Annotated in this window: 110 protein-coding genes, 1 tRNA gene and 16 pseudogenes (2 of these 127 only partly in view); 78 read left to right on the top strand and 49 right to left on the bottom strand. The window is 32.2% G+C overall.

Annotated elements, in window-relative coordinates:
• The 6 genes from AC0L5U_RS15265 to AC0L5U_RS15240 form a co-directional block, all read left to right on the top strand.
• A protein-coding gene (locus AC0L5U_RS15265) for a DUF7849 domain-containing protein (protein WP_473417352.1) crosses the window boundary here: on the top strand, positions 1–1,392 show its 3' portion. The gene continues 558 nt to the left of window position 1, outside the view; the window shows 1,392 of its 1,950 coding nt (coding positions 559–1,950); its start codon lies beyond the left edge, outside the window; the stop codon is at positions 1,390–1,392.
• A gap of 29 nt (positions 1,393–1,421) precedes the next feature.
• Positions 1,422–1,997 carry a tetratricopeptide repeat protein gene (locus tag AC0L5U_RS15260; protein ID WP_473417351.1) on the top strand — a complete coding sequence of 192 codons (576 nt, stop codon included), beginning with the start codon at positions 1,422–1,424 and terminating at the stop codon, positions 1,995–1,997.
• Positions 1,998–2,077: 80 nt separating this feature from the next.
• The gene (locus AC0L5U_RS15255) at positions 2,078–2,671 is read left to right on the top strand and encodes a hypothetical protein (protein ID WP_473417350.1); all 594 of its coding nucleotides are present in this window, start codon (positions 2,078–2,080) and stop codon (positions 2,669–2,671) included.
• A gap of 104 nt (positions 2,672–2,775) precedes the next feature.
• Positions 2,776–4,008, top strand: a complete 1,233-nt coding sequence (locus AC0L5U_RS15250; protein ID WP_473417349.1) for a CHAT domain-containing protein — start codon at positions 2,776–2,778, stop codon at positions 4,006–4,008.
• Positions 3,977–4,411 (top strand): retropepsin-like aspartic protease family protein, encoded by a 435-nt coding sequence (locus AC0L5U_RS15245; RefSeq protein ID WP_473417348.1) that lies wholly within the window; start codon positions 3,977–3,979, stop codon positions 4,409–4,411. The genes AC0L5U_RS15250 and AC0L5U_RS15245 overlap by 32 nt, the downstream gene beginning before the upstream one ends.
• 60 nt (positions 4,412–4,471) lie before the next feature.
• Positions 4,472–5,092, top strand: a complete 621-nt coding sequence (locus AC0L5U_RS15240; protein WP_473417347.1) for a response regulator — start codon at positions 4,472–4,474, stop codon at positions 5,090–5,092.
• A gap of 504 nt (positions 5,093–5,596) precedes the next feature.
• On the opposite strand, the gene AC0L5U_RS15235 is transcribed toward AC0L5U_RS15240, so the two are convergent.
• The 4 genes from AC0L5U_RS15235 to AC0L5U_RS15220 all read right to left on the bottom strand — a co-directional run bounded on the left by AC0L5U_RS15235 (position 5,597) and on the right by AC0L5U_RS15220 (position 9,276).
• Positions 5,597–5,872: a F0F1 ATP synthase subunit delta/epsilon gene (locus AC0L5U_RS15235; RefSeq protein WP_473417346.1), complete on the bottom strand. Its 276-nt coding sequence runs from the start codon at positions 5,870–5,872 to the stop codon at positions 5,597–5,599.
• A gap of 84 nt (positions 5,873–5,956) precedes the next feature.
• Entirely contained in the window at positions 5,957–7,465 is a 1,509-nt protein-coding gene (gene atpD / locus AC0L5U_RS15230; RefSeq protein ID WP_473417345.1) for a F0F1 ATP synthase subunit beta, read from the bottom strand.
• A 165-nt stretch (positions 7,466–7,630) separates the two neighbouring features.
• On the bottom strand, positions 7,631–8,290 hold the full coding sequence (locus AC0L5U_RS15225) for a 50S ribosomal protein L25/general stress protein Ctc (RefSeq protein WP_473417344.1): 660 nt from the start codon (positions 8,288–8,290) through the stop codon (positions 7,631–7,633).
• A gap of 44 nt (positions 8,291–8,334) precedes the next feature.
• Positions 8,335–9,276, bottom strand: a complete 942-nt coding sequence (locus AC0L5U_RS15220; RefSeq protein WP_473417343.1) for a ribose-phosphate pyrophosphokinase — start codon at positions 9,274–9,276, stop codon at positions 8,335–8,337.
• Between the two features lie 145 nt (positions 9,277–9,421).
• Here AC0L5U_RS15220 and AC0L5U_RS15215 point away from each other — a divergent pair.
• Both AC0L5U_RS15215 and AC0L5U_RS15210 read left to right on the top strand, forming a co-directional pair.
• Positions 9,422–9,503 (top strand) — tRNA-Leu (locus AC0L5U_RS15215).
• 90 nt (positions 9,504–9,593) lie between these two features.
• Positions 9,594–10,502 (top strand): 3-keto-disaccharide hydrolase, encoded by a 909-nt coding sequence (locus AC0L5U_RS15210; RefSeq protein WP_473417342.1) that lies wholly within the window; start codon positions 9,594–9,596, stop codon positions 10,500–10,502.
• Here AC0L5U_RS15210 and AC0L5U_RS15205 read toward each other — a convergent pair.
• Positions 10,499–11,644: a formylglycine-generating enzyme family protein gene (locus AC0L5U_RS15205; RefSeq protein ID WP_473417341.1), complete on the bottom strand. Its 1,146-nt coding sequence runs from the start codon at positions 11,642–11,644 to the stop codon at positions 10,499–10,501. The genes AC0L5U_RS15210 and AC0L5U_RS15205 overlap by 4 nt on opposite strands.
• A 147-nt stretch (positions 11,645–11,791) precedes the next feature.
• Here AC0L5U_RS15205 and AC0L5U_RS15200 point away from each other — a divergent pair.
• The 6 genes and pseudogenes from AC0L5U_RS15200 (at position 11,792) to AC0L5U_RS15175 (ending at position 16,718) form a co-directional block, all read left to right on the top strand.
• Positions 11,792–12,648 (top strand): annotated as a pseudogene (locus tag AC0L5U_RS15200) (YicC/YloC family endoribonuclease).
• A 42-nt stretch (positions 12,649–12,690) separates the two neighbouring features.
• The gene (gene gmk / locus AC0L5U_RS15195; protein ID WP_473417340.1) at positions 12,691–13,275 is read left to right on the top strand and encodes a guanylate kinase; all 585 of its coding nucleotides are present in this window, start codon (positions 12,691–12,693) and stop codon (positions 13,273–13,275) included.
• 11 nt (positions 13,276–13,286) lie between these two features.
• Positions 13,287–13,865 carry a nicotinate (nicotinamide) nucleotide adenylyltransferase gene (nadD, locus tag AC0L5U_RS15190; protein ID WP_473417339.1) on the top strand — a complete coding sequence of 193 codons (579 nt, stop codon included), beginning with the start codon at positions 13,287–13,289 and terminating at the stop codon, positions 13,863–13,865.
• A 34-nt stretch (positions 13,866–13,899) separates the two neighbouring features.
• Entirely contained in the window at positions 13,900–15,312 is a 1,413-nt protein-coding gene (locus AC0L5U_RS15185) for a sulfatase (protein ID WP_473417338.1), read from the top strand.
• A gap of 26 nt (positions 15,313–15,338) precedes the next feature.
• Entirely contained in the window at positions 15,339–15,773 is a 435-nt protein-coding gene (locus AC0L5U_RS15180) for a 2-dehydro-3-deoxyphosphooctonate aldolase (protein WP_473417337.1), read from the top strand.
• Positions 15,774–15,806: 33 nt separating this feature from the next.
• Entirely contained in the window at positions 15,807–16,718 is a 912-nt protein-coding gene (locus tag AC0L5U_RS15175; RefSeq protein WP_473417336.1) for a sugar phosphate isomerase/epimerase family protein, read from the top strand.
• Positions 16,719–16,806: 88 nt separating this feature from the next.
• On the opposite strand, the gene lysM is transcribed toward AC0L5U_RS15175, so the two are convergent.
• Both lysM and AC0L5U_RS15165 read right to left on the bottom strand, forming a co-directional pair.
• On the bottom strand, positions 16,807–17,292 hold the full coding sequence (gene lysM / locus AC0L5U_RS15170; protein WP_473417335.1) for a peptidoglycan-binding protein LysM: 486 nt from the start codon (positions 17,290–17,292) through the stop codon (positions 16,807–16,809).
• A 166-nt stretch (positions 17,293–17,458) separates the two neighbouring features.
• Entirely contained in the window at positions 17,459–18,403 is a 945-nt protein-coding gene (locus tag AC0L5U_RS15165; protein ID WP_473417334.1) for a nicotinic acid mononucleotide adenyltransferase, read from the bottom strand.
• A 129-nt stretch (positions 18,404–18,532) separates the two neighbouring features.
• Here AC0L5U_RS15165 and AC0L5U_RS15160 point away from each other — a divergent pair, with 129 nt between their 5' ends.
• Positions 18,533–19,534, top strand: coding sequence for an NAD(P)H-dependent glycerol-3-phosphate dehydrogenase (locus tag AC0L5U_RS15160; protein WP_473417333.1), 1,002 nt, complete (start codon positions 18,533–18,535; stop codon positions 19,532–19,534).
• Positions 19,535–19,839: 305 nt separating this feature from the next.
• On the opposite strand, the gene AC0L5U_RS15155 is transcribed toward AC0L5U_RS15160, so the two are convergent.
• Positions 19,840–20,235, bottom strand: a complete 396-nt coding sequence (locus tag AC0L5U_RS15155) for a hypothetical protein (RefSeq protein ID WP_473417332.1) — start codon at positions 20,233–20,235, stop codon at positions 19,840–19,842.
• Between the two features lie 119 nt (positions 20,236–20,354).
• Here AC0L5U_RS15155 and AC0L5U_RS15150 point away from each other — a divergent pair, with 119 nt between their 5' ends.
• The 3 genes from AC0L5U_RS15150 to AC0L5U_RS15140 all read left to right on the top strand — a co-directional run bounded on the left by AC0L5U_RS15150 (position 20,355) and on the right by AC0L5U_RS15140 (position 22,190).
• Positions 20,355–21,044, top strand: coding sequence for a hypothetical protein (locus tag AC0L5U_RS15150; RefSeq protein WP_473417331.1), 690 nt, complete (start codon positions 20,355–20,357; stop codon positions 21,042–21,044).
• Positions 21,037–21,480: a pyridoxamine 5'-phosphate oxidase family protein gene (locus tag AC0L5U_RS15145; protein WP_473417330.1), complete on the top strand. Its 444-nt coding sequence runs from the start codon at positions 21,037–21,039 to the stop codon at positions 21,478–21,480. The genes AC0L5U_RS15150 and AC0L5U_RS15145 overlap by 8 nt, the downstream gene beginning before the upstream one ends.
• A 161-nt stretch (positions 21,481–21,641) precedes the next feature.
• Positions 21,642–22,190 (top strand): hypothetical protein, encoded by a 549-nt coding sequence (locus AC0L5U_RS15140; protein ID WP_473417329.1) that lies wholly within the window; start codon positions 21,642–21,644, stop codon positions 22,188–22,190.
• A gap of 173 nt (positions 22,191–22,363) precedes the next feature.
• Here AC0L5U_RS15140 and pheS read toward each other — a convergent pair whose 3' ends face one another.
• Both pheS and AC0L5U_RS15130 read right to left on the bottom strand, forming a co-directional pair.
• Positions 22,364–23,383, bottom strand: a complete 1,020-nt coding sequence (gene pheS / locus AC0L5U_RS15135) for a phenylalanine--tRNA ligase subunit alpha (protein ID WP_473417328.1) — start codon at positions 23,381–23,383, stop codon at positions 22,364–22,366.
• A 131-nt stretch (positions 23,384–23,514) separates the two neighbouring features.
• Positions 23,515–23,872: pseudogene (locus tag AC0L5U_RS15130) on the bottom strand (hypothetical protein).
• 72 nt (positions 23,873–23,944) lie between these two features.
• Here AC0L5U_RS15130 and AC0L5U_RS15125 point away from each other — a divergent pair.
• Positions 23,945–24,457, top strand: coding sequence for a CvpA family protein (locus AC0L5U_RS15125; protein ID WP_473417327.1), 513 nt, complete (start codon positions 23,945–23,947; stop codon positions 24,455–24,457).
• Positions 24,458–24,459: 2 nt separating this feature from the next.
• Here the strand turns inward: AC0L5U_RS15125 and AC0L5U_RS15120 are convergent, their stop codons facing one another.
• On the bottom strand, positions 24,460–26,196 hold the full coding sequence (locus tag AC0L5U_RS15120) for a WYL domain-containing protein (RefSeq protein WP_473417326.1): 1,737 nt from the start codon (positions 26,194–26,196) through the stop codon (positions 24,460–24,462).
• A gap of 60 nt (positions 26,197–26,256) precedes the next feature.
• Between AC0L5U_RS15120 and AC0L5U_RS15115 the strand changes: the two genes are divergently transcribed.
• From AC0L5U_RS15115 to AC0L5U_RS15075, 9 genes and pseudogenes are all read left to right on the top strand, one after another.
• Positions 26,257–26,868, top strand: coding sequence for a hypothetical protein (locus AC0L5U_RS15115; protein WP_473417325.1), 612 nt, complete (start codon positions 26,257–26,259; stop codon positions 26,866–26,868).
• 491 nt (positions 26,869–27,359) lie between these two features.
• Positions 27,360–28,037: a hypothetical protein gene (locus tag AC0L5U_RS15110; RefSeq protein ID WP_473417324.1), complete on the top strand. Its 678-nt coding sequence runs from the start codon at positions 27,360–27,362 to the stop codon at positions 28,035–28,037.
• Positions 28,038–28,049: 12 nt separating this feature from the next.
• Complete coding sequence (locus AC0L5U_RS15105) at positions 28,050–28,586, top strand: hypothetical protein (RefSeq protein WP_473417321.1); 537 nt, start codon at positions 28,050–28,052, stop codon at positions 28,584–28,586.
• Positions 28,587–28,723: 137 nt separating this feature from the next.
• Positions 28,724–30,118 (top strand): annotated as a pseudogene (locus AC0L5U_RS15100) (RtcB family protein).
• Positions 30,115–30,534: a hypothetical protein gene (locus tag AC0L5U_RS15095; RefSeq protein WP_473417319.1), complete on the top strand. Its 420-nt coding sequence runs from the start codon at positions 30,115–30,117 to the stop codon at positions 30,532–30,534. The pseudogene AC0L5U_RS15100 and the gene AC0L5U_RS15095 overlap by 4 nt, the downstream one beginning before the upstream one ends.
• A gap of 103 nt (positions 30,535–30,637) precedes the next feature.
• Entirely contained in the window at positions 30,638–31,585 is a 948-nt protein-coding gene (locus tag AC0L5U_RS15090) for an oxidoreductase family protein (protein WP_473417317.1), read from the top strand.
• Between the two features lie 2 nt (positions 31,586–31,587).
• Positions 31,588–31,860 carry an inositol monophosphatase family protein gene (locus AC0L5U_RS15085; RefSeq protein WP_473417315.1) on the top strand — a complete coding sequence of 91 codons (273 nt, stop codon included), beginning with the start codon at positions 31,588–31,590 and terminating at the stop codon, positions 31,858–31,860.
• Positions 31,857–32,411: a 3'(2'),5'-bisphosphate nucleotidase CysQ family protein gene (locus AC0L5U_RS15080; RefSeq protein ID WP_473418309.1), complete on the top strand. Its 555-nt coding sequence runs from the start codon at positions 31,857–31,859 to the stop codon at positions 32,409–32,411. Before AC0L5U_RS15085 ends, AC0L5U_RS15080 begins: the two co-directional genes overlap by 4 nt.
• Before the next feature lie 234 nt (positions 32,412–32,645).
• Positions 32,646–34,178 carry an alpha-L-fucosidase gene (locus AC0L5U_RS15075; protein ID WP_473417313.1) on the top strand — a complete coding sequence of 511 codons (1,533 nt, stop codon included), beginning with the start codon at positions 32,646–32,648 and terminating at the stop codon, positions 34,176–34,178.
• Positions 34,179–34,244: 66 nt separating this feature from the next.
• Here AC0L5U_RS15075 and AC0L5U_RS15070 read toward each other — a convergent pair.
• The 9 genes and pseudogenes from AC0L5U_RS15070 to metG form a co-directional block, all read right to left on the bottom strand.
• Positions 34,245–36,373, bottom strand: a pseudogene (locus tag AC0L5U_RS15070) (Tex family protein).
• A gap of 23 nt (positions 36,374–36,396) precedes the next feature.
• On the bottom strand, positions 36,397–37,407 hold the full coding sequence (locus tag AC0L5U_RS15065) for a Gfo/Idh/MocA family protein (protein ID WP_473417311.1): 1,011 nt from the start codon (positions 37,405–37,407) through the stop codon (positions 36,397–36,399).
• A gap of 406 nt (positions 37,408–37,813) precedes the next feature.
• Positions 37,814–38,332 (bottom strand): ferritin, encoded by a 519-nt coding sequence (locus AC0L5U_RS15060; protein WP_473417310.1) that lies wholly within the window; start codon positions 38,330–38,332, stop codon positions 37,814–37,816.
• A gap of 117 nt (positions 38,333–38,449) precedes the next feature.
• A complete protein-coding gene (locus AC0L5U_RS15055; protein ID WP_473417308.1) occupies positions 38,450–38,833 on the bottom strand; it encodes a cupredoxin domain-containing protein in 384 nt (127 codons plus the stop codon).
• Between the two features lie 144 nt (positions 38,834–38,977).
• Positions 38,978–39,525 (bottom strand): annotated as a pseudogene (locus AC0L5U_RS15050) (carboxymuconolactone decarboxylase family protein).
• Positions 39,526–39,638: 113 nt separating this feature from the next.
• A complete protein-coding gene (locus AC0L5U_RS15045; protein ID WP_473417304.1) occupies positions 39,639–39,815 on the bottom strand; it encodes a hypothetical protein in 177 nt (58 codons plus the stop codon).
• Between the two features lie 91 nt (positions 39,816–39,906).
• Positions 39,907–40,749, bottom strand: a complete 843-nt coding sequence (locus AC0L5U_RS15040) for an AraC family transcriptional regulator (RefSeq protein ID WP_473417303.1) — start codon at positions 40,747–40,749, stop codon at positions 39,907–39,909.
• 51 nt (positions 40,750–40,800) lie between these two features.
• Complete coding sequence (locus AC0L5U_RS15035; protein WP_473417299.1) at positions 40,801–41,274, bottom strand: hypothetical protein; 474 nt, start codon at positions 41,272–41,274, stop codon at positions 40,801–40,803.
• Between the two features lie 16 nt (positions 41,275–41,290).
• Positions 41,291–43,357 carry a methionine--tRNA ligase gene (gene metG, locus AC0L5U_RS15030; RefSeq protein ID WP_473417296.1) on the bottom strand — a complete coding sequence of 689 codons (2,067 nt, stop codon included), beginning with the start codon at positions 43,355–43,357 and terminating at the stop codon, positions 41,291–41,293.
• Positions 43,358–43,425: 68 nt separating this feature from the next.
• Here metG and AC0L5U_RS15025 point away from each other — a divergent pair, with 68 nt between their 5' ends.
• From AC0L5U_RS15025 to AC0L5U_RS15015, 3 genes are all read left to right on the top strand, one after another.
• Positions 43,426–44,289, top strand: a complete 864-nt coding sequence (locus AC0L5U_RS15025) for a S66 peptidase family protein (protein ID WP_473417294.1) — start codon at positions 43,426–43,428, stop codon at positions 44,287–44,289.
• 5 nt (positions 44,290–44,294) lie between these two features.
• Positions 44,295–44,444: a hypothetical protein gene (locus AC0L5U_RS15020; RefSeq protein WP_473417292.1), complete on the top strand. Its 150-nt coding sequence runs from the start codon at positions 44,295–44,297 to the stop codon at positions 44,442–44,444.
• A gap of 225 nt (positions 44,445–44,669) precedes the next feature.
• Complete coding sequence (locus tag AC0L5U_RS15015) at positions 44,670–44,909, top strand: hypothetical protein (RefSeq protein WP_473417290.1); 240 nt, start codon at positions 44,670–44,672, stop codon at positions 44,907–44,909.
• A 101-nt stretch (positions 44,910–45,010) separates the two neighbouring features.
• On the opposite strand, the gene AC0L5U_RS15010 is transcribed toward AC0L5U_RS15015, so the two are convergent.
• Positions 45,011–45,463 carry a DUF1569 domain-containing protein gene (locus tag AC0L5U_RS15010; protein ID WP_473417287.1) on the bottom strand — a complete coding sequence of 151 codons (453 nt, stop codon included), beginning with the start codon at positions 45,461–45,463 and terminating at the stop codon, positions 45,011–45,013.
• Between the two features lie 68 nt (positions 45,464–45,531).
• On the opposite strand from AC0L5U_RS15010, the gene AC0L5U_RS15005 reads away from it, so the two are divergent.
• Both AC0L5U_RS15005 and AC0L5U_RS15000 read left to right on the top strand, forming a co-directional pair.
• Positions 45,532–45,939: a hypothetical protein gene (locus tag AC0L5U_RS15005; protein WP_473417284.1), complete on the top strand. Its 408-nt coding sequence runs from the start codon at positions 45,532–45,534 to the stop codon at positions 45,937–45,939.
• A 194-nt stretch (positions 45,940–46,133) separates the two neighbouring features.
• Positions 46,134–46,292, top strand: a complete 159-nt coding sequence (locus tag AC0L5U_RS15000) for a hypothetical protein (protein WP_473417282.1) — start codon at positions 46,134–46,136, stop codon at positions 46,290–46,292.
• A gap of 1 nt (position 46,293) precedes the next feature.
• Here the strand turns inward: AC0L5U_RS15000 and AC0L5U_RS14995 are convergent, their stop codons facing one another.
• Positions 46,294–47,067 carry a TerB family tellurite resistance protein gene (locus tag AC0L5U_RS14995; protein WP_473417278.1) on the bottom strand — a complete coding sequence of 258 codons (774 nt, stop codon included), beginning with the start codon at positions 47,065–47,067 and terminating at the stop codon, positions 46,294–46,296.
• A gap of 118 nt (positions 47,068–47,185) precedes the next feature.
• On the opposite strand from AC0L5U_RS14995, the gene AC0L5U_RS14990 reads away from it, so the two are divergent.
• The 8 genes from AC0L5U_RS14990 (at position 47,186) to AC0L5U_RS14955 (ending at position 53,269) form a co-directional block, all read left to right on the top strand.
• A complete protein-coding gene (locus AC0L5U_RS14990; RefSeq protein WP_473417271.1) occupies positions 47,186–47,596 on the top strand; it encodes a BrxA/BrxB family bacilliredoxin in 411 nt (136 codons plus the stop codon).
• A 187-nt stretch (positions 47,597–47,783) separates the two neighbouring features.
• Entirely contained in the window at positions 47,784–48,455 is a 672-nt protein-coding gene (locus tag AC0L5U_RS14985; protein ID WP_473417266.1) for a lysophospholipid acyltransferase family protein, read from the top strand.
• Positions 48,456–48,467: 12 nt separating this feature from the next.
• Positions 48,468–49,469, top strand: coding sequence for an acyl-ACP desaturase (locus AC0L5U_RS14980; RefSeq protein WP_473417262.1), 1,002 nt, complete (start codon positions 48,468–48,470; stop codon positions 49,467–49,469).
• A gap of 71 nt (positions 49,470–49,540) precedes the next feature.
• Positions 49,541–50,197, top strand: a complete 657-nt coding sequence (locus AC0L5U_RS14975; RefSeq protein WP_473417259.1) for an HD domain-containing protein — start codon at positions 49,541–49,543, stop codon at positions 50,195–50,197.
• Between the two features lie 192 nt (positions 50,198–50,389).
• Positions 50,390–50,875 (top strand): hypothetical protein, encoded by a 486-nt coding sequence (locus AC0L5U_RS14970; RefSeq protein ID WP_473417254.1) that lies wholly within the window; start codon positions 50,390–50,392, stop codon positions 50,873–50,875.
• A 64-nt stretch (positions 50,876–50,939) separates the two neighbouring features.
• Complete coding sequence (locus AC0L5U_RS14965) at positions 50,940–51,542, top strand: hypothetical protein (RefSeq protein ID WP_473417250.1); 603 nt, start codon at positions 50,940–50,942, stop codon at positions 51,540–51,542.
• Between the two features lie 112 nt (positions 51,543–51,654).
• A complete protein-coding gene (locus tag AC0L5U_RS14960) occupies positions 51,655–52,383 on the top strand; it encodes a DNA alkylation repair protein (RefSeq protein ID WP_473417248.1) in 729 nt (242 codons plus the stop codon).
• Positions 52,346–53,269, top strand: a complete 924-nt coding sequence (locus AC0L5U_RS14955; protein ID WP_473417245.1) for an SPL family radical SAM protein — start codon at positions 52,346–52,348, stop codon at positions 53,267–53,269. Before AC0L5U_RS14960 ends, AC0L5U_RS14955 begins: the two co-directional genes overlap by 38 nt.
• A 487-nt stretch (positions 53,270–53,756) precedes the next feature.
• On the opposite strand, the gene AC0L5U_RS14950 is transcribed toward AC0L5U_RS14955, so the two are convergent.
• Positions 53,757–54,629 carry an AraC family transcriptional regulator gene (locus AC0L5U_RS14950; RefSeq protein ID WP_473417243.1) on the bottom strand — a complete coding sequence of 291 codons (873 nt, stop codon included), beginning with the start codon at positions 54,627–54,629 and terminating at the stop codon, positions 53,757–53,759.
• Positions 54,630–54,836: 207 nt separating this feature from the next.
• Between AC0L5U_RS14950 and AC0L5U_RS14945 the strand changes: the two genes are divergently transcribed.
• Positions 54,837–55,445 (top strand): hypothetical protein, encoded by a 609-nt coding sequence (locus AC0L5U_RS14945; RefSeq protein ID WP_473417242.1) that lies wholly within the window; start codon positions 54,837–54,839, stop codon positions 55,443–55,445.
• A gap of 432 nt (positions 55,446–55,877) precedes the next feature.
• Positions 55,878–56,489 carry a hypothetical protein gene (locus tag AC0L5U_RS14940; protein WP_473417239.1) on the top strand — a complete coding sequence of 204 codons (612 nt, stop codon included), beginning with the start codon at positions 55,878–55,880 and terminating at the stop codon, positions 56,487–56,489.
• 70 nt (positions 56,490–56,559) lie between these two features.
• Here AC0L5U_RS14940 and AC0L5U_RS14935 read toward each other — a convergent pair whose 3' ends face one another.
• From AC0L5U_RS14935 to AC0L5U_RS14925, 3 genes are read right to left on the bottom strand one after another with little or no spacing between them, the layout of a single operon-like run.
• Positions 56,560–57,408: a sulfatase-like hydrolase/transferase gene (locus AC0L5U_RS14935; RefSeq protein WP_473418308.1), complete on the bottom strand. Its 849-nt coding sequence runs from the start codon at positions 57,406–57,408 to the stop codon at positions 56,560–56,562.
• A 41-nt stretch (positions 57,409–57,449) separates the two neighbouring features.
• Positions 57,450–57,962 carry a sulfatase-like hydrolase/transferase gene (locus AC0L5U_RS14930; protein WP_473417237.1) on the bottom strand — a complete coding sequence of 171 codons (513 nt, stop codon included), beginning with the start codon at positions 57,960–57,962 and terminating at the stop codon, positions 57,450–57,452.
• A gap of 55 nt (positions 57,963–58,017) precedes the next feature.
• Positions 58,018–59,091, bottom strand: a complete 1,074-nt coding sequence (locus tag AC0L5U_RS14925) for a PA0069 family radical SAM protein (RefSeq protein ID WP_473417235.1) — start codon at positions 59,089–59,091, stop codon at positions 58,018–58,020.
• Positions 59,092–59,368: 277 nt separating this feature from the next.
• Between AC0L5U_RS14925 and AC0L5U_RS14920 the strand changes: the two are divergent.
• The 4 genes and pseudogenes from AC0L5U_RS14920 to AC0L5U_RS14905 form a co-directional block, all read left to right on the top strand.
• A pseudogene (locus AC0L5U_RS14920) lies at positions 59,369–60,447 on the top strand (hypothetical protein); the annotation flags it as partial.
• Complete coding sequence (locus tag AC0L5U_RS14915; RefSeq protein ID WP_473418307.1) at positions 60,433–61,635, top strand: hypothetical protein; 1,203 nt, start codon at positions 60,433–60,435, stop codon at positions 61,633–61,635. The pseudogene AC0L5U_RS14920 and the gene AC0L5U_RS14915, both read left to right, overlap by 15 nt.
• Positions 61,601–62,227, top strand: coding sequence for a hypothetical protein (locus AC0L5U_RS14910; protein ID WP_473417234.1), 627 nt, complete (start codon positions 61,601–61,603; stop codon positions 62,225–62,227). The genes AC0L5U_RS14915 and AC0L5U_RS14910 overlap by 35 nt, the downstream gene beginning before the upstream one ends.
• A 22-nt stretch (positions 62,228–62,249) precedes the next feature.
• On the top strand, positions 62,250–63,863 hold the full coding sequence (locus AC0L5U_RS14905) for a sulfatase (RefSeq protein WP_473417233.1): 1,614 nt from the start codon (positions 62,250–62,252) through the stop codon (positions 63,861–63,863).
• A gap of 33 nt (positions 63,864–63,896) precedes the next feature.
• Here AC0L5U_RS14905 and AC0L5U_RS14900 read toward each other — a convergent pair whose 3' ends face one another.
• The 5 genes and pseudogenes from AC0L5U_RS14900 to hemH form a co-directional block, all read right to left on the bottom strand.
• Positions 63,897–64,679 carry an enoyl-CoA hydratase/isomerase family protein gene (locus AC0L5U_RS14900; RefSeq protein ID WP_473417231.1) on the bottom strand — a complete coding sequence of 261 codons (783 nt, stop codon included), beginning with the start codon at positions 64,677–64,679 and terminating at the stop codon, positions 63,897–63,899.
• Positions 64,680–64,682: 3 nt separating this feature from the next.
• A complete protein-coding gene (locus tag AC0L5U_RS14895; RefSeq protein ID WP_473417230.1) occupies positions 64,683–65,102 on the bottom strand; it encodes a hypothetical protein in 420 nt (139 codons plus the stop codon).
• A gap of 10 nt (positions 65,103–65,112) precedes the next feature.
• The gene (locus AC0L5U_RS14890) at positions 65,113–66,528 is read right to left on the bottom strand and encodes a sensor histidine kinase (RefSeq protein ID WP_473417229.1); all 1,416 of its coding nucleotides are present in this window, start codon (positions 66,526–66,528) and stop codon (positions 65,113–65,115) included.
• 222 nt (positions 66,529–66,750) lie between these two features.
• The gene (locus AC0L5U_RS14885) at positions 66,751–67,296 is read right to left on the bottom strand and encodes a CopD family protein (RefSeq protein WP_473418306.1); all 546 of its coding nucleotides are present in this window, start codon (positions 67,294–67,296) and stop codon (positions 66,751–66,753) included.
• 30 nt (positions 67,297–67,326) lie between these two features.
• Positions 67,327–68,337: pseudogene (hemH, locus tag AC0L5U_RS14880) on the bottom strand (ferrochelatase); the annotation flags it as partial.
• A gap of 146 nt (positions 68,338–68,483) precedes the next feature.
• Between hemH and AC0L5U_RS14875 the strand changes: the two are divergent.
• Both AC0L5U_RS14875 and AC0L5U_RS14870 read left to right on the top strand, forming a co-directional pair.
• A complete protein-coding gene (locus AC0L5U_RS14875; RefSeq protein WP_473417227.1) occupies positions 68,484–71,981 on the top strand; it encodes a TraB/GumN family protein in 3,498 nt (1,165 codons plus the stop codon).
• A gap of 11 nt (positions 71,982–71,992) precedes the next feature.
• A complete protein-coding gene (locus AC0L5U_RS14870) occupies positions 71,993–72,505 on the top strand; it encodes a hypothetical protein (protein WP_473417226.1) in 513 nt (170 codons plus the stop codon).
• A 9-nt stretch (positions 72,506–72,514) separates the two neighbouring features.
• On the opposite strand, the gene AC0L5U_RS14865 is transcribed toward AC0L5U_RS14870, so the two are convergent.
• Entirely contained in the window at positions 72,515–72,664 is a 150-nt protein-coding gene (locus AC0L5U_RS14865) for a hypothetical protein (RefSeq protein WP_473417225.1), read from the bottom strand.
• Between the two features lie 62 nt (positions 72,665–72,726).
• Positions 72,727–73,626: a helix-turn-helix transcriptional regulator gene (locus AC0L5U_RS14860; RefSeq protein WP_473417223.1), complete on the bottom strand. Its 900-nt coding sequence runs from the start codon at positions 73,624–73,626 to the stop codon at positions 72,727–72,729.
• A gap of 189 nt (positions 73,627–73,815) precedes the next feature.
• Here AC0L5U_RS14860 and hemA point away from each other — a divergent pair, with 189 nt between their 5' ends.
• From hemA to AC0L5U_RS14790, 14 genes and pseudogenes are all read left to right on the top strand, one after another.
• Positions 73,816–75,078 (top strand): glutamyl-tRNA reductase, encoded by a 1,263-nt coding sequence (gene hemA / locus AC0L5U_RS14855; protein ID WP_473417222.1) that lies wholly within the window; start codon positions 73,816–73,818, stop codon positions 75,076–75,078.
• Positions 75,071–76,645 carry a hydroxymethylbilane synthase gene (gene hemC, locus AC0L5U_RS14850; protein ID WP_473417220.1) on the top strand — a complete coding sequence of 525 codons (1,575 nt, stop codon included), beginning with the start codon at positions 75,071–75,073 and terminating at the stop codon, positions 76,643–76,645. Before hemA ends, hemC begins: the two co-directional genes overlap by 8 nt.
• An 88-nt stretch (positions 76,646–76,733) precedes the next feature.
• Positions 76,734–77,759: a uroporphyrinogen decarboxylase gene (gene hemE, locus AC0L5U_RS14845; RefSeq protein WP_473417219.1), complete on the top strand. Its 1,026-nt coding sequence runs from the start codon at positions 76,734–76,736 to the stop codon at positions 77,757–77,759.
• 178 nt (positions 77,760–77,937) lie between these two features.
• Positions 77,938–78,696, top strand: coding sequence for an EI24 domain-containing protein (locus AC0L5U_RS14840; RefSeq protein WP_473417218.1), 759 nt, complete (start codon positions 77,938–77,940; stop codon positions 78,694–78,696).
• Positions 78,686–78,895 carry a hypothetical protein gene (locus AC0L5U_RS14835; RefSeq protein WP_473417217.1) on the top strand — a complete coding sequence of 70 codons (210 nt, stop codon included), beginning with the start codon at positions 78,686–78,688 and terminating at the stop codon, positions 78,893–78,895. The genes AC0L5U_RS14840 and AC0L5U_RS14835 overlap by 11 nt, the downstream gene beginning before the upstream one ends.
• A gap of 38 nt (positions 78,896–78,933) precedes the next feature.
• Positions 78,934–79,227, top strand: a complete 294-nt coding sequence (locus AC0L5U_RS14830; RefSeq protein WP_473418305.1) for a GNAT family N-acetyltransferase — start codon at positions 78,934–78,936, stop codon at positions 79,225–79,227.
• Positions 79,227–80,127 (top strand): annotated as a pseudogene (gene hemF, locus AC0L5U_RS14825) (oxygen-dependent coproporphyrinogen oxidase). The gene AC0L5U_RS14830 and the pseudogene hemF overlap by 1 nt, the downstream one beginning before the upstream one ends.
• Before the next feature lie 78 nt (positions 80,128–80,205).
• Positions 80,206–81,194: pseudogene (gene hemB / locus AC0L5U_RS14820) on the top strand (porphobilinogen synthase).
• A 26-nt stretch (positions 81,195–81,220) separates the two neighbouring features.
• A pseudogene (locus AC0L5U_RS14815) lies at positions 81,221–82,305 on the top strand (CNNM domain-containing protein).
• Complete coding sequence (locus AC0L5U_RS14810; RefSeq protein WP_473417216.1) at positions 82,305–82,778, top strand: methylated-DNA--[protein]-cysteine S-methyltransferase; 474 nt, start codon at positions 82,305–82,307, stop codon at positions 82,776–82,778. The pseudogene AC0L5U_RS14815 and the gene AC0L5U_RS14810 overlap by 1 nt, the downstream one beginning before the upstream one ends.
• A gap of 61 nt (positions 82,779–82,839) precedes the next feature.
• Complete coding sequence (locus AC0L5U_RS14805) at positions 82,840–83,988, top strand: serine hydrolase domain-containing protein (RefSeq protein ID WP_473417214.1); 1,149 nt, start codon at positions 82,840–82,842, stop codon at positions 83,986–83,988.
• A pseudogene (locus tag AC0L5U_RS14800) lies at positions 83,981–84,340 on the top strand (3'-5' exonuclease family protein); the annotation flags it as partial. The gene AC0L5U_RS14805 and the pseudogene AC0L5U_RS14800, both read left to right, overlap by 8 nt.
• Positions 84,341–84,405: 65 nt before the next feature.
• Positions 84,406–84,806 (top strand): annotated as a pseudogene (locus AC0L5U_RS14795) (recombinase family protein); the annotation flags it as partial.
• Positions 84,795–85,988, top strand: a complete 1,194-nt coding sequence (locus tag AC0L5U_RS14790; RefSeq protein WP_473418304.1) for a recombinase family protein — start codon at positions 84,795–84,797, stop codon at positions 85,986–85,988. The pseudogene AC0L5U_RS14795 and the gene AC0L5U_RS14790, both read left to right, overlap by 12 nt.
• An 84-nt stretch (positions 85,989–86,072) precedes the next feature.
• Here AC0L5U_RS14790 and AC0L5U_RS14785 read toward each other — a convergent pair whose 3' ends face one another.
• Both AC0L5U_RS14785 and AC0L5U_RS14780 read right to left on the bottom strand, forming a co-directional pair.
• On the bottom strand, positions 86,073–86,600 hold the full coding sequence (locus AC0L5U_RS14785; protein WP_473417213.1) for an ImmA/IrrE family metallo-endopeptidase: 528 nt from the start codon (positions 86,598–86,600) through the stop codon (positions 86,073–86,075).
• Positions 86,590–86,874: pseudogene (locus AC0L5U_RS14780) on the bottom strand (helix-turn-helix transcriptional regulator); the annotation flags it as partial. The pseudogene AC0L5U_RS14780 and the gene AC0L5U_RS14785, both read right to left, overlap by 11 nt.
• 493 nt (positions 86,875–87,367) lie before the next feature.
• On the opposite strand from AC0L5U_RS14780, the gene AC0L5U_RS14775 reads away from it, so the two are divergent.
• From AC0L5U_RS14775 to AC0L5U_RS14755, 5 genes are all read left to right on the top strand, one after another.
• Positions 87,368–88,030: a multiubiquitin domain-containing protein gene (locus AC0L5U_RS14775; protein ID WP_473417212.1), complete on the top strand. Its 663-nt coding sequence runs from the start codon at positions 87,368–87,370 to the stop codon at positions 88,028–88,030.
• The gene (locus AC0L5U_RS14770) at positions 88,005–89,165 is read left to right on the top strand and encodes a ThiF family adenylyltransferase (protein ID WP_473417210.1); all 1,161 of its coding nucleotides are present in this window, start codon (positions 88,005–88,007) and stop codon (positions 89,163–89,165) included. Before AC0L5U_RS14775 ends, AC0L5U_RS14770 begins: the two co-directional genes overlap by 26 nt.
• Complete coding sequence (locus AC0L5U_RS14765; RefSeq protein WP_473417209.1) at positions 89,131–89,478, top strand: ubiquitination-like system serine protease family protein; 348 nt, start codon at positions 89,131–89,133, stop codon at positions 89,476–89,478. The genes AC0L5U_RS14770 and AC0L5U_RS14765 overlap by 35 nt, the downstream gene beginning before the upstream one ends.
• Positions 89,376–89,600, top strand: a complete 225-nt coding sequence (locus tag AC0L5U_RS14760; protein ID WP_473418347.1) for a hypothetical protein — start codon at positions 89,376–89,378, stop codon at positions 89,598–89,600. Before AC0L5U_RS14765 ends, AC0L5U_RS14760 begins: the two co-directional genes overlap by 103 nt.
• Before the next feature lie 292 nt (positions 89,601–89,892).
• Complete coding sequence (locus tag AC0L5U_RS14755; protein ID WP_473417208.1) at positions 89,893–90,336, top strand: hypothetical protein; 444 nt, start codon at positions 89,893–89,895, stop codon at positions 90,334–90,336.
• A gap of 106 nt (positions 90,337–90,442) precedes the next feature.
• Here AC0L5U_RS14755 and AC0L5U_RS14750 read toward each other — a convergent pair whose 3' ends face one another.
• The 5 genes from AC0L5U_RS14750 to AC0L5U_RS14730 all read right to left on the bottom strand — a co-directional run bounded on the left by AC0L5U_RS14750 (position 90,443) and on the right by AC0L5U_RS14730 (position 95,310).
• Positions 90,443–90,628: a hypothetical protein gene (locus AC0L5U_RS14750; protein ID WP_473417207.1), complete on the bottom strand. Its 186-nt coding sequence runs from the start codon at positions 90,626–90,628 to the stop codon at positions 90,443–90,445.
• Between the two features lie 101 nt (positions 90,629–90,729).
• Complete coding sequence (locus AC0L5U_RS14745) at positions 90,730–91,737, bottom strand: deaminase (protein ID WP_473418303.1); 1,008 nt, start codon at positions 91,735–91,737, stop codon at positions 90,730–90,732.
• 41 nt (positions 91,738–91,778) lie between these two features.
• A complete protein-coding gene (locus AC0L5U_RS14740; RefSeq protein WP_473417206.1) occupies positions 91,779–92,084 on the bottom strand; it encodes a hypothetical protein in 306 nt (101 codons plus the stop codon).
• 829 nt (positions 92,085–92,913) lie between these two features.
• Positions 92,914–94,407, bottom strand: coding sequence for a hypothetical protein (locus AC0L5U_RS14735; RefSeq protein WP_473417204.1), 1,494 nt, complete (start codon positions 94,405–94,407; stop codon positions 92,914–92,916).
• A gap of 303 nt (positions 94,408–94,710) precedes the next feature.
• Entirely contained in the window at positions 94,711–95,310 is a 600-nt protein-coding gene (locus AC0L5U_RS14730; protein WP_473417203.1) for a recombinase family protein, read from the bottom strand.
• Positions 95,311–95,349: 39 nt separating this feature from the next.
• Here AC0L5U_RS14730 and AC0L5U_RS14725 point away from each other — a divergent pair.
• Together AC0L5U_RS14725 and AC0L5U_RS14720 are read left to right on the top strand one after the other, a co-directional pair.
• Positions 95,350–95,709: pseudogene (locus AC0L5U_RS14725) on the top strand (ribonuclease H-like domain-containing protein); the annotation flags it as partial.
• Between the two features lie 43 nt (positions 95,710–95,752).
• Positions 95,753–97,430: pseudogene (locus tag AC0L5U_RS14720) on the top strand (ABC transporter ATP-binding protein).
• Positions 97,431–97,804: 374 nt separating this feature from the next.
• On the opposite strand, the gene AC0L5U_RS14715 reads toward AC0L5U_RS14720, so the two are convergent.
• The 7 genes from AC0L5U_RS14715 to trhO all read right to left on the bottom strand — a co-directional run bounded on the left by AC0L5U_RS14715 (position 97,805) and on the right by trhO (position 105,209).
• A complete protein-coding gene (locus AC0L5U_RS14715; protein ID WP_473417202.1) occupies positions 97,805–98,458 on the bottom strand; it encodes a 3-oxoacid CoA-transferase subunit B in 654 nt (217 codons plus the stop codon).
• 134 nt (positions 98,459–98,592) lie between these two features.
• Positions 98,593–99,294, bottom strand: coding sequence for a CoA transferase subunit A (locus AC0L5U_RS14710; protein WP_473417201.1), 702 nt, complete (start codon positions 99,292–99,294; stop codon positions 98,593–98,595).
• Positions 99,295–99,398: 104 nt separating this feature from the next.
• Positions 99,399–101,741, bottom strand: a complete 2,343-nt coding sequence (locus tag AC0L5U_RS14705; protein ID WP_473417200.1) for a transglycosylase domain-containing protein — start codon at positions 101,739–101,741, stop codon at positions 99,399–99,401.
• A 53-nt stretch (positions 101,742–101,794) separates the two neighbouring features.
• Complete coding sequence (locus AC0L5U_RS14700) at positions 101,795–102,283, bottom strand: gliding motility lipoprotein GldH (RefSeq protein WP_473417198.1); 489 nt, start codon at positions 102,281–102,283, stop codon at positions 101,795–101,797.
• Complete coding sequence (locus AC0L5U_RS14695) at positions 102,261–103,571, bottom strand: PSP1 domain-containing protein (protein WP_473417197.1); 1,311 nt, start codon at positions 103,569–103,571, stop codon at positions 102,261–102,263. Before AC0L5U_RS14695 ends, AC0L5U_RS14700 begins: the two co-directional genes overlap by 23 nt.
• Positions 103,572–103,717: 146 nt before the next feature.
• Positions 103,718–103,936, bottom strand: coding sequence for a hypothetical protein (locus tag AC0L5U_RS14690; protein ID WP_473417196.1), 219 nt, complete (start codon positions 103,934–103,936; stop codon positions 103,718–103,720).
• 205 nt (positions 103,937–104,141) lie between these two features.
• On the bottom strand, positions 104,142–105,209 hold the full coding sequence (gene trhO, locus AC0L5U_RS14685) for an oxygen-dependent tRNA uridine(34) hydroxylase TrhO (protein ID WP_473417194.1): 1,068 nt from the start codon (positions 105,207–105,209) through the stop codon (positions 104,142–104,144).
• 646 nt (positions 105,210–105,855) lie between these two features.
• Here trhO and recA point away from each other — a divergent pair.
• From recA to AC0L5U_RS14665, 4 genes and pseudogenes are all read left to right on the top strand, one after another.
• Positions 105,856–106,857, top strand: a complete 1,002-nt coding sequence (gene recA, locus AC0L5U_RS14680) for a recombinase RecA (RefSeq protein WP_473417193.1) — start codon at positions 105,856–105,858, stop codon at positions 106,855–106,857.
• A 153-nt stretch (positions 106,858–107,010) separates the two neighbouring features.
• Positions 107,011–107,421, top strand: a complete 411-nt coding sequence (locus tag AC0L5U_RS14675) for a hypothetical protein (RefSeq protein ID WP_473417192.1) — start codon at positions 107,011–107,013, stop codon at positions 107,419–107,421.
• Positions 107,422–107,455: 34 nt separating this feature from the next.
• Positions 107,456–107,997 (top strand): annotated as a pseudogene (locus AC0L5U_RS14670) (RNA polymerase sigma factor).
• Positions 107,997–109,679: a porin family protein gene (locus tag AC0L5U_RS14665; protein ID WP_473417191.1), complete on the top strand. Its 1,683-nt coding sequence runs from the start codon at positions 107,997–107,999 to the stop codon at positions 109,677–109,679. Before AC0L5U_RS14670 ends, AC0L5U_RS14665 begins: the two are co-directional and overlap by 1 nt.
• Before the next feature lie 154 nt (positions 109,680–109,833).
• On the opposite strand, the gene AC0L5U_RS14660 is transcribed toward AC0L5U_RS14665, so the two are convergent.
• Positions 109,834–110,586, bottom strand: a complete 753-nt coding sequence (locus AC0L5U_RS14660; protein ID WP_473418302.1) for a lysophospholipid acyltransferase family protein — start codon at positions 110,584–110,586, stop codon at positions 109,834–109,836.
• 75 nt (positions 110,587–110,661) lie between these two features.
• Between AC0L5U_RS14660 and trpS the strand changes: the two genes are divergently transcribed.
• The 3 genes from trpS to AC0L5U_RS14645 all read left to right on the top strand — a co-directional run bounded on the left by trpS (position 110,662) and on the right by AC0L5U_RS14645 (position 113,849).
• Positions 110,662–111,630: a tryptophan--tRNA ligase gene (gene trpS / locus AC0L5U_RS14655; RefSeq protein ID WP_473417190.1), complete on the top strand. Its 969-nt coding sequence runs from the start codon at positions 110,662–110,664 to the stop codon at positions 111,628–111,630.
• A gap of 93 nt (positions 111,631–111,723) precedes the next feature.
• Positions 111,724–112,695, top strand: a complete 972-nt coding sequence (locus AC0L5U_RS14650; protein WP_473417188.1) for a nucleoid-associated protein — start codon at positions 111,724–111,726, stop codon at positions 112,693–112,695.
• 2 nt (positions 112,696–112,697) lie between these two features.
• On the top strand, positions 112,698–113,849 hold the full coding sequence (locus AC0L5U_RS14645; protein ID WP_473417187.1) for a hypothetical protein: 1,152 nt from the start codon (positions 112,698–112,700) through the stop codon (positions 113,847–113,849).
• On the opposite strand, the gene dprA is transcribed toward AC0L5U_RS14645, so the two are convergent.
• Positions 113,846–114,949, bottom strand: coding sequence for a DNA-processing protein DprA (gene dprA / locus AC0L5U_RS14640; protein WP_473417186.1), 1,104 nt, complete (start codon positions 114,947–114,949; stop codon positions 113,846–113,848). The two genes, AC0L5U_RS14645 and dprA, sit on opposite strands and share 4 nt — an antisense overlap.
• A 99-nt stretch (positions 114,950–115,048) precedes the next feature.
• On the opposite strand from dprA, the gene AC0L5U_RS14635 reads away from it, so the two are divergent.
• Positions 115,049–115,343, top strand: the 5' portion of a protein-coding gene (locus AC0L5U_RS14635) for an HU domain-containing protein (protein WP_473417185.1). 641 nt of this gene lie beyond the right edge of the window; the window shows 295 of its 936 coding nt (coding positions 1–295); the start codon lies at positions 115,049–115,051; its stop codon lies beyond the right edge, outside the window.

Here is a 115,343-nt window from a genome sequence, read left to right as displayed (position 1 = left end):
GAAAAAGTAATTCCATCATCTACCTTTGCGTATACAGATAAAACTCATATTGATAATACACTTATAGCATCATCTGATGCATCAATTATAGATCTGAAACAAATTGCGCAAGATTCCACCGACAAAACCAACTTACCATTAACCATTGCAGAATCTAAAGCATACTATAAAAATTGGAGCGTTTTGGAATTTGATGACATGAAACCTAACGAAGAGCGAAATGTGTTTTTTAGTTTAGAAACCACGCCTGAAATGGTAAAAGACACTAGCGCCATAATTTCAGTTCGTGGCATTTATGTGCCAGATGCTAATTACGACAATCATAAAGTAAAAGACATGGAAATGGAAATTGTAACCTCACATGATCCTAATAAAATGTCCTCAAACGGGACATTCATGAATTATAGATTCGTTCGTTTTAAAACCTTAAAATACAAGATTAAATTTCAAAATAATGGAGAAGGGCCAGCACGCACAATTCGGTTGGAAACTGATATTCCAGAAATGTTGGACAAATCTACCTTAAAAGTTACCGATATGTATCCAAAATGTAAAATCTGTCCAAAATACGATGTGCAATATAGCTGCTTGGACACCACGTTTACAGAAACTCAAGCCATTTTCACATTTAAAAATATTTATCTCCCTGGAAGCGAACAAAAAAACGTAAAAGAATACGATTCTACAAAGGGCTTTGTAAAATATAACATCAAATTTGCTAAAGATTTTCATAAGAAAAAAACTAAAAGTAGAACCGCTATTATTTTTGACAAGAACGAACCTATTATTACCAATTACTCTACCACTCGATTTTTACCTGGAATTTCAATTGGTGCAAAAGTGGGCTATAATTCGTTTTCAGATTTAAAAAATTCAGAGAGTTATTTCATTGGTGTAACTTTATCGCCTTATAAATCTTATCGCTGGTATTGGCAAGTAGAACTGATGAATAATTTTCATAATTATGATTCTGACACGCAGGTTATTGAGGAAATTGTAGATTTTCCTGCTGGAAATAGATTTAGGCAACGCACCACGACAAATACTTCCTATGAAAATGTAGATTTAGATATTCCAATATTGCTTCGTTACAATGTCAATAATTATATTGGGCTTGGTGCTGGTTTACAAAATACTATTTCAGTTAGCCAAAAAAGTAATAATGCTGTGATAATTGAACAATTTGAAGGTATACAACCTGGTGCTCCCGTTTTTAACACAATTCAAGAAACTAATAATCAAACAGATTCGTTTACCAATTTAAGAACTGGTTTATTGTTTGATGCAACTGTTGGTTTTGCAAGAATAGGCCCTAGTGTTGGTGCAAGATATATCATGAATTTTGAAGATAACTTTAATTATTGGCAATTCTACGCCATCTGGAAATTTTGAAGCTAAACTTCATTTGGCAACTAACTCTTATGAATAAATTATTCATTTTATTAGTATTTTTCTCTTCATCAATCTTTTCTCAAAATCTAGAAGAAAGCATTTATGTAGCTGCCGAAACTTTTCTGGCTAACCCAAGCCAAAAGTCTTTTAAAATACTCACTCAACAAGAATCAAAATTTAAAAATCAGGTAAAAACCAAAGATGAACAATTGGCGTTGGTTTTTCTACAATCTCATAAAGGCTATTATTTAGACCAAAACTCTCAACTAAAACAAGCTATAGAAACCTACGAAGATGTTTTAAAACGCTTTAATGACAACGAACTTTCAAAGCTATCAAACTTTGATGTTATTGAGAACTTGTTAAAACCTCTTGGGAATTTATACACCAAAACTGGCGATTTCACCAATGCGCTCAACACAATAAATCAATATATCTTTTTAGCAGAAAAAAGTAAAAATACTAAGCACCAAATTAGTGGTGCAATTAATCTTGCAATTTTGCATTATACTCTAGGGAATCATGAAAAGACTCTAAAAACCATTGAAGATGTCATAAAAAATCATAAGCTTTCAAATACTCAAAAACAAAGACTTCAAAAATAAAAACTAATAGTTTAATTGCTTTACGTAAAGATGAAGCGGTTTCTTTTTTAAATGAATCTAGCGTGTCATCAAAATTCGATATGTATAAAAATACATATTTAATTCATTTAGAAAAAGGAAGTTATAATGAAGCTTATAATGCATTAGAAAAAGCAAAGAAATATATAAATGAAGCTAATTTACCCATTAGATATTTAGCTAGATTTTATTTAGAAGAAGCACAAATGCACTTTATTTTAAATAAGCCAAAACAAGCACTAAAAAGTCTACACCAAGCTATTACAATTTTACTTCCTGATTTTAATTCTCAAACATTACCTCAACCAAGTGATTTATATGCCGAAAATACGTTTATAGATATTTTCGATTTATATGCTGAAATAGAAACTGATCCTGAAATAATGCTAAAAAGTTTTGATCTTAGTTATTATGTGTCAGTATTATTAAAAGATAGTTGGACATCTCAAGAAACCAAAATTTTAAACGAAACCAACAACCATATAAGAAGTGAAAAATGTATTGATATCCTATATAGTTTATACAATGATACTATAGATGAATCTTTCTTAATTAAGGCACTACATTATTCTGAAAACAACAGAGTTTCAACCTTAAAAGAAATCAATCAGAAAAAAATAGGTTACAAAAATTCCCAAATGACAGTTTACTTATAAGGGAACTTAACCTTTTAAAACAACAAGAACGTATTACTAACGAACTGATAAAAGAAGAATTAGCCACAAATAAAGCTTCAAAAATTGATAGCTTAAGTAAGCAATTGAGTAATGTTAGTCTTCAACTAAAATCTTTAAAAACTGAGCTTTCAAAAAAACATCCTGATCTCAAAGCCTTTTTTTCTTTAAAAACTATTCAAAATAAATTATTAGAAGATGATGCTGTTTTAATACACTATTTCTACGGAAAAAATAATATTTACCAATTTGTGATTTCTGCCAGAAATATCAATATCAATAAGATTGATTTAACTGAAACTGTAGAAAAGGATATTACTGATTTTATCAGTTTTTTTGACAAACACTCTATTATAAATAATGATATCAATAAGTTCACTTCAAAAGCATTCAATCTATACAAAATATTAAAATTCGATGTTATTTCAAACTATAAAAACGCAATTGTTATTCCTGACGGCTTACTAAATTTCATGCCTTTTGAAACGTTATTAAGTTCAAAATCTAATACCACATCCTATTCCAAAATGCCTTTTGTCATTAATACGCACAATATAGCATACAGCACAAGCTTATTTTTTTATTCTACGAAACAAAAGCAATCTAAAGAAAACACTCTTCTAGGTTTTTTTCCTGTATTTAATAACTCAAAGAAGACACTAACCTATTCAATCAATGAAGCGGAAGCTATCAAAGCTGAAATAAATTCTGAACTATTGTTTAATAGTAAGGCTACAAAAACAGAGTTTGTTAAAAACGCGTCAAATTATAGTATTCTTCATCTATCAACTCATGCTAGTAGCGGTAGTTTTATAAAACCAGCTAATATTGATTTTTATGATAACACTTTATTTCTAAATGAATTGTACAGCCTTGATTTAAATCCCAATCTTGTAGTTTTAAGTGCTTGCGAAACGGGTATTGGGAAACTTTATAAAGGCGAAGGCGCGATGAGTTTAGCTCGTGGTTTTCAATATTCTGGAGCCAAAAACCTGTTATTTTCTTTATGGCAAATTAATGATTTGTCTACTTCTCAAATAATGCAATCGTTTTATAAAAATTATAGTAACGGACAATCTATTAGTTATGCTAATAGACAATCAAAACTAGACTATTTATTAAACGAAGATATAAGTAACGTTAAAAAATCTCCCTATTATTGGGGTGCCTTTGTTTACTATGGAGAATTAACACCTCTAAAGTCAACAAACTCTATTTATTATGTACTAATCGGAATTATTTTCGTTTTGATTATAGTATTTTTACTTTTCAAATCTAAACACTCCCATGGAAAAGACACTACAAGAATTCCTTCTTGAAAAAGGGTACACCAAAATTAAATTGAAACTAACAAAAACTAATCATTTTGAAATTAAAGCTACAATTAATGACGTAAAAGGTAAGTTTATTTTAGATACTGGCGCCTCAAGTTCATGTGTTGGATTTGAAGCTATTGACACATTTAATCTAAAAGTTAAAGATTCTACTATTTTAGCAGCAGGTGCTGGTGCAACAGATATGGAAACCAAAATGTCTAATCTAAACAACGTTAAAATTGGCAAATGGGAACATGACAAAGTTGTTTTGGTTCTTTTCAATTTGGTTCATGTAAATACTGCTTTAATAAATCATAACTCAAAACCCGTTGATGGTATCATCGGTGCAGATATATTAAAAAAAGGAAAAGCCGTAATTGATTACGAAAAAAATATCTATATTTAAAATTGTAAGACCTTCTAAAGGAAAAATCAAATCAATTAATAGCTAATACCCCTAAGTTTAATGCATACATCTATAGTGATAGCTGATGACCATCCGCTAATGCTGAGAGGCTTAACAGACTTCTTAACTTCAAAAGGATATAATATTTTAGGTAGTGCCCAAGACGGCAAAGCAGCCTATAATCTAATAGTAAAATTTAAGCCTAAAATAGCAATTCTAGACATTAGAATGCCATATAAGACAGGTTTAGAAATTGCTGAGGAAGTTCAAAAAAATAATTTACCTACAAAAGTTATACTAATTACATTTGACAAGGAAGAAGAACTTTATGATAAAGCTTTAGAAGTTGGCGTTTATGGATATATTTTAAAGGAATTCGCGATAGAAGAAATTGAAACCTGTATTGCTAATGTAGAAAATAACAAACCCTATTTTAGTGAAGAAATCGCAGAATATTTAAACCATGATAATAATAAAAAGCCCAAAGAACTGGAGCTACTTACAAAATCTGAATTAAAAATTATTACTCTTATTGCTGAAAATAAAACCTCTCATGAAATTGCTATAGAACTATCAATTTCACCAAGAACTGTTGATAAACATCGAAGTAATATAGTTGCTAAGTTAAATTTAGATAACAAACCCACTTCTCTATCTATTTGGGCGAACTTAAATAAGTAATTTCTTTAAAAATACGTAGAAGTACGTATTTTTATTTTCATTAACACATAGTACATTTACATTGCTATTAATTAGTTCTTTAGGGAGAATTATTAAGGGCTCTAGGTTGTTATAATCTAGGGCCTTTGCATTTTATATAACCTCAATAATGCATTAAAAATACGTACAAGTGCGTATTTTTTTTACCCCAATCTATTATACATTTACATCAGCTATTAATCGATTCTTTTGAGAGAGAATTACTGAAAACTCTGTGTAGTAATAGCACAGAGTTTTCTATTTCTAACTTATAAGAAAACCCTAACTTAATCCATTATGAAAACTACAGAAACTATCCTAGACCGATCCTTTGCAATTGGGCTTGCAGTTTTAGTTATTGCCGTAATCGCTATTAACCTACTAGTTATAGTCTATTAAATTTTATCTTTATTTCAGTTAGTTGAAAAATGCAAAAACCCCGAAATATCAAATGTTTCGGGGTTTTGTATAGTATAATAATTAATATTAATCAGCTAGAACGATAACTTTGTTATCTTTCATCTCAATAGTTCCTGAATTAATTGCTAACCAAAAACCTTTGTTTGATTTAGTGAATTTAGATGCGACTTCTTCTTCTAAAGTAATATTCCCAGTTATTTTCACTTGGCCATCTTTCAATAAAGAAACAATAGCAGCGTGATCTTTAAGCATTTCAAATTCCCCATTAACTCCGGGTACAGTAACTGAATCTACTTCTCCACTAAATAATGTTGCTTCAGGTGATACTATTTCTAAATACATATTCTTTTAGTTATGAGTTATGAGTTATGAGTCATAAGTAAGAGTTACAATTCTAAACTCTAAACTTCTTAACTCTGAACATAATTAAGCCTCAGCTAACATTTTATCTCCAGCTTCAATAGCTTCTTCAATAGTCCCTTTAAGGTTAAAAGCTGCTTCTGGTAAACGATCTAATTCACCATCCATAATCATGTTAAAACCTTTAATAGTTTCTTTGATATCTACCAATACTCCTGGGATACCTGTAAATTGTTCAGCTACATGGAATGGTTGAGACAAGAAACGTTGTACACGTCTTGCTCTACCTACGGCTAATTTATCTTCTTCAGATAATTCTTCCATACCAAGGATAGCAATAATATCTTGTAATTCTTTATAACGTTGTAATAACTCTTTTACCCTTTGAGCACAATCATAATGCTCATTTCCTAAAATATCAGCAGTTAAAATTCTTGAAGTAGAATCTAATGGATCTACCGCAGGATAAATACCTAACTCTGCAATCTTTCTTGAAAGTACTGTTGTTGCATCTAAGTGAGCAAAAGTAGTAGCAGGAGCAGGATCCGTTAAATCATCCGCAGGTACGTAAACCGCTTGTACAGATGTAATAGAACCTCTTTTAGTTGAAGTAATACGCTCTTGCATTGCACCCATCTCTGTTGCTAGTGTTGGTTGGTAACCTACCGCAGAAGGCATACGACCAAGTAATGCAGATACCTCAGATCCAGCTTGTGTAAAACGGAAAATATTATCTACGAAGAAAAGTACATCTTTCCCTTGTCCTTCTCCAGCACCATCACGGAAATACTCAGCAATAGTTAAACCAGATAATGCAACACGCGCACGTGCTCCAGGTGGCTCGTTCATTTGTCCGAATACAAACGTTGCTTTTGATTCTTTCATTTTAGATTTATCAACTTTAGATAAATCCCATCCACCATCTTCCATAGAATGCATAAAATCATCACCATAACGGATAATTCCAGATTCCAACATTTCTCTTAAAAGGTCATTTCCTTCACGAGTTCTTTCTCCTACACCAGCAAACACAGATAAACCACCGTGACCTTTCGCTATATTATTAATCAACTCTTGAATTAATACTGTTTTACCTACACCAGCACCACCAAATAAACCAATTTTACCACCTTTTGCATAAGGCTCAATAAGATCAATTACTTTAATACCAGTAAATAAAACTTCAGTAGACGTTGATAAATCTTCAAATTTAGGAGCCTGTCTGTGAATTGGTAAACCTGCTTTACCTGCTTTAGGTAAATCTCCAAGCCCATCAATAGCATCTCCAATTACATTAAATAAACGTCCGTAAACATCATCACCAATTGGCATTTGAATAGGAGCACCTGTAGCATTAACTTCAGTTCCTCTACTTAAACCATCTGAAGAATCCATTGCTATAGTACGTACTGTATCTTCACCAATGTGAGATTGTACTTCTAATACTAAAATAGAACCATCTGGTCTATTTATTTCTAATGAATCATAAATTTTTGGAAGTTCTGAACCTGCTGCGAACTCAACATCGATAACTGGTCCTACTATTTGTGCAACTTTACCTGTAACTTTAGACATTACTTATGTATTTAATATTATGCGACTTAATTGGTTAAAGCCTCTTTTAGTTTTCGCGTGCAAAGATATATTTTTTAATTTAAAATTAAAGTCGTTTTTAAGGTTTTTTGCAATAAAAAAGCACCTTCAAAACGAAGGTGCTTTATAACATCATTTAAAAATGTTTTATTCTTTAGAAGCTTCTGCTGCTGGTGCTTCAGCTCCTTCTGCTGCTGCTCCTTCTGCTGCTGCTCCTTCTTCTCCTTCAACTTCTTCTTCATCTTCGTCATCAACAATTGCAGTTCTTGCCGTTTTAATTTGACAAACAACCGTATTATCTGTGTGTAAGAATGAATATTTTTCGTTTAGTAAATCTCCAACTGATACTTTATCTCCAATTTTAAGAGGTGTAATATCTATTTCTATAGAATCTGGTAAATTTACAGGAAGCGCTTTAATACGTAACTTTCTGTTATTTCTTCTTAAAACACCACCATTTTTAACACCTTTAGAGTTACCAGAAAGGTTCACAGGGATATTTAAAGCAATTTCTTTATCCTCAAATAATTGATAAAAGTCTATGTGTAAAATTCTATCTGTTACAGGGTGAAATTGAATGTCTTGAAGTACCGCATTTAAAGTTCCTCCATTATCTAAAGCAATCACAACTGTATGCGCATTTGGCGTGTATACTAGTTTAGAGAAAGCTAATTCTGGTGCTGAGAAATGCACTCGCTTGTCTCCTCCGTATAATACGCAAGGAACCTGACCAGCATTACGTAAGGCTTTTGTTGCTTTTTTGCCCACGCTTTCTCTTTGAGATCCGTTGATTGTAATTGATTTCATTTTCTATTTATATAATTTAATTAATATTATTCTTTTAAAGTAACTTACATTACAAATTTTGAACTTATTGATTTGTTATTATGCACTTTATCCATAACCTCAGCAAATAAATTAGCACATCCTAAAACTCTAATTTTATCACTTTTTTGAGTTAGTGGTATAGAATCAGTAATTATTAACTCCTCAAGTTTAGATTTCTCTAATTTTTCGTATGCATTTCCAGATAAAATAGGGTGTGTACAAATAGCTCTAACACTTAATGCGCCTCTTTCCATCATTAAATCTGCTGCTTTTGTTAATGTGCCAGCTGTATCCACCATATCATCAACCAAAACTACATTTTTACCTGTTACATCACCAATTAATTCCATATGAGATATTACATTCGCTTTAGCACGTTGCTTGTAACAAATCACAACATCACTCCCTAGAGCTTTTGAATATGCATAAGCCCTCTTAGAGCCTCCCATATCTGGTGAAGCAATTGTAAGATTTGGTAAATTTAAACTTCTTAAATATGGTAAAAATATGATAGATCCGTATAAATGATCAACAGGTTTTTCAAAAAAACCTTGAATTTGATCAGCATGCAAGTCCATAGTAATTATTCTTGTTGCTCCAGCAGCTTCTAGCATTTTAGCCACTAATTTGGCAGCAATTGGCACTCTAGGCTTGTCTTTTCTATCCTGTCTTGCCCACCCAAAGTATGGCATCACAGCAGTTATATGTCTTGCTGAAGCACGCTTTGCAGCATCAATCATCAACAACATTTCCATTAAATTTCTTGGTTCTGGATGCGTTGAGCCAATGATAAAAATTCTAGTACCTCGAATAGATTCTTCATATGAAGGCTGAAATTCACCATCACTATATGTAGACGTAATAACATTACCTAATTCAGTACCATAAGCTTTAGCGATTTCCTCTCCTAAGACTTTACTCTGTGTACATGCAAAAATTTTAGCTTCAGTATTTACTACAGGCATAGTTAACTTGTTGTTTTATAGTATTTAAAGACTACTTTTTTTAAACGAGGTGCAAATTTAGACATTTATTTTAACCTAAAAAGTATATTGCACAGTATTTTTGAGTGTATTTCAAGAAAAAAATTATTTTTGTCGTCCAAAATAAGCTCAAGTGGCGGAATTGGTAGACGCGCTGGATTCAAAATCCAGTTTCTTCGGAAGTGTGGGTTCGATTCCCACCTTGAGTACTTTTTAAAATCGTAAAACTTTTTAGTAAAGTTTTACGATTTTTTATTTGTACTTTTCTCAAATCCAACAACATTAAATTTTACTTAAAAATGAAACTCAAATTTTTAATCATTCTAATTTCTATATCAACAACCTCTTGTAAAACCGAAAAAAACAAACCATCAATAACTACTGATTTTGAACAATGGATTTCACTTTTTAACGGCAAAGATTTATCAAACTGGACGATTAAGTTTACTGGTGAGGATTTAAATGCCAATTACAAAAAAACCTTTGTTGTTGAAGACAGTATGATTCGTATAAAATATGATAATTATGAAAACTTCAATGATAAATTTGCGCACATCTATTACAATACACCATATTCATATTATAAATTGAAGTTTGATTATCGATTTACGGGAGAACAAATAGAAGGAGGCTCGCATTGGAATGTTAGAAATAGTGGTATTATGCTGCATTCGCAATCTGCTGAAAGTAATGCATACAATCAAAACTTTCCCGTATCGGTCGAATTGCAGCTTCTTGGTGGATTAAGCGATAACAAAGAACGACCTACAGCAAATGTATGTACTCCAGGAACGGCAGTTGTTATGGGCGACACCATTAATTATAAACATTGCATTCCTTCAAACTCTAAAACGTATTTTGGAGACCAATGGGTGCATGCCGAAGCTATAGTAATGGGAGGGGAATCTATGACTTTCGTTGTTGAAAAAGATACCGTTCTTAATTTTAAATTACCTCAAATTGGCACTACCAAACCCAATAAACATTACAAAGGCGAAAATTGGACAAATTGGGGTATGAATCCTGCGGATTGGGAAAATAAAGCAGGCGAAATATTAACAGATGGTTATATTTCTTTACAAGCTGAAAGCCACCCTGTAGATTTTAAAAACCTAGAATTATTAGATTTATGCGGATGTAAAGACCCAAAAGCAAAAAACTTTAAATCTTATTATGTTAAAGATAAGCCTAAATCTTGTGTTTATTAATTTACCAACATTTCTGGCGTAGCCACAGTTCTAAAACCAACATGTTCTGAAGAGGAATCTTTACTAGTTCCCATTCTAGATGAAACTCTGTAACTCGCACAATAAGAATCGCTACATAAAAAAGACCCACCTTTTATAATAACTTCTTGTAAATATGGATTATTTGGGTTGTAAGCCTTAGTAGCTCCTTTTGGGTTAATTACTGACTTTCCTGATGCAGCTAACTCTTTGTAATATTCTAAATTGTACCAATCTCCCGTTATTTCCCAAACATTTCCTGCCATTTCGTAAAGCCCAAAAGTATTTGCTGGGTATGTTTTTACAGGTGCTGTTCTTTCATAACCATCTTTTAAAGTATTATTTACTGGAAATTCGCCTTCCCAACTATTTACATATTTAGAAAGTTTAGATTTATCATCGCCCCATAAATATGTAGTATTTTTTTGCGTTCCTCTGGCTGCATACTCCCATTCTGCTTCAGTTGGCAAACGTCTTCCTACCCATTTACAATAAGCTATGGCGTCTTCAAAACTTATATGTACAACTGGATAATTATCCTTTCCTTTAATATCAGAATTTTTTCCGCTTGGGTGCCTCCAATTCACACCAATTGTCCATCTCCACCATTGCGAAAAATCATATAAATTAGGCACAGACGATTTTGTTTTCTTAAACATCAAAGATCCTGGTTGTAAAATAGTATCATGCGGTTTTGGAGTGCCTTCTGGCAATTGCTTTTTCATCTCTTCCCAATCTATTTCACGTTCAGCAATGGTTACATAGCCAGTTTCTTTTACAAATTTTTTGAATTGAGCGTTTGTAACTTCGGTAATATCCATAAAAAATCCATCTAGACTTACTGGATGTTGAGGTTTTTCGTGCGCCATGGCAGTTTTATCTTGTGGAACCGCTCCCTGCATGAAAGAACCTGCTGGAATCCAAAGCATACCACTTGGTGGATTAGAAATAAGACTGTCTCTAACCTCTTTATCTATAGTTTTTACAACTGTTTTTGGAGTAGCAGTTTTTTTATTTTCGACTACTTCATATTTTATGCCTTCCTTCTCAACAGTTTTATCCTTACACGCCAAAAAAGCTAATGAAATACATAAAATAATTGCTGTACGTTGTAAATTGTTCATTATAATTTAAGTCTAATTTTTTTCAAAAGTATCTATTAATTAGTTTACAAACCACTAATCAGACTTTGAAAACGCTTTTTTAACACATTTTTATTCATTTTCTGTTCTTTAGTTTTAATTACCTTTGCATAACTTAATTCAGGATTTATGATTTATTCAATGACAGGTTACGGAAAATCTGTTTTGCAATTACCAACAAAAAAATTACAATAGAACTCAAATCTCTAAATAGTAAAAATTTAGATTTAAACGCGAGAATGCCATCTATTTACCGAGAGAAAGAGTTATCCATTAGAAAACTTTTAGCAGACAAATTAGTTCGCGGTAAAGTTGATTTTTCTATTTATGTTGAAGCTACTGCCGAAGACACGTCTACTCAAATAAATACGCCTGTAGTAAAACAATATATAGCACAATTAAAAAATGTAGTAGATGGTAATGAGATAGATTTATTGAAAATGGCAGTCCGTTTTCCTGATGCATTAAATACCGTTCGTGAAGAAATTGATGAAAATGAATGGCAAGCGATTGAAACTGAAATAAAAAAAGCCGTTAAAGACTTAATTAGTCATAGGTTAAATGAAGGTAAAGTTCTAGAGCAGGATTTCAATAATCGTGTAACTTCAATTAGTGAAATTCTTGATAAAGTAATTGCAATGGACCCAGAACGTGTTGATGGTGTTCGCGAACGCTTATTAAAAGGAGTTCAAGAATTACGTGAAAAATATGATGAAAACAGATTTGAACAAGAACTCATTTTTTACATTGAAAAGTTTGATATCACAGAAGAAAAAGTGCGTTTAAAAAATCACTTAAATTATTTTACTGAATCGATGAATTCTAAAGATTCTAATGGAAAAAAACTAGGGTTTATAAGTCAGGAAATGGGACGTGAAATAAACACTATTGGTTCTAAAAGTAATTATGCCCCTATGCAACAACTAGTGGTACAAATGAAAGATGAACTTGAAAAAATTAAGGAACAGTTATTGAATGTTCTATAATTAATTTGGCAGTAACAGTATCATTTTTCATTAGTATAGAGTATGGATAATAAAAAACCACAAGGCAAATTAATAGTATTCTCAGCACCATCTGGTTCTGGAAAAACAACTATAGTTAGATATTTACTAGGTCTAGAAGATTTGAATTTAGAATTTTCTATATCAGCAACTTCTAGAGCCAAACGAGGTGAAGAAGAACATGCTAAAGATTATTATTTTTTATCTGCCAAAGAATTCAAAACAAAAATTAAAAATGATGAATTTTTAGAATGGGAAGAAGTTTATCGTGATAATTTCTATGGTACTTTAAAAACCGAAGTAGAACGAATTTGGGCAAAAGGCAAAAACGTAATTTTTGATATTGATGTTTCAGGAGGGTTACGTATTAAACGAAAATTTCCAGATGAAACACTTGCCGTTTTTGTAAAACCACCAAGTATAGACGAACTAAAAATCAGACTAAAAAAACGCAAAACCGAAAGCGAAGACAAAATAAATATGCGTGTTGCCAAAGCTTCTGCAGAATTAGCTACTGCACCTTTATTTGATACCATAATAGTTAATGACACTTTAAATCATGCATTAGAAGATGCAGAAAAACAAGTGCGTGGTTTTATAAACTCTTAAGCTTAAAAAGAATGAAGGTTGGTTTATATTTTGGTTCTTTCAACCCTATACATATTGGGCATTTGGTAATTGCAAACCATATAGCAGAATATAGCGATTTAGACCAGGTTTGGTTTGTTGTGACCCCACACAATCCTTTTAAAAAGAAAAGTAGTTTATTAGATAACTACCAGCGATTAGAAATGGTATATCGCGCTACAAAAGACTATACAAAATTAAAACCTAGTGATATAGAATTTAACTTACCACAACCTAATTACACAATAAACACACTTACTTATTTACAAGAAAAACACCCAGATTATGACTTTGCTTTAATTATGGGCGAAGACAATCTTAAAAGTTTCCACAAGTGGAAAAACTATGAGCTTATTTTAGAAAATCATCATATTTATGTATATCCTAGAATTTCGAAAAATAAGGTTGCAACACAATTTGACGGACATGAAAAAATCCATTTTATAGATGCTCCTATTATGGAATTATCTTCAACTTTTATTCGAAAATCTATTAAAAACAATAAAAACGTTCAGCCCATGCTTCCATATAATGTATGGGAGTATTTAGATGAGATGAATTTTTATAAATAGTTTAAATATATTACCTATGACAAAACAGGTTTTGATGTTAATAGCGCTAATTATTTTATTACAAAACTGTAATAAAAAGCAAAAACAAGAAAACACAAAACTCAATGTATTACTGCTTTGCATAGACGATTTAAGGCCAGAATTAAACAGCTATGGCGCTTCTTACATACACTCTCCTAACATAGACCAATTAGCAGCAAAAGGTGTTCAGTTTAACAATCATTACGTAAACGCTCCTAGTTGTGGTCCTTCAAGATATACTTTATTAACTGGAGTTTATGGACCCGCAGATAATCAAGCTCTTTTTAAACGTGCTGAACAGTTTCAAAAAAATCCAAATTCTGTAACTCCTTCACTACCAGAATGGTTTAAAACTAATGGCTATACAACGGTTTCTGTTGGAAAAGTATCGCATCATCCTGGTGGGAGAGGAGGTAAAGAATGGAACGATAGTACACAGATTGAAATACCCAATGCTTGGGATAAACATTTAATGCCAGTAGGAGCATGGCGATCTCCTGTAGGCGCAATGCATGGTCTAGCTAATGGAGAAATTCGTAAAAATGCTAAAAACATGGATTTGTTTCAGAGTATAGAAGGCAATGATATGATATATCCTGATGGTTTAATAGCTCAAGAAGGCATCAAGCAATTGCAGGAGCTAACTTCCAATAAAGAAAAACCATTCTTTTTAGCCATCGGTTTATTAAAACCCCACCTACCCTTCGGTGCACCAAAAAAATACATGGATTTATATAAAGATGTTGAATTTCCAGAAATAAAACATCCTGAAAAACCAGAAGGACAAACTACATGGCACAAATCTGGAGAATTTATGAAATATAACAACTGGAAAAAAGACCCAAGAGAAGATTCAGATTTCGCTAATGATATAAGAAAGCATTATGCAGCATGTGTGAGTTATGCCGATATGCATGTAGGTAAAATATTAAACGAATTAAAGCGCTCAGGAGCCGATAAAAACACTATTGTTATATTATGGGGAGACCACGGGTGGCACCTTGGAGAGCATGCTATTTGGGGCAAACACAGTTTATTCGAAGAATCTTTACATGCTCCATTAATATTATATCATCCCAAAATGAATAAAAAGAACATAGAAACAGATGCTGTAATTTCTACTTTAGATATTTTCCCAACGCTTTGTGAATTAACCGATATTAAAACTCCTAAATTCACTCAAGGTCTTTCCTTGAAGTATTTACTGGAAAACCCTGAAAACAAAGGCCACTTTGCTGTAGCTTATCGTGGTGGTAACAAAACAATCCGAACCAAAAAATATAGAATGACATTACATAAAAATGGGTTTGTGGAGTTGTACGACCATACTTCTTTAGAAAAAGAAACTAATAATGTTGCTACTAAATTTCCTAGAGTAGTTGAAAGTTTAAAGAAACTACTTTTAGAGAATTTGAAGAAGAAATAAACATTAAAAAACATATTAACAAGAAAATGAAAAACCTAATAACAGTATCCGTAATTTTACTTTTACTAGCATCTTGCTCATCCACTAAAAAGGCTTCTAAAAACACCCCTCAATTACTTCGTAATGCAAATACATTCGTGATAACTGAAATATCTACTGATAAGACTTATGGCCTATCGTCAAAAAACCCAATTGAAGTTGGAGGATTTAAAACTTCTGAAGGCCCAAGAAATGAAAGACGCTATTTAAACGCCTTAACTGGCCCAAATGGAGAAGCCATTTCATATTACCGAGCAGGCAGCTGCTGCCCTGTAAAAAGTGAAAACGGATTTATGGGAACTGCTATGTTAGATAACTATAGAGTAACTTGGGAAAACTCCAAGGATACAGTTTCTATTTACATTAACATGTATGATTCTGGTAAATTGAAAGCACCTTATGGTTTTGGATTAAAGAAATAATTATTACCTTAAGCTTTGCTTAAATTAATTATTTTGAACAAAACTCGAAGAACTTTTCTACAGAACTTAGCTTTAACACCTTTGTTTTTAGGTGCAAGTAATCTTATGGCTTTATCAAACAAGGAAGAAAGCATAAGAGAAAAAAGCAGATTACAATATAGCGTTAATGCCTATTCATTTAATACAGCTTTACGAAGTGGTAAAATGACTTTTTTTGATATGATGGAATTTGCTGCTGGTATTGGTTTAGATGCTGTAGATTTAACTGGATACTATTTTTCCTCATACCCACAAGTACCTGGTAATAAAGAACTTTTCGCTCTAAAAAGAAAAGCACTAGAGTTAGGTTTAGATATTCCTTGGACTGGTGTAAGAAATAATTTTGTTACACCAGATGTTACTACCCGAAATTCTGATAAAGCACTTATAAAAAACTGGTTAGAAGTTTCATCCAAACTAGGAGCTACAATTATGAGAGTATTTACAGGTAGAAATAAAAGTGAAGAGCTTTCAAAAGACGACATAAAAAACTGGCTTGTTAAAGAATATAGAGAGTGTGCCAAAATAGGAGAAGAAAACGGAGTAATTGTTGGATTACAAAATCATGATGAGTTTTTATTTACTAGTGAAGAAATCATCGATATAATTAAACGCGTAAATTCTGATTGGTTTGGACTTATTCTAGATTGTGGTAGTTTACCTTCTGACAACCCGTATAAGGAAATTGAAAAGCTAGTACCTTATGCCAATTATTGTTTTGTTAAAGAACATGTTAAAACAAAAGACAGCGAAAAGACACCTGCTGATTTAGCGAAAATTGCAACCATTCTTAAAAACCAAAACTACAAAGGCTACGTATCTTTTGAAAGTCTTTCTGATGGAGATCCAAAAGAAATTATTAATGATATGTTTTCTACTTTCGACAAAGCTTTTAAAACGATTTAAAATTAGAAAAATCATCTTAGATTCAACAAACAAAAAACCCAACTCTAAAAAGTTGGGTTTTTTACTAACATAAATATTGTAGGCATTTTTAGTCTAAGGCAGGAATACGCAACACTTGTCCTGGATAAATTTTATCAGGATCAGTAAGCATTGGTTTATTTGCTTCAAATATAACAGGGTATTTCATTGCATTTCCGTAATAGGTTTTAGCAATTTTACCTAAAGTGTCTCCACTTGCTACAGTATGAAATTGTGCTTCTGGCTCTACATTTTCAACCGTCATTTGGTCATCAACCATTGCAATACCATTTGAGTTTCCTACTACCAAAACTACTTTTTCTTTTGTAGCTTGATCATAAGCAGCACCACTAATTGTTGCAGTTTCATCATCTATAAATACGTTTAGGTCTTCAACCTGTAATTGTAAATCGTTAATTGTTTCTTCTAATTTTTGAGCAGCTAATTGCTCTAGTTTAAGCTCTTTTGCAGCAGCTTCAGCAGCTTCTTCAGCATCAGTTTTTCCAATACCAAACACTTTTGCTCCTGCGTTTTTAATGAACGAAAATAATCCCATGTTTAATTTATTTTAAGGGTTAATAATTTATTTATTGTACAACTATAAAGCTACACAATTTTTAGACACATCTATTAAAAAATAGTCACTTAATTTAAGTAAAAAAGAAACCGCTTAAAGCCAAAAGCTTTAAACGGTTTCTAAACTAAATAACCAACCAAAATTTTTATTTAACCCTTGTATTTTTTCTCGGGTTCTCTACTCTATCTTTTTTAAACTTACGTTTTTTATCTTTTTTAGTATTCGACTTTCCTTTGTCGTTACTGGATTTCAAGTACTGGATATATCCTCTTCCTTCGAATTCATAAACCGTTTCGGAATTTGGATGAAACAACTCTATCTTTCCGTCATTTATAACGCTCAATTCAAAATATTCATTGTCTAAAGAATCATAATCTAATGTTAAAGTTTTTAAAAGGTCATTACCTGCAATGTTACCTACACCATAAACACCTGTATAATCCCATTGTAAGTTGTTATAATTCAATCCATTATTATCTTGAGAACTTCTGAATTCTGAATCATTACCACCAGCTAAAAACTGCACATAATTTTCATTGTCAAATTCGTTTAAAACTCCAAACTCACTTGTATAAGTCTTTTCCCAAGCCTCGTATTCTTGTAAGAAGTAATGAATGTTGTCATAGAATACAAAATCATAATCAAAATTATTACGTTGGTATCCATCTAAAAAGTAAGACGTATCGTTATCTGGGTTATATAATTCAATGGTATTCCCATCTACTTGAAATACATCAAATGTTGAAAAACCATCAATATCATGTTGTACATCTAAAATCATATTGTAAGCATCGTATTCTGCAACATCAATCCCATAACCATTCCCACTATTACCAATACCTACCAAATTATTATTTGCGTATAACACGCCATTATTAAACGAAATAGTAAAAGCTTTTTGCAAAAACGGTGTTTCGCCAAAACCTTGTGTAGCGTTAATATCTACATACCACAATTCGTATGAATTTAGTAATTGATTTGCGGTAATTGGTGGCACATCATTAAAATCATCCACAATAACCTCGGTATAACAAGACGTAAAAAGTGTTGATGCCAACACAACGCTTAAAAGTATTTTTATAGTTTTCATAATTATATGTTTTAGGGTTTCTGTTTATGTAGATTCAAAACGCGTGCCAAAAAAATTAATCATGGTGTTTCATAATACCAATTCTTTTATATTTTATGTATTTTTGGAATAGAAACAGATTCTTTTTTTATGAATAAACCTTTAAAATATGCAGTTTTTGGTGCAGGAAGTTGGGCAACAGCAATAGTAAAAATGCTTTGTGAAAACTTAAATGAAGTAGGTTGGTATATGCGAAGTGTTTACACAAAAGAACATTTAACAAAAGAACAGCACAACCCTAATTATTTAAGCTCGGTTGAATTTCACTTAGAGCAATTAAAATTAAGCAACGATATAAACGAAATTGCAACTTGGGCAGACGTACTCATTTTTGTAATCCCTTCAGCTTTTATTCATAGCGAATTAGAAAAACTATCTACTGATATTTCTAAAAAAACCATAGTCTCTGCCGTAAAAGGTATAGTTCCCGAAACTGGATTATTATTAGGAGAACACATCAACCAACATTACAACGTCCCTTTTGAAAGTATTGCCGTTATTGCTGGTCCTTGTCATGCTGAGGAGGTAGCGTTAGAACGTTTATCATATCTTACCATATCGTGTTGGGATGCTAAAAAGGCACAACACATTGCCGATAGTTTATCCAGCGATTACATAAAAACCAAGATAAGTGACGATGTTATTGGTGTAGAATACGGTGTAATGCTCAAAAATATTTATGCAATTGCAGCAGGTATAGCACACGGTTTGGGATATGGCGATAATTTCCAGAGTATTTTAATGAGTAATGCCATTAGAGAAATGAAACGCTATATTAAAAAAGTCCATAAAATGAAACGTAACATCAATAATTCAGCATATTTAGGCGATTTATTGGTTACTGGCTATTCTACATTTTCTAGAAATCGCATGTTCGGAAACATGATTGGTAAAGGCTACACCGTTAAATCTGCGCAAATGGAAATGAGCATGGTCGCCGAAGGGTATTACGCCACTAAAAGTGCTTTTTTAATGAATAACAAAAACGAGAAAAAGGCAGATACTCCAATAATAGATGCAGTTTACGAAGTGCTTTATGAGAATAAAAACCCTAAAAGAGTATTTAAAAAACTGACTGATAAGTTGGATTAGAAAGGAGGCCTCCTCTAACTCCTCCATGGGAGGAGAACTAGCTTAGTCTATTTTTGTATTTTATTGAGGATTATTTTTATTCTCCCTAAAATTTAAACCAAAGCCAAAATAAATCTTACTATTTTATAAAAATTATTTGGGCGTTACCCTATCGGGTCAGGCTATCCGCTACAAGTCCTCGCTCCCAAAAGGTCGCTGTGGGCTTTCCACTACTATCCTTAACGCGGGCAATTCCGCAAAAGTCATAGCTTAACAAAATGTATTTAGCTTATTAGCTATTAGATTCCTGTTTTCACAGGAATACATCACTTAACCAAAACCCCTTTAACATCCATTAAAGGCAATGACTGTAAAGCATTCAAATTAATAGTGTTTTTTCTGAACACATAGGTTTTATCCAACAACGAATTTCCTTCAAAAAAAGACACTTTAAAAGCATTGTTTAAAACGAATAAATCCTCCTGCATCAATTCAATTTTAGCATAACTCTTTTTAGGTAATTTATCAATCTTCTTTCTAAACGTAGCCGTTTTTTTAGTTTCAGAATAACCTTCTGATACTATAATAACCATATCCAAATCTACTGCCTTGTCATTAATAATATAAGCATTCCAATCATGAGATTTATAAATAGCATTGTATTCATTTACAACAGCTAAGTAAACGCCTTCAACTTCTGGTATTTGGATATCTTTTTTCACTATTCTTCTATTTTATGGTGCAAAAATAATCTATTTCGTTATGTTTTATGTAATTTTCAAGACAGAACAAATTCATCACTCATGAAATCATTTTTTACAATAAAAATCGCTTTACTTTTTTGCTTTTAAGTTTTTATACTTCAAAAATATATGCTCAGACTACAGATAAAAAAGCTATTGCTATAGCTGAAAAAGTAGTTGAAGCTATGGGAGGAACAGAAAATTATAACAACACCCGTTTTATAAAATGGGATTTTGGCAAACGCATTCTCTTTTGGAATAAATGGACGGGAGATGTGCGTATTGAAAGCCCTAAAGATTCACTTACAATTCTAGTAAATATACATACTCAAAAAGGAAAAGCTTTTGTAGCAGATAAACCTGTTAAAGAAGTAAAAGAGTTAAACAAACTCCTCAAAAAAGGCAAAAATTGGTGGATTAATGATTCCTATTGGTTAGTAATGCCTTGGAAATTACAAGACCCTGGCGTAAACTTATCTTATGTAAAAACAGAAACTTTGGAAGATGGAAATCCAGCAGATGTATTACAACTCACTTTTAACGATGTTGGTGTAACTCCAGACAACAAATATTATGTGTATGTAGACCAAACCGATAGCTTAATAAAACAATGGGCATTCTTTAAAAATTTTAATGATGAAGCACCAAAGTTCACGATGCCATGGGATAATTACCAAACCTTTGGAAATATAAAGTTATCCTTTAACAGAAGTAAATTTGGACCTAAGAACGTGATTGTAAAACAGGATTTTAATGACGAACTTTTTACTGATTTAAGCTATGAATGATGATATTAAAAAATACATTGACCAAAGTGTATTGTGTTGGCTAGCAACTTCATCTTCAGAAAACATCCCAAATGTGTCTCCTAAAGAGGTTTTTACTTATTTTAAGGAAGATATTATTATTGCAAATATTGCTTCTCCGCAATCGGCAAAAAACATTAAAGAGAATTCTAATATTTGCCTAAGTTTTATTAATGTACTGGTTCAAAAAGGCTATCAATTAAAAGGAAAAGCAGAAGTAGTTTCAAAAGATAATTCAGAATTTGAAACATTAGAAAAACCTTTGTTGAAACTAACAGAAGGTAAATTTCCGTTTATTTCAATTTTTAAAATATCTATTGAAAGTGCAAAACCAATTATTGCTCCAAAGTATATTTTATATCCTGAAACTACAGAGGAAGCGCAAATTGAGAGTGCTAAAAAAGTTTATGGCCTGTAGAATATCACTTTCATTTGCCTATTTATACATTTGACTCTATAAAAATTTTCAACTACCTTCGTTTAACGGCGGATATAAGCCATACCATACCAACGGTGCATATTCGTGAACCCATTGTAATTCATTGCCAGAAAAACTGAACGCCCGATTTAAATATGAATTTGAAAAGATATTTAATAGACATTATTACTATTCCAATAATCGTATTTTTTTGTTTTATTGCTCTAGTAATGAATATTCCTGGATATGGAGAAATTTGTGACCAAGACTCTGGAATAATTTTTATTTCTTTATTAATCTTCGTCCCAATTTGTTTTGCCTTTTTAATTAGACATTCTATTGAACTTTCAAAAAACAGAAACATTAAACTTAGAAAAATACCTCTAATCGTTTTTATTTCTTTGTTAATATTGAGCTTTGGCGGATTGAACAAACTGATATTTTTTTCTTGGTTTGGCAAATTGAAATATAAAGCGCAATCTATTGACAATAAAATGGTTTTCATAAAGCTATATGAAAATGGAAAATTCTATAGTGAAGGATTTTATACTTCTTGTTATGAGGAAATTACTGGAACTTATATAATTAAAAATGACTATTTAAAGTTGAAATACGAAAAAGAATCAGAATTTATTTCTAAAGAATATTTACTTAAGGGTAAGGAATTAATAAATTCAAATGAAAAAAATGACAGACTTTTAATTGAATAGGATTATAAACGAAATAAAAACAACGAAATTACAACGTGTATAATTCATTGCTAGTACTTGCCAACTTACGAAAATCCTCTCAGATTTTCTATTCGGTTTGTTTTGCTAAATTAGGTGCTTAAACACGCAACGAAATCATACATCAGTCCGTTGAACCACCCCTCCATAAAAAATTACAAAGCACTCTTAAACTGCTCTAAAAACCTAACATCATTTTCACTTAATAAACGAATATCACTAATTTGGTGCAACAACATCGCAATACGGTCTATACCAACACCAAATGCAAAACCTGAATATTCATTAGGGTCTATGTTACAGTTTTCCAAAACATTAGGATCTACCATTCCGCAACCACCAATTTCTAACCATCCTGTACCTTTGGTTATTTTATAATCGGTTTCTGTTTCTAAGCCCCAATACACATCTACCTCAGCACTTGGCTCAGTAAATGGAAAGTAACTTGGACGTAAACGTATTTTCGCTTTCCCAAACATTTCAGTTGTAAAGTGTTGTAATGTTTGTTTTAAATCTGCAAAACTTACGTCTTTATCAATGTATAAGCCCTCTACTTGATGGAAAAAACAATGTGAACGTGCTGAAATTGCCTCGTTTCTATACACTCTACCCGGAGAAATAGTTCTAATAGGTGGTTTGTTAGTTTCCATATAGCGTACTTGTACTGAACTGGTATGCGTACGCAATAAAATATCAGGATTGGTTTGAATAAAAAACGTATCCTGCATATCTCTAGCTGGATGGTATTCTGGTAAGTTTAAGGCTGTAAAGTTATGCCAATCATCTTCAATCTCAGGCCCTTCACTAACGTTAAAACCTATACGCGCAAAAATATCTATAATTTGATTTTTAACAATTGAAATTGGATGACGTGCACCAATTTCTATAGGCTGCCCCGGACGTGATAAATCGCCGTAAACACCTTTTACTTCTTCATTAGCTTCCAATTCAGCCTTTAAAGTATTTACTTTCTCTTCGGCTGTTTTTTTAAGTTTATTAATGGTTTGACCAAATTCCTTTTTCTGGTCGTTTGCTACATTTTTAAACTCAGCAAAAAAATCATTTAACAATCCTTTTTTACCTAAATATTTTATTCTGAATGCTTCTACCTCTTCTTTAGTCTGTGCTTTAAAAGCTTCGGCTTCTGCTATTAATTCTTGTATTTTATCTATCATGACGCATATTCAAAATGATGGCAAATTTAATCAATTTATCGGGATTTGCGTTAGGGATTGAGGCATTGTTGGAGCTCCTCGCAGAGAGCGACTGCCGAAAGTCCGACCCTTTAGGTAACGCCCTAATTATTTTAATCTATATATTCGGTTTCTAAAAAATAATTAACAATGGCTTCCTTCATTAAAACGGATTGCTCGCCTGCTTTAAGGTGTGGTAAGGTTTCTAGGGTTTTGTAATGTGGCCAACCTTCATCATCAACAAAATCGAGCTTCATAATAGCCATACGGCGTGAGTAATTTGCAGATAGCAATGTGCATTAAATCTAACTTTTGGTCTTTTTTGAAGGTGCGCTCTAACTGACCCAACTCCTGAACACCAATTAAATAAATTATGGCATCGAGGTCTAAAATATCCCCATCTGCAAACTGCTTGGATAGTTTTTCTACTACCAAATTCCAGCGTTCCTTTAATTGTTCGTCTCTTGCCATAATATTTTAAAGTTGCAAAGTTAATAAACCTAGATATGAGTATTATTCTATATTTGTTTTAAATTTAGCGTTATGGCAATTATTGATATTATTTTAGGTGCGCTGCTCCTTTTTGGACTTATTAGAGGTTTTATGAAAGGGCTTTTTGTTGAAGTTGCTTCTCTTGTAGCTCTGGTTGCAGGGGTTTATGGGGCCATTCATTTCAGTAATTTTGCTGCTGAATTTTTGATGGAAAAAGTGTCTTGGGACGAGAAATACATAAACATTGTTGCCTTTGCGATTACTTTTGTGGTAATAGTTTTAGCTATTGCATTAGCTGGAAAAGCTTTAACTAAACTGGCTGATTTTGCAGCTTTAGGCGTTTTAAACAAACTACTTGGCGGTGTTTTTGGGGCATTGAAAATTGGGTTAATTTTAAGTGTTATTTTGATGGTTTTTAGCAGTTTGAATAACACTATTCCCTTTGCTAGTGAAGAAGATTTGCAAGATTCTATTTTATATGAACCTGTAAAAACTTTAGCGCCTATGATTTTTCCTAATATTTTGAAAAAGCAACAAGAGAAAGAAACTAAACAAACGGTTTAACTTTATTCGCTTCTATTAAATATTGCTTCTTTTTCCTTGTATTCTAGACCATTTGGTAATGCAATAGATGAAAATTCTAAATGTAATACACGACGCCTTTTTTGAACTTTCGAAGCTGATGACGCATGCAACAACAAAGGTTTCATCAACTGTACACCTCCTGAAGACACTTCGCTTGTAAAAGGTATAGAATTGGTGGTTATTAATTTAATTTCATCATCATTTAAACGTTTGTTGTGCGATCCTGGAATAACTTTTAGCGCTCCATTTTTTTCGGTGGTATCATCTAAATGAATACGCATGGAGAATGTGTTTTTTGAAATTTCTTCTGGGGGACACACACTTATTACACCTTTTTTGTTAGTCCATGAACTAAAGCCATCCATTTCTATTTTATCTTGAACATTTATAGGCACGTCTTGATGCCATGTTACGTACCAATTATCTTGCGGGGATTTGTCAAAATAAATAGCCTTAGTTAAAAAGGCGTTTTTATCAATGGATTTAATGAGTTTTTTGAAGTTTTTATTGAATAGAATATCTTTTATTTCAGGTAATTTCTGGATAACTTCCCGCATACCGAATGCTTGCTCATTATTTTGTTTGATGTAAGAATCAAATTTGGCTTTCAGTTTTCTGATATCACGTTTAGTATAAACATGGTTTAGAATTCCGAACCCTTTATACTCAAGTCGTTTTGCAATGGTATGTATATTTTTATCGTTAATTTCAGTTTCATACACATCTACAGCATCATACAAACGTTCTTTTATGTTGCGTTTTAAACGTTCTGGCGCAATAACTTTTATACCTTCGCCCAAACTCAGTATTTCTTTTTCTAATTCGAAATTATGCTGAACTTCTAAAGAAATGGTTACGCCATAATGGTCTCTACTCACTTCTTTTTGCGTGTGATGAAACGGTTTGGTTAATACATAAGGTGCTTGTTTATGGTTGACGTACAGCAAAACACTTTCAGGTTCTAAATTTGGACTTACAGAAACACCTATAGCATTTTTATAAAAGTTTTCAGAATTAAAATTTGAATCTGATAGAAATGTTTTTACACTTTTTTCAATTGAAATCATTCTATCTAAAGCCAAATTCATAATGCCCTCATTTTTTTGTCGCTTACCAATCACAAACCATCTATTTCTAAATTCTTTTAGTAAATAGGGATGAAACGTAAATGTGCTTTCTTGTCGGGCTTTAAAGGATTGATACGTAATTTCAATAGGTTGCTTTTTTAAAATGAATTGGTAAAGTGGGTCTAAAAAATTTAGCCCTTTTAGATTTTCATTTTTTTCAAAATCAATTAATGATTTTTCTTGTGTTTTTTGAGTGTACACATGGTCTTCTAATTTCTGTACCATACTGCCTAATTCTTCAAAATGAGAAAATCCTTGAAATTGTTTTAAAAATGAAACTGCCTCAGATAATTTTGTTAAATCTTGATTGGAAATCGGACTATTTGTAATGCTATAATTTTCATCTTCATATTTGTAAAATTTTCGCTCATAAACCACTATTGGTGCGTTATACCCTAACTTATCACTTCGCATCATTTGAATGTCTAGTTGCACCGTTCTTTTACTTACATCTATAGATTTCCCTTCGTATTCGTAAAGTGCATCTGAAACTGCTTCAATTAAATCATTAAGCGTCCATTGTCTGAAGTTGTTCTGCAAACATTTATCGATGGTTTTATAGCGGATTAGTGCGTTTTTGTTTACTGCCATTTTCAAAAAAATTATACACTAATTTATAATTAAATTTTAAGTACGCAAAAATATTGCGTATTGACAAAATACATTTGTTCTAAATTAGAAACGATGGAAGCTTTAAAACTTAAAATATTTGGTGTTCTGACTAAAAAAATATCAGTTTTAGAATTTGAAAACTGGCTATATAATTCTGAAGAATTTATGAGTCAAATAAATGTAAACACCTTTTATTTTAATGTGATTTCTATAAATTATAGAGCCGATGATTGGTCAAAGAAATTAGACAATTTAATTAAAGAAAAATATGATGAGAATTTCATGATTTTATATGAAATTGAAAGATATTGCTTGGACTTGTTAAAGTCAATAGAACCAAAAGAAACATATCGTATTTTGTCAAAATTGTTGATAGATTTTGATTACGATACTGATTATGATATTTTATGGAAGTTTCATCGTATTTATGAATATTTAGAAACGTTTGAAGGTAGTGTTTTTAGTGAAAACGAACTGTCAAAAGAAGCAAAGTTTTACGCAAAACAGGCCATTGAATTAACTCAAAATTGTAGAAGTTTTGAAGAAACAAAACAAGCATTAATCAAGGATTTAAAACCATTTAAAACAGAAGAAAATCGCGATAGGCTATCTCTTAAACAAAAATTATTTGCTTTTTTTAAAAAAATATAATACTTCGTATTATGAGCTCAACTTTGATGTATTTGAAAAAATAAATTTTGAAAATTGAAAAATAAATCTAAATCTTTGCAACGTATTTCAACCAAAACTAAGTTGAATTAAAAATTAGAACTATGAGTTTATTTATAACATATCAAAATTTCCCGAAAGGCATATCGCCTTTTGTGATGCTTCGTGATTATCGTTAGATAAACTTTTAAAATTTATAAATGAGAAATCCGAAGCCGTTAGAAAACTGTTTCGGGTTTTTTGTTTTCAGTCGTTAGCGTTCTGCTAAACCACTTCCCAAAACAGTTTAGAAAAAATAAGCAAATTGTATTGTTATGCTGAGCACAGTTAAAACACTTCATCTCAATTTGTAAACATCAAATTATTAAAATCAAAAACAATGAAACATAGACATCTATTTCAGAACCGATTCTATTAATTCTAAGTAATTACTGGAATCCTTAAAGACAAAAATAAATTCATAATAAAGTCTTATGAAACCAGTAAATATTAAAAAACAACGCCAAAAAGAAGTTAGACGCTTACTGAAAAGACAGCGAGAAATTTGGACTTTACAACGTAATTTGGGTCATATAGAATTAGAATACCCTATCCGACATGGATGGCACAAAGAAATTGTAATTACACATAGAGTAGAGATTTATAAAAATCAAGAATTTATTCTAGAGGTTTATGATAAAATTGAAACCTATGTATGGGATAAAACCAAAGAAAAAGCAGAAATTCAATGGCAACAAAAAACTTCAAAATATCTTATTTACAAAGATATTCCAACCATAAATAAAAAGCAATATAACCGATTAAGTCATGGTGCTCAACGTTTATGTATTCCTTTTCAATATTATACAGAAAAGCGAAAACTAAGAACCCGATTTTATTTAAAAATCCCCAAGGGAGCTTATAAAATCAAGTTTACAAAAGCATATATAACACACAGAAGACGCATTGATCCAAATCTAATTAGTGAAATGGATTTTATAAACAAGCAACTTCAAAGATCAGGTTATTACAACATTAATGAAGCGTTTTACCCCTGGAAGGATTATTGGTATTTAAGAGCATTTAAAAAGGAAAAATTAAAAGAAAAACGACGTCTTAATGATTTCAAAAAAATAAAAATAGAAGAACTCATTACTGACCAATTTTATTAAAATAAAAAAACAATGGACACTAATTTGTTAAACAATTATGTGCTTAAAGCCATAGATGCTTATCCATACGAACTAGAGGAAACTGTAGAAAATTTAAACTACGCCTTGTCTTACGAAGCCAATAATGCTTATGCTTTGTATTTAATGGGACGTTTACAAGCCGAACAATTTGGCGATTACGAAAAAGCAAAACAGTACTACGCTGAGGCTTTGGCTAATAAAATGGATTTTCAAAAAGTATATCCAAAATACATTTTGGTATTGATATGGAATGAAGATTACGAGGAAGCTCAAAAATTAATAGACTTTGCCTTTACTATAAAAGGATTAAACAAAGCTGAAGTTTGGTTAAGACAAGGACAATTACTAGAGAATCTTCAAGGGCACAAAAAAGCGATTAAAGCACTAAAAAAAGCTAAATTATTTAGCTGTAATGATGAGTTCACAGGTTTTATTAATTCAGAAATATTAAGAATTAAAGACAAAATAAAACCTAAAAAGCAGAAATCATCCAAAAATAAAAAAGCTAAAAGAAAGAAAAACAAATAAATTATTAACTACGCAAAAACATTGCGCAACAGCATGAAATATTTGCAGAGTAATTAATTAAAAGCCTTTTGGAATCAGGCTTTTTAAGTAGCGCTCCACCAGACGAGGAAGCTGGTGGGGCTTAATAAAGAAAAATCATGAAAACAAAAATCACAGGAAACGACTTAATCGCATTAGGTTACAGACAAGGAAAATGGATGAAAGAGGCCATCACACACATCAATGAAAACAATTTAGAAGGCGATGTTTTAATAGCTTATTTACAGCAGTATAAATCTCCCGACCCGATAGCATTACATACAAATCCAGTTGATTTTTCAATTAATATTAAAGCTGAAAATGAGCTAGAAAAAGATAATGTCGCTAAAGTGATTAACTCCATGCAAACTTTAATGAAAACACCAACTTTAGTTGCTGGTGCTATCATGCCAGATGCTTGTCCTGCGGGACCAGATGGCACCATTCCAGTTGGTGGTGTTGCGGTTGCAAAAAATGCTATTCACCCAGGAATGCATAGTGCAGATATTTGCTGCTCTGTGATGTTGACCGATTTTGGTAAAGCAGACCCAAAAGGCATTTTAGATGCTGCACATGCCAACACGCATTTTGGTCCTGGTGGACGTGATAGAAATACACAATTTCGCTTTCCAAAAGAATTATTAGACGCTTTTGAAGCTAACTATTTTTTAAACGATGGACAAATGATTCAAATCGCAAGATCGCATTTAGGAACTCAAGGTGATGGTAATCATTTCTTATTCGTTGGTAAGTCTAAAAAACAGGAAATACTATGCTAGTTACGCATCACGGGTCTAGAGGCCCTGGGGCAAGATTGTACACAAAAGGCATGAAAATAGCCGAACGTTACAGAAAAGAATTGTCTCCAGACACTAAAAAAGAAAATGCATGGATTCCTTTTGAAACTGAAGAAGGTCAAGCCTATTGGGATGCATTGCAAACCATAAGAAGCTGGACAAAAACTAATCATGAAGTGATTCACAATTCGGTTGCTGAAACTTTAGAGATTGGTATTGAAAACAGATACTGGAACGAGCATAACTTTGTATTTAAAGATGGCGATTTGTTTTACCATGCTAAAGGCGCAACACCTTTAGATGCGAAGTTTATGCCCGATATTACAGGGCCTCGTTTAATTCCGTTAAACATGGCGGAACCCGTGTTGATTGTAGAAGGTAAAACCACCAAAACCAATTTAGGTTTTGCGCCTCATGGCGCGGGTAGAAATGTAAGCCGTACGCAACACAGAAAAAGCAAAAACGGGAACTATCATGCAAATTTTCAAGGAAGAAACGCGAGGATTAGACGTTCGCTTTTTCTCTAAGGAAATTGATATTACTGAATTGCCAAGTGCCTACAAAAATGCAAAAGCTGTAAGAACCCAAATGGAGGAATACGGTTTAGGAAACGTCATTGACGAAGTGATGCCTTATGGTTGTATTATGGCTGGCGATTGGCAGAAAAATGCACCTTGGAGGGTTAGACGGGAGAAACGTAATAAAAACAGAAAATGAATAATCAAGAATTAAATAGTCTTATTAAAAAAATAGAAAATCAAAATTCTTTTGATAAGGCTTATATCGGGTTCTTTTATGATGACAACGAATACTTAAGCTATATTAAAGCTAATAAAGAAGGGCTTATGCTTCATGTAAACCAACTTCTTAAAGCATGTTTAGAATTTGAAGAGAATAAAATGAATACCAATATTGTTTATGAAATCTCTAATGATAATGATTTGAAACATTCTGATTTCCAGTTCTCTCGTATTGAGTATGTGAAAAAATCCGAGATAAATCTTAAAAAGCCAGAAGATTATAAACAAACATTCCAAGATCAAGTAGGATGTTTCATTGCAATTGCAATAGGCTTGTTTGCTCTAGTCTCACTATTAGTTGGTGTTTACACTATATTATCGAGTTTGTTCTAAGTTCAATAAGTATTTTAAAAAAGAGAAAGCGGCAAATCAAGTTTGTCGCTTTTTTTATAATTCTTCAAAAATAAAATGCTCATTTCCCTACCTTTACCACCCTATGAACACCCACTTCAAATCCATCATTTTACAAAAAACTGGTGCATCTTCCTTAGTTGAAAAAGAAACCATCCAACAATTATGGAGTGGCTATGGTAAAATTATCCGTATTGCTTTAGAAAACGCTCCTGTAGAAAGCATTGTGGTAAAGCACGTGCAATTGCCTACGAGCCAAAATCATCCAAGAGGTTGGCATACAGATATCGGTCATCAAAGAAAATTGAAATCTTATGAGGTAGAAACTAAGTGGTATCAAACTTATAGTAAACATAGTATGGCACGTTTGCCAAAGTGTTTTGGTGTCGAAAGCTACCAAGATGAGACCCTTATCATTCTCGAAGATTTAGATGCAGCAGGTTTTCCATTACGAAAACAAAACGTGGAATGGGAAGATATCGATACCTGTTTAGAATGGTTGGCGCAATTTCATGCAAGTTTTTTGGGAAAAACACCTAACGGACTTTGGGAAGTTGGCACCTATTGGCATTTAGACACCAGACCTCAAGAACTGGAAGTTTTAGACGATACAGCACTAAAAAACTCAGCAGCTGCCATTGACAAAAAACTAAACAACTGTAACTTTAAAACGTTTGTACATGGTGATGCAAAATTGGCAAACTTTTGTTTTTCTAAAAACGGAGACGTTGCTGGCGTAGATTTTCAATATGTAGGCGGTGGTTGTGGGATGAAAGATGTTGCTTATTTTATAGGCAGTTGCCTTAATGAAAGCGATTGCGAACGTTTGGAATCAACAATATTAAACACCTACTTCGCGCATTTACACAAAGCACTTGGCAAAACAAATGAAGCGCTTGAAAACGAATGGCGTTCGTTATATCGTGTGGCTTGGGCAGATTTTCATCGGTTTTTAAAAGGCTGGAGTCCTGGCCATTGGAAAATTAATAGTTATAGTGAGCGAATCACTTCTGAAGTTATCAAAAACCTCTAACAATGGACTTACAACATTTAGCAAACATAGCCATTGAAGCGGCACTTTCTGCTGGAAAAGTGATTCAAAAGCATTTGAAAGATAACATTGTTGTAGAGCAAAAAGAAGGCGGTTCTACTTATGCCTCTCAAGTAGTAACAAAAGTAGATTTTGAATGTGAACGTACTATTTTATCACATTTGCTACCTACTTGTAAAGCCTTTGATATTGGTTTGTTATCTGAAGAAACTAAAGATGACGGCAGTCGATTTGAAAAAGATTTTTTTGGTGTATAGACCCTTTAGATGGTACTTTAGCTTTTATTAATAAACAATCTGGTTTTTCAGTTTCTATTGCTTTAATTTCCAAAGATGGAAGACCTATTATTGGCGTTGTGTTTAATCCTAGCACTAACACAATATATCACGCTATAAAAAACAACGGCGTATATAAAAATGGTAGCCCTTGGAATATTAAAAACATCAATAACTATTTAACTTACGTGACTGATAAAAAGTTAAGTGATACACCTAAGTCTGCAGTTATACAAAATATACTTAATAAACACAAAACTAGTTTAGGATTAAAAGGAATTAAAGAAACTTCTGGAGCAGGAGCAGTAGTAAATGCTATTTTAGTTTTAGAAAACGGACCTGCATGTTTTTTAAAACTCCCTAAAAAGGAAATTGGAGGCGGCAGCATTTGGGATTTTGCTGCTACAGCTTGCATCTACAAAGAATTGGGTTTACATGCAACAAATTTTAAAGGCGAACTATTAGATTTAAATAAAAAAGAGAACACTTTTATGAATCATCAAGGGGTTTATTATTCTAATTTAGAGTTATAAAATTAAAAGAAAATCTCTTGCAACAACCAAAACGTATTTGCATGCGTTTCAATAATACTAATACCCTGAGAAAGTCTTACCATTGGGTAAATCATCTCGAAACCAAGTATATACTATGCATATTTCTTTTAAAAAACCCAAATGTTACCACTTATTGCTCAATAGTTACCAAATAATTTCGATATTTTGTAGTATTTTGTGGCGTAAAATAATCTAATTAATCATTCTTTACACATGAATAATTCACTTAAATGCTTGTTTCTTGTCCTTTTATTTTGGTCTTGTCAAGATTCTAAACCTAATACTGAGACTAAAACCGAAACTGAAACAACTACTTACGAAGCCAATTGGGAATCTTTAGCAAAGCACACCGCAGATCCTGAATGGTTTCATGATTCTAAGCTAGGGATTTATTTTCATTGGGGCGTTTATAGTGTTCCTGCGTATGGTTCAGAATGGTACCCATATAGACTATACAGAGAAAACGAATACCCAGATTACAAAGTCTACCATGAAAAAAACTATGGAACGTTAGAAAAATTTGGTTATCATGATTTTATTCCAATGTTTAAGGCTGAAAAATTTGATGCTGAAGATTGGGCAGAATTATTTAAAGCAGCAGGTGCTAAGTTTGCAGGTCCTGTGGCACAGCACCACGATGGTTTTGCCATGTGGGATAGTGAAATCAACCCATGGAATTCTGCTGATATGGGGCCAAAAAAAGATATTACTGGTGAGATTTTAACAGCGATTAAAAAGCGAGGATTAAAAACAATGACGTCTTTTCATCATGCGAGATTAAGACAAAGACATGATGGAGATTCTAAAAAATGGGATACTTATAATAGTCATTTTGCTTATAATCCTAAATACCCAACATCATCTGAAGACCCTGATTTAAAGAAATTCTACGGAAATTTACCTCAAGCAGAATTTGACAAATACTGGCTAGACCAAGTAAATGAAGTAGTTGACAAATATTCTCCAGATATGTTATGGTACGACGTTTGGTTAAACCATGTAGCTGATGATAAAATTGCAGAAATGTCTGCTCATTTTTTAAATAATGGATTAAAAACTGGACAAGAACCTGTGCTTATTGCAAAACATGACGATTTACCAAAAAACATGAGTGTTTTAGATATTGAACAAGGTGGTAAAAAAGATATTTCTGAAACTGTTTGGATGACTGATATTACTGTTAGTGATAAAGGTAGCTGGTGTTATACTAAAGGACAAGTCTATAAAACACCTCAAATTTTATTGAGAAATATGATTGATGTTTGGAGTAAAAATGGCGTAGTACTTTTAAATATTTCACCAATGGCAGATGGCACGATAAACAAAGAACAACGCGATTTATTGAAGAATGTTGGTGGTTGGCTTGACGTTTACGGCGAAGCTGTTTACGGCACAAGACCTTTTCATATTTATGGTTTCGGACATGCAAAGGCTGCCGATGGAGCACACGGTGGACAATCGGCTAAAGTAGAATATACAGCAGGCGACATTAGGTTTACAACTTCCAAAGATAAAAAGGCACTTTATGTGTTTTTACTAGGAAAACCTAAACCAGGAAAAGTAATTAAATTAGGAAAATTAAATAACATAGGATATGGTCCTGCATCTCCAGTAAAACGTGTTGTAGAATTAAAATCTGGTAAAGAAGTGGAATGGAATAGGACTGAACGCACTCATACATTTACAATTCCTGAAGGTATTGAACTTAGTGAATTAGCTAATGTTTTTAAAATGGAATTAGAGTAACCAATAACAAACCTAGCACAATAGTTAAAAGCCTTGAAAAATTATATTTTTCGAGGCTTTGTTATTTCAATGATTATTAGAGTTATATAACTTTAACTGAATACGCTTTCGCTGAACATCTACATCCAATACTTTTACTATAATTTGCTGATGCAAACTAACATGTTCATTCACGTCTTTTACAAAACTATCAGACAGGTTTGAAACATGAATCAATCCACTTTCTTTAATCCCTACATCTACAAAACAGCCAAAATTGGTAATATTATTGACAATTCCAGGGAGTAATTGGCCTTCTCGTAAATCATTAATTGTTTTTATGTTTTGATTGAATGTAAATACTTTGGCTTGCTCTCGAATATCTAAACCTGGTTTTTCCAATTCTTTAATAATGTCTTCAAGCGTTAACAAACCAACCGAATCAGTACAATATTTTTTAAATCTATCTTTTGAAGTAATTCTTTATTACCTATTAAATCTTGAACAGATTTACCTAAATCTTTAGACATTTTCGTAACAATCACATAACTTTCTGGATGTACTGCAGAATCGTCTAATGGATTTTTAGCTCCCCTAATTCTTAAAAAAGCTGCACCTTGCTCAAAAGCTTTCCCACCTAAACGCGGCACATTTTTAATAGCTAACCTTGAGGCAAATACACCATTTTCATTTCTATAATTAAAAATATTTTCGGCTAATTTTGGTCCAATCCCAGACACATAGCTCAATAAAGGCTTACTGGCTGTATTTATGTTTACACCAACTGCATTCACACAATTTTCAACTACAACATCTAATTGTTTTTGAAGTTTAGCTTGGTCTACATCATGCTGATACTGGCCAACACCAATAGATTTAGCATCAATTTTAACCAATTCTGCTAAAGGGTCTTGCAATCGGCGTCCAATAGACACCGATCCACGCACCGTAACATCGTAGTCTGGAAATTCTTCTCGTGCAATTTTTGAAGCGGAATAAATACTTGCTCCTGCTTCGCTTACCACAAATACCTGGATATCGTTTTTAAAATGTACTTTTCTAATCAAAGCTTCTGTTTCTCTGGATGCAGTTCCGTTTCCAATAGCAATAGCTTCAATTTTATAGGCATCACAAAGTGAGCTTATCTTTTTCATAGCACCAACACTATCACTTTTTGGCGGATGCGGATATATGGTTTCATTATATTTTAATTGGCCTTGGGCATCTAAACACACCACTTTACACCCTGTTCTAAATCCTGGATCGATTGCTAAAACACGTTTTTCTCCTAATGGAGAACCAAACAAAAGCTGTTTCAAATTTTTAGCAAATACACTTATGGCAGACTCATCTGCTTTATCTTTTGCTATTTGTAAAGCTTCATTACTTAATGAGGGAAATAGTAATCGTTTGTAAGCATCTTTAATAGCCACTTCAATCTGTTCTGAGCAAACATTATTGCTTTTAATAATGCGCCTTTCAATATTATCTAAAGCACGATCGTTATCAATTTCGATTTTCACTCGAATAAAACCTTCTTTTTCAGCTCGTAAAATAGCCAATAACCGGTGTGATGGGATTCTACTTAAGCTTTCCTCCCAATTAAAATAATCTCTGAATTTTTGAGCATTCTCATCCTCAGTTTTTGTTTTTATCACTTTCGTAGAAATCATAGCAAAACGCTCTAATTGCCTACGGATATTATTCCGAATATCGGTACGTTCGTTTATCCATTCTGCAATGATATGACGCGCACCTTCTAAAGCGGCATCAACAGAATTCACTTCGCCTTTTACATACTTAAAAGCAATAGATTCAATAGCATTAGCATTTTGAGACATGATAATTTTCGCCAAAGACTCTAAACCATTTTGTCGTGCTTTTTCAGCTTTTGTTTTTCGGCTTTTCTTATATGGCAAGTATAAATCCTCAAGAGTTGTTAAATCTTGAGTTGCTTCAATTTTTTGTTGTAATTCTGGAGTTAAAACATCTTGTTCTTCTAAAGCCTTTAAAATAGCTTTCTTTCGTTTTTCTAAAGTTTCAAATTGCTCTTTATATTTTACAATATCAGCTATTTGAACCTCATCTAAGTTCCCTGTAAGTTCTTTTCTATATCTAGAGATAAAAGGAATGGTGCAATCTTCCTTAAGCAACTGAATCGTGTTTTTTACAGATTGCTCTGGAAGTTGGGTTTGTTTAATTATGTATGTTATCATTCAGATTATAAAATGATTTTAATTTAATTTTCTATAATTTCAATTTGTTTAACAATCTGCTCTTCAGTTATTGGGTAAGGCGTATTTTTTCTAATGGTTTGATATATGGCTTCAAAAATATTAGAATAAGATGATTGTTTAGATCTTACTTTTTCATTGAGTACTATACTATTATCTACGGTTGTAAGTAGTCCTAATTTATCATCTTCTTCTACACCAAAGTTTGAGTTATTAGGTTTCATTCCCAATTGTAATTGTCTTTCTTGAACATCAGCTCTCGCTTTAATATAAGAACCCTTTGTACCATGCAAAATAAAAGCCGGTTGTTCATTTGCTACTAAAAGACTTACTGTTATAAAAACTTGCAAACCATTAGGGTATTCCAAATGAACCTGAGCATAATCTTCAATTTGAGTTCCTGGTCTATGGCCATGTTGCACTTTTCTGTAACTTAAAGGTATTCCAAATAAAGCCAAGGCAGCATCTACCAAATGAGATCCTAAATTATAAATTAAGCCATTACCTGAAACAGGAGCTTCCTTTGAAAGGTTCTCTCCTAGTTTGTATTTATACCGATCATAACGAAAATGCACCTCAATTAAATCACCAAGTTTGCCAGATTCAACTACCTCTTTTACAGATAAAAAATCACTATCGTAACGTCTATTTTGAAAAGGCATAAGATGAAGACTTCTTTCTTTTGCGACTTTAAAAAGTGTTTTTGCTTCCTGAGAAAACACAGTAAATGGTTTTTCAACTAAAACGTGTTTATTATTTTCAAGAGCCTTTAGAGCAAAATCAAAATGCGTTACACTTGGTGTATTAACAATAACTAACTCGATGTCTAAATCACTTAATAACTCATCTATAGTATCATAGCTTTTTATGTTTGTGTAAGTGGTATGAGCCTTTTTATTTGTTCTTTCAACAATGGCTATTAAATCGAAATGAGGATGCTGTTCTAAAAAAGGGCAATGAAAAAGACTCCCAGACATACCAAAAGACAATACTCCAGTTTTTATTGCATTATTCATTATATAAAGTCGATTAGATTAAATGATGTTAAAGTAAAAAACATCTAACATTACAAATTTATACCAAATTATAAATATAATTTGGTATAAAACTTTATTACTAAAAAAACGCGCAATACCAAAGTGGAATTGCACGCTATATATTAATCGCTTTAAGTGGTCCAAAATTTATGCCACTTTTTTTATTAAATCAAAACAAGGGCACTTTTTACAGCGCTTATTCTCGCCTTTTTTGAATTTTTTGCAGCAACTCGTTTTTACTTTTTTAGGAAGTTCAACCCCTAACTTTCGTAGCTTCTTTATTGCTTTCTTTTTCTTCTTTTTACCCACAGTAGAATATAATATTCGAATCTGAAGGCAAAAATAAGTTATTTTTATTAAATCTAAATAAGCTTAAATGTTAAAATTATTCAGGAGTGTTTGTTGCTGCAGTTGTAACTGTTAAAGTTTCAATATCTCTGTCAAATAAATACAATCCACCTTTATCATCGCCAATCATATTTATCTTATCCAAAATAGTTCTGGCAACTGCTTCTTCCTCAATTTGTTCAGCGACATACCATTGTAGGAAGTTGTGGCTAGCATAATCTCTTTCCTGAAGACTAATATGCACCAATTCATTAATGCTTTGAGATACAAATACTTCGTGCTCTAACAATTTTTCAAACATTTCTTTAAATGATTTGAATGTTACATTAGGTGCTTTTAATTCTGAAATTTGTGCGTGTCCGCCACGTTCGTTTACAAACTTAACGAGTTTTAACATATGCTCGCGCTCTTCATCGCTTTGCGCATACATAAAATTTGCAACACCTTCTAAACCTTTTACTTCAGCCCAACATGCCATGGCTAAATATATTTGAGAAGATTCTGCTTCTATACGGATTTGATTATTTAATGCGTCTTGTATGGTTTTTGATAACATAATATTCTGTTTTTTGTAAAGTTACAGATTTCTCTTGCTTCTTTTAAATTCAAACCATAAAAAAAGGTTATTCGTTTATAGAATAACCTTTTTCGCTATTAATCAAGTCTTAGTCGACTACTGAACTGTTAACGTGTATTGCGGTGTTGGATTTAATGGGCAAAAATACACATACTCGCCTTTTGCTAAAGTTGTTGCATTTGTTTTTTGCGTTTCTCCATCTTTAGCAACTTGAGTTACATACGCTGTTTTAATATGGTTTTCTGGCTTACTAGCATCAGCGCCTTTTTTTACCAAAACTAAACCAACTTCTTTTGCTGCATGATTGTTTGCTACTTCAAAAACATAAGTACCTTCACTTACTGTTAATGCTTTTTGAACAAATTCGCCTTTAGTTTGCTCTAAAGAAATTGTTTTTACGTTTTTCGCCATGGCGTCTTGTGCATTTGTGTTTAATGTAAATGCTAATACGATTACTAAAATTGATACTACTTTTTTCATTGTTTTAATTATTTAAATTAATATTTATTTGGGCGTTACCACAAGGGTCGGGCTTTTTGTTACAAGTCCTCGCACCTCCTACGTCGGGCTGTGGGCTTTCCACTTCAATCCCTAACGCGGGGGTATCCGCCAACATTTTTGATTTTAAGCTAATTCAGTTTCTAAAGGTTTAGCTACAGGAAAATCTACTGGTACTTGTGTTGTACTATGGATGTAATTTGAAATGGTTTTATCGCCTACTAACGAAATGGTATCGATTAAATTTCCTTTTGAATATCCTGCATTAAAAAGTTTTCTAACACATCTGCGTCTGTTCTTCCTCTATTTTCTGTAATGTTTTTAGCTAATCTTGCTAAAGCGTCTAATTTTTTATCAAAAGAAGCTTCTCCAGCTCTTAATTCTAAAATTTGCTCTTCAGAAAAACCATTCATTTTTCCTATTGCCGTATGCGCAGATAAACAATAAATACAGTTGTTTACTTGACTTACTGCTAAGTTTACAACCTCTTTTTCTTTAGCTGATAATGATGTTTTTGCATTAGCAAAGTTTAAATAGTTTTCTAAAGCGGTATCACTATTGGCATAGGTTGCGTATAAGTTTGGTACAAACCCTAAAGCTTTGTTTAAATTATCAAAAATAGCTTGATTGTTTTCGCTTACTTCGTCTCTTGTTGGTACATTAAATGTGCTCATAATTTTAATTTTTTTATTTTAAATTTTCTTGTTTGTAATTCTTGGTACAAAGGTGCAACCGTTGTAAAGGTTGTACCATGTAATTTATTCCTTTTAGTTTGTCAATTTTTCCTTTATTGATTTAAACCAATCGTATTGGAAGAAATATGTGGTCTTTCAGCATCACAATAGAAATCTGAAATGTGATTTTGTTCGCAATGTGTTTTTGGAGAAATAGTATTTAATACGTCTTTTCTTTTTCCTCTGAATATTTCAATTAAATTGAAAATTGATATGTGTTTTAAATTCATGACTTTGTTGTTTTAATTGTTCGATACAAAGGTCTATGAAAAGGAAGTGCTATAAAATGGTAAGATTGCCTTAGGACTTGTCGATTTTTCCCTAAAATATTTTTTTAAGCTGTTTTTTGAAATCTGAAGGAGATAATGTAGTGTGTTTTTTAAATAATCGACTTAAGTGTGACGCATCTTCAAAGCCAACTTCGTATGCAATTTCTTTAGCTGTTTTATCGGTATAGATTAATAAGCGTTTAGCTTCAAGGATAATGCGCTCATGAATAATTTGAAGCGGACTTGTATTTAATTTTGCAAATGTATTTGATAAGGTTTTAGGAGATTTGAATAATTTATCTGCATAAAACGATACACTATGTTCGGTTTTAAAATGAGACTCCACCAACATATTATACTCACGTAACAAATCTATTTTTTTGTTTTTGGTAGTTTCAACAAAGCCTTCTTTTGATTTTAATAATCGTGTACTTATAATAATGAAACGTGCCATTAGCATACGTAGCATTTCGGCCTGAATCGTATCTTTAGTTTCTAATTCATCTAAAAATACTTCGTGCAGAATATTTAATTTTCTGCTTTCTTTTAATTCTAATTCAATTATAGGGATATGTACATTCCCAAAGAATAACAATCCTGCACAACTTACTTCTTGGTCGTGATCTTTAATACAATAAAACTCTCTATTGAATTGATACACCACTAAACCTTCTCCAGAAATAAATTGAAAATATTGTACTGTTGTTAAAGCCAAAATACTATTAGGTTCAATAGTATACGGAATGCTATCTACTATAATTTCGGCTTTAGAATCAGACGTTCTAATAAAAGTATATAAATCTGGTTGTTTTGCTATTTTATAAGATTCTAGAAGTTCTTCGTTTCCTATTTTCAGGATAGCGTTAGTTGAAAACTCTTTGAATGTTTTTTGCATGTGAGGTTAGTCTACAAGAAAACAAAAACTTACACCTCATAAATACTATTATTATTCCATTCTAAAATCCCACTCTTTTTGAATCTTTTTTAACTTTATATAGAACGGTATCAATAACACTAATTCTAATCTAATAGATATATTAAAACCTTCTTGAAAAAAGGGTAAAACTACCATAGAAACAACGCACAACGCAATCCCAATTATAGCATCTATCTTGCCTAATTTTACTCCATAATCTTTCTCAAACCAAAGCCCATAAGCTGTAAATCCTTTAAGAAGTCCAATAGAAATTACCAAAAGTCCTATTAAAGAGAAAGGTTCATTTGTTTCAAATCCATAAAAAGCTAAAGCAGGTTTTATATTTATGAACCCAAGAATTAAACAAACAAAAGCAAGAACTCCGAAAAGCATAAAAACCCAACAGAAAAATTTAATCCACCAAGGCAGTAATTTCCTTCTCCTTTCATTTATTTTATTATCAAATTCTTCAAATTTATTTTCTGTTAAATCAGATTCTTCCATAATTAACTTCTTAAATTTAACTCACCTGCAACCCATTCCCAATTTCAGCATCATCAGGATTCACAAACACCAACTTACCGTCAGGAGTTTCAGTCATTAAAATCATCCCTTGACTTTCAACACCTCGTAAAGCTCTTGGTGCAAGATTTACTAAAACAGTAACACGCTTTCCAACAACTTCTTCGGCAGAAAAACTTTCAGCGATACCAGACACGATTGTTCTTGTATCGATACCTGTATCAACTTTTAGTTTCAACAACTTTTTAGTTTTTGGCATTTTTTCGGCTTCTAGAATAGTCCCTACTCTGATATCTAATTTGGTGAAATCCTCAAAAGTAATGGTGTCTTTTTGAGGTTCCACCGTTGCATTGGCTATTTCGTTGGCTTTTTTACTTGCTTCTAGTTTGTCCAATTGTTTTTGAATTGTTGCGTCTTCAATTTTAGTGAATAATAATTCTGCTTTTCCTATTTGGTGTCCAGCTGGTAATAACGTTTCTTTTGTGTTTACATCATTCCAAGACGTTTCGACTGCGCTCAACGAGACATTAAGAATTCCTTTTAATTTAGCAGAAGTAAAAGGTAAAAAAGGCTCACTCAACGTTGCTAAAGCTGAAGCTATTTGAAGTGCAACATACATAATCGTTTTTGTTCTAGCTTCATCAACTTTAATCACTTTCCAAGGTTCCTCATCTGCTAAATATTTATTCCCTAATCGTGCCAAATTCATGAGTTCTTGACCAGCTTCTCTAAAACGGTAACGCTCAATAGAGCTTGCAATAACATCTGGATATGCTTTAATTGCCGCTAAAATTTCTTCATCTACTTTAGAAAACTCAGAAGGTTCTGGAACAATACCTTCGTAATATTTATTGGTTAAAACAACAACACGGTTTATAAAATTTCCGAAAATGGCTACTAGCTCGTTATTATTTCTCGCTTGAAAATCTTTCCAAGTAAAATCGGTATCCTTAGTTTCTGGAGCATTTGCATTTAATGCATAACGTAACACATCTTGCTGACCTGGGAAATCTTCTAAATATTCTGGTAACCAAACCGCCCAATTTTTTGAGGTTGATAGTTTATTACCTTCTAAATTTAAAAATTCATTGGCTGGTACATTTTCAGGTAAAATATAACTACCCTCGGCTTTTAACATTGCTGGGAATATAATGCAATGGAATACAATATTATCTTTTCCTATAAAGTGTACTAGCTTCGTGTCTTTATCTTTCCAATACGGTTCCCAATCTTTTCCTTCGCGTGCTGCCCATTCTTTGGTTGACGAAATATACCCAATAGGCGCATCAAACCAAACGTAAAGCACTTTCCCTTCGCCTCCTTCTGCTGGAACTGGGATACCCCAATCTAAATCTCTGGTTACTGCCCTTGGACGTAATCCATCATCAATCCAAGATTTTACTTGGCCGTATACGTTAGACTTCCAGTCTTTTTTATGCCCTTCTAAAATCCACTCTTTTAAAAAGCCTTCATGCTTATCCAAAGGTAAAAACCAATGTTTTGTTTGTTTTAAAGTGGGTACATTTCCTGTTATTGCCGATTTCGGATTGATTAAATCTGTAGCATTATGGCTAGTACCGCAATTTTCACATTGGTCGCCATAACTTTCTTCATTGCCACATTTGGGACATGTTCCAATTACAAACCTATCTGCTAAAAACTGATTCGCTTCAGCATCATATAATTGCTCTGAAGTTTCTTCAATAAACTCGCCTTTTCCATTTAATGTTTTAAAGAATTCGGAAGCGGTTTCATGATGAATTGGCGCAGAAGTACGCGAATAGTTATCATAAGTAATCCCAAAATCTTCAAATGATTTTTTAATAATTGCATGATATTTATCTACAATATCTTGAGGAGATACACCCTCATTTTTTGCTTTAATTGTAATAGGCACTCCATGTTCATCACTTCCACCAATAAACGCCACATCGTTACCTGTTAATCGTAAATAGCGCGCATAAATATCGGCTGGAACGTAAACACCTGCTAAATGACCAATATGAATGGGACCGTTTGTATAAGGTAACGCGGTGGTAATGGTATATCTTTTAGGTTTACTCATCAATCTTTAATTAAGGCGTAAAAATACACAATTTGTAAGGGTTTTAGAAAAAAATGTACATTTACATTATGTCAAAAAACCTACTAATTTTTAGCTTGTTTTGTGTTGTTTTTTTCTTCGGAAATCAAATAGCTTTTTCACAAAATAAAGCATTATCTAAACAAGAAATGAGTTTAAAACAGCCTCCATATTTAAAAACTGGCGATACTATTGCCATTGTAGCACCCGCAGGAATTCTAAAAAACAGAGAAACCGAAATCAATAAAGCAAAAGCATTGATGAAAAGTTGGGGGTTACATACTATTGTTGGCAAGCATGTATTCAATCAAGGGCGTCATTTTGCAGGAACGGACGATGAACGCTGTGAAGATTTTCAAAATGCACTAGACAACCCTAAAATTAGTGCTATTTGGTGTGCAAGAGGCGGTTATGGAAGTGTTAGAGTTTTGGATAAACTTGACTGGACTAAATTCAAACAAAACCCAAAATGGATTATTGGGTATTCTGATATTACTGCAATTCTTAGTGAGGTTACCAATTTAGGAGTCCAGTCCATTCACGGCATGCTATGCACCAGCTTACAGGATGACCCTGATACCATCAAGGAAACCATTACAAGCTTCAAAAATGCAATTTTTGGCAAACCTTTAAGCTATACCCTAAAGGGATCTAAATACAATAAGTCAGGAACAATTTCAGCCGCAATTACAGGAGGTAATTTAACCATTTTACACACCATGCTGGGCTCAAAAACGAGCATTGACACCTCTGGGAAGATTTTGTTTATAGAAGAAATAGGCGAATACAAATACCATATAGACCGTATGCTACAGAGTTTAAAACGTGCTGGTTATTTTGACAAATGCGCAGGGGTTATTGTTGGGGATATGACTAAAATTAAAAAAACACCACGCCTTGGGGATCTTCAATAGAACAATTGATTTTAGATGTTTTAGCAGATTATGATTTCCCTATTGCCTTTAATATGCATGCCGGACATGCCAAAGATAATAGAGCTATGGTTTTAGGAAAAACTGTTGATTTAGAAGTAACTCAAAGCCAAAGTAAAGTTGCTTTTAAGGATTAATAATCATAAACGCTCTTTACCTATATTTTTATCAGAAAACACAAAAATCAGTTCAAATAACTTACTAAACTCTTGTTTTTACTAGTATTTTCAACCGATAATTACGCTTTTCATGGATACCTCCGTTAAATGAACGGTAAATAGTGCTCAAACATCTATTTTTTTAAGAATTATTGATATCCGTCATAAACTTGTACTCATATTAATAGTATTAAAACCCCAAAAATGATGAAAAAATTACAATTATTATTCGTAGCTATGATGCTTTTATTGTCTGTTGACATGAATGCTGATGACAAAATCAATTCAAATTTAAACTTAAGCAATCCTGATGTTAGGAAATGTTTATTAGACGCTTCTAAACAAGAAGGTTGGGAATTGAAATCAGTTTATTTAAACGCTGATGAGAAATTAGTTATGGTTTTTGATAAAGGCAATAACACAAAAACTTACAAGAGTAAGTAATTAGTACTAAACGTTTCGTTTACATTTTTTATAGTTAATGAAACATGTAATTAAAACCAACTATTCATTATTGTTTAGTTGGTTTTTTATTTATTAAAGAGTTATACCCCAAACTGAGTTAAATGATGGTCTAAATGCTTATAGAACATGTTATTCCATTCCTTTTTAGTCAACTTCCCAAACGAATGTGACTCCATACCATCAAAATAATCTTCGCCTAAACTTTGAGCCTTTTTTAAGTAGTTTGTTAATCTTGCTTTTTCTTCAACAAAATTTCTGGCATTAGTAATTAAAAATTGCGGAGCCGTTCTACTATTCTTTTTATATGGTTTATCTCCTACAACTGTATTTTTCACAAATAGCTTTAACATCAATTTTGTAAAACCGTTTGGTTTTTTATGCTTGTCTTCAAAAGCCATCTCATAGGTTACATTTAAATGTGCCAATACTTGGTCTGCACTCATTTTTCCCCATAATGGTCGTGTTACTGGTTCTAATTTATTTATTCTATCAATAACTATATTAGTCTCTTTAGAGTCGAAGATGTTTTTCATGATTTTAGATTACTGAATTTTACTTTTCGCAAGTTATTTATTTTATTTTTACGTTGAAAGGATTTAACATGGCATTTTACGATTTATCAAAAGAAGAACGCAACGTTTTGGTCGAAAACATCAATCAAGAGATTGCAAGTGATTTGTCTTTAGGCAAGACTAAACATATTGTAAAGTATTTTTCAGATGAAGACACATATATAAGAAAAACGGGGTATTTAGCCATTGGAAAATTATTTTACTCCAAACCTGAATTGAAACAAAAAACACTTCTAACTTTAAAAGAACTATTACATTCTAAAACTGATAAAGTAAGACAAACTGTTGTAAACGCTGCTGGCGAAATTGGTAAGTTTCATTTTGAAAAAGTACAGCATTTTTTTGATACTGGATTATTTGATGCACACCACTCTGTTAGAAACGCTGTAATTGGATCCATTAAAAAAATGGGAGAAAAAATCCAATTCCAGTTTTAGCCTGGGCAAAAACCTATTTAAAACATCCTGATAAAGAGATTAGACGCGAAATTTGTCATGGAATCGAGCTTCGGGGTCGTACACACCCTCAAGACATTTTACCTTTATTAAAGGCATTAGAATTTGATGAAACTAAACGAGTTTCTGACACTTTAATCCATGTTTTAGGACAAATTGCTTATAAAAATGGTTGTTTGAAAACCGTTGTTGCTCATCTCAATACTTGGAAAAACAAAGATTTAGTTACAAAAGCTTTAGATGAAATTGTTGATGTACACAATCGTTATAAAAAGTTTGCTGTTTTAACACAGCAAGAGGCTATTGATTTTATTGATAAAAATTATGTTCAGTAAACTAAAACCTTAACTCCTTCTGCAACTGCTCATAAGCAGCTTGCACTTGTCTAAATTTTTCTTCGGCACCTTTTTGGTGTTCTTTACCTAGATGGATCACTTTATCTGGATGGTATTTTTTTGCCATTCTTCGGTACGCTTTCTTAATTTCATCTACGGTAGCGCTTTTATCTATTTCTAAAATTTTATAGGCATTGTCTCTGCTATTATAAAACATGGCTTTTATACTTTCGTAATCGCGAGAACTAATACCTAAATAACCTGCTATGGTATATATTTGGCGTTCTTCATCTTCAGTAACTGTTCCATCGGCTTTAGCAATTCCAAATAAAAAATGCATCAATTGTAAACGCGATGCATGATCCATCATTTGACGAATTTGTAAACATACTGGACGAACTGATACATTTTGCTTACTAATCCCTTTAAAAAGTTTAAAAGCATGATTAGCACGTTCTTTACCATACATATTTAAAAACTGCTGACGCACAAAATCTAATTCACGCTGGTCTTGCACACCATCTGCTTTTATAACTACCGATGCTAACACCAATAAACTAACCTCAAAATCTCCCGATTGTGTTTGAGGGCGTTGTCTTGGCTGTGTTCTATAAGTTTTTCTTCTGCCACGAGATTGCCCTTGTTCTAAAAACGGACTATCCTTTCCATCTGCCATTGCATCAATAACACTTCCTAGTGCTAAACCAATTATTGCGCCAATTGGCCCGCCAAACGACCAACCTAAAGATGCTCCTATCCATTTTGAAAACCCCATGTAAGTATAAATTTTAATTATGACCAAATATAATATTTGTTAGTTGATTGATTCACAATTTTGTTACACAATTGGTATCTTTGTAATTCAAAAATGTTAATTATTAAAATTTAAAAATATGTATCCAGCAGAATTAGTAAAACCAATGCGTGAGGATTTAACCAATGTTGGTTTTGAAGAATTACAAACTGCCGAAGCGGTTAATACTGCTTTAGCAAAAGAAGGTACTACTTTGGTTGTTGTAAATTCAGTTTGTGGTTGTGCCGCAGCCAATGCAAGGCCAGGTGCTAGAATGAGTTTACAAAATGCAAAACGACCAGACCACATCACTACTGTTTTTGCAGGAGTTGATAGAGAAGCTGTTGATGCGGCTCGTGCGCAAATGATTCCATTTCCTCCAAGTTCGCCATGTATGGCATTGTTTAAAAATGGGGAATTGGTGCACATGTTAGAGCGTCATCATATTGAAGGTAGACCTGCTGAACTTATTGCAGAAAACTTAATGGATGCTTATAACGAGCATTGTTAATAAGCCTCTCTTCTAAACCTACTCTCAAAAAGAAAAGAGGGAACTGGACTAATAAAATACTAAACCACGATTTTGTCGTGGTTTTTTTATGTCTTTTTGTTTCATTAAGTTAATTTTGTATCATGGTAAAACTCTTGTCCTACCCAATATCGGTTATTTACTATATTTTTTTGGATTAACATTAGTCGTGTTCCATCCTATCCAATGGATTTGTTTTAATCTTTTTGGACAACAAGTGCATCAAAAAAGTGTATACGCCTTACAATTTGCTTTAATGCGATGTGCAAACATACTAGGAACACGTTTCTCTTTTGATAATCTGCATAACATAGAAAAAAACCGACCTTTAATAATTGTTACAAACCATCAAAGTTTACATGATATCTATCCCTTAACTTGGTATATGCGAAAACATAGTCCAAAATTTATAAGTAAGATAGAATTAGGAAAAGGCATACCAAGCGTATCCTATAATTTACGACATGGAGGTGCTGCTTTGATAGATAGAAAAAATCCGAGACAATCATTACCAGCTCTAATGAAATTTGGAGAATATATTGAAAAGAATAACTATGCTGCTGTTATTTTTCCTGAAGGCACCAGAAGTAAAGATGGCATACCAAAACGCTTTCAAACTAAAGGATTAGAAATTTTATTTAAAAAAATCCCATCGGCGATAATTGTACCTGTCACGATAAATAATTCATGGAAGATGTTGCGTTATGGAAAATTCCCAATGGGCTTGGGTAATCATCTAAAATTTACCGTACATAAACCTTTAGAATTGGCTATATTTGTTAATAGGCAGGAGTTAATTGATACAATTGAATCCATTATAACTAAACATATAGAACATTAAAATAGTTAAGATATGTCTTTAAAGAACAAGAGATTAGAGGTGATGCAGTTTTTGGAAAAAGACGTAGATGCCTTAATGGAAAAATACCTAATTCCTATTGATAGTATTTGGCAACCCACAGATTTTTTACCTAATTCTGAAGTTACCGATGCTGCCTTTTTTGAAGAGATCAAAGAAATTAGAGAACTTGCTAAAGATTTACCATATGATTTTTGGGTGGTTTTAGTGGGCGATATGATAACTGAAGAAGCATTACCAACCTACGAATCATGGTTGATGGACGTGGAAGGTGTAGACCAAGTTGAGAATGGTGGAAATGGCTGGGGAAAATGGGTGCGCCAATGGACTGCTGAAGAAAACAGACACGGCGATGTTTTAAACAAATATTTGTATTTATCGGGACGTGTAAATATGAAAGAAATTGAAATAACCACACAACACCTAATTTCTGATGGTTTTGATATTGGTACAGACAGAGATCCTTATAAAAACTTTGTTTATACCAGTTTTCAAGAGCTAGCCACTTATATTTCTCATAATCGTGTGGCAAAAATTGCGAAAGAAAAAGGAAATAAGCGTTTATCAAAAATGTGTAAAATTATTTCTGGTGATGAAATGCGTCACCACAAAGCTTATTCTGAGTTTGTAGAACGTATTTTTACTGTAGACCCCAGCCAAATGATGATGGCGTTTCATTATATGATGAAACAAAAAATTACCATGCCTGCTCACTTTTTAAGAGAATCTGGAGGAGAAACAAGTACTGCTTTTGAAGAATTTTCAAATACTGCACAACGTATTGGTGTTTATACCTCAACCGATTATGTTGATATTTTACAAAAACTAATTGAGCGTTGGGAGATTGATAAAATTACAGGGTTAAATGATGAAGCTGAAAAAGCTAGAGATTATTTAATGAAGTTACCTGCCAGAATGTATCGTTTATCTGAACGCATGAAGATTCCTGAAAATTCGTATCAGTTTAAATGGGTTACACCAGCAGTTGCAAAATAGAAACACAAAAAAATAAAACATTATAAATAAATTCCTTTCTAAATCCTGAAAGGAATTTTTATTTTTACTAAATGCATACTTCCGAATACACCATAGACAAAACCATACAATTTGTAAAAGAAACTTTAGCTTATGCAGAAGGCGGACACGACTGGTTTCATATAGAACGTGTTTATAAAAACAGCTTATTAATTGCAAAAAAAGAACCTGTTAATACGTTTATAGTAGCTTTAGGTGCATTGTTACACGATATTGCTGATAGTAAATTTCATGATGGTGATGAAACCGTTGGTCCCAAAATAGCTCGAGAGTTTTTATTTAAATTGAATGTAGACTCCTCTATTATTGAGCACGTCATACAAATTATTGAAAATATTTCTTTTAAAGGAGGGTATGAAGCGCAAAAATTTAAATCGCCAGAGCTAGATGTAGTTCAAGATGCAGATAGACTTGATGCCATTGGTGCTATTGGTATTGCTAGAACATTTAATTATGGAGGCTTTAAAAACAGAGCGATTTACAATCCTGAAATCACTCCAAATTTAAATATGACTAAGGAAGAGTACAAATCATCAACTGCGCCTACCATCAATCATTTTTACGAAAAACTATTATTGCTAAAAAACAAAATGAATACCAAAACAGGTAAAAGACTTGCTGAACAACGCCATGAATTTATGGAATTGTTTTTAAATCAGTTTTATGGTGAATGGGAAGGTAACCTTTAGCACAAATTGAATTTTACTTTGAGACAAGGATTATTTGAAAAAGTGATACTTTTTTAACCATTATCAAAATCACTAAAAGAGGAACAAAACCCCCTCTTAATCATTCTAAAACAGTACAAAATCATGAATAAAATCTTAAATTTATCCTCATATAATGAGTTAGCATACATTTAAGAAAAGACCTAACAACGAATGAAAACAGGAATAATAATTGGAATTTTAGTAGTAATCGGAATTATATACTTCGTCACCAAAAATAAAAACGGAAATAGTCAAATTATACAAGTCGCTAAACAAATTCAACTTGCGGAATTGGAATCTGTTATAACACAATTGTTAGAAGGAAAATTGGAATATGACTTTTTCGGAATAACATCTGACGGAGTTGATTGTATTTATTTTGCTCATGATAATGGGAAAATAAATATTGAATTTGAGGTTATGACAAAAGATCAAAAACCTTATATTGAAAAGATTACAAGTTTTTCGGATAAGAATAACTTTAGTTTGATTAAAACGACTTACGGAAATAAACCTCATTACTCTGAATTAAAAGAAGCACCTGTTTATAAACTTGAATTAAATGCTGATAAAGATAAAGCGACTGAAATCGGAAGAGAAATAATGACCATAATATTCAACAAAAACGGAACGACAAAATTTGACGTAGTTCCATAAGAAATAAAAAAAGTATGCTAACACCGTGAAAAAATCGAAATTTCAATTAAAATCACACATTCCATTGAACACAAAAAAAGAAGAATTTGAATATGTTTATGTTGAGAATGATGGTACTGTACGTGAATTAGATAATGAAGAAATAGAATATTTACAGACTGAATTTGAACCTACCGACGGAGCTAGACCCTATATTAAAAGTCATTATGAAAATTTAACTCCTAATAGCAAAATTGTTGGGTTTCTAAAAAGAAATAAAGTTCCAAACAATATTGAAATAATAGAAACTAACCTAAGATATTCAGAAGTTGGCTTACCAATTAATATTTGTGACTCTAACCAAATCATAGAACTACACACAGGAATGTTTAGTGTTAAGGCTTTTGAAGGTTGGGATGTAATTGTTGGAGATTTTACATTTTCTCTTAAAAACATAAAAAATGGAAGAATAATAAATCCTCAATATACCTCTTGGACTGCTCAATCTTATGAACTTGGAATAATGGCAAAAAAGATTATGACTCTTGACATTCCAGAGCGAGGAAACTACTTAATTGAATTTAAGAATCAAGATAATCTGAAAATTTGGAAAGCTAATTTGCCTTTTATTTATAGATTGTTCAGACATCCAATACCAAAACAGGATGTTCAAATTATAATCAATTAAACTACATTGCTGCTACTTGCCTACTTGGTTTCCTTTTGCTAAATTAGTTGTGTGACACTCGCAATTTTCCATACACAAAAACGTAAGCTGCAATTAAATTATCACTATCAAAATGCATATAGTTACTAGAAAATCTGAAGTTATAGAGTATCTGCATAGTTGTATTTCAGCCTATCAAGAAAAAGGAGTATCAGCATGTGTATTGGAACTTAATAACCAAATACTAAACAAAAAAGTAAAATTTCCTCTACTCGAATTTTGTGCACATGAATTATCTCAAAAAATAAAAGAAAGTGAGCAAATTTTATTGTGTGATAAAATAGAAGCTTTAAAAACAGAGGGTGGTAATGTTATTCTAGGCATCATGCTCCAAAATAGACTAGAAAATCACTTTCAGGAATCTATTGACAAGATTACTGAATACACCTCAAAAGCCAATATTTGGTATGTATGTGATATAATTGGCGAAAGAGCCTACGGATATGCATTGTTACACTACCCTGATAAAACCATCCCTGAGATAAAAAGACTTTCCAAGCATTCAAAGATTTGGGTATTACGGTCATTGGGTGCTGGAGTCCATTATGCTGTTAGAAAAGGATTGGACAAGCAAAATGTGGCGACTGTATTTTTAATTCTAATTACAATGGCCAATACTAAAGAGAAAGAAATACGACAAGGAATTGGTTGGGCAGCAAAAACTACGGCAAGATTCCACCCTGATATTATTGAACAATACCATTCGGAAATTCACAACCAAGAAAAAGTGTCCAATTGGTTCAGAAGAAAAATTTTTATAGGTCTTGAAAGACATAAGTATGCCAAAAGAAATTCAGGTTAAATCTGTCTTAAACAAGACAAAGAAAAGAGACAAATGGTTTCTAGATGACTATACCTTCAACCCGTATAGTAGTTGCTCATTTAATTGCCTGTATTGCTATATAAGGGGGAGTAAGTATGGTTTTAACTTAGAGCAAAGTTTGTCTGTCAAAACAAATGCTATTGAATTATTAGATAAACAATTGGCAAACCGAGCAAAGAAAAAGCAATATGGAATAATAGTACTTTCCTCAGTTACTGACCCATATCTTCAAATTGAGAAAAAATATCGGATGACACAGCAGGCTTTAGAAGTAATTCATAAGCACAGGTTTCCAGTACATATTATTACAAAGTCAGATATGATAGTACGTGATTTTGGACTATTGAAAGAAATAGAAAGAGATGCTATTCTACCTTCAGATTTATCCCAACTGAAAAAAGGAGTAATAATTAGCTTTTCTTTCTCAACAATACAAGACAAAATAGGAAAAATATTTGAACCAGGAGCTACTTTACCAAGCCAAAGAATAGCTGCTATTAAAGATACTATCAATCAAGGATTTCTTACAGGTGTATGTTTGATGCCATTAATCCCATACATCTCTGATACGACAGAACAACTGAATCAATCATTTTCTTTATTCAAAAAGATTGGTATTGACTACGTTTTCCCTGCGACCATCACTTTATTTGGTAACGGAAAAGCTGATAGTAAAACATTGATGTTAAATGCAATAAATAAGCACTATCCTGAACTAATAAAAAAATACGAAAAGTTCTTTACTACAAACAACCAAATGCCTCATTATTATCGTGAAGCATTTCGTAAAAAAATGAATGAACTTTGCGAAGAATATGGACTAAATAATGATATACTAAAAGCAGCAGCTAACAAGGTATGTTAATCGCTTCTCTAGAGTTTTATTGTATATTTATACAGTTCATCGAGAACTCCAAAATTAAAAAACTAACAACTAGGTGTATAATAAATGAGGCGAGATTAAGGCTCCTCGTTAGGCGCGCATCACTCACATACACATATGGAAGGTTGTAAGTCATTAAACCCTATGAATACGATTAAAGCCGAGTTTGATAAAATAAGCGGATTTGAATTCTCAAAAACTGATTATGAAATAATGTTATCGGAATTCAAAAAACATTATCTAATAGAAAAAACGAATTGGGAAAAACGGAATCCGGAATTTAAACAGAAATTACCGTTTGAAAAATAACGAACTCACAACAATGTCTATAAGTAATAGCTGTAAAAGTGCAAAATTTAAAATAAGCCATTTTGACTTTAAAACAAACTTACAAACAAGTGCGTTAGGGATTGCAGAGAAAAGCCCACAGCCCGACCCTTTAGGGTAACGCCCAAATAAAAAACACTCTCTACTGAATAATATGTTTTATCTCTTTTCTATAACTAGAGGCGCTCTTACCTACAAATTCGTTGAATTGTTTATTGAAATGCGAAAAATTATTGAATCCGCACTCGTAACAAATATCAGCAATACTCATTTGGCTCTCGTTTAAAAGCTTTGTTGCGTGTACTACCCTATATTCGTTTACCAATTGTGTAAAGGTTTTACCGGTAGTTTTCTTGAAATATCTACAAAATGCTGGCACCGTCATACTTACTTTATCTGCAATCTCTACTAAAGTGATATGCTCTTGAAAGTTTGCATTTATGTATTTATATATGGTGTTAATTTTATCACTGTCTTGCGGATTGGTTTCAAAAGCAATACCATCGGCATTTAAAACATCGTAATCTTCTGTATTTGCTAGGTAATCTAAAATCTCTAGGAATAAAACAATACGTCTTAAACCATCAACTTCTAAAAGTTTATCAATTTTAGGACCTATTACCTTTTTAGTGTCAACTTTAAATCTAATACCTTTTTTTGCACGTGTAAATAACGACGAAACGTTCGTCATTTCTGGAACGTTTACAAAGTGGTTTCCTAAAAAATTAGATTTAAACTGTACTGTGGTTTCAGATCCATTGGCTGTTAACCTATCTGTAAAACCATTATGAGGCAAATTAGCACCTATTAAAATTAACTGACTATTATTAAAATAAGAGAGATGATTCCCTATATGTGTTTTCCCTTGACCTTTATTAACATATATAAGCTCTAATTCAGGATGAAAATGCCAAAAGGCATTATTTTTATCCACTTTTTCTAAATGTTGCTTTACTAATATAGAGCTTCCAAAGCTTGGGGACAGCTTTTCTAAAGTAGGTTTCTTAAGTATCATACTGTAAGCAATTTATAATGCAAATTTACTATTTATTATGCATACATTATATATGTAATTACCTTAAATGTATGCTATATTAACTTAACATTGAGTTAACATAGAATTAACAGATAAAATAGCATATAAATTGGTCAAAACTGATGTTTTCTACCACGTATATCGCACATATCTTTGTAGTGTAAAACGTTACAAAACCCAAATATTATGAAAAACGTATTTAACACCTCAAAAAAAGGAATCTTAATGGTAGCAATATTGGCTATGGTTACAGGTTTCGCGAATGCATCTGATAATAATAGTATTAAAGATGCTAAAAAAACAGCTATTACCTTAGTAAATGTAAAACAAGGAAATCTTTTAACTATTAAAGATACTTACGGTATCATTCTTTACAAAGAACAAATTAAGGAAGAAGGTATCTACTCTAAAGGATTTGATTTGTCTGCATTACCAAATGGTGAGTATGTTGTAGAGCTTGACAAAGACGTAGAGATTAAAACCATCCCTTTTACTGTAGCACAAAACAAAGTTGTATTCAACAAAGCAAAAGAAACAACATTTTTTAAGCCAGTAACAAGAGTTGAAGATGGTCTTGTTTATGTTTCTAAATTAGCCTTAGATCATGAAAATTTAAAAGTATCTATTTATTTAGAAGGAGAAGGTTATGCTTCTACTAATTATGAGTTGGTTTACACAGAAAATATAGAAGAAGCTAAAAGTTTAGAGCGTATCTATAAATTATCAAAAGAAGGAAATTATAAAATAATATATTACTCTGAAGGTAGAGTATTTACAGAATTCATTAATAATTAATTTTAATGTCTTATTTAGTTTAGTTGGTTAAAGTGGGCTGTGGTGGCCCACTTTTTTTGTGCTTATTTTTTTGGCTTAACCACAAGGGTCGGGCTTTCCGCTATATCTTTTTAAAGTGTCACTACTAAGAGTAAGCAAAGTAGTAATTTGTTAAGTTAAAGTTCAAAACTTATATTTCTTAGCTATTTTAATTTTAAAAAGGATGCCGCTGCAACCCCTAACGCGGGTTAGTCCGTAATTTTCAGTTTTCAATCAAAAATATTTTCTATATATAAATGTGTAATATTAACCACTCACTATAGAGGATTTACTTTACAATAAAATAACATAAATTTAATAGATAATTTAGCACATATATTAGTCAAAATCAATGAGTTATGTTTTAAAAATCCATTATATATTTGACCTATAAAACGTTAATAAATCCAAATCATGAAAAACGTAATGAACAACTCAAAAAAAGTATTTTTAATGGTAGCTCTATTGGCTACGGTTATTGGATACGCAAATGACAGCAAATCATTTTCAATTTCTAAAAATGATGCTAACAGAACCACACTTACTTTAAACAATGTAAAAGTAGGTAACCTTTTTACAATTAAGGACGAAAATGGAATTACACTATATAAAGAGTCAATTCAAAAATCGGGAATTTACACCAAAGGATTTGATCTTACGGCACTTCCTAACGGCGATTACTCTTTTGAAATTGATAAAGATATGGAGGTAACCTCTATACCTTTTAAAGTAGTAAATCACGAAGTAACTTTTAACAAAGCACTTTCTAAAACTACTTTTAAACCAGTAACAGTTGTAAAAGAAGATTTAGTATTAGTATCACAACTTTCATTAAACAAAACACCTCTTGAAATTGAGATATATTACGATGGTGGAAGTTACACAGAATCCTATCAACTAATACATTCTGAATCAATAAGTGGTATCAAAAACATTGAAAGAGTCTATAAACTATATGACTTAGAAAAAGGTAGTTTTAAAATTATTTATAGAACTGAAGGGAAACAATTTGTAGAATTTATTTAAGAAATTAAACTTTTAGAAAAAGCGGGCTAAAATGCCCGCTTTTTTTATTGAGAAACTAAACTTTATTATATTAATCTAATTTAGGTGTTCGTTTTTCATCCATACGTTTCATTGCATTTACTTCATAAACACGTTTAAGCATGAACATAGGGCGTTCTAATTCTCCTTCCCATCTCCATAAAGTTTTAAACATATCTCTAACTTTTTCTGGGTACTTATAGGCCAAATTATTACTTTCGGTAATATCATCTTTAATGTTATAAAGTTCTGCTGGTCTATCAGGATAGCGTAACATTTTCCATTTGCCTTGACGTATTACGCCTCTATTCTCTTTTTTCCAAAATAAAGATTGATGCGGTTCTGCGTTATTTTTACCAGTCACAAAAGGTATTAAATCTACACCATCTATGCCTTCTATTTTTGATGCATCTCCTCCTGCTAAATTTACAAATGTAGGTAGTAAATCTAACATACTAATTGATTTATTATAAGTGGTTCCAGCTTTTAAAACCGATGGTAATTTCATAATAAATGGCACTCTAATTCCGCCTTCAAGATGGTTAGATTTACAGCCACTTAAAGGATAATTACTTGTAAGAGTTCCATCTGGCCCACCATTATCATTAGAAAAAACGATTAGTGTGTCATTCTCTAATCCAAGTGCTTTTAGTTTATTTAATATCATGCCGCAGGCTCTATCTAAAGCAATATTCATAGCAGCCAATATTTTACGCTTTCCAGTTAATCCTTTCACTTTAGCTAAATCTTTAGGAGTTGCATGGAGTGGACTGTGAACTGCATTGAATGACATATACATAAAAAATGGTTTCTTTTTATTGCGATCCATAAAATCACAAGCAGCAGTAGCTAAATCATCAGTAAGGTATTGTTCAGGTTCTTTATAATTTTTGAAACCTATTTCTAATCTGTTTTCTGGTCTATCAAAAGCCTGACGTTGTGTTAAAGGGAAAAACTTCTGGCCCCTCCACGAAAACCATAAAACTCATCAAACCCTCTATGTAATGGATGATATCTATCAGCATTTCCCAAATGCCATTTTCCTAAAACTATAGACGTGTAACCCAATTTTTTAAGATGATTTGCAATGGTCTTTTCATTTAGTGGTAATCCCATTTCATCTCCCATATCTTTGGAGCTAGCACTCATATATCCAGGTACATTATTTTCTTCATAACCAAACCGCTGCTGATATTTTCCTGTAATAAATCCTGCTCTAGAAGGCCCGCAAACAGCAGCTGTGGTATAGGCCTGTTTAAAAACTACACCATCTGATGCTAATTTATCTAGGTTTGGAGTTTTAAATGTTTTACTGCCTTGAAACCCAAAATCATGATATCCAGCATCATCAGCAAAAAGAAAAATGATGTTTTTCTTTTTATGCTGTGCAAATAATGAGTTTCCAAACAGAAGACATACAATAGTTGTTATTGAAACAAAGGATTTTAAGGTCATAAAGTATAAATTAAAATGTTTTACAATCTAATAAAACTGTTACAGATTTTAAAACTTAAAACAAGCTTAACTGACCATCTTTAAATTTTTCATGCAAATCACAATTGAGTTTAGGCATCGTTTTATCCTTGAAATATTTTAGTTTCGCTAATTTTATAAGATCATTTATTTGCTTTGCAATATTACCTTCTCCACGCATTCTCGTGCCATATCTAGAATCATTTAAAGTCCCACCATGGCAACTCTCAATTTGATGTAGTACTTTTTCCGCCTTATCGGGCATTGTTTTTTTTATCCAATCCGTAAAAATTTCTCCAATAGCGCCATTAAGTCTTACGATTGTATGCCCTATAGAAAGGGCTCCGTTATCTAATGAAGCTTTGGCTAATGATAAAATTTCATGACTGTTTATTGATGGTATTATTGGTGCAATCATCACATTTACAGGAATTCCATTTTCGCTTAAAGTTTTTACAGTTTCTAATCGCTTTATAGTAGTTGCTGTTCTGGGTTCTAAAACTCGCCTAGTATCTTCAGATAGTGATGTGATAGATATATTAGCACCAATTAAGTTATCTTTTGCCAATGCTTTTAGCAATTCTAAATCATCTAGAATTCTAGAATTTTTTGTGATAATACCAACCGGATGCTTGTATTTTAAGAATACTTCTAAACATTGTCTTGTAATTCTATATATTTTTTCAGCTGGCTGGTAACAATCTGTATTTCCAGACATTATAATAGGATACGCTTTCCAACTTTTCTTTTTTAAATGAGCTTCCAATAACTTTGGAGCATCTTTTTTTACTAAAATGCGTCTTTCAAAATCTAACCCCGCACTATAACCCCAAAACTCATGCGTATTTCTAGCATAACAGTAAATACAACCATGTTCACATCCTTGGTAAGCATTCATAGAATACCCCATACCAACATCTGGACTCTTCACTTTGTTAACTATTGTTTTAGGAAAAACTTCAAGGTATTTTGTCTTATTTTTATCAGCTTGTTCGCCTTCTTTTTGGCAGTATTCTAAAAAATCGTCACGCATTTCATGACTTAATTCGAAGAAACGATTAGGGACGTTTAGCTGAGCGCCACGTCCTTTTATGGCAGGTTTTGGGGACATACTAGTAAAATTAAAGGTTGAATGCTTTTATTGAAGCTCTTTAAAATTAGTTATTATTTCTATTGAAAAATGTTAAAAGAAAAACGGGTTATTAACAAAAAGGGAAATCTAAATTTAATCTTCTTTAAATCAATAAAGCTGAAGGAAATAAGTAAATTTAGCATTATGGTTGTTCAAGTATTTTCTTTTTACGCTAAAAGACAAAACCTATACTAACTACTACAAAACTAATCTTAAATTAAGTTTTCTTTACATCAAATTATCATAACCAATACATATGAAATCATCTTACCAAATTAAAACTGTGCTCTTTTTCTTTATTATTGCTGTTTTTATAGCTTGTACAAGTAACAAATCAACTACAGATAAAAATGAAGCAGAAACAACATCAAACGTCGTTGAAAAAGGTGGTATTAAGAGTATTGATACAAAACACACTATTGTTAAAGTTAGAATTGCAAAGAAAGATGGCAAAAATTATATAGTTGGAAGTAGTCATGAAGGCAAGTTACTAGGTATTGATTACAACGGAAAAACACTTTGGGAAAATAACCTTTCAGGCTTTTTGAATCAAGACGTGTGGTGTCAAGACATTAACGGCGATGGTAATGATGAAATTTTAGCAGCAAACTCAGATGGTACACTTTACTGTTTGAATGAAAATGGTGAAATGTTATGGAAATTTAAAAAGAATGAAGCACCAATGTATACGGTTACCGTAATACATAAAGATAAAACGCCTTACGTAGTTTGCGGTGGTTTCGATAAAAACGTCTATTATCTCTCTTCAAAAGGTGAACTTGTTAAAACATTAGCTTCTTCTACTTATTCCAAAGAAAAATTTGGAAAAACAGGTGGTAAGCCAAAAACACATCTTGCTAACTTTTTAAGAGTTGCAAAACAAGCTGATGGTTCTGAGCATTTATTGGTTGCAACTTCAGTTAACTCCATGCAGCACAAAGGGGCTATTTACTTCTTTGAAGCTTTGGCTGACAAGCCTTATGAAAGGATTGTTCTAAAAAACAAAAAACCAATTGGAGATGTAAGAGTTTCTGATTACTTCGGAAATGGAAAAGAAGAAATTTTAGCTGGTTCTTCAGCAATTTTAGCGGATATTAAAATTATGCGTTACCAATTGGCATCCAAAAAAATCAAGCTTTTGAAACTAAAAAATACCGAAGAGCATTAGGTAACAATGGTTATATAGTTACTCAAACTACTATTATTCCTCAAGGTGACAGTTATCAGTATTTTAATATGATAGGAAACCGAATCATGCTAATTTCTGGTGATTTCAAGAATATGGATGAAATTTTAACCAATAGATATGCTTACAACGATATGTGGCATGACACTAAAAATAATAAAATCGTTTTGGGTAGTGTACAAAGTGGTGGAAGCTGCATCCATGTTATTGATTATCAAAATAATAAATGGAAATCATCCTATGAAAATCTACAACCTCATGGGAAAATTCAATCTATTCTAGAAAATACTGCACAAGTAAAAAAACAAACTCAAAAGTTTAAAGCACCAACTTGGGAGCGCCAACCTAAACCCATTTATTTTGTAACTGATTTGTCAGTAAAAAAGAATAAATCGGTATCAGGACATCCTACAGCAATTGAAATTAATGCTAATTATGATTCTCCAATATTTTTAGCATCTAAATTCTTTACAACTGTTCAAGACCCAAAAGACTGGAATAGAGACACAATACCTAACGCATTTTATAGAGACCGAAGAGATAGACGTAAAAAGTACATCATGACGGAAGCCGATGTCTTGGAACAAACAACATTTATTTTTGATGACCAAAAAGGTTTAGCTATGTGGGGCGGACACGGAAACGACCCATTCTTTTATAGCCAAAGAACTAAACAAAAAATTATAGATGCTGCAAAGGGCAAAAAAACAGTTTTCATTTTTCCAGAATTAGAAAATCACTCAAAAGATTTTAAATATGTTTTAGATAAAATGCTTTTTCCACTTGCTAAATATGGTGAAGATAAAAACTTAAACATCCATTTACGATGTAAAAATATTTTCTGGCTAGGGCCAGCTCACATGCCTATGTGGTCGCGCTTACAATCTGGTGAATTTGCTGATGTTTTTGTCCCAACTATGGAAGAAACCTCAGATAAATCAATGGATTTAAGTGTAGCTGGAAGAGTTGGATATTGGCTTGGTGGCTCTGTAAATCAATGGGGTACACGTTCTATTATGGACAATGCTTCTTTTGACCGTTTACGTCAGTATTCAACTCAAAAACTACCAAATCATGCTATGCGACAAGTTATTTATGCTGCGGCGAATGGTGCAACGCATTTCAATAATTTCGCTGTTGACCAAGAATATGTTAGCGTCGTTTGGGAACTTATTGCAAAAGGCGCTTTATATGTTCCGAATAGAGATGAACTATTAAGCATTTCGCCTGTTCATTTAAGTATGGCAACTCCAGACCATCATTATTTAGTAAGCGCTAAAGTTAAAAGCACTATTGAATTTGATGAAGAAGAAGAGAAAAAACAAAATGGTATTTAGCCGTTTAAACGGAACATGGCCAGGGGCACCAGTAAATGAATGGGATTTCTCAAAATATGCTGCTAATGAAACTGAACGTCGTTTAAATTTTATTCCTGCTTACAATAATGGTTTGGTGGTTATTACTCCAGTTCAAAATGGGCCACTTGCTGAACAAAACGTACCTCGTGGAAAGCTAGTAGATAAATTGCACCCTATTTATAAAAATATTTTAAAAGAATATATTACTGATGGACGAGACTATATTTCAGTAGATGGAAAAGAAAAGTATGCTGCTGATACGTATTATAAAACCATTAAAGAAGACATTGAAAACTTAGCAAAATTATTGCCTTTAACAGTTTCTGGTGATGCAGGATGGGTTGTTGCACAAACAGATGACAAACATTTACGTTTAACTTTAGTTGATGGTGGTTATATCAACCCAAGTGACAAAGAAATTACAGTTACGTTTCATACGGCAAAACCAGCTAAAATGACTGATTTATTAAGTGGAGAAACTTTTGATTTATCAAACACAAAGGCTGTTAAAGTGAAAATTCCTTGTGGTTTATACCGTTTTATTGATATTGAATTAAACGAAAAAATTTAGACTAAAACTATAAAAACGAATCATGAATAAATTAATCAAATCACTTTTTATTTTACTGTTCCTAAACATAACAGTAAATAGCTGTGCTCAAAATAAAGAAACGCAAAAAAAACAAGCAAAGGAACAACCAAATGTTATTCTCATCATGTTAGATGATTTAAACGATAATGTTGGATTTCTGGGTGGACACGCACAAGTTAAAACGCCAAATATGGATAAATTGGCAAAACAGGGTACTGTTTTTACTAATGCACATACTAATGCACCAATTTGCGCACCATCAAGGGCTAGTTTTTTAACAGGTATTTACCCTCATGTTTCTGATAATTTTTGGTTTTATCCATGGACAGACAATAAAGTTTTAACTAGTGTAAAAACCTTACCAAAATATATGAGTGACAATGGTTACAAAAGTTTTGGAACAGGAAAAATGATGCACCATAGAGTGGCATCTGAATGGACTGAATATGGCGTAAAAAACGATTTTGGTCCTTACCCATACAACGGAAAGGGTTATAATGGTCCAAAAGAATTTACACCACACCCATTAATGCCTATAGAATATGCTACAAATAAGAATGATGGTCTTGTAATGTCTTTAGACAAAGTGCCAAACGTTCCTGCTGATGATAAAAGCCTAGGATATAATGGTTGGTATGACCTTGCAGAAAACAAACCCTTCAGATACGTAAGTGAAGATGATAGAGATTTAATGAATGATGAATTACATGCAGAATGGGCAGTCAATAAATTAAAATCCTTAGAAAAAAACGGTACGGACAAACCCTTCTTTTTAGCAGTAGGATTTGTGCGCCCCCATACACCCTTGGTAGCACCTAAGAAATATTTTGATATGTATCCTTTGGAAACTATACAACTTCCTAAGATTAAAGAAAATGATACTGATGATACGCATTACAAATCTACTTTTCCTTTCACACCGCCATGGGCAATGCATTATGATAATTTAAAAGCAGCTTACAAAGGCGATCTTGATAAGGGCCTAAGAACATATCTTCAAGCGTATTTAGCCTGTGTTACTTTTGCCGATGAACAAGTTGGAAAAGTGTTAGATGCTTTGAATTCAAGTACCTTTAATGAAAATACTGTTGTTATTTTGGCTAGTGACCATGGCTATAATCATGGGCAAAAAGAATTTGTTTACAAGAACAATTTATGGGAAGAAAGTACAAGAATCCCGATGATTGTTAAAGTACCAAATTTAAAGCAAAGTCATGGTAAAACCATTGACCACCCTGTATCTTTAATTGATATTTTCCCGACAATTACTGATTTTTGCAATATAGATACCAGTAATATTACAGGTGATAAAGGGCAAACTTTAAGTGGTTTTAGTATGAAACCTTTTTTAGAAAACCCTGAAGCTCAAAAATGGGAAGGTCCAGATGTTGCTTTAACCGTTGTTAGAGGAATCTTTAAAAGCACCAAAGCTAGTGAGCAAAGTTATTCGGTAAGGTCTAAACGTTACCGATATATTGCTTACGTTAATGGCAAAGAAGAATTATACGACCATAAAAAAGACCCTCATGAATGGGATAATTTAGCCGAAGACAAAAAATATGATGACGTTAAAGCGAAATTAAAAGGACAAATGAAGGATTTGCTAAGTAAGTAGGTGTTTTAAATTTATTGAGGATTAAAGAAAATATTATTTTCCTGGAAAATCAGCCTTACGCTTTTCTAAAAAAGCTGTGGTTCCTTCATAAAAATCGTCGGTGCCAAAACAATTTCCAAATTCGGCAATTTCAGTTTGAAACCCGTTTACACCATCCTTAAAATTAGCATTAATTGCATTTATTGCAGATGCAATTGCTACTGAAGAATTGCGTGTGATTTTTGTTGCTATTTTTTCGCAAAGTGGAATTAATTCTTCCAAAGTTGTAACATGGTTTACCAAACCGTAGTTTAAAGCTTGATTGGCATCAATCATACCAGCCGTCATAATCAGTTCCATGGCTCGACCTTTACCGACTAATTGCGGTAATCGTTGTGTACCACCATACCCAGGAATAACTCCCAATGATACTTCAGGCAAACCTAGTTTTGCATTATCGCTAGCCACTCTAAAATGACATGACATTGCTAATTCCAAGCCGCCGCCAAGTGCAAAACCATTGATAGCAGCTACAACTGGAGTTTTTAGGTTCTCAACAAAATCGAATAATAATTGTTGTCCGTTTGCTGCCAAATGCGTGCCTTCTTCAACACTAAAATCTGCAAATTCACTAATATCTGCTCCAGCAACAAAGGCTTTTTCGCCACTCCCTGTAATAATAATTACCTTTGTATTTTTGTCTGCATCTGCCTCTTTGAACGCTTCATGCAATTCCTGAATCGTTTCTTGATTAAGCGCATTTAGCTTTTTAGGACGGTTGATGGTAATTGTAGAGATATTATTTTCAAAATTGACAAGTAAATTTGTAAAGCTCATGTTTTATTCTTTAAATAGCATTAATCCTTCAATATGAAACGTTTCAGATTCGTAAAATCTTAATGCAGTTTTTATAACTTTATTTGATGCATCCCGTGGGGATTTTGTGATATATCTTGCTTTAGAATTATTGAGATTAACTGTGAATTCAGAGGTGGAATCTGAATCCTTAACATAAAAATACACTAATTTACCTTTTAATGTCCAAGCCCCTTTTCCGTAATAATTTTCTTCAGGATTAGCTTCGCCTTCAAGGTCTCTTAAAAAATGATACAAAAATGTACCATCTGGATTTAATTTCAATGTCCATTTTATAATTGCACCATCATCTCTTAGTTGTAAACTTCCTCTCGAGTAAGTTCCAGATTGCCCACACACTATTAAACTTGATAAAAAAACAAAAATTAAAATTACTTTTCTCACTATATCTCTTTTAATTGCCTTTTGGAAATTCAACTTTAAAAACGGTTCCTCTATCTTTTTCAGTAGTAAACGAAATAGCACCTTTATAGGTTTCTACTATATTTTTAACCATTGCTAAACCAAGCCCCATGCCACTTGTTTTAGTCGTGAATTTAGGCTCAAAAACTTTGCTTTTATTTTCTTCAGAAACACCCGAACCATTATCGGCAACTGTTATGATAACATTATCCCCATCTTCTCCAACATTTACCAATACTTGTGGTCTTTTATCCTCAGGAATAGCCTGAATCCCATTTTTAACCAAGTTGGTAACCACTCTAATTAATTGGGTTCTATCGAACTTTGCAATTATCTCTTCGGCGTCTGAAGTGAATACAATATAATCTTCATTAAAAATATCCAATGCAAGCTTTGTAATATTAACCACATTAAGGGTTTCATTTTTTTGCGCTGGCATTTTAGCAAAGTTTGAAAATGCCGAAGCTATGGAACTCATCGTGTCTATTTGCTGAATAAGTGTTTTGCTGTATTCATCTACTTTTGTATGGATATTTTCATCTTCTGGATCGAACTTACGTTGAAAATTTTGTACCGTTAAACGCATTGGTGTTAACGGGTTTTTAATCTCGTGTGCCACTTGTTTTGCCATTTCTCGCCATGCTTGTTCGCGCTCGCTTGTTGCTAATTTTACAGCACTTTCTTCCAACTCATCAATCATACTGTTGTAAGATTCTACCAAAGTAGAAATTTCTTCACTTGAGTCTTCTATTACAATTTTCTCATTGCGCTTTTCTAATCGCGTGGTATTGATTTTATCACTAATTGTTTTTAATGATTTTGTAATGTATTTAGAGAGTAAAAAAGCAATACCAATGGCAATAATTAACACAAAAAGATAGGTAATACCAAGTCTGCCTAAAAATTCATTAAGCTCTTTTGAAAGAAAATCATCTTTCTCTAAATAAGGTAGATTTAATATAGCAAGTGGTTTAAACTTATTATCGTATACGTAGGTGTAAGACGATTGATAGGTTTCTCCGTTTTCACTTAATTTGGCTACATGCCTATGATCTGCTGTATTAGAAATAGCATTTAGTATTTCGGTTTCAATACATTTATCTTCTTCGTCTGGCTTTAAGTTGGCTTTTGAAGTGATTAATAAACTGCCTTCTAAATCGTATAAATTGATTTGAAGTTTATGAATATCTGCAATATTGCTAATTTCATCTTTGAAAATTAATGGAATATTTCTGGTTTTCACTTCCCAAGTATTTCTTCTGCTATTCAATTCTCGTCTTAAATGGGTTTGGATGTTTTGCTCTTTTCGCTCTAGCCTTTGTTTATGATAATCGGTAGTTTCTTCATTGTATTGATATATGGCTACTGCTGCAATTAGTACTGATGCTAACAATACAAGTAGAATCATTACAATAAAAATACGGGTACGTAAGGAGAGTTTTTTAGTTTCATATCCATTTGAATGCAATAAATATAGCAATTATCACACCAAAGAAGCTTAGTGTTGATTTAAAAATGAAGTTGGCGGATAGGTGCGTTAGGGGTTGAGGTATTTGTTGAAGCTCCTCGACGTAGGAGGGAGCGACTGCCGAAAGCTTCACCCCTTTTGGAGTAACGCCAAATAATTTAATTACGCGTCAGGATTTTTCTCCCTAAAACGCTTATATAGTTTGAAACCCAACATGATGAGTACGCCTAAAACAAATATGCCTGTAACTCCCCAAATCCAGTCGATGGCACTTTTTAAAATGACTAGAAAAATAACTGCGAAAAGTATAAATGTTGCGCCCTCGTTCCAGATACGCATAAAACTGGATGTTTTATTTACAATATCGTTTTGGAGTTGTTTGAAATAGTGATGGGTTTTTAAATGATAGGCAAAAAGTAAGATAATGAAGCCTAATTTTACTTGCATCCAAGGCATATAAAAAAGGTTTGGATTGATATAAAACAAACTTAAACCGAATACTAAAGCTAAAATTGCTGATGGCCATGTGATGATAAACCACAGTCGTTTTGCCATAATTTTAAGTTGTTTACCTAAAATTTCTTTTTCTGGCGAGGGTTTATGAAATGCTTCTATTTGATATACAAACAAACGCGGTATATAAAATAAGCCTGCAAACCAAGTGATGACGAATATAAGATGAAATGCTTTTAAATAAAAATATGCCATTACACGTTTAAGGGCTTTTTTAGTTGTTGTCCATTCTTTTGCCATATTAGCAATTACTTGTGCAAAATCTTCACGATCGTTTAAGCAAGGGATAACAGTAAATTCTTTTCCACCTACTTCATGAAATATTTCTTCGCCTTCCATAGCAATTTCTTCTAAAGTTTCCAGGCAATCGCTCACAAAAGCTGGTGTTACAATGGCCATTTTTTTTGTGCCTGCTTTACCCATTCGCTCTATTGTTCGGTCTGTATAGGGTTGTAACCATGGATCGAAACCAAGCCTAGATTGAAATGAAGTTGAATATTTACCGTTTTTTAAGCCTAACTTTTTTGCTACGTTTACTGTAGTAATTTCACATTGATGACGGTAACAAAATTCATGTTGTTCGCTTCCTTTTTTAAAGCAACATTTACCATCCATTTTGCAATTTCCTTTGGTAACATCACTTTTACGGATATGGCGTTCTGGAACTCCGTGGTAGCTAAACAAAATATGTTCGTAATCTAAACCTTCCAATTTTTCTACAATACTTTTTGAAAGTACATTAATGTAATCTTCTCGATTATAAAATGCTGGGGTTCTTGTTATTTTTATCTGTGGAAAATGTGCTGCAACCAATTCATCTACTTTAACATCAATAGTTTCTGTAGTTGCCATTGCAAATTGCGGATATAAAGGGATGGTTTTTATTTCTGTACAACCTTTATCCACCAATTCCTGTAGTCCTTTTTTAATGGTCATGCTTCCATACCTCATGGCTAGAGCTACTGGATATTCTAATTTTTTCTGTACTTTTTCTTGAAGTTTTTCTGAGAGTACAATTAAAGGCGATCCTTCTTCCCACCATATTTTTTTATATGCTTTGGCAGACTGTTTTGGTCGTGTATTTAGTATAATACCTTTAACTAAAAGGGTTCTAGCCCAAAGAGGAACATCTATAACTCGCTCATCCATTAAAAATTCGCCTAAGTATTTTTTAACATCTTTTGGTTCTGGACTATCAGGAGAGCCGAGGTTAACTAGTAGAATTCCTTTTTTCATAGTTATTTTTTGTTATTACAAAAATACGACACAAATTTTATAATACCTCCATAATTTTACCGTTCACTCATTGATAATAGGTTTTCACGGATTTTAACTACGTGAGATTTCTTTTTATTTCTATATTTATCTTCTAAATACTTTACATGAAAAAAATAGTTGCACTCCTTATAACTGTTATACTCTCAACGTCGTTGTTTTCTCAAGAAAAAAGTTTGCTTTGGGAGATCTCAGGAAACGGATTAAAAAAACCATCTTACATTTACGGCACCATGCACGTGAGTAGTAAAGTGGCTTTTAGGCTGGATGATGTGTTCTATAAAGCTTTAGAGAAAAGTGAATGTATAGCTCTCGAATCTGATCCTACGCAATGGTTAAAATACATGCACGAAGATTTCGGTTTTAATGATAATGTAAATGACTATTTCTATAGCAATAACTTTTACTCCAATTTATTTAGGTTATCAGCTTTAGACCCAATACATATACGAAGTGTAATTAGATTTGACAACTATCTTATCAACAGTTATTTATATCGAAAAAAATCTAATGCTGATGATTTTGAAGAAGAAACCTATCTTGATATGTTTATTTATCAGGCAGGTAAAAAGAATAATAAACCCGTAATTGGTTTAGAAGATTTTAGAGAATCAAGATACCTTACAACAAAAGCTAGTTATAACATTAATAAGCGCAAACCCGATGATTGGTTTGTTAAGTTGATGGAAAAGAAAAATATGTATTTGTTTCAAGAGGATGTGTATCGAGAACGTGACATTGAATTGTTAGATTCTATTGGAGCAGCAACAAATACCAATTACTATAGAGAGCACATGTTATTTAAAAGAAACGAAAACATGGTTGATGTTTTAGATTCTATAATGCCCAAAAAAGTAGTTTTTTCAGGTGTGGGTGCTGCACATTTAGGTGGAGAAAAAGGGATGATTAACATGTTGAGAGAAAGAGGATACACACTTAAACCTTTGGTTTCTACACAAACAGATTATGCTAAAACTAAAAAAGAATATTTAGAAAACTCGTTTACAACACCTACACTATCTAATCACAACACTTCTGATGGTTTTTTAAGTGTTAAAAGCTTTGATGAATTAAGAGAATTTACTGCAGATGGTATTAAATATTACGTAGCTCCAGATATGACCAATGGTGCTTACTTAACTATAAATAGGCTAAATACTTTTGAGTATTTACCAAATGAAAAAGATAAAGTAGATTTAGATTATATTAAAAACTTACTCTACGAAGATGTTCCAGGAACTATTGTTGAGAAAAAAGAATTTAATCAACCTTTTCCGGGCATTAGTATTTTAAATAAAACTAAGAAAGGTGATTATCAAAAATACCACATCTATAAAACACCACTAGAGATTATTGTTATTAAGTTTGGAGGTAAAAAAGATTTTGTTCTACAATATGAAGCAGAAATTTTTAACTCTATAAAATTCAAATATTTTAGTAATACTATCGCTAAATTTACAGAACCTAACGGAAAATATTCATTTTTTTGCCCAGAAAACTTCATTACATCAAACTTAGAGCATCCTGGTAAAAAATTAGTGCAAGCTAAAACTGAGAATGGCTATTACTTTTTCCAAGAGTCACCGCAACACGACACTTCCTATATTGAAGAAGACGCTTTTGAAGCAAAATATATACATACAAGTTTCTACAAAAATTTAGAGATTAAAGATTATGATGGTCATTACGGTAACGGTAACTACAAAAGTTACATATCTTCTGTAATGTTAGATTCTACTCAAAACAAAAAGTTATGGTTAAAATCTGTTGTGAAAGATGGTAGTTATTATTTGTTAGGATTTTGTGGCACTCAAAAAAATAAAGCTACTTCCTATTTTGAATCCCTGCAATTTCAAGATGTTAGTTATGAGATATTTAAAAAAGAAATAGATACTTCTTTGAGTTTTACTGTTAACTCGCCTACAAAATCTCCACTTAAAGTCAGAGGACGATATAATAGCAGCAGAAACAAAAAACCGTATGATCAATCTGTTAAAAACACTACATATACTACTAAAGCTAATGAAAAAATTTCTATAAGAAGAACTAAATATCACGATTTAAAAATGTATGAAAACGTGGATAGTTTATGGAGTAGGCTTAATAAACGTAACAGTTTTTTAAATTATAAAAACCCGTTTTCAAATGAAAAATTCTTGACGGTTGATGAAAAAAAATATTCTAAAAATGGCACTAATTATTTAACTCATAAATTAAGAGACTCATTAAGTAATAAGGAAATTCTTGTTAAATATATTCAGAAAAAAGGTGTATTGTATAAACTCTCTGCCTTGACGGATTCCATAGGCAAACCTTCAAAATTTTTAACTGAGTTTTTCGATTCGTTTCAACCCATGGACACTCTTCTAGGAGAAGATATTTTTAAAGACAAGACAGAAGTATTTTTTGATGCTTTAGAAAACAACGATAGTATTGCTCTAAAAGGCTATACTGAACTTCTATTTACTGATAAACATTCTCCAAAAATTATTGATGTTCTAGAAAATTATGAGTTTTCAGATGAAAAAACGAATATTAAAAACTATTTGTTAAGACAACTTATCTTAAAAGATAAAAGCGAAGGCGTTAAAAATTTTGCACGGCAACTTTACCTAAAATCCTATTCAGATCCATCAATTCAAAATATCATTTTAAACACCTTTTTTCAAAGAAAAGATAAAGCGTCCTATGAATTTGTTTTGGAATTACTAGAAACAGATTTGCCTTTAGGAAGCAAAACACCGTCTTTTACTGCATATAGTGCAAAAGCTGATTCTTTAAAAAACGTAAAAGTATTATTTCCAGATTTACTAAATTTCTCTACCGTAGAAGATTACAAAAAGCCTATCTATAGACTTTTATCTAGATTATTAGACAGTAATACTGTTAAACCTAAAGTCTACAAAAAATTTAAAAAGCAAATAGTAAATGATGCGAAAATCCAAATTAAACGCAGCTTAGGAAACAAAAAAAGATATTCTTACAGCACAAGAAAAGATTTTGCCTTAGAAAATTATGTAAAATTATTATTCCCTTTTAGAGATGAAAAAGATGTTAAACTCTTTTATTTAAGATTGCTTGAAAGTGAAGATTGGGAAGCATTAACCACCTATTACACCCTTTTAAAATCTAATAAAGAACTCATAGTGGATAAATTAAAAGAAAAAACACTTTTAAATGAATCTGCGCAGCATTTACTGATTTCTAAGTTGAAAAAATATGAAGCTCTTGATAAAAATGAAACTTCAATAGTTGATTTGAAAACCTATGCACAGTCAAAATTATTTGCAAGTTCTAACTACAAGAAACCTGAAAATGAGATTGAATTTTTAGAAGAAAAAATTGTTGAAACAGATAATGGAAAACCTATTCGTCTATTCATATTTAAAAGAAAAAATAAGCGTAATAATAACGAAAATGAGTATTTACACACTATAGCTTTTGAAGATTCAAAAATAGAAACCTACAATTTAAAACCTTATTTTACAGGGATTAAAAGAGGTACTTCAATTTCTGGATTTAAAACCGAAGAAACTATTATTGAAGATACCATATTACTTATTACCCATAAAACCAGAAAACGGATTAAGCAAAATAGGTATTAAAAACTAAGACCATGAAACAATTAAAAATAGCACTATTATTAATTTTATTTTCTTGTTCTTACTGTTCTTCTAATCCGGAAAAAACTAAAATTCATGAGATTAAATTAAGCACAAAACACTCCATGATGATTCCCAATAATATTGTTAATATTACTTTAAAAAATCATCCTAGAAGTAAAGATAGAGTGGATGTTGAAGTGATTTCAAAACCTATGTACGATACGGCTGAATGGGAACATACTAAAATAGATACTGTATTTATAATCTCTAAAGCTACTTTTTTTAAAATTAGCAATGAGATTATGAATATAAAACAAAGTGATCTTTACGATAACATTAATGTCATGGGAGTTGACGGGTATACAACTCAGCTTGAGTTTGGAAATTCTTTTAACTCTATACGCTATAAAGTTTTTGGACCAGGTTATAATACTAAAGAAAGGAAATTAGAAAATTATCTAAAAGTGTGTGAGTTAATTATTGAATCAGCAAATTTAAAAGTTGAAGATATTTTAGTTAACTAACTTTTTATCTTATAATTCTTGTTTTTGATATAAACTAGGTCGATTTTCTTTAGGATTGCAATCTTGAAAAATACCACAAGACACATTAGTTCTTGCTAAAGATTTTCCATTATTAATGTTTTTTGATAAGGCTTCGATTTCTGGGGATAAGTATTTCATGTTTTGGGGTTTTATATTTTTACTTTAGTCTAAGATAACTTAAAAGGCTTACATTTTAAAATCTAACCCAAAGACATCACATATTTCTTAGGCGTAGTCCCATACTTCTTTTTAAAAGCAGCAATAAAATGACTAGATGTACTGTAACCTACCTTATGTCCTACTTCGTTTACATTATCGTTTCCTGCTTCTAACAATTTTCGGGCTACTTCCATCTTGTAATCAAATAGAAAACTAAACACAGAATCGCCATAAATTTGTTTGAACCCTTCTTTTAGTTTCTTGAGACTCAATCCTATTTCATCAGCTAATTCCTGTAAACTTGGTGGTTCTGCCATTCGAGAGACAATAATATCTTTAGCTTTTCTTATTTTAATAACATTGGTTTCATCTACTAAAAAAGGACATTGTTCAACATCAGCATCCTCACTTCTATTAAAATACAAGCTCAATAACTCGTATGCTTTTCCCTTAAAATACAATTCTTTTATTGATGAATTTAGACTGTAATTTATCAATTGATTCAAAACAATAGCCATGGATGGCGAAATAGCACCATCTTTATAATATTTTTTGTCTCTATTATCTTCACTTAAAAACGTAATATAATCGGCTTCTTGCGAAAACAAACCATGAAACTTCTTAATAGAAATTAATACTGAAACAATCCACGAGTTAGGTTCAACTTGCAAATCAATTGGTAATTCACGTTGAGGATTATAAAGTAATAATGAATTCTCTTCATGAATATCCAAAGCATATCTCCCCTGGTTAAACACAAATTTAGTGGCACCTTTAACACAAAAATGAAATTGTAAAAATGTGCTATCTATTTCTTTTACAACATTTTGAGCGACACTTTCATCATTCTTATACATTAAAATTAAAAAACCATCTTCAACCTTAGTTTCTTCAAAAGAACTTTTAGCGACACTTTTTTTGATGTTAAATTCTGAATTCATACTTTTTTATTTAGATTCGTTCTAAATTAAAACGATAAAATCGCCCTAATACACTACAAAAATATGACATTTATCATGTTTTAAGAAAAAACAACGTTAAAAAACCACAAACGATACTAAAAGTTCTTTGAGCGTTATTTTTATTTCAGCCTTAAACATATTTTTGTTTCACAATTTTCAGGTATAGCAATGCAGAAGTACAATATTTCAAGGAGTAGCTCTTTTTATGCCATTGGTTTAAGTTACAAAAAAGCCGATGCAGATATAAGAGGACACTTTAGTTTAGACGAAGACTCTAAACTAGCATTGTTAAATCAAGCTAAAGAAAATGATATTGAAAGCTTGGTAGTGACATCTACCTGTAACAGAACTGAAATCTACGGTTTTGCACAACACCCTTTTCAATTGATACAATTACTTTGTGACAACACAAGAGGAACTGTTGAAGAATTTCAAGAGGTGGCTTACGTTTATAAAAACAAAGATGCTATTGCGCACATGTTTCGTGTGGGTTCTGGTTTGGATAGTCAGATTCTAGGGGATTTTGAAATTATTAGTCAATTAAAATCTAGTACAAAACTTTCTAGAAAACATGGATTGCTCAATCATTTTACTGAGCGTTTAGTTAATGCTGTTATTCAGGCAAGCAAACGTATTAAAACGGAAACCGCTATTTCTTCAGGGGCAACCTCAGTATCTTTCGCTTCTGTGCAATATATCTTTAAGAATGTCGAAAATGTTTCTGATAAAAATATTTTGCTATTCGGAACAGGAAAAATAGGAAGAAACACATGTGAGAATTTGGTAAAGCATACCAAAAATGAGCACATTACTTTAATTAATAGAACTAAAGATAAGGCGGAACAAGTTGCTGGAAAATTCAACCTACTAGTTAAAGATTACGCTAATTTGCAAGAAGAAGTAAGCGAATCTGATATTTTAATAGTAGCTACTGGAGCCCAACGTCCTACAATTGACAAGCACCTTATTCAAACTAAAAAACCGCTTTTAATTTTAGATTTATCTATTCCTAAAAATGTGAATGAAAATGTTCAGGAATTAGATAATGTTTCATTGGTACATCTTGACTATTTATCGCAAATTACAGATGAAACCTTAGAAGCTCGAAAAGCACATATTCCTTCCGCGGAAGCGATTATAGAAGAAATAAAAGCAGAATTTAATAGTTGGCTAGAAACCAGAAAATTTGCACCTACAATAAAAGCTTTAAAACTTAAGCTTGCTGATTTTGCTACTGCTGAATTAGATACTCAGCGCAAAAAAATGTCTGACTTTAATGAAGAACAAGCAGAAGTAATCAGCAATAAAATCATTCAAAAAATTACGAATCATTTTGCGCATCATTTAAAAGATGATGCTGTTTCTACAGATGATAGTCTGGAACTTATTAAAAAAGTATTCCAATTAGAACCTACAACAAAAAATGTCTAAAACCATTAGAATTGGCACACGCGATAGTGAATTAGCACTATGGCAAGCCAACATAGTTAAAAAATTACTTGAAGAAGCTGGTCATAAAACAGAACTTGTTCCTGTAAAATCTACAGGCGATTTAGTCTTAGACAAGCCACTTTACGAATTAGGCATTACAGGTATTTTTACACGTACTTTGGATATCGCTATGTTAAATCATGATATTGATATTGCTGTACACTCTTTAAAAGATGTGCCTACAGTTTTACCAAAAGGCATTGTACAAGCAGCTGTTTTAAAACGTGGTAACGTAAATGACACGCTTGTTTTTAAAGACAATGAAGAGTTTCTAGGCGCAAAAGACGCTGTTATTGCAACAGGTAGTTTACGCCGACGCGCACAATGGCTTAACCGTTTTCCAACACATACTATTACAGATTTAAGAGGCAATGTAAATTCGCGTTTACAAAAACTTGAAGATAACGATTGGAACGGCGCTATTTTCGCCGCTGCAGGTATTGGCAGAATTGGTATAAGACCAGAAGAAGCTATTAATCTCGATTGGATGATTCCTGCTCCTGCTCAAGGTGCCATAATGATTACTGCTCTTGAAGAAGATGACTTTGTAAAAGAAGCTTGTGCTGAACTAAACCACGAAGAAACCGAAATTTGCACCTCTATTGAGCGTGAATTTTTAAATAAACTAGAAGGCGGTTGTACCGCACCAATAGGCGCTTTAGCATACATTAAAGATGAAGAAATCAACTTTAAAGGGGTGCTTTTAAGTCCTGATGGAACCAAAAGAATTGATGTTACCAGAGTTAAAAAACTAGGCGAACATAGCGATATGGCGCAATTTTGTGCCGATTTTGTTATTGAACGTGGTGGTAAACGTTTAATGGATAAGATTAAAAACTCGGATAAGAAAACGAATGTATTTTCTACAAAGAGTTTTACGGAAGACCAGCGTTTACTATTTCATGAAAAGGTGGTTGCTGAAAGTTCAGATTTTATAAAAATAAGTTTGAATAGAATTCATCCTCGTATCCTAAAAAATGAAATTCAAAATGTAGTGATTACCAGCAAAAATGCTGTGGAATCATTAACAACAAACTATTCAGCAATAGAATTACAGTTTAAAAACATCTACTGTGTAGGCAGAAGAACCAAACGTTTAGTAGAAAACAAAATAGGTAAGGTAACACACACCGAAAAAAACGCGAAAAAACTAGCGGAGTATTTGGTAGAATTTATGGAAGGGACTGAAGTCAATTACTTTTGTAGCGACATCAGATTAGATGCCTTACCAACTATTTTATCCGAAAACAATATAAAAGTTAACGAAGTTGAAGCTTACCAAACCAAATATGATGGCTTTAAAGTTGATGATTCGGTAGAAAGTGCGATGTTTTACAGTCCTTCAACTGTTGAAAGTTTTGTACGCAGCAATAAAGGAGAAGTGATCGCTTTTTGCATTGGCGAAACTACAGCTAAAGAAGCTAGTAAGCACTTTAAAGATGTTCGGGTTGCTAAAGTTCCAACTGTAGAAAGTGTGATTGAGTTGGTTAATGCACATTATGTTTAGTTGTTGTCATGCTGAACTCGTTTCAGCATCTAATAATATTTAAGTTTCAATTAATAAGATTCCTGCTTTCGCAGGAATGACAAAAGATATGATAAAGAACGATTTATTTTTAAGAGCATTAAAAGGAGAAACCGTTAACCGTCCACCAGTATGGATGATGCGTCAAGCAGGTCGCTACCTTCCAGAATTCATGGAAATTAAGGCAAAATACGATTTCTTTACCCGCTGCCAAACCCCAGAATTAGCTAGTGAAATTACCGTGCAACCCATCCGCAGATACGGAATGGACGCCGCTATTTTATTCTGTGATATTTTGGTCATTCCGCAAGCTATGAATATTGAGGTGCAAATGAAACCAAATTTTGGCCCGTATTTACCAAATCCTGTGCGCTCTCAAAAAGATGTAGATAACGTAATTGTTCCAGACGTAAAAGACAGTCTGAGCTACGTTTACGAAGCCATAAAAGCAACCAAAGAAAAACTTAACGATGAAATTCCGTTAATAGGATTTGCTGGTTCGCCATGGACCATTTTATGCTATTGCGTGCAAGGACAAGGCAGTAAAAACTTCGATAAAGCCAAAGAATTTTGCTTTACTAACCCTATTGCAGCACACCAATTATTACAAAAAATCACAGACACCACTATTGCTTATCTAAAAGAAAAAGTAAAAGCAGGTTGTAACGCTGTGCAGGTTTTCGATTCTTGGGGAGGCATGCTTTCTCCAGTCGATTATCAAGAATTTTCGTGGCAATATATCCAACAAATCATTGATGCTTTAAAAGACGATGCACCTGTTATCGCTTTCGGAAAAGGCTGCTGGTTTGCCCTTGGCGAAATGGCAAAATCTGGTGCTTCGGCTTTAGGTGTAGACTGGACATGTTCTGCCCAAAACGCTCGTTATTTAACTGGTGGAAACATTACGCTACAAGGAAATTTCGACCCTACCCGTCTGTTTTCGCCACCCGCAGAAATCAAGAAAATGGTACACCAAATGATTAACGATTTTGGTAAAGACAAATACATCGTAAACCTTGGCCACGGTATTTTACCCAACATTGGCTTGGATAATGCCAAGGCGTTTATCGATGCCGTTAAGGAATACGGAAATTAAAATATTTTGGGCGTCTGCCTGTCGGTAGGCAGGTTACCTACTTTTTTATGTAACATTAGGTTTCAAAAATCTACTTATCGTTGTAAAAAAGTAGTTCGGGCTTTCGGCAGTCGCTTCCCGATAAAAAAATCGGGAGAGCTTCAACAAATGCCTCAATCCCTAACGCAAAACTAGCGTCATGATTAAAAACATCATTTCAGGAATTAAAGCATACTTCGGTGCTTTCAGCTTAATTTCAAAATTAAAACTCTGGAAGTATTTTGCTATTCCTATGCTCATAAGCTTCATAACAGCCATCGTTGTTTTTGGTTCAGCTTACGGATTATCTGATAATATTGGTGGATTCATTTCAAAAATATGGATTTGGGATTGGGGAAAAGACACTTTTTCGTCCATTAGCAATTTTATAGGTGGATTAATAATTGTGGTAATCGGTCTCATCCTTTTCAAACACATCATAATGGCATTATCAGCACCATTTATGAGTCCTGTGTCCGAAAAAATTGAAGCACATTTTACAGGCAATCCAGCACATTCGCATAGAGACACAACCTTTATGCAACAGCTTATGCGAGGGATTAAAATTAATGGTAGAAATTTATTCATGGAATTGTTGCTTACTATTCCTATTCTGCTTTTAAAGTTTATTCCCGTAGTCAACATTTTTTCAACCCTATTACTCTTTATGGTTCAAGCCTATTATGCTGGCTTTGGTAATATGGATTATACTTTAGAGCGCCATTTTCAATACAAAGAAAGCTTACAATTTGTACGTAAACATAGAGGATTAGCCATTGGCAACGGTATTGTATTTATTCTGTTTTTATTAATCCCGGTAATTGGTGTAATTTTAGTGCTGCCGTTGTCGGTTACAGCTGCTTCAACAAGAACAGTAGAGGCGCTTCAACTTAAAAATAAACCTGTAAATGCAGCTTAATTTTAGTTCATATTATATAACCCCTATTCTTCCAAAAGACGGATGGCATATCTGCAACTTTGCAGTAGCCAATGAAGACCGATTAAAACGCTATTTCCCAAAAACGTTAGAGCAAAATTTAACGCCTGATTTATCAAATCATTTTGTCTCAAAAATGATTAAGCAATTTGAAGCTAAAGAGGTTTTTTATTCACTTTAAGAGAAAAAGAATCTCGTAAATTAGTTGGATTAGTTTACATCAAAGAAGTCGATTGGACTAAAAAACAAGGCGAATTTGCCTATGCTATCGATTATAATGTTGAAGGCAAAGGCTTAACAACGGAAGCTGTAAAACTATTATCAGACTATGCTTTTGAAACTCTAGGTTTAGAAACTTTGCAAATTATAGTTCATAAAAGTAATATAGGTAGTTTAAAAGTTGCTGAAAACAATAATTTTACTTGGATAAAAACACTTAAAAATGAGTTTACACCTCCAGGAGAAAAGCCTCTAAACATGGAACTATATGAACTTTATAAAGAAATTGAGTAATGAAAGATAAATTTTTCCAGTATATACAGAATTTACAAGATAGCATCACATCAAAATTGGAAGCTATTGACGGTAAAGCAAAATTTCAAGAAGATATTTGGAAACGACCAGAAGGTGGTGGCGGACGTACACGCGTTATTGAAAACGGTAATGTTTTTGAAAAAGGTGGTGTGAATATTTCAGGTGTTCATGGAAAACTACCAAAATCAATGCAAGCCTATTTTAAAGTAGGCGATGTCGATTTTTTGCCTGCGGTCTAAGTTTGGTATTGCACCTAAAAATCCAATGGTGCCAACCGTTCATGCGAATTGGCGCTATTTTGAAATGTATGACGAAAACGGAAATATTATTGATAGCTGGTTTGGTGGCGGACAAGACCTAACACCTTATTACTTGTTTGAAGACGATGCAAAACACTTCCATCAAACCTGTAAAACAGCTTGTGATAAGCACAATCCAGAATTTTACCCGACCTATAAAAAACGCTGTGATGAGTACTTTTACAACGCACACCGAAACGAAGGCAGAGGTTTAGGCGGTTTATTTTTCGATTATTGTAAAGCTTCAGACGATATGACTATGGAAAATTGGTATAACTTTGTAACTGAAGTTGGCGATAGTTTCTTAGAAGCTTATACTCCAATTGTTGAAAAACGAAAAGATTTAAGCTATACAGAAGCTAATCGTAATTGGCAAGAAATCCGTCGAGGACGCTATGTTGAATTCAATTTAGTACATGATAAAGGCACGCTGTTTGGATTAAAAACCAACGGACGAATTGAAAGTATTTTAATGAGTTTACCGCCGCATGTGCAATGGGTGTATGATCACCACCCAGAAAAAGGAAGTAAAGAAGAAGAATTAATTGAAGTATTGAAAAATCCAATAGATTGGGTTTAACTTTGTCATTCAGAACGAAGTGAAGAATCTCAAAACCTAGATTCTTCGTTTTACTCAGAATGACATAAAATAATAACTATGTTCCCATTAAGAAGAAACCGAAGATTAAGAACCAACGAAGCCATTCGCTCATTAGTTCGCGAAACCATAATCACACCTAACGATTTTTTAGTACCGCTTTTTGTGGTAGAAGGTAAAGGCATAAAAGATGAAATACCATCAATGCCAAATTACTTTCGTTACAGTTTAGATCTGTTAGAAGGCGAAATAAAAGAACTTTGGAAACTCGGTTTAAAATCGGTGTTGCTTTTGTTAAAGTGTCTGATAACTTAAAAGACAATAAAGGCACAGAGGCGCTTAACCCAAACGGATTGATGCAACGTGCCATTAAAACCGTGAAAAATGCATGCCCTGATATGTTAGTGATGACCGATGTGGCTCTAGACCCATATTCGGCTTACGGACACGACGGTATTATTGAAAACGGACAAATAATAAACGATGAAACTGCTGAAGTTTTAGCAGAAATGAGTATTTCTCATGTACAGGCTGGTGCCGATTTTGTGGCGCCTAGTGATATGATGGACGGACGTATTTTAACCATTCGAGAAGCTCTAGAAGATGAAGGTTATACCAATACAGGCATTATGAGTTATTCAGCTAAATATGCCTCTGCTTTTTATGGCCCTTTTAGAGATGCTCTAGATTCAGCTCCTGTAGATATTCAAGATATTCCAAAGGACAAAAAAACCTATCAAATGGATTATGGCAACCGTTTTGAAGCCATTAGAGAAACCGAAATGGATATTGATGAAGGCGCCGATATCGTCATGGTAAAACCAGGTATTTCATATTTAGATATTTTAAGAGAAATTAAAAATGAAGTGGATGTGCCTGTAGCTGTTTACCAAGTATCTGGAGAATATGCTATGATAAAAGCAGCTGCTGAAAAGGGTTGGTTAGATCACGACCAAGTCATGCTGGAAACTACAACCGCTTTCAAGCGTGCAGGCGCAGATATTATAGCATCTTATTTTGCTAAGGATGTTATAAAATTGATTTCGTAAATTAGCCATCAACTAAAACCTATTTAATGAGCGCATTAATTTTTTGGGCAACCATTTCTATTTTCTTTTCCTTTTTATGTTCTATTCTTGAAGCTGTTTTACTAAGTGTTACACCAACATTTATAAATGTAAAAAAGCAAGAAGGTAAAGACTATGCTTTAACTTTAGAGAAACTAAAAAAAGACGTTGATAAACCACTAATAGCCATACTTACACTAAACACCATTGCGCATACTTTAGGTGCAATGATGGTGGGTATTGAAGCGGAAAAACTACCCTTTGAGTGGAATATATTGGGTATTAACACCGTTGGTATTGTTTCAGCAATTATGACGTTTTTAATTTTAGTCGCTTCAGAAATTATTCCAAAAACCATTGGTGCTACTTACTGGAAAAAACTGGCAAATTTCACTTCAAAAGCGTTAACTATTTTGATTTTTCCTTTAAAATGGACAGGGATTTTATGGCTACTTCAACTCACAACTAAATTAATTGGTGGTAAAGGTCATGGAAGTGTTTTAAGTCGTGAAGGTTTCTTGGTAATGACAGATATGGCTCATGAAGAAGGGGTTTTTCAAGAAAACGAAAGCAAAATCATTAAAAACTTATTGACGTTCAAAGAGATTTTTGCCAAAGATGTGATGACACCTCGAACAGTCATGAAAACTGAAAATGAAAAAGTGACTGTTGAAGATTTTTTAAAAGAAATTTGAATCTTAGATTTTCAAGAATTCCAGTTTACACAAACGATTCTGATAATATTACAGGTTTGGTTTTAAAAGATGAAGTTTACAAAGAAATGGCGCTTGATAACAACTCTAAAAAATTGTCAGAAATTAAACGAGATATTATTGTTGTTGATAGAAATCTCCCAATACCAACTTTATTTGAAAAACTTGTTGAATCTAGAAACCACATGGCTTTAGTGGTTGATGAGTATGGCTCTGTTAGTGGTTTGGTAACTATGGAAGATGTTATAGAAACCTTACTTGGATTAGAGATTATGGATGAAAGTGATAACGTTTCAGATCTGCAACATTTTGCTAGAAAAAGCTGGGAAACTCGCGCTAAAAAATTGGGTCTTATTGAAGAAGATAAAACTTCTGAATAATGGAGGAATGTATCATCAAATCGCCTTTAGGATTTACCAAAATTATTGGGGATGAAGATGGTATTGCTTCAGTTACGGTTCTTAATTCAGAAGAAAAAATTACAGATATTATTCCTGTAGAATTAGAAGATTGTGTCATTCAACTCAATGAGTATTTTGAAGGGACTCGTAAACAATTCAACTTAAAATTAAATCCTCAAGGGACCGATTTTCAAAAGAACGTTTGGAGTCACCTTGAACAAATTCCCTACGGTAAAACAACATCTTACTTAGAGCTGTCAAAACAAATTGGTGATGTAAAAGCAATTCGAGCAGTAGCTAGTGCTAATGGTAAAAACCCGCTTTGGATTATAGTTCCATGTCATCGTGTTATAGGGAGTGATGGCTCACTTACTGGTTATGCTGGGGGGCTTCCCAGAAAAAAGTGGCTTCTAGATCATGAGAACCCATACAAGCAATTATCGCTTTTCTAGAAATAAGAAATTAAAGGTTCAACTTTAATCCCTATCTTTATGTACGTTTAATTGTACACAGATGAAATCATTAAAAAAAACAGTAAAGTGGTTTGTAATTAGCCTTGCATGCATAATTCTTTTACTTTATATTTTTGGATATGGTTATATTTTAAGGGGTGTACGAATTGTTTATTTTACAGGCCACACAACAGCTTTTATTGATGACTATCCCTATTTTGAGAATGATACCATTAAAAAAGGAAAACATACTGATGACTGGCTAAAACATAAAGCATATAACTCAGTATCAGAAACCAAAAAACTTCAAGGAACCAATAAAGCATTAGGTACAATTGCTTACCTCATCATAAAAAATGATAGTATTTGGTTTGAAAATTACTATGATGGTTTTAACGAAAACTCTAAGACCAATTCATTTTCAATGGCAAAAAGCATTACCTGTGCTTTGTTAGGTAAAGCCATTAAAGAAGGTTATATCAAAGATTTAAACCAACCATTGAGTGATTTCTACTCTGAGTTTTCTGGAGCTAAAACTACAGTAGGGGATTTAGCATCTATGGCGTCAGGTTTAGATTGGGTAGAGCATTACAAAAACCCATTTTCTATTACTGCAAAAGCAAATTACAGTTCTAATTTGGCAGAGGTTATGTTAGATAGGAAAATAACTGGTACTCCAGGAAAAGCTTTTAATTACAAAAGTGGGAACACACAATTATTGGGCATGGTCATCCAAAAAGCAACAGGGAGAAAATTAGCCAACTACCTTTCCGAAAGTTTTTGGCAACCCATGGGTATGGCGCACGATGCACTTTGGCAAGTAGATGATGAAAAAAACAGACTTGCAAAAGCATTTACCGCTATTTCAAGTAATGCTAAAGATTTTGCGCGATTTGGAAAACTTTATAAAGACTTCGGAAAATGGAATGGCAAACAAGTACTCGATTCAAGTTTCGTAGCAAAATCTATAAGACCAAGATTTGCTGAAAATCCAAGATATGGGTATGGTTTTTGGCTTAAAAACATAGGAAATAAAAACTTTTTCATGATGCGTGGTCACTTGGGGCAATACGTAATTGTTGAACCTAACGATAATGTAATTATTGTAAGACTTGGACACCGTAAAGGACCTGGAAATCCTATTGCTAGATTTACAGATGATATCACTATTTATATTGAAGAGGCTTATAAAATGTTAGAACATGATTAGTAAACTTCATTTAGAAAACATTTTATTTCTGGATATTGAAACCGTTCCAGAAACACGATATTTTTCTGATTTGGACGAAACCAAGCAAGCACTATGGGAACACAAATCTCAATACCAACGTAAAGATGATTTTACTGCCGAAGAATTTTATGATCGTGCTGGAATTTGGGCAGAATTTGGTAAAATTGTATGTATTTCGGTAGGTTATTTTACCTTTCAAGGCGATTTAAGAAAATTTAGAGTTACTACTTTTTATGGCGATGAAATCACTATCCTTAAAGATTTTAAAAACTTATTGATTTCACATTTTAGTCAGAATAAACATTTATTATGTGCCCATAATGGAAAGGAATTAACCTAATATATTTATATATTACATAAAATTTTTGTATTATATTTAACTTATAATTGAATATAATGGATTTAGCTGTAGCTTATGTCAGAGTATCTTCTAAAAATCAAGATATAGGAAGACAAGAAAAGGAACTGGAAGAATATGCTCAAACCAAAAATTTCAAAATTGTAAAGCACTTTCAAGATGTTATTTCAGCTTCTAAATCAGGTATTAATGAAAGAAAAGGGTTTAACAAACTAAAAGAATATCTGAATAATAAAAAAGATGTAAAACACATTTTAGTACATGAAGTTTCAAGATTAGGAGAAAGAGTTTTGAAGTTCAAAATACAATTGAAGAATTCCATTTATTAGGTATAAACATTCACTTTAAAGACCTAGATAAATCCACTTTAGACAAAGACGGTAATAAAAGCTTTGAGTCAAATCTAATTATATCTATTCTTGGAACAATGGCCGAGAATGAAACTAGACTATTAGCCTCAAGAATAAAATCTGGACTACTCAATAGTGCTAGAAAAGGCTTAGCTTTTAGTGATAAGATAACTGGTTACAAAAAGGGGAATGATGGTAGACCTATAATTGATGAAGATGAAGCACCAATGGTCAGAAGAATGTACGAGCTAGCCTCTGAAAAAACAAGTTTATACTTTATATCAAAAACAATCGAATCTGAATTTGGACGCTCAATAAATTCTAAAACCATTAGTGGAATTATAAAAAACCCGTTTTATAAAGGAGAGAGAAAGTACTTGGGTGAGACAATACAAGTTGATGAGATTATTGACAAAGAAAGTTGGGATAAGGCAAACGATTTTTTACTTAGTAGAAAGAACTTCACAAAAAGATATCGTGTGAATGAGAATATTGTTGAGGGTAAAATTGTATGTTACAATTGTGATAATCCAATGTATCAAGTTGTCATTAAGAAAGGAAGGTCTAATATGTTCAAATGTAGTAAATCATGTTCTAATTCAACTTCAGTTAATAGACCATGGTTATATGAAATGATTAGATATGTTATAGATAAACACACTAAACATCTAAATGATGAAGAATTTAAACATGATTTAAATAAAAAAATTGAAGAAAACCAACAATACATTTTAGATTTAAAGAGCAAGAAAATAAGGAATGAAGATGCGCTTGTCAATAATTATGAAAAATACATAACAAATGAAGTTAAAGAATTTATCTATTTAAGACTCAATAAAAAGCTGGAGACCGAATTAGATAGCATTGAAGAAAAGTTAAAAGAATGTATATCAAAAAATGATTCCTATAAACTGGCTTTAAAGTCGAAACCACAACATTTTAGTGACGACTTAAAAACATACAAAGTACAAATACAAGACATTTTAGATGAGGTTGAAGTATCTGACGACTTTATTTCTATTAACATTAATGGTGTTGTTAAGTATACAATTCCAAAATTAAGTCCATCTAAAATAGGTTGGGCTAACAGGAAAAACAAAGGTTTAAATAAAATGGTTTTTAAAAGCCCTTTTACGACTGGAGTAAAAATCACTAATCTTTTAAGTGATGATGAATTAGAAATGATGATACATAATGAAGTTAATTATGATTCTATTTTATCAGACCCTAAAATGAGCTACATTGACCCAAATGTACGTGGTCTTAAATAAGAAAGCACTTTGTTTTAAGAAGATAAAAATCGACCTAAAAGTTGATTAAATCAAAGAAAACGACACGTAAATTGTAGTAGACAGTTAATAACCGTAGTCAGAGTAACCAAGAGCTATAAGTCTATAATCCATAGCTTGTTCACTAACTTTAAATCGATTACTTAACTTTCTACATTTATTGTCATAATCCAAATCATCTGGAAGCTTTTTAATTTCTTCAGAAATTAATACCTCAGGCATCAACAAAGAAGCAGCAAATCTATTTGCTTCTCTTTCCCAATTATAATTTGACCCACTACTACTTTTTCTAAATAACTTCCCTCCTCGATGATAATCAACAAATAACGATTGATGTTTTATATGTAACATATAATGACCTATTTCATGTGAAATAGTAAATCGTTGTCTGGTTTCTGGATGACCTTCATTCACACCAATAATATCATTATTGTTTTTTCTCACTAAAAAGCCAGACACCTCATCATCTAAATCTTGATATTCAACTTGTATCCCAAGAGATTTAGCAAGCTTAGAAGTCTTTACAGGAGTCTTCAATAAACCGTGATTTATCAACAGTTTTTCTGTTAACTTATCTATTTCCTTATTTCTCATTTTTGGATAAGATTTCTTTTAGAACGTCAATAGTCTTAGTATTGTTTGAATTTGTAGATTTGTTTAATAGTTCAATTAATTCACTATCTATATTATCAACAAGAGACTGATATTCTGATGTGGTAGGTAAAATATCAGAGATTTCACATTTGAGAGCAATTGCTATTTCATATATAGCCTTTAAAGTAGGTTGTTGATTTCCAATCTCAATATTGGATAGAGAAGACCTACTAAGATAAATTTGTTTTGCAAGTGCTACTTGACCAACTTTCTTTTTCTTCTTAGCTTCTTGATATTAGCCCCTATCGAGTTACAAAGTTTTTGAGTGGTGTCCGTCATATTGTCGTCACAAAGATAATATAAAATGTCAATTTAACAAACATTATTAAGGAATATTTTATATTTTTTGCTTGTATTATATTTTTCCTTATCTTTGTCGGTAAATGATTTCTGGATGGACCAGAAACAAAAAAATCAGGTAGATTTACCACCCGATTTTTGATTTTTAAGAATTTTTTGGGTCTAGTTAACCCAAAAACCCTTGAACTGTAGGAGGTACAAAGGTACATATTCTTATTAAAACTACCAAATCTGGTGATTTACCTTGTTTTGTAACTAATTAACCGAAACAAGTAACTCTTAAATCAAAATTAAAATACCTCAATTAACACCTTTATCACATAAAGGTAATTCACTCTAGCCATTGTTTGGGGTTAATGGAAAGCAACGGCTTTTAAGTTTTTTTATTAATACAAAATTAGTAGGATATGTACCACTATAAAGTAAACAAGAAGAGGTTTGAATCCAGTGAACCTGAAATCACTGGCAAGGAAATATTAAATAAAGCAGGTCTAATTCCAGAAGAAGATTACGAGTTGTTATACAAAGTCAATGAGAAAGGGTTTGTACCGATTCAGTTAAATGAAGAGGTTAACCTTAAAAAGGTCGGTATTGAAGGTTTTAAAGCTTCAATGTATAAACCTACTCTTATTAAAGTAGATGATAAAGATATTGAAGTTGAGGAGTGTTTCATGACCCCTTTAGAAGTTATGGATGCCGCTGGTATAGATTCTGATATCTTTTCTCTTATAGAAATAAGAAGAGGTGGTGTTGAGGTTTCTTATAAAGACGATGTAGAACACAAGATAGCTATTACTAAAAAGTCGTGTTTTGTAACCTGTAAGATTGAGGTTGAAATCGAATGTGTAATTGTTAATGCTAAACCAAAAGAATGGACTAAACCAAAAATATCTTTTGATGAGGTAGTGATACTTGCATATAATTCAATCTCAAATAACCCAAATATAATTTATACCGTAAATTACATAAAGGGTGTTCCAAGTAAACCAGAGGGCAGTATGCTTAAAGGGGATGTGATTTCTGTTAATAATAAAATGATATTCAATGTCACCAGAACAGATAAATCATAGTAAGGATGTTAAGGACCTATGTAGTGATGACTACGTTGTGGAAATAAAAGGAAGTTTACTTTTAATTCACGATGTTCCTTATTTGAACTCGAAAAAGGAATTGTTGAACGGTACGTTAGTTTCTAACGTACCTTCTCCAAGACCCAATGACCATGTTGTAAGTTTTATAGGTGAAACACCTTGTGACTATAATGGCAATTCGATGAACAATTTAATTAATAATAGTAGTAATAGAGATTTGGGTTACGATGTAATTGTTAATCATATGTTTTCACACAAACCTACTCCTCTCTACCCAAACTATTATGAAAAAATGGTTACCTATGTTAAGATTCTTTCTAATCAAGCTCAAAAGCTTTATCCTGAAGCTACAGCCAGAACAGGAAGAATAATAGAGTCAAAATCGAAAGAATCGGTATTACATTATAGTGACACAAACTCTTCAAAGGCAGAAATAGATGCTATAAACCAAAAGTTGTCAGGACTGAAAATAGGGATTATTGGACTTGGTGGAACTGGTTCATATATACTAGACAAGGTAGCTAAAACACTTGTTTCTGAAATACATCTATTTGATGGTGATATTTTTAAACAACATAATGCCTTTAGAAGTCCAAGTGCTACAACCAAAGAAGTAATAGATTTAGGAGAGTTCAAGGTGAATTATTTAGCGGAGTTGTATGGTAAAATGCATAAATACATCACACCTCATCCAAAATTCTTAAATCAAACAAACTTAGGTTTGTTAAATGGTTTAGACTTTGTTTTCATAGCTATTGATAAAGGAAGTGTAAAACCCATGGTTTTCAAGAAACTTGAAGAACTAAATATTCCCTTTATAGATTGTGGTTTAGGAATTGAAAGAGAAGCAAATCAGTTAATGGGAATTGTTAGGACATCATTAAGTACACCTGAGCATAGAAAACACATGTATGAGGGTATTATAAGCTTTGTAGATAACGAAGAGGATGATTACTCTACTAACATCCAAATAGCTGATTTAAACGATCTCAATGCTTTATTTGCAATTATGAAGTGGAAAAAGTACTATGGATTCTTAAATGACTCAAGGTCAGAACTTCATAGTACATATTCAGTAAATGTTAACGCTGTTTTTAATGATGATGCAGCATAAGTTTGTTGAATTTATGCCTGACGAAATTGAGGAAGGTATAGTTTATATTTCTACTGAATATAATACAGTAATTCATTTATGTGCCTGTGGATGTGGAGAGGAGGTAAATACTCCTCTCTCACCTACGGGTTGGGAACTAACATATAATGGTAGAACTATTAGTTTGAGTCCATCAATAGGAAATTGGAGTTATAATTGTCGTTCTCATTATTGGATAAAAAAGGGGAAGTTATTTGGTCAGATAACTGGTCTGATGAGCAAGTTGAACTTAAAAGAAAATACGATAAAGAAGAACTTGATTCTTACTATATGAGTGAAGCATCAAAAGAAAATTCTTTAAAATCAGATGATAGTAAACCTGAAGTTCAAGAAAAAAAGACAAGTACAATATGGGACAAACTGTTGGTTTTTTTGGGTTTCCTGAATAAGTTTTAATATATATATTTACACAATATAAAATTCAACATAAATGATTACATAAGAAAAATTAAAATATAAAAATTAGCGTTGCTAATTGTTTCCCTATACGAAAATCTGGAAAATTTGAATTAAAGAGGAAACAGTTGAGTCAATGCGTCTTTTGGGCGTGTTACTTTTGCTGTTTATTGTCTTTAAGGTGTTTCCAGATACCTCGTATAGCATAAACGTTAGTCAGAGGTTCACGCCTTCTTTTATTATTAACCTTAAAAACTACCTAAAGAACCTTATGGTAGAACAGAATCATATCATGAAAAAATTAATCTTAACTATTTTATTAACTACAGCTTATTTTGTATCACAATCTCAAGAAATCACCTCTTCAAAACCAATAAAAACCTATTACAAATCGGGTGACCAAATAATTCAAACGACTTCAAATGGTGATGGTGTTATTTTTATGTTTCAAGATGAAAGATATAGCCATATAGATGAAATTATTAGTGTTAACTTTGAGAATAAAGAGAAAATGTTATACTTTTTTGATAAAGTATCTGAAATTCAATCAGCTCCAAAGACTGAAAAGACAGTAGATTTAAATGTATCAATGAATGAACACGTACTTAATGATAAAGATGTTAATATCATAAGAAAAGGTTCAAAACAATTTGTTACATACATATATGTTGGTGAAGCATATTCAATTATTCCTAAAACTTATCTTAAAAAACTTTTAAATAAAATACATTCTTAATTTTAGATTTCTACTATATAATCTAAATGGATTGTGCATCAATCAAATAAATAGACATAAAAAAACCACTCATTTGAGTGGTTTTTGATTATTGATTAAATATTATTTACATTTCCAATAAATCTTCCTCATCTCGTTTATTAATAGATGCTAAATCGTCAATCATTTTATCTATCTGACTTTTACGGATATCAATAACGTTAACACCTTCAGAAAGATTAGTTTCTTTTTTGTCGTCAACCTCTTTAGGCACAACTAGTTTAATTACTTTCCCTTTGTTGTTTTTACCCATTTTGTTTTTCTTTTACCCTTTCAGCTGCCTTTGTTTCTAATATGAAAAGAGATTTCAAAGGTATACTATTTGTTGGATATATTTCACCTTTCTTTTTCAATTTATCTATGGTTTTTCCATTTTCTTTTTCTTTCTTGAGTCATTTTGAAAAAACTAAGATACCTTCTAGGAGATACACCATCAAACAAAAGTATTTGTACTTTATTGTGTTCGTTTTCATTTTCTGTTATAGAATCATTATGGAGTTCAGGAGCTTTACTTTTAATATAGGGCTCTATATAATATACTTTTTCTATACCAGCTGCGATTATATGTCTAGCACAATTATGACAAGGATACGTAGTGCAAAAAAGTGTTCCTCCTCTAATTTTTTCACCATTTAGTTTACCTGCATTAATAATAGCATGCATTTCTGCATGTACAGATCTAGAAAATTCAATCAAAGATTTAATAGACGAATCTTCTAATGTTTCGTCCAATAAGGTAGTGATTTTATCTTTAACACTATTAATGTCTTCTGAATTTTCTTCAATAATTTTATCTTCAAACTCACTTTTTATGTACTTTTTTATAAGAGATTTATTGTAATCATTAAAACATTTCCCATGATTGAAACATCTATTATCATTAACGTCATCACTTGTATATAAGTCACCTTTATATTTTGGAACATCGTTCCAACCAGTAGATATTAATTCTCCTGTTTTACTAATTATAGAAGCACCTACTTGTCGAGACAAACATGCTGAGTTAACTGATGCAGATTTAGCTTCATACATAGCTCTTTCTTTTATTGTGGGCGTTTCAATACCGTATTCAAAGATTAAATTTACATATCTATCTATTTTCTTTTGAATATCAGACTTTGTACTCTCTTCAACTCTAATAAAGAAATCAGCATCAACAAATACTTTTCTAACTTGCTGACCATTCTTGTTAGGAAGGTTTTCAAATTGATCAATTGCTATTAATTTTTCGGCTTCATTTATTGTTATATCGGGATATGATAAATTATTAATTCTTTCTTTTAAAGGTGTATAAATACTTAAAAGGTAAAAGACTCCTTGATAAACATCTCTAAAAGTAGAAAGTTCACTTGTGTGTTTAATAGAATCTATTATATAACAAATTCTTTGAGACTCAACTTTATCTACATCTCTAGTGGTTTGAACGTTAAATTTGTTTTTTTATCTGTTGCTATTTGAGTAATAGCAACATTTGCTAAGTAATCTTTTCCATATTTTCCTCTTAGAAGATTACCTGTTTCTATTTTTTTTATGTATTCGTTAAACTTTGGGGTTTTATCTTGATGATAATTATCACTATTTATAAAAGGATCAATAAATTTCCTAAGCTTAATCCTTTTAACAGTATAACCGAACCCCTTAAAAGCCTCTTCAATACTATCTACAACTTCTTTTTTTATGGAGCCTATTTGCGAACAAATACCAAACACTACTTCTTCTGTATGAGTTTCTTTAACCCTATCCGATGTACTCTTATCAGAAGAAGTTGATTTAGATTCTAATGGTTTTAATTTTTTTCAGCCATATATTAATTTAGAATTTAATTTCAATAAATATTATCTTACTATGTAAATAACTACCACATTTATTTAATAAAAAGTATAACCAATAATAAGCCTTACCTAAGGTATAATCTTGTATAAACTAAAGAAAATACTATATTGTTAGGTAACCTAGTAAGACTAGTTTAATGCTACTTCAAAGGCTAATAACTTTAGGGGGAATAATTACAAATGTAAGAATACTAGTAAATATTTCAATGTAAAAACCTATACAATTTTTGATTATGACAAAAAGAAATTACAAATATTGATTTACTATTTTAAGAACTTAATGATGAATTTAATATATCACTACTATAACCTTTAAGCTATAGCCTAAATTTTAAGTGTTTTCTCTAGAACTCTATGAATAACTATTCAAGAATAGTAAGAGTTCTTTTTCTAAATATTATACTACCCTAAATATTCAATAATATCCAATCCATGTGGTTAAGAATTAAACTCAATATGACACAAATAATATTTCACTTCGACCACCACCCGACCACCATTTTGACCAATTTTGGTCATTCTGGGGTACTTTTTGGGTGGATTTTTTGAATCGTCTAATGACATATTACTTATATCATATTGATTCTTAACCACATAGACTGGATGTATAATATTTTATATAAACCCCAAGGGGAGGGTTTTAACTAAAAGACTCCCTGACATCAATTCATTAAAAAGTATATCCGAGAGATGAATTTTAAATAATCTACCAACAGGATTGAATCACAGGAACATTACAATTGAAAAACTTATTTAAGTTTTTAATAAATAGTTCTTTGACACTATCAATTAAATCTGAAGTTGTAGATAAACTGTCGTGTCGTGTTACTATAGGTACATTAGGTAACTTCTGAGACAACTTCTTTGTGGAGTAATCTAATATACCTTTAGATTCAATTCGTTGTATCAGAACAGCCAAATCTTGATAGTTCTGTAATTTGAATTGGTCTAAAATCTTCATTGTACTTGGGTACATATTTCTAAATTCTTTCACAGGTTTTTTAGGGTTTTTAAAATTAGAATAAATCGAGTTAAGAACTACTTGTTTAGAACAGTCCCTTAAATTACTAAAACTAAAATCTCTACAACGTTTCTCTTTGGAATCATATAAGTTGACTTTATAAAAGTCATAGTTATCATTAGTCTTTATAATCTCTCTTTTAACTAATTCTTCTCCAACTTTGTTATAAATATCACCTTGTCTGATGTCAAAAATGAAATTACGAACCTCAACAAAATCAATACTTTCGACGTCATTTATTAATATAATACTTATATTATATATTATTTCATATAATTTTATTTGATACTCATTTAGATAGTCTAAGTTATTATCATATAACAATGATAACCTCCTCTCAATTTTTTTATTTAAAGATTTTATTAGACGACTCTTCCTTTGGTCTTTTAATGACCTTACTTCATGGTAACAATTAAGAATAATTTCCAAAATAACAGACAAAATGAACGGTTGTGAGCTCTTCACATCAAGTTCCACCAATTTCTTATCATTACATAAAACAAACTGTTTTAAATCTGATGGAAGACTTGTAAACAAACTATGAAGTCTACTATCCTTACCTTCTCTGGAGTAAATTTCTAACTGAGATTCAAAATTCTTAACGAAGAACAATCTTCTAGTTTTTCTATTTTGAGTTACCTCATCACTAAAAGAATATTTCTCATTTATGTATTTTATAGCTCTCTCCTTATCTATTTTGAAATATTCTTTATCAATCCATTTAGTTAAATGTTCTGTTGTATAGTCGGCTTTACTTGAACGTTGAATTTGATATTTTAAATGTTTTTGTGATATTTTTTCGTTCATTTTAATATGTTTTAAAACATCAGACTCAAAATCAACTATAATTTTATACCCACGGGCTTTTCCAGTACTTCCAGGGACATTAAATCGTTCAGGTGATATATCTATTATTCTCAATTTTTCGAGTAACCTAAGTTGTTCCATAGTCTTTTCTCCATTCACATCATATCTCTTTAGAAGTCTTGAATCCAAATTAATATGGTCATTCAATCCTCTTAAAGTATTAGTCTTGTTATCTAGAAACTGTTTTTTATAAATTAGACCGATTACACCAAAAACAATATCAAGGTTTAATAATGGTTCTCTCTTATTTAATTCTATCAAAGTTTGGTATAGGTCTAATGGAATACTAGTATAAATTTCTTTTCTTTTCATAATAAATTTTTTAATTTCTATCTCACATCTTCATAAAGTATTTATGTCATTTTATTCAATTATGAATAGTTGAAGATAGTATTGGATTTAACAAAATTTAGAAGGTGTTTTTAGAATTGTAAAAACCACTCATTCTATCTACAGTATAGACTTAAAATAAGTTGTTGTAAATCAGATGATTACGATTTTAAGAGTAAAAAACACAAATAACTGATAATGAGTCAGTTAAAATATTTATTGAAAATGCATTTTAATTAAGACTCGAAGATTATTGAACCTTTATTTGAAATTAGGTCTTATGTATTATAAAGAAGTACTTAATCTTTGAGATACTGATTTAACAGTAACATAAGCCTTACCCGTTAATTTTGAAGTTTTTGATATACTTAATCCATCATTTAAAAGGCTTATTACATCCTTATGTCTCTTCATATAGTCTTTATTAGACATAACAGCTCCTAACTTTCGCCCTTTGTATACACTGCCCTTTGCTTTAGCTATTTTAATCCCTTGTAATTGTCTTTCTTTTATGGCTTCTAACTCTAAACTTGCAACTGAACTCAATAAATCAATTATCATTTTTGTAATGAGATTTATAGAACCGTTTTCATTAAGTAAAGTCATTTGAATGTTCTCACAAAATATTTGTGTTTTGTTTTCTATAAACCAATTTAACTGATTTTGAATATCAACAATATTTCTACCCAACCTATCAATAGATTGAACAACAACATAATTAACTTTTCCACTCTTAATATCATTAATCAACTGTTTTGCTGATGGTCTATCATTAAATGGAATAGTTCCTGATACTTTATCAATGTATAGACAATAATTTTTATTAATTTGTCTATCTATATTTTGTATTTTTGTAGAAACACGGATGTATTTAGCTTTTAACATGTTGTATTACAGTAATTTATATGGAATATACAAATATATAAAGTTTTCGACTTTCCGTACATTGCACGCCGGATGATAATTCATAATATAGAATTGCCTTACAAACTAAATCTCTTTGGTAAAAAACCATGGGAAGTCCCGCATTTAGATACTTTGGAATTATGGAAGTTTGGAGATTACAAAACCTATACATCTTTAAAACTATTGACTAATGTGCTAGGTATTCCTTCGCCAAAAGATGATATTGATGGGAGCGAAGTTTGTAAAGTATTTTATGAAGAAAATGATATTGATAGAATTATAATTTATTGTGAAAAAGATACTATCGCTGTTGCTCAAATATTTTTAAGATTACGAGGCGATGCGCTTTTAAGTGATGATGAAATTATACATGTGTAATTCATATTATAAATACGATATTTTAAAACCTAAATTGGTATAAATGCCTAAAAACCCATTATTAAAAATAGAAGATTTATCGATTTCATTTGGAGATAATGAAGTGATTCATGGTATTTCATACCATTTAAATCAAAACGAAATATTGGGTATTGTTGGAGAATCTGGTTCGGGAAAATCGGTATCTTCATTAGCTATTTTAGGGCTTTTGCCCAAAAGAATTTCAAGTATAAATACTCGGGCATATTTTTTATAATGAAGAAGATGTTGCCAGACTTTCCGACAAGGAGCTTCAAAACATTAGGGGCAATAAAATAGCCATGATTTTTCAAGAACCGATGAGTTCTTTAAATCCTTCTATGACTTGTGGTAAACAGGTTCAGGAAATTTTGTTGCAACATACCAAATTGTCTAAAAGCGAAACAAAAAGCGAAACTTTATCTTTATTTGAGAAAGTAAAGCTCCCAAATATAGAACGTGTTTTTAAGTCTTATCCTCATGAAATTTCGGGCGGTCAAAAGCAGCGTGTTATGATTGCCATGGCTATTGCTTGTAAACCAGATATTTTAATTGCAGACGAACCAACTACCGCTCTTGATGTAACCGTTCAAAATGAAATTATTGCGTTATTAAAAGAGTTACAAGTTGAAACTAAAATGAGTATTATTTTCATTACTCACGATTTATCTTTAATTTCTGAAATTGCCGATAGGGTCCTAGTCATGTATAAAGGCGATATTGTTGAACAAGGTAGTATTACGGAGATTTTTAAAATCCAAAAAACGATTATACAAAAGCATTAATCAATTCTCGTCCTTCTTTAGATGAACGATTGAAAGTACTTCCAACAATTCAAGATTTTTTAAATGATACTACAAAATCTGAAACTATTTCTAAAGCGCAACGTAAAAAAGCGCATGAAGCTCTGTATAATACCCCCTTTACTTGAAGTAATTAATGTTGAAAAAGAATACTTCTCAAAATCGGGATGGTTTTCAAAACCTGAATCTTTTAAAGCTGTAAATGGTGTAAGTTTTAAATTATATGAAGGCGAAACTTTAGGCTTAGTTGGAGAATCTGGATGCGGAAAATCTACTTTAGGCAACGCTATTTTACAATTAGATAAAGCGACTTCAGGAGCTATTATGTATAAAGGTGTAGATATCACGAAGCTTTCAAAATCTGAAACAAGAAAACTGCGTAAAGACATTCAAATTATTTTTCAAGATCCTTTTGCTTCACTTAATCCAAGAATTCCAGTTGGGAAAGCTATTATGGAACCTATGCAAGTTCATAATTTATACAATTCTGATAACGAACGAAAGGAAAAAGTATTAGAGATTTTGAATCGGGTTGGTTTATCTAAAGATTATTTTAACCGCTATCCGCATGAGTTTTCTGGTGGTCAACGTCAACGTATTGGAATTGCTAGAACGATTGCATTACAACCTAAATTAATTGTTTGTGACGAATCGGTTTCGGCATTAGACATATCTGTTCAAGCACAAGTTTTAAATTTATTGAATGAACTTAAAGCAGATTTTGGATTTACTTACATATTCATTTCTCACGACCTAGCTGTTGTAAAATATATGGCAGATCAGTTATTAGTAATGAATCAAGGACAAATTGAAGAACTCGATGATGCTGATATAATTTATACCAATCCTAAGAAAGCCTATACTAAAAAATTAATTGAAGCTATTCCTAAAGGTATTTAAATAAAAGTAAAATTTAGACAAAAAAAATCCCGAAAGAAACTTCGGGAAGACTTAAAATATTCGTGCTACAAACTAATGTTTATAGCATAAATACTTTTTTGGTTAGATAAAGTAAACTCTTTACAAACTTTACATTGTCCTGTAAAGTTTCTTTAAATTTACTATCATTTTTTGTAGGTTGTTCAGGTAGATTTGTTGCCATTTCCATAAGGTTTTTAAGTTCAAGATAGATTTGGGGAAAAATCTATAGTATTTGGTTAATTTGGGGACTGCTAATATCTACTTTTATTTCAGTATATCAGTTTAAAAACATATAAATTCGATGAAATGTAAATAAATTTAACAATTTGTCGATTTTTCTGTAATTTATTGATCTAGATATTCATCTCTGGAATATCTCCTTCTATAATTAATTCGCCTTCTGTGGCATCCTTTATTACTTCAACTGTAACTCCTGGAGCTCGCTCTAAAAGTTTAAATCCTTTTTCAGTCACTTCTAAAACCGCAAGATTGGTCACTATTTTTTTAACGCAACCCACTCCGGTTAGAGGTAATGAACATGCTTTCAATAATTTTGAAGCGCCTCTTTTATTGGTATGCATCATTGCAACAATTATATTTTCTGCACTTGCCACCAAATCCATAGCTCCTCCCATACCCTTAACCATACGACCTGGGATTTTCCAATTGGCTATATCTCCGTTTTCCGCAACTTCCATAGCTCCTAAAATTGTTAAATCTACATGTTGACCTCTAATCATTGAAAAACTTAAGGCAGAGTCAAAAAAACTGGCTCCTGGCAGAGTTGTAATAGTTTGTTTTCCTGCATTAATCACATCGGCATCTTCTTCGCCTTCAAAAGGAAAAGGTCCCATACCTAAAACACCATTTTCACTTTGGAATTCAACTTCTATATCATGCCGAACATAATTTGCTACTAATGTTGGAATACCTATACCTAAGTTTACATAGTATCCATCTTGCACTTCTTTTGCAATGCGTTTCGCTATACCGTTTTTGTCTAACATACTTAATAAGTTCTGAGTTAAAAGTGCCTTAAGTACTTAAAGTTAGGCACACGATTAATATTTTGTCTATAAAATTATAAGTATTTATACGTTTGATTAAGCCAACACTTGGCACTTTAAATACTTATAATTTTTTAACCTTTAGGTCTTACCGTTCGTTGCTCGATACGTTTTTCATACATCTCGCCTTGAAAAATACGTTGCACAAATATTCCAGGAATATGAATTTGATTAGGGTCTAATACTCCAAGTGGCACTAATTCTTCTACCTCAGCAACTGTTATTTTTGCCGCACCACACATGTTTGGATTAAAATTTCTAGCGGTACCTTTAAAAATTAAATTGCCTGCTGCATCTCCTTTCCATGCTTTTACGAAAGCGAAATCGGCTTTAAATGCGTGTTCTAGTACATACATTTTTCCGTCAAATTCTCGAGTTTCTTTGCCTTCTGCAACTTCAGTACCATAACCCGCAGGTGTATATATTGCTGGAAATCCCGCTTGAGCAGCACGACAACGTTCGGCTAAGGTACCTTGTGGAATTAATTCTACATCTAATTCTCCAGATAACATTTGGCGTTCAAACTCATCATTTTCTCCTACATAAGAGGATATCATTTTTTTGATTTGTTTTTGTTGTAATAATAAACCCAAGCCAAAATCATCTACTCCAGCATTATTGGAAATACAAGTGAGCCCATTTACATTCAACTTTACCAATTCAGCAATTGCATTTTCGGGAATACCACTTAACCCAAAACCACCAAGCATAAAAGTCATATTATCCTTTACACCACTTAGCGCTTCTTTAACGCCTGATACCTTTTTATTAATCATAGTAATTAAATTTTACTTCTATACCTATTCTGTATTAAAATTACGAATAAAAAAGCCCATTCCAAAAAAAGAATGGGCTGGTAATTTTATATGATTAACGTCTTCTAAAACTCTAAATCGTCGGGAACTTCATCTTCTATTGCATCATCATCATCAATAACTGTTTTACTAGTGGCCTTAGAACAATCTACAACTATTGACAGATTGCTAGGTTCTTCAAAATCTTCTTTGGAAATATTTAAATCTTCATCGGCATAACAACTCTTCATATATAACCCCCAAATAGGTAATGCCATAACGCCTCCTTGACCGTAAGTAATCGATTTAAAATGAACCGATCTCTCTTCTCCACCAACCCAAACACCAGTAACTAAATTTGGTACCATTCCCATGAACCAACCATCACTTTGGTTTTGAGTTGTTCCTGTTTTTCCAGCAATAGCGTTTTTAAACTCATAAGGATACCCAGTAACCACTTCTTTGTATTCAGCCCTATTTCTTTTGTAGGTATGACGTAGACTTGCACCAGAACCATATTGTGTAACACCTTCCATTAGTTTAGTGGCTACATATGCCGTTTCTTCACTTAGTACATCACGAGTTTCTGGAGTAAATTGATATAATATAGTGCCGTTTTTATCCTCTATAGTAGTTACCATAACAGGTTTAGTATACACCCCTTTATTTGCAAATGCAGAATAAGCACCTACCATTTCGTAAACACTTAAATCTGGTGTTCCTAAAGCAATTGAAGGTACTGGTAAAACTTCAGATTCTACGCCTAATTTAGTGACCAAATCTGCTACAGTTTGTGGCCCAACTTTATCAATTAATCGTGCTGTAATTGTATTTACTGAATTTGCTAAAGCATTTTTTAATGTTCGGTTACCTCCATAATTATTACTTGAATTTTTTGGGCACCATTCTTCTGGATTACCGAATTTATTGGCTTCAATACAAAACGGTGTGTCTGGAAATTCATCACAAGGGGAAAAATGTAATTGATCAATGGCTGCAGTATATACAAAAGGTTTAAAGGTTGAACCTATTTGACGCTTACCTTGTTTTACCATATCATATTGAAAGTGTCTATAATCCATGCCACCAACCCATGCTTTTACATGACCTGTATGTGGATCCATTGACATCATTCCTGTTCTTAAGAATGATTTATAATAACGCATAGAATCGATAGGCTTCATAATCGTATCTATCTCACTAGGCTTTCCTTCTTTCCATGCGAAAACCGACATTGATACTGGTTTTTGAAACGATGCTTTAATCTCTTTATCAGATTTTTTTAAATCGTATTTCATATGTCTCCACCGCTCTGATTGTTTCATAGAACGATTCAATAAATCCCTTATTTCGTCCTTTTCTAAATCTAAAAATGGTGTGGTAGGATTTCGCTTTGGTGTGTTTTGAACAAAATATTCAGCTTGAAGTCTTGGCATGTGTTGCTGTACAGCATCTTCAGCATACTTTTGCATGCGTGAATCTAGTGTGGTGTAAATGGTTAAGCCATCGTTATACAAGCTCCATTTTGTGCCATCTGGTTTTGGGTTATCTTTAATCCAATCTTTCATAAAACTGGAAAGGTACCCTCTAAAATACGTGGCGATACCGTCACGATGTGATTGAGGTGTGTATTTTATATCTAATTCTGTTTTTTGTAATGAGTCTTTTAAAGTTTGATCTATATAACCATTACGCATCATTTGGAATAAGACCACATTTCGTCTGTTTTTAACACCTACTGGATTTCTTCTAGGATTATAAAGCGAAGAGTTTTTAAACATTCCCACCAACAATGCACATTCTTTAAGATCTAATTCTTTAGGTTCTTTATCAAAATAAATAGCTGCTGCGCTTCTAATACCATCTGCATTATTCCCGAAATCATAAATATTGAAGTATTGGGCAATAATCTCTTCTTTGGTATATTGGCGTTCTAAACGTGTAGCGATAATCCATTCTTTTGCTTTTTGAAGTACTCTTTCTATAATATTCGGCGAACCTTCTCCATGAAATAATTGTTTCGCTAATTGTTGAGAAACTGTACTTGCTCCACCGCTACCAGGTTTAACAATAGCTCTTAACGTTCCTCTTGCATCTATACCTGCGTGCTCTGTGAAACGTTCGTCTTCAGTTGCAATTAATGCATCTACCAAATCTTGTGGTAATTCATCATACCCAACAGGTGTCCTGTTATCATTAAAATAAAATTTTCCCAGAGTTTGTCCATCAGAAGACATAATTTCAGTAGCTAAATTGGTTTTGGGATTTTCTAAAACCGTATGATCAGGCATTTCTCCAAACCTTCCCCATGATGCCAATAAAAATAATAGGATTAAGAGTAAAGCTCCTCCTAAAAATGTGATCCAAAACCACCTGATGTATTTTGAAAAATCTTGAGCTTTCGTAGTTTCTTTTTTTGCTTTTGCCATAATTAAATGCCTAAAATATTTTAAGTTATAAGTACTTAAAGTTAGTTGATAGGTTATGGTTTTTCTATTCTAAAACCAATATCTGTAATACCTTCCAAAGCTGTAACACCGTTAACTTTTCCGCTTTCACGCATAGCATGTTGGATGTTAACTTCGTATACGCCTACTTCGCTAAATACTACACTTTCTTTATACCACAATTTGTTTTCTTTTGTATCTGTAACGCCAGTTCCTAAAAGCTTTCCTGTAGGATCTGCCATTCTATATTCTAAAGTATCCTTGATGGTTTTCCCATGCGGAAAAGTCATTTCAACTATTAAAAACAAATTATTGTACTTATAAGCGTTGGTATTTCTGAGGTTTACAAATAAATTATATGGGTTAATTGTATCTGGTGGGTTAATTTTAAAACTTACTATAGAGTCTTTATGCCATTCGTTTGGCACAGACTTGTACTTGTCAAAAACACGATTTTCATCACAAGAAACACTAAAAAACACAACTACCAATACTAAGGTACTATTTCGGATTATTCTTAGCATTTTGATTTTGCGGTTTTCTTTTATTGTTTCGTCTTCGCTTATTATTTGGGTTTGACTTATTATTGGACGTCCCATTTTTGTTGCCTTGTCCACTTTGTTTTGACTGGTTATTACCTTGGTTGCCCTGAGCACCTTTTTTATTTTGTCCTCCTTGATTCCCTTTGCGTCTATTATTTTTACGTTTTTTATTACGTTTTGGACTATCAAAGCGTGTTAAACTATCTTGACCAACAACGTTTTCAAACTCCGTTTTCGTATCTTCAACAAGTTCTAAAGCATATTCTTCAAGACTCGCAATCTTTTTGTTTTGTTTGTTAGCTTCAATAATTTCATTAGCTTGTTGCGTAGTTATTTTATGCCAATTCATCCATTCGCCTTCATAAGCATACCACATATGGCCTTTAAAAATATCTGTTTTTTGGCAAACTGCTGTTCCTTTTTCAGTACGTAATTTAATGTCAGTTTTCGGAAAATCTTTTAACGCATCCAAATAAGTGTCTAATTCATAATTCAAACAACATTTTAGTTTACCACATTGACCTGCTAATTTTTGAGGATTCAAAGATAATTGTTGGTAACGTGCTGCAGAAGTACTTACCGATCTAAAATCTGTTAACCAAGTAGAACAGCATAATTCTCGTCCGCATGAGCCAATACCACCAAGCCTTGCTGCTTCTTGACGAAACCCAACTTGCTTCATCTCTATACGTGTTCTAAATTCTCGTGCAAAAACTTTAATCAATTCCCTAAAATCTACGCGTTCTTCAGCTGTATAATAGAAAGTAGCTTTACTGGCATCGCCTTGAAATTCAATATCTGAGATTTTCATCTGCAATCTTAAATCTATTGCAAATTGGCGTGCTTTTACCTTCATTGGCTCTTCTTTGTCTCGAGCTTTTTGCCAAATATCAATATCTTTTTGAGATGCTTTTCGGTATATTTTTAAAACTTCTTCGCCTTCAGGAGAAATGTTTTTGCGTTTCATTTGTACACGCACCAATTCCCCAGTAAGGGTAACCATGCCTATATCATGTCCTGCTTTAGCTTGAGTAGCGACAACGTCTCCAATACTAAGTGTTAAGTTTTCTAGATTTTTATAGTAGTGTTTTCTACCATTTTTATAGCGTACCTCAACCCAATCAAAAGGTGTTTCGCCATTTGGTAAAGACATGTTAGATAACCAATCGAAAACAGTTAATTTATTACAACTATCTGTGCCGCAAGTACCATTATTTTTACATCCTTTAGGTTGACCGTCGTCTCCAGTAGAGCAACTGTTACAAGCCATAACTATTTTATATATTGATTCTGATTAAAACTGCTATTTTATCAGAAGAAGGTTAATAAATAACTTTGATGTGTAAATATAAGATTATTATGAGGACTTAAAAAGAAAGATTAAGGGTTTACCTTATTTGTGCCTCTAAATAATTCTTAAAGCCTTCTAATATCTAAATCTTCTTTTATTTTTTCCTCAGTTGGTCTTATCCAAATTAGATAAATTATCAAAATAACACCTAACATGATAAGGTCGTTCCTTAAAACTAATATCACAAAAGCAGCGCCTTCAATTACTGCCCAACGTATAATTGAAGCAGACTGATATAGCATTAGCTTATCTTCAAAATTTAAATTTGAATCAATCTTTTTCAATTGCATCCTAAATAAAAAATTACTTAAAACAAATGCAGCAATGGGAATACATAAAAAATAATTGATTCGGTATCAAAAACAGGCGATTTTAAGTTTTTAAAATCTAGAAAATTTCCTAAAATTACGTAGGCCAAAATCGTTCCTAAGCACATCGCTGCATGAATAATTTTAAATACTTTTAATTTATTCTCCATCTACAATTGAATTATTTTTTCTTCAAAACCTCAAAAATATTCCTCAAATCTTTTTTGTATGGTAAATGATCTGCACGTCCTTTTTTAAAAATATCGTTGCTATTGCCTTGTCCTTTTCTAAGCTCTTTTTGCTCCTCAAAAGGTAACGCATGTATCTCTTTACAGTTTGTAGAACAGCAATTATTCATTTCGGTTTTACAATTATCACATTGAATAAAAAGTAAATGACAAGCATCGTTAGCACAATTGGTATGTACATCAAACGCTGCTCCACATTGGTGGCATTGCGCAATAACATCATCACTTATTTTTTCGGCCCTGCGCTCATCAAACACAAAATTCTTACCTATAAATTTATTTTCAAGATTTTGCTCATTTATCTGCCTTGTATATTCAATAATCCCACCTTCTAGCTGAAACACATTTTTAAAACCCTTGTGTTTAAAATAAGCACTAGCTTTTTCACAACGAATGCCGCCTGTACAATACATAACCAAGTTTTTATCTTCTTTATGATCTTTTAAATCGTCCTCAATAATATCTAAAGATTCTCTAAAGGTATCCACATCAGGCGTTACAGCGTTTTTAAAATGTCCAATCTCACTCTCATAATGGTTTCGCATATCCACCAAAACAGTATTTTCATCTTCAATAAGGTCATTAAATTTATCAGCCCCAACATGCACGCCTTTATTTGTAACATCAAAAGTAGCGTCGTTTAAACCATCGGCAACAATTTTATGACGCACCTTCACTTTCAGTTTTAAAAACGACATATTATCCTGCTCCACAGCAATATTCAATCGTATATCTTTTAAAAAATCTATGGTATCTAAATGTGCTTTAAATTCCTCAAATCTATCAGCAGGTAAAGATAGTTGTCCGTTAATCCCCTCGGTTGCCACGTAAATGCGTCCTAAAACGTCAAGCGCGTCCCAGGCTATAAACAATTGGTTTCTAAGTTCTTGAGGATTGGCAATTTTGGCGTATTGGTAAAAGGAAAGCGTCAATCGATCTTTGCCAGCTTTTTCAATTAATTCCGCTCTCTCCTTCGCGCTTAATTTATTGTACAGTTGCATGCTATACTAATTTTTAAGGTGTTATCCCGTTTGTAATTTGAAAATATTTCGAATCACAAAGGTACAATTTCTAAATAATTGGGCATATGGAATTTAATTTTTTTGGACGCTACCCTAAAGGGTCGGGCTATCCGCTATATCTTTTTTAAAGCTTCGCTTCGATACCTTCAACCAAAATATATTTTGGTCTCGGTAGTCTCAAAAAAGGATGTCGCTACTATCCCTAGCGTACTTATCCGCCAAGGCTAGTAAATAAACTTAAAAATCTAGGAAATACTTGTAAACATAAAAAAAGCACTTTTAGTCAAACTAAAGTGCTTTTTTCTGAGTAACTCTTCATTAAAATTTTTCTTTTTCATACAAAAATTAACTAGAGCTAACAGCAACGGGCTTTACAATTTTCTATAATCTGATATACAACAATTGGAACACCTAATGCCTTATGTAAACATGGTTTCAGGGTATTGATTTTTTCTTTTTCACAGCAAAATTTTACCCACTTTAATATGTAGATGCAAAATAGTTTAAAAGGTTGCGTGGTAATACCAAATTTATTTTAAAATGGGTGATAATTATATTGATATGCTATTGTAATATGATAAAACTTGTAGTATTTTAGCGTGAATAATTTTACAGAAAAGACAAAATGAGCAACGAAAAAGAAGCAAAATTAAAAGCACTTAAACTTACACTAGATAAATTAGACAAAGCCTACGGAAAAGGTACTGTAATGAAAATGAGCGACCAAGCAGTCGTTGATGTAGACGCCATTCCTTCTGGTTCTTTAGGTCTAGATATTGCATTAGGCGTTGGTGGATATCCACGTGGTAGAGTGGTTGAAATTTACGGTCCAGAATCATCAGGTAAAACAACCTTAACATTACATGCTATTGCCGAAGCACAAAAAGCAGGTGGTATTGCAGCATTTATTGATGCAGAACATGCTTTTGATAGATTTTATGCCGAAAAATTAGGTGTGGATATTGATAATTTAATCATTTCCCAACCAGATAATGGAGAACAAGCTTTAGAAATTGCCGATAATTTAATTCGCTCAGGTGCTATTGATATTGTTGTAGTCGATTCAGTTGCTGCATTAACACCAAAAAGCGAAATTGAAGGCGAAATGGGAGACTCAAAAATGGGGCTTCATGCACGTTTAATGTCTCAAGCCTTAAGAAAATTAACGGCTTCAATAAGTAAAACAAATTGTACTGTAATATTTATTAACCAATTACGTGAAAAAATAGGCGTAATGTTCGGAAATCCAGAAACTACTACTGGTGGCAACGCCTTAAAATTCTACGCATCTGTAAGGCTAGACATTCGTAGATCTACGCAAATAAAAGACAGCAGCGGTTCTGTTTTAGGTAACAAAACCCGCGTAAAAGTGGTTAAAAACAAAGTTGCACCTCCGTTTAGAATGGCTGAATTCGACATTATGTATGGTGAAGGTGTTTCTAAAGTTGGAGAAATACTAGATGTAGCTGTAGAACACGAAATCATCAAAAAAAGTGGTTCATGGTTTAGCTATGGCGATACGAAATTAGGACAAGGTAGAGATGCCGTAAAGTCCATTATAAAAGATAATCCCGAACTTTTTGACGAACTTGAAGAGAAAATAAAAGTGGTCATAAAAGGCGAATAAAATTATAAAAAATCCCGTTAAAACGGGATTTTTTAGTTTTGTACTATATCATTTCATAGAAATTTTAAAGTTTATGAGGTTTCTACGCAACCATTTTAATAAATATACATCTAGTAAGTGAAAAGATTAATTTAATAACCCAAATTGATTGTTATGAAAAAGTTTTTAATTTTAAGCTTTATAGTAGCTTTACTATTTTCTTGTGATACAGGAGACGACCCAGTAAATTATAGTTTTGAAATTCTACCTGTTGAAAGTGTTGATATTCCTGATGAGTTTATCCTTGGAGAAGTTTATCCAATAACGGTTAGTTATTTAAGACCTTCAACATGTCACTTTTTTAGAAATTTTTATTACCAAAAGGAAAACAATGAGCGCACAGTCGCAATTATTGATGTTGAATTTGAAGAAAATGATTGTGAAACATTAACAGATGAACTTGTTGAAAGATCCTTTGATTTTAAAGTAACCAGTAATGGCTCATATATCTTTAAGTTTTGGCAAGGTAAAGATGAAAATGATGAAGATATATATTTAACCATTGAGGTTCCAGTAGTAGAGTAAAACTTAGTATTAACCAAATTAATCTTTGTATCACTTGAGTTTAAATCTACTCATAGAAAATTGTAAAAAAATGATACTAAAGCACAAGGAGAATTATATAAGCTCTTTTCGAGCAAGTTGTTTTCTACATGCTTAAAGTATTCGCGCAATTATGCCGAAGCTGAAGATAATTTACAAGATGCATTTTTAACAATTTTTGATAAAATTGAACAATTTAAACACAAAGGCTCTTTTGAGGGTTGGTTAAAACGAATTACAGTAAATACCGTTTTACAACGCTATAGAAACGAAAAAGTTTTTGATATAATAAATGAAAATACAACTGAAGCTGTTGAAATAGAAATTGAAGAAGACCAAGTCTCTATCGATTATTTATTACAAATTATTCAGGAATTGCCCGATAGATACAGATTGGTGTTTAACCTCTATGTGCTTGACGGGTATTCGCATAAAGACATAGCAGAACTGCTAAAAATTACAGTAGGCACTTCAAAATCGAATTTAGCCAGAGCACGACAAATTTTGAAGCAGACTATTGAAAAACATAACGAAAAGCAAAACCTACAATCCTTATAATGGGAGATAAAAAACATATTGATAGATTATTTCAGGAACGTTTCAAAGATTTTGAAGCCAAACCTGATGATGCTATTTGGGAAAACATAGAAGCTAAGCTTAACGAAAAGAAGAAAAAGCGCAGAGTAATTCCTATTTGGTGGCGTTACGCAGGTGTCGCTGCCCTTTTGGTGTTGGCACTTACTTTAGGTTCTAAATATTTTGGAAATGATAATACCGAAATAACACCTCAAGTAGTTGATATAGAAAACAACGATTTACAAAATACAAAAGAAACAGAACATCAGGATCTAAGCAATCATGACGCGACTGAATCTGTTATTGTAAATGTTGAAAAAGATAAAGAAAACTCAAAAGCATCTTCAAATCCATCTCAACAAAATAGAGATAAGCAATTAAACCTTAACAAACAGTCAACATCAATTGCAAACTCTAACAATTTGAATGATACAGAGAAATCTAAAACTATTTATAAAAATAATTCATCTGTAAAAAACAATGTTATTACTAAAACTACTCAAGAGCAAAAAGAGAATGTAATTATAGCAGAAAATTCTAATATCAAAACAGATAAAAGTGAAAAAGTATCTACTTCAAATAAGAACAATACTACTTCTAACGCTTTATTTAAAAATGAAGATTCAAAAAATATAGCAGAAAATAAAACTTCTGATACATCTAAAAATATCTCAAAAAACAATTCATCTGTAAAAAGTGATGTTATTACTAATTCTAAAATTACTCAAGGGCAAAAAGGGAATGTAGTTGTAGCAGACAATTCTAGTATTAAAACAGATGAAGTTAATAATACTAGTAAAGCCGAAAAGGTAGTTGAAATAGCAGAAAATAATCCAAAAAAGGAACCACAAACCATTGAAGAAGCCATCGCGAAAAATGAATCACTTCTTGAAGAAGATGATACTAATGTTGTTTTAAAAAAGTGGGGGATTGCGCCTAATGCAGCACCTGTATATTTTAGTAGTTTGGGTAAAGGCTCTTCGATGGGGCAAGAATTTAACAATAACTCTAAAAGCGGCGAGGTTAATATGAGTTATGGTTTAAATGCAACTTATGCTATAAATAATAGAGTTACTATCCGTTCTGGAGTTAATCGTGTAAACTTAGGGTATAACACTAATGATGTTGTAGTGTTTCAATCAGTAAACGCAAGTGCATCAAATATTAAAACTCTAGAAACTATAAGTAGTAATGCATCTGATGAGGTTGTACCAACTAACAGTTTAAGTGCTGGAAATGATGTTACTATTATTAGCGCAGAGGCTTTTAAATCTAATAATAACATTGCACCTCTTGATGCTTCAAATACAACTTTAAATCAGTCGTTTGGTTATATAGAAATTCCGTTAGAAATTCAATATGCAGTTTCCACAAAACGATTTGGTGTAAATGTTATAGGAGGCTTTAGTTCACTCTTTTTAAATAATAATAATTTATTTTCTGATGTTGAAGGACAACGAACACGTTTAGAATCCCTAGATAATATCAATAAAACAAGTTATAGTGCCAATTTTGGATTGGGACTAAATTATAAAGTATCAAAGAAAATTAATTTGAATTTAGAACCTATGTTTAAATATCAAATTAATACGTTTAAAAATACATCTGGCGACTTTCAACCCTTCTTTATTGGGGTATACACCGGATTCGGAATTAAATTTTAGGTTTTTGGTTAGATCTGATATTGATTTCCTTTAAGCTCGGAAATTGATGTCTATAAAAACTGCTCTCCCCAGAGCAGTTTTTTATTTTTAAAAGATATTTAGACGACACCTCCTTATTAGAGGGGGAGGCAAAAGGGTGTGTTTGTAAATAAGATTATTTTTTTTCAAGCCCCTTTTCAAAAATCTGCAACTGCTCTAAAATAACAGCTTTAGACTTGTCATTTAAAGCCCGAGTATCTTCAGTAGTTAAACCTTTTGTTTCTATAAATTGATGAATCTTAGCACGCATTTTTCCTGGGCTTCCACTAAAAAACGTATAAGAAAATCGTTTTTTATTATCAGCAAATGTCATTGGTACAATTGGTATTTGATGGTTTATCGCCAACCGGAATGCACCATCCTTAAATTCATCTAGCATGATATGCTCTTCTGGCACACCGCCTTCTGGAAAAATACAAATACTCAACCCTTGTTTTAAACGTCTTTGCGCTCTTAAAAACACAGCTTGCCTGCTTTTTGCAGAACTTCTATCTACCAAAATACAAGTACGTTTATAGAAAAATCCGAATAATGGGATTTTAGCTAATTCTGCTTTTCCAACAAAAACAAACGGATTTTTAACAGCCACTAACATCAACATAATATCTGCCATAGAGGTATGGTTTGCTATAAACATATAGCTTTTATCCTTTTCTGGAACTTGTTCTCGCTTTATACTATATCTAAAGCCCATACCAACTAAGATAATTTTCGCCCAAAGGCGTGCTATTCTAAAGAAGAAGGGGTACCAAGATTCTTTAGAAATTGAAATTAAGAGTATTGGGAATAATATTAATATTGGCAGAGCCACCAAAATATAAAACCAAATACGGTATAATACCCAGAAAATGCACTTAAAAACTATCATTACTGCCAAAAATACGTAATTGTATTGAGCAATTCTATTAAAAAAATTACCTTTGTCGCTTGACAAAATTATACTATGGCTCGCATACTTACAGGTATACAAAGTACAGGAACTCCACATTTAGGAAATATTTTAGGCGCAATTATGCCAGCTATTAAAATGGCTGAAAACCCTGAAAACGATTCCTATTTATTCATTGCAAATTTGCATACCTTAACTCAAATTAAGGATGCAGCTACATTGCGTGAAAACACATACTCTACCGCAGCTACTTGGTTGGCTTTTGGTTTAGATATTGAAAAAACGGTGTTTTACAGACAAAGTGATATTCCACAAGTCACAGAGTTGTCGTGGTATTTAAGCTGTTTTTTTCCATACCAGCGTTTAACTTTAGCACATAGTTTTAAAGATAAGGCCGATAGATTAGAAGATGTAAATTCTGGTTTATTCACGTACCCAATGCTTATGGCTGCTGATATTTTGTTATATGATGCCAATATAATTCCAGTTGGTAAGGATCAATTACAGCATATAGAAATGACACGAGATGTGGCATCTCGTTTTCATGCGCAAGTAGGCGATACTTTTGTATTGCCTGAAGGAGAAATTCAAAAAAACACAATGTTGATTCCTGGTACCGATGGCGAAAAAATGAGTAAAAGCCGAAATAATACCATCAATATTTTTCTAACTGATAAAAAATTGCGCAAGCAAATCATGTCTATTAAAACCGATAGTACGCCGCTTGAAGATCCAAAAGATTGGAAAACTTGTAATTGCTTTGCTATTTATAATTTGCTAGCCGATGATACTCAAATAGCTGAAATGAAAGCGAATTACGAAAATGGTGGTTATGGATACGGACATGCAAAACAAGCTCTATACGAGTTAATTCTAGAGAAATTTGCTGAACCTCGTGAGCGTTACAATTATTACATGAATAACCTATGCGACATTGACAAAGCGCTTTTAGTAGGTGCTGATAAAGCGCGAAAGGTTGCTAATGGTGTTTTAGGAAGAGTTCGTGAGAAGGTTGGGTATTAAAACCCTTTTTTGATTTCTTTTAAAAACACTTAATTAAGAATAATATGAAATATTTTACATATATTCATGTGATTTTTCTTCAAACGTTTTTAAATGATAACAAAACATATTGTACTACACCAATTAATTAAAGAAAAGAACGACAAACCAACTCTAAAACTGTCAGATTCTGTTTTACCAATTAATGACACATCAGAAGAGTTTGTTGAACGTGTCATAAAAAGTTATTCTTCTAAAAACCCAACTTATGGTGTATTTGAAGAAAATGCTACACTATTTCCATTTCAAACTTTAGTAAAAAACTACCTTTCAAACGATGATTTTTTAAGATTCACAAACGAATCTATGGAAATTTTAAAAAAGGAAATAGACATACCATCAACCACAGGTGGATATGTAGTTTTTATTCATTACAAGCACAACAATGTTGATTACCTAATAACGATTATGTTAGATAATTCAACACAATTTTCTGTTGATGACGCTAATCTTACTATAAAAAAGTTAAAAAGTCTTGATCTAGATAGATTAGCGAGAGCAAATAGGCTAAACATAAATAAATGGTTGGATGACGAAGAACAATATCTTTCATTTATCAAAGGAACAAGACATATTTCTATATACTTTCAAAGATTCATTGGAAATACTGATTTAACTTCCTCTAAACAAAATAGCAATAAACTAAAAACAGCTATGCAGCACTATATGAATGAGAATAATTATAGTGAAGATCAAAAAAGAGAGGTTTTTTCCAGATTAAAAAAGTACGCTTACGAAAAAGTTGATTTAGATGAAGATTTAGACTTGAAGTCTATATCCGTGTTTATAAATGAGTTAAACCCTGATGATTTTATAGAATATATTGGAGAAAACAAAAAATTAATGGTAAGTTCAGTTTTTAGAGTCACAACTAAAAGCCATCTAAAATTTTTAAGTCGCGTATTTGTCAAGGAAAAAGGATATAGTTTAGATTTTAATAGAGAACTTATTAATACCAAAATTTTCCAAGACGGACCTAATTTGATAATTAAAAATGTTCCTGCTGATGTACTTAAAGAATTTTAATTATGCTTTTAAATGATTTAGTTGAATTAAGACAATCATTGATAAATGATGGTGTTTTTGATATAAACTTGGAAGGCGACATTGAACGTTTAAAGCCTGAAAATATTAATTTAATCAAAAAGTTAGAAGCAGCAGTTGTTGAAATTAAAGATTCAAAAAATAAAATTATAGATTTAAATGAATTAAGTCAATTTGAAGAAAAGCAAATTCATATCAAAATATCACTTGGTTCTTTTCAAAATTATTTTGAGACTATAAATGATGTGATAATTAAGCATAAACATTCATTTAATTTAAAAGACTTTTATATTCACGAAGGAGAGATTAGTAATTTAGAAAAAAATGAAAATTTAACTTTTTCTGCCTATATAAAAACCCTAGACTTAATAAATTTCTTAAAAGACTTATCTGACAATAATGTTTATTCGGCTGGAGAATTAAAACTATATTTTCATAAAGTAAATAAAAGTTTAGTATTACCAATCGAATATTCACTAGAAAATATTAAAACATCAAAATTAGATGATATAAAGTCTTTCAGAAAGAAACTTTTAGGTAGTGTACAATCTGAAGATAAAAAGATACTTTTTGTAAATGAACTAATTGATTTTTTCTCTAATACTGAAAAAAAGTTTGATAAACTTCTTTCAAAATGGCATGTTCTAGAGGAGAGTTATATCAGAAGTGTGAATATATATCTTGAGGGTTTTTCTTTTGAAAAAATAAAAACATCTTCTTTGATGTATTTTCAAGAACTTTCAGATAAAATACAAGAAACAATCCGAAAAGTTTCTAATTACCTTTTTGCTGTTCCTATTGCTTACCTATTCTTAGCCAGTAGATTAGATTTTGAAACCCCTTCATTACTTAAAAACCTGACTTTACTATTATTAGGTTATGTTTTCTTTGCTCTTATCTGGTTTGTTTTTTTTAAGAATATTAAGGAATCACTAGATTCCATAAAGCAGGAAATTGAGAGGTATGAAAATAAGGCTAAAAGCATTTCAGAAATCAACGAAATAAAAACTCAACTATCTGCATTAAAACATATTTCATTAAATAAGCAATATTCAAAGTTAGACTTACTTAAATTTTTTACTTTTATTATTCTTTCAATTCTTACAATTTCAGTAATATTCATACACAAAACCTAAATAACCTCAAACAACTTCCCAGGAAGCGGTCTCACAACCCCTTTCAATTCCATATTCAGCAATGTTCCAGACACTTTAAAAATGGGCATTTCACAATTTAAGGCAATAATATCCAATTGCTGTTTTTCATTGTCTTTTAAATAATTGTAGATGATTTTTTCGGTAGCATCCAACTCCACAAAAAGTTGCTTTTGTACTGCGGGTTTTTGGCTGTCTTCTAATTGCCAATTTAAAATGTAGGGTACATCCAAAGGTGTTGTCATCATATGTGCCTTTTGGTATTTAATCAAGTTGTTACAGCCAATACTAAACTGGTCGGTTGTACGTCCGGGAACAGCAAAAACATCTCTATTGTAAGAATGTGCAATATCTGCAGTTACTAAACTTCCACCTTTTTCGGCAGATTCTACAACAATTGTCGCCTCACTTAAACCAGCTATAATCCGGTTTCGTTTTAAAAAATTGTTTTTATCAAAAGTATCTGTACTCCAAAAATCTGAGAAAAACCCACCGTTTTTCTCCATATCTACCATATATTTTTTGTGAACTTTTGGGTAAATTTGATTTAAACCATGTGCTAGACACGCCACGGTTTGTAAATTATGTTTCATGGCAATTTTATGTGCCGTAATATCTGTGCCATATGCAAACCCCGATACTATTATTGGGTCGTAGGGTTTTAAAGTTTCTATTAATTTTTCACAAAATGCAATACCTTGTGTTGTGATTTTTCGAGTACCAACAATACTAATAATATGTTGTTTGTTTAAATCTATATTTCCGGTTTGAAATAATAGAATGGGGCCATCAATACAATGCTTTAGTTTCTCAGGATAATTTTCATCCTTGAAATAGTACACTTGGATATTGTTGTTGTTAATAAAGTCGATTTCTTTTTCGGCTTCAATAACATGTTTACTATCCAGAAGTCCGCTTAACGCATATTCGCCAATACCATCAATTTTGAGTAAATTTTGCTTTTTTTCTTTTAATACCGCTTCCGCAGAACCACAATGCCCAATCAATCTTTTGGCTGTTATGTCTCCAATTTTTGGCACATGTTGTAAAGCCAAAGTATATAGCAAATCGTTTTCCGTCATCTTAATCTCTAATTCTTATGCAATTAAGGCATTTTTGCATTGTTAATAAATAGTTAAGTCAAAAATTTAATCAAAACCATATTTTTTTAAATTTGCTTTATGCAATTGGAAACTTACATTAGCGATTTACTATATAGATATGAATGTGTTGTAGTACCTGACTTTGGAGCTTTTTTATCTGAACGTCAATCAGCTACCATAAATACAGAAAACAATACGTTTTATCCGCCTAAAAAAGTAATTTCATTTAACGAGCAAATTCAAAAAAATGATGGCTTGTTAGCTAGGTATATCGCCGATGTTGAAAAACTCCCTTTTGAAGTTGCTAACAAAAAGATTAAAAAGCGTGTAAAAACCTTAAAATCTTATTTAACTCAAGGAGAAACCATTACGT

Source organism: Jejuia sp. G7-7 (genome assembly GCF_055808955.1).
Note: the sequence above shows the minus strand (reverse complement) of the source record. Positions and strands in the feature narration are given on the sequence as shown.

What these genes read in the sequence shown, in the direction of transcription:
- AC0L5U_RS14790 (WP_473418304.1), top strand. Translation starts at nt 84,795, where the DNA reads ATGGCCGAGAATGAAACTAGACTATTAGCCTCAAGAATAAAATCTGGA.
- lysM (WP_473417335.1), bottom strand. Translation starts at nt 17,292, where the DNA reads ATGGGATTATTTTCGTTCATTAAAAACGCAGGAGCAAAAGTGTTTGGT.
- AC0L5U_RS14675 (WP_473417192.1), top strand. Translation starts at nt 107,011, where the DNA reads ATGAAAAAGTTTTTAATTTTAAGCTTTATAGTAGCTTTACTATTTTCT.
- AC0L5U_RS14915 (WP_473418307.1), top strand. Translation starts at nt 60,433, where the DNA reads ATGTGGCATGACACTAAAAATAATAAAATCGTTTTGGGTAGTGTACAA.
- metG (WP_473417296.1), bottom strand. Translation starts at nt 43,357, where the DNA reads ATGAGTAAACCTAAAAGATATACCATTACCACCGCGTTACCTTATACA.
- AC0L5U_RS14890 (WP_473417229.1), bottom strand. Translation starts at nt 66,528, where the DNA reads ATGATTCTACTTGTATTGTTAGCATCAGTACTAATTGCAGCAGTAGCC.
- AC0L5U_RS14750 (WP_473417207.1), bottom strand. Translation starts at nt 90,628, where the DNA reads ATGGGTAAAAACAACAAAGGGAAAGTAATTAAACTAGTTGTGCCTAAA.
- atpD (WP_473417345.1), bottom strand. Translation starts at nt 7,465, where the DNA reads ATGTCTAAAGTTACAGGTAAAGTTGCACAAATAGTAGGACCAGTTATC.
- AC0L5U_RS15085 (WP_473417315.1), top strand. Translation starts at nt 31,588, where the DNA reads ATGGACTTACAACATTTAGCAAACATAGCCATTGAAGCGGCACTTTCT.
- AC0L5U_RS14665 (WP_473417191.1), top strand. Translation starts at nt 107,997, where the DNA reads ATGGGAGATAAAAAACATATTGATAGATTATTTCAGGAACGTTTCAAA.
- AC0L5U_RS15260 (WP_473417351.1), top strand. Translation starts at nt 1,422, where the DNA reads ATGAATAAATTATTCATTTTATTAGTATTTTTCTCTTCATCAATCTTT.
- AC0L5U_RS14870 (WP_473417226.1), top strand. Translation starts at nt 71,993, where the DNA reads ATGAAACAATTAAAAATAGCACTATTATTAATTTTATTTTCTTGTTCT.
- AC0L5U_RS15235 (WP_473417346.1), bottom strand. Translation starts at nt 5,872, where the DNA reads ATGTATTTAGAAATAGTATCACCTGAAGCAACATTATTTAGTGGAGAA.
- AC0L5U_RS15225 (WP_473417344.1), bottom strand. Translation starts at nt 8,290, where the DNA reads ATGAAATCAATTACAATCAACGGATCTCAAAGAGAAAGCGTGGGCAAA.
- AC0L5U_RS15055 (WP_473417308.1), bottom strand. Translation starts at nt 38,833, where the DNA reads ATGAAAAAAGTAGTATCAATTTTAGTAATCGTATTAGCATTTACATTA.
- AC0L5U_RS15035 (WP_473417299.1), bottom strand. Translation starts at nt 41,274, where the DNA reads ATGGAAGAATCTGATTTAACAGAAAATAAATTTGAAGAATTTGATAAT.
- AC0L5U_RS14695 (WP_473417197.1), bottom strand. Translation starts at nt 103,571, where the DNA reads ATGGCTTGTAACAGTTGCTCTACTGGAGACGACGGTCAACCTAAAGGA.
- AC0L5U_RS15015 (WP_473417290.1), top strand. Translation starts at nt 44,670, where the DNA reads ATGATGAAAAAATTACAATTATTATTCGTAGCTATGATGCTTTTATTG.
- AC0L5U_RS14775 (WP_473417212.1), top strand. Translation starts at nt 87,368, where the DNA reads ATGTACCACTATAAAGTAAACAAGAAGAGGTTTGAATCCAGTGAACCT.
- AC0L5U_RS14705 (WP_473417200.1), bottom strand. Translation starts at nt 101,741, where the DNA reads ATGGCAAAAGCAAAAAAAGAAACTACGAAAGCTCAAGATTTTTCAAAA.
- AC0L5U_RS14900 (WP_473417231.1), bottom strand. Translation starts at nt 64,679, where the DNA reads ATGAGCTTTACAAATTTACTTGTCAATTTTGAAAATAATATCTCTACA.
- AC0L5U_RS14875 (WP_473417227.1), top strand. Translation starts at nt 68,484, where the DNA reads ATGAAAAAAATAGTTGCACTCCTTATAACTGTTATACTCTCAACGTCG.
- AC0L5U_RS14735 (WP_473417204.1), bottom strand. Translation starts at nt 94,407, where the DNA reads ATGAAAAGAAAAGAAATTTATACTAGTATTCCATTAGACCTATACCAA.
- AC0L5U_RS15180 (WP_473417337.1), top strand. Translation starts at nt 15,339, where the DNA reads ATGAAAAACCTAATAACAGTATCCGTAATTTTACTTTTACTAGCATCT.
- AC0L5U_RS14940 (WP_473417239.1), top strand. Translation starts at nt 55,878, where the DNA reads ATGAAAAACGTAATGAACAACTCAAAAAAAGTATTTTTAATGGTAGCT.
- AC0L5U_RS14995 (WP_473417278.1), bottom strand. Translation starts at nt 47,067, where the DNA reads ATGGGGTTTTCAAAATGGATAGGAGCATCTTTAGGTTGGTCGTTTGGC.
- AC0L5U_RS14860 (WP_473417223.1), bottom strand. Translation starts at nt 73,626, where the DNA reads ATGAATTCAGAATTTAACATCAAAAAAAGTGTCGCTAAAAGTTCTTTT.
- AC0L5U_RS14905 (WP_473417233.1), top strand. Translation starts at nt 62,250, where the DNA reads ATGAATAAATTAATCAAATCACTTTTTATTTTACTGTTCCTAAACATA.
- AC0L5U_RS14885 (WP_473418306.1), bottom strand. Translation starts at nt 67,296, where the DNA reads ATGGCATATTTTTATTTAAAAGCATTTCATCTTATATTCGTCATCACT.
- AC0L5U_RS15185 (WP_473417338.1), top strand. Translation starts at nt 13,900, where the DNA reads ATGTTAATAGCGCTAATTATTTTATTACAAAACTGTAATAAAAAGCAA.
- AC0L5U_RS14865 (WP_473417225.1), bottom strand. Translation starts at nt 72,664, where the DNA reads ATGAAATACTTATCCCCAGAAATCGAAGCCTTATCAAAAAACATTAAT.
- AC0L5U_RS15205 (WP_473417341.1), bottom strand. Translation starts at nt 11,644, where the DNA reads ATGAACAATTTACAACGTACAGCAATTATTTTATGTATTTCATTAGCT.
- AC0L5U_RS14700 (WP_473417198.1), bottom strand. Translation starts at nt 102,283, where the DNA reads ATGCTAAGAATAATCCGAAATAGTACCTTAGTATTGGTAGTTGTGTTT.
- AC0L5U_RS15040 (WP_473417303.1), bottom strand. Translation starts at nt 40,749, where the DNA reads ATGCAAAAAACATTCAAAGAGTTTTCAACTAACGCTATCCTGAAAATA.
- trpS (WP_473417190.1), top strand. Translation starts at nt 110,662, where the DNA reads ATGGCTCGCATACTTACAGGTATACAAAGTACAGGAACTCCACATTTA.
- AC0L5U_RS14660 (WP_473418302.1), bottom strand. Translation starts at nt 110,586, where the DNA reads ATGATAGTTTTTAAGTGCATTTTCTGGGTATTATACCGTATTTGGTTT.
- AC0L5U_RS15125 (WP_473417327.1), top strand. Translation starts at nt 23,945, where the DNA reads ATGGCAATTATTGATATTATTTTAGGTGCGCTGCTCCTTTTTGGACTT.
- AC0L5U_RS14945 (WP_473417242.1), top strand. Translation starts at nt 54,837, where the DNA reads ATGAAAAACGTATTTAACACCTCAAAAAAAGGAATCTTAATGGTAGCA.
- AC0L5U_RS15210 (WP_473417342.1), top strand. Translation starts at nt 9,594, where the DNA reads ATGAAACTCAAATTTTTAATCATTCTAATTTCTATATCAACAACCTCT.
- AC0L5U_RS15105 (WP_473417321.1), top strand. Translation starts at nt 28,050, where the DNA reads ATGGACACTAATTTGTTAAACAATTATGTGCTTAAAGCCATAGATGCT.
- AC0L5U_RS14755 (WP_473417208.1), top strand. Translation starts at nt 89,893, where the DNA reads ATGAAAAAATTAATCTTAACTATTTTATTAACTACAGCTTATTTTGTA.
- AC0L5U_RS15255 (WP_473417350.1), top strand. Translation starts at nt 2,078, where the DNA reads ATGTATAAAAATACATATTTAATTCATTTAGAAAAAGGAAGTTATAAT.
- hemC (WP_473417220.1), top strand. Translation starts at nt 75,071, where the DNA reads ATGTCTAAAACCATTAGAATTGGCACACGCGATAGTGAATTAGCACTA.
- AC0L5U_RS15220 (WP_473417343.1), bottom strand. Translation starts at nt 9,276, where the DNA reads ATGCCTGTAGTAAATACTGAAGCTAAAATTTTTGCATGTACACAGAGT.
- AC0L5U_RS14975 (WP_473417259.1), top strand. Translation starts at nt 49,541, where the DNA reads ATGCATACTTCCGAATACACCATAGACAAAACCATACAATTTGTAAAA.
- AC0L5U_RS14785 (WP_473417213.1), bottom strand. Translation starts at nt 86,600, where the DNA reads ATGAGAAATAAGGAAATAGATAAGTTAACAGAAAAACTGTTGATAAAT.
- nadD (WP_473417339.1), top strand. Translation starts at nt 13,287, where the DNA reads ATGAAGGTTGGTTTATATTTTGGTTCTTTCAACCCTATACATATTGGG.
- AC0L5U_RS15090 (WP_473417317.1), top strand. Translation starts at nt 30,638, where the DNA reads ATGAACACCCACTTCAAATCCATCATTTTACAAAAAACTGGTGCATCT.
- AC0L5U_RS14980 (WP_473417262.1), top strand. Translation starts at nt 48,468, where the DNA reads ATGTCTTTAAAGAACAAGAGATTAGAGGTGATGCAGTTTTTGGAAAAA.
- hemA (WP_473417222.1), top strand. Translation starts at nt 73,816, where the DNA reads ATGCAGAAGTACAATATTTCAAGGAGTAGCTCTTTTTATGCCATTGGT.
- AC0L5U_RS15120 (WP_473417326.1), bottom strand. Translation starts at nt 26,196, where the DNA reads ATGGCAGTAAACAAAAACGCACTAATCCGCTATAAAACCATCGATAAA.
- recA (WP_473417193.1), top strand. Translation starts at nt 105,856, where the DNA reads ATGAGCAACGAAAAAGAAGCAAAATTAAAAGCACTTAAACTTACACTA.
- gmk (WP_473417340.1), top strand. Translation starts at nt 12,691, where the DNA reads ATGGATAATAAAAAACCACAAGGCAAATTAATAGTATTCTCAGCACCA.
- AC0L5U_RS14805 (WP_473417214.1), top strand. Translation starts at nt 82,840, where the DNA reads ATGAAATCATTAAAAAAAACAGTAAAGTGGTTTGTAATTAGCCTTGCA.
- pheS (WP_473417328.1), bottom strand. Translation starts at nt 23,383, where the DNA reads ATGATAGATAAAATACAAGAATTAATAGCAGAAGCCGAAGCTTTTAAA.
- trhO (WP_473417194.1), bottom strand. Translation starts at nt 105,209, where the DNA reads ATGCAACTGTACAATAAATTAAGCGCGAAGGAGAGAGCGGAATTAATT.
- AC0L5U_RS15065 (WP_473417311.1), bottom strand. Translation starts at nt 37,407, where the DNA reads ATGAATAATGCAATAAAAACTGGAGTATTGTCTTTTGGTATGTCTGGG.
- AC0L5U_RS14950 (WP_473417243.1), bottom strand. Translation starts at nt 54,629, where the DNA reads ATGATACTTAAGAAACCTACTTTAGAAAAGCTGTCCCCAAGCTTTGGA.
- AC0L5U_RS14650 (WP_473417188.1), top strand. Translation starts at nt 111,724, where the DNA reads ATGATAACAAAACATATTGTACTACACCAATTAATTAAAGAAAAGAAC.
- AC0L5U_RS14835 (WP_473417217.1), top strand. Translation starts at nt 78,686, where the DNA reads ATGCAGCTTAATTTTAGTTCATATTATATAACCCCTATTCTTCCAAAA.
- AC0L5U_RS14730 (WP_473417203.1), bottom strand. Translation starts at nt 95,310, where the DNA reads ATGTTAAAAGCTAAATACATCCGTGTTTCTACAAAAATACAAAATATA.
- AC0L5U_RS15160 (WP_473417333.1), top strand. Translation starts at nt 18,533, where the DNA reads ATGAATAAACCTTTAAAATATGCAGTTTTTGGTGCAGGAAGTTGGGCA.
- AC0L5U_RS14770 (WP_473417210.1), top strand. Translation starts at nt 88,005, where the DNA reads ATGTCACCAGAACAGATAAATCATAGTAAGGATGTTAAGGACCTATGT.
- AC0L5U_RS15045 (WP_473417304.1), bottom strand. Translation starts at nt 39,815, where the DNA reads ATGAATTTAAAACACATATCAATTTTCAATTTAATTGAAATATTCAGA.
- AC0L5U_RS15110 (WP_473417324.1), top strand. Translation starts at nt 27,360, where the DNA reads ATGAAACCAGTAAATATTAAAAAACAACGCCAAAAAGAAGTTAGACGC.
- AC0L5U_RS14960 (WP_473417248.1), top strand. Translation starts at nt 51,655, where the DNA reads ATGCATATAGTTACTAGAAAATCTGAAGTTATAGAGTATCTGCATAGT.
- AC0L5U_RS15060 (WP_473417310.1), bottom strand. Translation starts at nt 38,332, where the DNA reads ATGTTATCAAAAACCATACAAGACGCATTAAATAATCAAATCCGTATA.
- dprA (WP_473417186.1), bottom strand. Translation starts at nt 114,949, where the DNA reads ATGACGGAAAACGATTTGCTATATACTTTGGCTTTACAACATGTGCCA.
- AC0L5U_RS15240 (WP_473417347.1), top strand. Translation starts at nt 4,472, where the DNA reads ATGCATACATCTATAGTGATAGCTGATGACCATCCGCTAATGCTGAGA.
- AC0L5U_RS14715 (WP_473417202.1), bottom strand. Translation starts at nt 98,458, where the DNA reads ATGTTAGACAAAAACGGTATAGCGAAACGCATTGCAAAAGAAGTGCAA.
- AC0L5U_RS14990 (WP_473417271.1), top strand. Translation starts at nt 47,186, where the DNA reads ATGTATCCAGCAGAATTAGTAAAACCAATGCGTGAGGATTTAACCAAT.
- AC0L5U_RS15005 (WP_473417284.1), top strand. Translation starts at nt 45,532, where the DNA reads ATGGCATTTTACGATTTATCAAAAGAAGAACGCAACGTTTTGGTCGAA.
- AC0L5U_RS14970 (WP_473417254.1), top strand. Translation starts at nt 50,390, where the DNA reads ATGAAAACAGGAATAATAATTGGAATTTTAGTAGTAATCGGAATTATA.
- AC0L5U_RS15075 (WP_473417313.1), top strand. Translation starts at nt 32,646, where the DNA reads ATGAATAATTCACTTAAATGCTTGTTTCTTGTCCTTTTATTTTGGTCT.
- AC0L5U_RS15245 (WP_473417348.1), top strand. Translation starts at nt 3,977, where the DNA reads ATGGAAAAGACACTACAAGAATTCCTTCTTGAAAAAGGGTACACCAAA.
- AC0L5U_RS14645 (WP_473417187.1), top strand. Translation starts at nt 112,698, where the DNA reads ATGCTTTTAAATGATTTAGTTGAATTAAGACAATCATTGATAAATGAT.
- AC0L5U_RS15010 (WP_473417287.1), bottom strand. Translation starts at nt 45,463, where the DNA reads ATGAAAAACATCTTCGACTCTAAAGAGACTAATATAGTTATTGATAGA.
- AC0L5U_RS14930 (WP_473417237.1), bottom strand. Translation starts at nt 57,962, where the DNA reads ATGACCTTAAAATCCTTTGTTTCAATAACAACTATTGTATGTCTTCTG.
- AC0L5U_RS15145 (WP_473417330.1), top strand. Translation starts at nt 21,037, where the DNA reads ATGAATGATGATATTAAAAAATACATTGACCAAAGTGTATTGTGTTGG.
- AC0L5U_RS15165 (WP_473417334.1), bottom strand. Translation starts at nt 18,403, where the DNA reads ATGAAAACTATAAAAATACTTTTAAGCGTTGTGTTGGCATCAACACTT.
- AC0L5U_RS15025 (WP_473417294.1), top strand. Translation starts at nt 43,426, where the DNA reads ATGTCAAAAAACCTACTAATTTTTAGCTTGTTTTGTGTTGTTTTTTTC.
- AC0L5U_RS14840 (WP_473417218.1), top strand. Translation starts at nt 77,938, where the DNA reads ATGATTAAAAACATCATTTCAGGAATTAAAGCATACTTCGGTGCTTTC.
- AC0L5U_RS14925 (WP_473417235.1), bottom strand. Translation starts at nt 59,091, where the DNA reads ATGTCCCCAAAACCTGCCATAAAAGGACGTGGCGCTCAGCTAAACGTC.
- AC0L5U_RS14910 (WP_473417234.1), top strand. Translation starts at nt 61,601, where the DNA reads ATGAAGAAGAAGAGAAAAAACAAAATGGTATTTAGCCGTTTAAACGGA.
- AC0L5U_RS14810 (WP_473417216.1), top strand. Translation starts at nt 82,305, where the DNA reads ATGGAGGAATGTATCATCAAATCGCCTTTAGGATTTACCAAAATTATT.
- AC0L5U_RS14765 (WP_473417209.1), top strand. Translation starts at nt 89,131, where the DNA reads ATGTTAACGCTGTTTTTAATGATGATGCAGCATAAGTTTGTTGAATTT.
- AC0L5U_RS14710 (WP_473417201.1), bottom strand. Translation starts at nt 99,294, where the DNA reads ATGATTAATAAAAAGGTATCAGGCGTTAAAGAAGCGCTAAGTGGTGTA.
- hemE (WP_473417219.1), top strand. Translation starts at nt 76,734, where the DNA reads ATGATAAAGAACGATTTATTTTTAAGAGCATTAAAAGGAGAAACCGTT.
- AC0L5U_RS15095 (WP_473417319.1), top strand. Translation starts at nt 30,115, where the DNA reads ATGAATAATCAAGAATTAAATAGTCTTATTAAAAAAATAGAAAATCAA.